102 protein-coding genes, 1 tRNA gene and 3 pseudogenes are annotated in these 115,343 nt (G+C 43.5%); 42 read left to right on the top strand and 64 right to left on the bottom strand.

The window, feature by feature from the left end; translation table 11 throughout:
* Nucleotides 1-28: 28 nt before the first annotated feature.
* Both uspA and gdhA read left to right on the top strand, forming a co-directional pair.
* The gene (gene uspA / locus Xenpb_RS10245) at nt 29-460 is read left to right on the top strand and encodes a universal stress protein UspA (RefSeq protein WP_047962023.1); all 432 of its coding nucleotides are present in this window, start codon (nt 29-31) and stop codon (nt 458-460) included.
* A gap of 259 nt (nt 461-719) precedes the next feature.
* Complete coding sequence (gene gdhA / locus Xenpb_RS10240) at nt 720-2,063, top strand: NADP-specific glutamate dehydrogenase (protein ID WP_187654227.1); 1,344 nt, start codon at nt 720-722, stop codon at nt 2,061-2,063.
* 88 nt (nt 2,064-2,151) lie between these two features.
* Here the strand turns inward: gdhA and rsmJ are convergent, their stop codons facing one another.
* Both rsmJ and prlC read right to left on the bottom strand, forming a co-directional pair.
* Entirely contained in the window at nt 2,152-2,895 is a 744-nt protein-coding gene (rsmJ, locus tag Xenpb_RS10235; protein WP_099112836.1) for a 16S rRNA (guanine(1516)-N(2))-methyltransferase RsmJ, read from the bottom strand.
* 7 nt (nt 2,896-2,902) lie between these two features.
* Entirely contained in the window at nt 2,903-4,945 is a 2,043-nt protein-coding gene (prlC, locus tag Xenpb_RS10230; protein ID WP_187654226.1) for an oligopeptidase A, read from the bottom strand.
* A gap of 243 nt (nt 4,946-5,188) precedes the next feature.
* Between prlC and Xenpb_RS10225 the strand changes: the two genes are divergently transcribed.
* Nucleotides 5,189-5,283 (top strand) — tRNA-Sec (locus Xenpb_RS10225).
* 490 nt (nt 5,284-5,773) lie between these two features.
* Here the strand turns inward: Xenpb_RS10225 and Xenpb_RS10220 are convergent.
* A pseudogene (locus Xenpb_RS10220) lies at nt 5,774-5,985 on the bottom strand (hypothetical protein).
* A gap of 351 nt (nt 5,986-6,336) precedes the next feature.
* Here Xenpb_RS10220 and Xenpb_RS10215 point away from each other — a divergent pair.
* Nucleotides 6,337-6,804 carry a GNAT family N-acetyltransferase gene (locus Xenpb_RS10215; protein WP_187654225.1) on the top strand — a complete coding sequence of 156 codons (468 nt, stop codon included), beginning with the start codon at nt 6,337-6,339 and terminating at the stop codon, nt 6,802-6,804.
* A 64-nt stretch (nt 6,805-6,868) separates the two neighbouring features.
* Here Xenpb_RS10215 and Xenpb_RS10210 read toward each other — a convergent pair whose 3' ends face one another.
* From Xenpb_RS10210 to treB, 5 genes are all read right to left on the bottom strand, one after another.
* Entirely contained in the window at nt 6,869-7,195 is a 327-nt protein-coding gene (locus tag Xenpb_RS10210; RefSeq protein WP_187654224.1) for a lysozyme inhibitor LprI family protein, read from the bottom strand.
* Nucleotides 7,196-7,672: a hypothetical protein gene (locus Xenpb_RS10205; RefSeq protein ID WP_187654223.1), complete on the bottom strand. Its 477-nt coding sequence runs from the start codon at nt 7,670-7,672 to the stop codon at nt 7,196-7,198.
* A 113-nt stretch (nt 7,673-7,785) separates the two neighbouring features.
* Nucleotides 7,786-9,129 (bottom strand): hypothetical protein, encoded by a 1,344-nt coding sequence (locus Xenpb_RS10200; protein WP_187654222.1) that lies wholly within the window; start codon nt 9,127-9,129, stop codon nt 7,786-7,788.
* A gap of 265 nt (nt 9,130-9,394) precedes the next feature.
* Nucleotides 9,395-11,059: an alpha,alpha-phosphotrehalase gene (treC, locus tag Xenpb_RS10195; protein WP_187654221.1), complete on the bottom strand. Its 1,665-nt coding sequence runs from the start codon at nt 11,057-11,059 to the stop codon at nt 9,395-9,397.
* A gap of 67 nt (nt 11,060-11,126) precedes the next feature.
* Complete coding sequence (treB, locus tag Xenpb_RS10190; RefSeq protein ID WP_187654220.1) at nt 11,127-12,560, bottom strand: PTS trehalose transporter subunit IIBC; 1,434 nt, start codon at nt 12,558-12,560, stop codon at nt 11,127-11,129.
* A 487-nt stretch (nt 12,561-13,047) separates the two neighbouring features.
* On the opposite strand from treB, the gene Xenpb_RS10185 reads away from it, so the two are divergent.
* Nucleotides 13,048-13,959, top strand: a complete 912-nt coding sequence (locus tag Xenpb_RS10185) for a hypothetical protein (protein WP_187654219.1) — start codon at nt 13,048-13,050, stop codon at nt 13,957-13,959.
* Between the two features lie 263 nt (nt 13,960-14,222).
* On the top strand, nt 14,223-15,185 hold the full coding sequence (locus Xenpb_RS10180; protein WP_187654218.1) for a LysR substrate-binding domain-containing protein: 963 nt from the start codon (nt 14,223-14,225) through the stop codon (nt 15,183-15,185).
* A 68-nt stretch (nt 15,186-15,253) separates the two neighbouring features.
* Here Xenpb_RS10180 and Xenpb_RS10175 read toward each other — a convergent pair whose 3' ends face one another.
* The 3 genes from Xenpb_RS10175 to Xenpb_RS10165 are packed head-to-tail and all read right to left on the bottom strand — an operon-like array spanning nt 15,254 to nt 17,702.
* A complete protein-coding gene (locus tag Xenpb_RS10175) occupies nt 15,254-16,435 on the bottom strand; it encodes a M20 family metallopeptidase (protein WP_187654217.1) in 1,182 nt (393 codons plus the stop codon).
* Nucleotides 16,435-16,884: a hypothetical protein gene (locus tag Xenpb_RS10170; RefSeq protein ID WP_099112848.1), complete on the bottom strand. Its 450-nt coding sequence runs from the start codon at nt 16,882-16,884 to the stop codon at nt 16,435-16,437. The genes Xenpb_RS10175 and Xenpb_RS10170 overlap by 1 nt, the downstream gene beginning before the upstream one ends.
* Nucleotides 16,881-17,702, bottom strand: a complete 822-nt coding sequence (locus tag Xenpb_RS10165) for a DUF3100 domain-containing protein (protein ID WP_187654216.1) — start codon at nt 17,700-17,702, stop codon at nt 16,881-16,883. The genes Xenpb_RS10170 and Xenpb_RS10165 overlap by 4 nt, the downstream gene beginning before the upstream one ends.
* A gap of 367 nt (nt 17,703-18,069) precedes the next feature.
* Between Xenpb_RS10165 and Xenpb_RS10160 the strand changes: the two genes are divergently transcribed.
* Entirely contained in the window at nt 18,070-19,143 is a 1,074-nt protein-coding gene (locus Xenpb_RS10160) for a DUF6528 family protein (protein WP_187654215.1), read from the top strand.
* Nucleotides 19,144-19,274: 131 nt separating this feature from the next.
* Here the strand turns inward: Xenpb_RS10160 and Xenpb_RS10155 are convergent, their stop codons facing one another.
* The 12 genes from Xenpb_RS10155 to paaX form a co-directional block, all read right to left on the bottom strand.
* Nucleotides 19,275-20,390 carry a DgaE family pyridoxal phosphate-dependent ammonia lyase gene (locus Xenpb_RS10155; RefSeq protein ID WP_187654214.1) on the bottom strand — a complete coding sequence of 372 codons (1,116 nt, stop codon included), beginning with the start codon at nt 20,388-20,390 and terminating at the stop codon, nt 19,275-19,277.
* On the bottom strand, nt 20,374-21,573 hold the full coding sequence (locus Xenpb_RS10150) for an amidohydrolase/deacetylase family metallohydrolase (protein WP_187654213.1): 1,200 nt from the start codon (nt 21,571-21,573) through the stop codon (nt 20,374-20,376). The genes Xenpb_RS10155 and Xenpb_RS10150 overlap by 17 nt, the downstream gene beginning before the upstream one ends.
* A 19-nt stretch (nt 21,574-21,592) precedes the next feature.
* On the bottom strand, nt 21,593-22,243 hold the full coding sequence (locus Xenpb_RS10145) for a DUF4310 family protein (RefSeq protein WP_187654212.1): 651 nt from the start codon (nt 22,241-22,243) through the stop codon (nt 21,593-21,595).
* A gap of 2 nt (nt 22,244-22,245) precedes the next feature.
* Entirely contained in the window at nt 22,246-23,037 is a 792-nt protein-coding gene (locus Xenpb_RS10140; protein WP_187654211.1) for a DUF4311 domain-containing protein, read from the bottom strand.
* Between the two features lie 15 nt (nt 23,038-23,052).
* On the bottom strand, nt 23,053-23,400 hold the full coding sequence (locus Xenpb_RS10135) for a DUF4312 family protein (protein ID WP_187654210.1): 348 nt from the start codon (nt 23,398-23,400) through the stop codon (nt 23,053-23,055).
* Complete coding sequence (locus Xenpb_RS10130; RefSeq protein ID WP_187654209.1) at nt 23,397-23,816, bottom strand: SFCGS family glycine-rich protein; 420 nt, start codon at nt 23,814-23,816, stop codon at nt 23,397-23,399. The genes Xenpb_RS10135 and Xenpb_RS10130 overlap by 4 nt, the downstream gene beginning before the upstream one ends.
* A gap of 19 nt (nt 23,817-23,835) precedes the next feature.
* Nucleotides 23,836-24,174: a transcriptional antiterminator gene (locus Xenpb_RS10125; protein ID WP_187654208.1), complete on the bottom strand. Its 339-nt coding sequence runs from the start codon at nt 24,172-24,174 to the stop codon at nt 23,836-23,838.
* Between the two features lie 447 nt (nt 24,175-24,621).
* A complete protein-coding gene (locus Xenpb_RS10120) occupies nt 24,622-24,939 on the bottom strand; it encodes a type II toxin-antitoxin system RelE/ParE family toxin (RefSeq protein WP_187654207.1) in 318 nt (105 codons plus the stop codon).
* Nucleotides 24,936-25,205 (bottom strand): type II toxin-antitoxin system ParD family antitoxin, encoded by a 270-nt coding sequence (locus Xenpb_RS10115; protein WP_187654206.1) that lies wholly within the window; start codon nt 25,203-25,205, stop codon nt 24,936-24,938. The genes Xenpb_RS10120 and Xenpb_RS10115 overlap by 4 nt, the downstream gene beginning before the upstream one ends.
* A 79-nt stretch (nt 25,206-25,284) precedes the next feature.
* Nucleotides 25,285-27,231 (bottom strand): BglG family transcription antiterminator, encoded by a 1,947-nt coding sequence (locus tag Xenpb_RS10110; protein WP_187654205.1) that lies wholly within the window; start codon nt 27,229-27,231, stop codon nt 25,285-25,287.
* A gap of 21 nt (nt 27,232-27,252) precedes the next feature.
* Nucleotides 27,253-27,795: a dihydrofolate reductase family protein gene (locus Xenpb_RS10105; protein ID WP_187654204.1), complete on the bottom strand. Its 543-nt coding sequence runs from the start codon at nt 27,793-27,795 to the stop codon at nt 27,253-27,255.
* 312 nt (nt 27,796-28,107) lie between these two features.
* The gene (paaX, locus tag Xenpb_RS10100; protein WP_187654203.1) at nt 28,108-29,031 is read right to left on the bottom strand and encodes a phenylacetic acid degradation operon negative regulatory protein PaaX; all 924 of its coding nucleotides are present in this window, start codon (nt 29,029-29,031) and stop codon (nt 28,108-28,110) included.
* A 223-nt stretch (nt 29,032-29,254) separates the two neighbouring features.
* Between paaX and Xenpb_RS10095 the strand changes: the two genes are divergently transcribed.
* Both Xenpb_RS10095 and Xenpb_RS10090 read left to right on the top strand, forming a co-directional pair.
* Nucleotides 29,255-29,515 carry a type II toxin-antitoxin system RelB/DinJ family antitoxin gene (locus Xenpb_RS10095; RefSeq protein WP_187654202.1) on the top strand — a complete coding sequence of 87 codons (261 nt, stop codon included), beginning with the start codon at nt 29,255-29,257 and terminating at the stop codon, nt 29,513-29,515.
* Between the two features lie 6 nt (nt 29,516-29,521).
* Nucleotides 29,522-29,797: a type II toxin-antitoxin system YafQ family toxin gene (locus Xenpb_RS10090; RefSeq protein WP_187654201.1), complete on the top strand. Its 276-nt coding sequence runs from the start codon at nt 29,522-29,524 to the stop codon at nt 29,795-29,797.
* Between the two features lie 104 nt (nt 29,798-29,901).
* On the opposite strand, the gene paaK is transcribed toward Xenpb_RS10090, so the two are convergent.
* From paaK to paaA, 11 genes are all read right to left on the bottom strand, one after another.
* Nucleotides 29,902-31,233 (bottom strand): phenylacetate--CoA ligase PaaK, encoded by a 1,332-nt coding sequence (gene paaK / locus Xenpb_RS10085; RefSeq protein WP_187654200.1) that lies wholly within the window; start codon nt 31,231-31,233, stop codon nt 29,902-29,904.
* A gap of 119 nt (nt 31,234-31,352) precedes the next feature.
* The gene (pcaF, locus tag Xenpb_RS10080) at nt 31,353-32,567 is read right to left on the bottom strand and encodes a 3-oxoadipyl-CoA thiolase (RefSeq protein ID WP_187654199.1); all 1,215 of its coding nucleotides are present in this window, start codon (nt 32,565-32,567) and stop codon (nt 31,353-31,355) included.
* Nucleotides 32,564-33,058 (bottom strand): hydroxyphenylacetyl-CoA thioesterase PaaI, encoded by a 495-nt coding sequence (paaI, locus tag Xenpb_RS10075; RefSeq protein WP_187654198.1) that lies wholly within the window; start codon nt 33,056-33,058, stop codon nt 32,564-32,566. The genes pcaF and paaI overlap by 4 nt, the downstream gene beginning before the upstream one ends.
* Entirely contained in the window at nt 33,048-34,661 is a 1,614-nt protein-coding gene (locus tag Xenpb_RS10070; RefSeq protein WP_187654197.1) for a 3-hydroxyacyl-CoA dehydrogenase, read from the bottom strand. The genes paaI and Xenpb_RS10070 overlap by 11 nt, the downstream gene beginning before the upstream one ends.
* 2 nt (nt 34,662-34,663) lie before the next feature.
* Nucleotides 34,664-35,461, bottom strand: a complete 798-nt coding sequence (gene paaG, locus Xenpb_RS10065) for a 2-(1,2-epoxy-1,2-dihydrophenyl)acetyl-CoA isomerase PaaG (RefSeq protein ID WP_187654196.1) — start codon at nt 35,459-35,461, stop codon at nt 34,664-34,666.
* Between the two features lie 3 nt (nt 35,462-35,464).
* Nucleotides 35,465-36,238 carry a 2,3-dehydroadipyl-CoA hydratase PaaF gene (gene paaF, locus Xenpb_RS10060; protein WP_187654195.1) on the bottom strand — a complete coding sequence of 258 codons (774 nt, stop codon included), beginning with the start codon at nt 36,236-36,238 and terminating at the stop codon, nt 35,465-35,467.
* Between the two features lie 43 nt (nt 36,239-36,281).
* On the bottom strand, nt 36,282-37,394 hold the full coding sequence (gene paaE / locus Xenpb_RS10055; protein ID WP_187654194.1) for a 1,2-phenylacetyl-CoA epoxidase subunit PaaE: 1,113 nt from the start codon (nt 37,392-37,394) through the stop codon (nt 36,282-36,284).
* A 20-nt stretch (nt 37,395-37,414) separates the two neighbouring features.
* Nucleotides 37,415-37,942, bottom strand: coding sequence for a 1,2-phenylacetyl-CoA epoxidase subunit PaaD (paaD, locus tag Xenpb_RS10050; RefSeq protein ID WP_187654263.1), 528 nt, complete (start codon nt 37,940-37,942; stop codon nt 37,415-37,417).
* 29 nt (nt 37,943-37,971) lie between these two features.
* The gene (gene paaC / locus Xenpb_RS10045) at nt 37,972-38,748 is read right to left on the bottom strand and encodes a 1,2-phenylacetyl-CoA epoxidase subunit PaaC (protein ID WP_187654193.1); all 777 of its coding nucleotides are present in this window, start codon (nt 38,746-38,748) and stop codon (nt 37,972-37,974) included.
* Between the two features lie 11 nt (nt 38,749-38,759).
* On the bottom strand, nt 38,760-39,047 hold the full coding sequence (gene paaB, locus Xenpb_RS10040; protein ID WP_187654192.1) for a 1,2-phenylacetyl-CoA epoxidase subunit PaaB: 288 nt from the start codon (nt 39,045-39,047) through the stop codon (nt 38,760-38,762).
* A 38-nt stretch (nt 39,048-39,085) separates the two neighbouring features.
* Nucleotides 39,086-40,027, bottom strand: a complete 942-nt coding sequence (paaA, locus tag Xenpb_RS10035; RefSeq protein ID WP_187654191.1) for a 1,2-phenylacetyl-CoA epoxidase subunit PaaA — start codon at nt 40,025-40,027, stop codon at nt 39,086-39,088.
* A 330-nt stretch (nt 40,028-40,357) separates the two neighbouring features.
* Between paaA and paaZ the strand changes: the two genes are divergently transcribed.
* The 3 genes from paaZ to Xenpb_RS10020 all read left to right on the top strand — a co-directional run bounded on the left by paaZ (nt 40,358) and on the right by Xenpb_RS10020 (nt 43,928).
* The gene (paaZ, locus tag Xenpb_RS10030; RefSeq protein WP_187654190.1) at nt 40,358-42,430 is read left to right on the top strand and encodes a phenylacetic acid degradation bifunctional protein PaaZ; all 2,073 of its coding nucleotides are present in this window, start codon (nt 40,358-40,360) and stop codon (nt 42,428-42,430) included.
* A gap of 320 nt (nt 42,431-42,750) precedes the next feature.
* Nucleotides 42,751-43,116: a type VI secretion system tube protein TssD gene (gene tssD, locus Xenpb_RS10025; protein WP_187654189.1), complete on the top strand. Its 366-nt coding sequence runs from the start codon at nt 42,751-42,753 to the stop codon at nt 43,114-43,116.
* Complete coding sequence (locus tag Xenpb_RS10020; protein ID WP_187654188.1) at nt 43,116-43,928, top strand: DUF4225 domain-containing protein; 813 nt, start codon at nt 43,116-43,118, stop codon at nt 43,926-43,928. The genes tssD and Xenpb_RS10020 overlap by 1 nt, the downstream gene beginning before the upstream one ends.
* Nucleotides 43,929-43,934: 6 nt before the next feature.
* Here the strand turns inward: Xenpb_RS10020 and Xenpb_RS10015 are convergent, their stop codons facing one another.
* From Xenpb_RS10015 to yhfZ, 9 genes are all read right to left on the bottom strand, one after another.
* The gene (locus Xenpb_RS10015; RefSeq protein ID WP_187654187.1) at nt 43,935-44,252 is read right to left on the bottom strand and encodes a hypothetical protein; all 318 of its coding nucleotides are present in this window, start codon (nt 44,250-44,252) and stop codon (nt 43,935-43,937) included.
* 174 nt (nt 44,253-44,426) lie between these two features.
* Complete coding sequence (locus Xenpb_RS10010) at nt 44,427-45,575, bottom strand: glycosyltransferase (protein WP_187654186.1); 1,149 nt, start codon at nt 45,573-45,575, stop codon at nt 44,427-44,429.
* A gap of 442 nt (nt 45,576-46,017) precedes the next feature.
* On the bottom strand, nt 46,018-47,106 hold the full coding sequence (locus Xenpb_RS10005) for an aminotransferase class V-fold PLP-dependent enzyme (protein WP_187654185.1): 1,089 nt from the start codon (nt 47,104-47,106) through the stop codon (nt 46,018-46,020).
* Between the two features lie 4 nt (nt 47,107-47,110).
* Nucleotides 47,111-48,460: a YhfT family protein gene (locus Xenpb_RS10000; protein WP_187654184.1), complete on the bottom strand. Its 1,350-nt coding sequence runs from the start codon at nt 48,458-48,460 to the stop codon at nt 47,111-47,113.
* Between the two features lie 10 nt (nt 48,461-48,470).
* The gene (locus tag Xenpb_RS09995) at nt 48,471-48,833 is read right to left on the bottom strand and encodes a DUF2620 domain-containing protein (RefSeq protein WP_099112877.1); all 363 of its coding nucleotides are present in this window, start codon (nt 48,831-48,833) and stop codon (nt 48,471-48,473) included.
* A 119-nt stretch (nt 48,834-48,952) separates the two neighbouring features.
* Complete coding sequence (locus Xenpb_RS09990) at nt 48,953-49,846, bottom strand: phosphotriesterase-related protein (RefSeq protein ID WP_187654262.1); 894 nt, start codon at nt 49,844-49,846, stop codon at nt 48,953-48,955.
* Nucleotides 49,847-50,122: 276 nt separating this feature from the next.
* A complete protein-coding gene (locus Xenpb_RS09985; RefSeq protein ID WP_187654183.1) occupies nt 50,123-51,298 on the bottom strand; it encodes a YhfX family PLP-dependent enzyme in 1,176 nt (391 codons plus the stop codon).
* A gap of 107 nt (nt 51,299-51,405) precedes the next feature.
* A complete protein-coding gene (locus Xenpb_RS09980) occupies nt 51,406-51,768 on the bottom strand; it encodes a PRD domain-containing protein (protein ID WP_187654182.1) in 363 nt (120 codons plus the stop codon).
* A gap of 54 nt (nt 51,769-51,822) precedes the next feature.
* Nucleotides 51,823-52,728, bottom strand: coding sequence for a GntR family transcriptional regulator YhfZ (gene yhfZ / locus Xenpb_RS09975; protein WP_368666813.1), 906 nt, complete (start codon nt 52,726-52,728; stop codon nt 51,823-51,825).
* Nucleotides 52,729-53,276: 548 nt separating this feature from the next.
* Between yhfZ and Xenpb_RS09970 the strand changes: the two genes are divergently transcribed.
* Nucleotides 53,277-54,164 carry an alpha/beta fold hydrolase gene (locus Xenpb_RS09970; RefSeq protein WP_187654180.1) on the top strand — a complete coding sequence of 296 codons (888 nt, stop codon included), beginning with the start codon at nt 53,277-53,279 and terminating at the stop codon, nt 54,162-54,164.
* Between the two features lie 77 nt (nt 54,165-54,241).
* Nucleotides 54,242-55,276, top strand: a complete 1,035-nt coding sequence (locus tag Xenpb_RS09965) for a hypothetical protein (protein WP_187654179.1) — start codon at nt 54,242-54,244, stop codon at nt 55,274-55,276.
* Nucleotides 55,277-55,468: 192 nt separating this feature from the next.
* Here the strand turns inward: Xenpb_RS09965 and Xenpb_RS09960 are convergent, their stop codons facing one another.
* From Xenpb_RS09960 to gntX, 7 genes are all read right to left on the bottom strand, one after another.
* A complete protein-coding gene (locus Xenpb_RS09960) occupies nt 55,469-56,029 on the bottom strand; it encodes a GNAT family N-acetyltransferase (protein ID WP_187654178.1) in 561 nt (186 codons plus the stop codon).
* A gap of 437 nt (nt 56,030-56,466) precedes the next feature.
* Nucleotides 56,467-57,963 carry a glycerol-3-phosphate dehydrogenase gene (gene glpD, locus Xenpb_RS09955; protein ID WP_187654177.1) on the bottom strand — a complete coding sequence of 499 codons (1,497 nt, stop codon included), beginning with the start codon at nt 57,961-57,963 and terminating at the stop codon, nt 56,467-56,469.
* A 251-nt stretch (nt 57,964-58,214) separates the two neighbouring features.
* Complete coding sequence (locus tag Xenpb_RS09950; protein ID WP_187654176.1) at nt 58,215-58,973, bottom strand: DeoR/GlpR family transcriptional regulator; 759 nt, start codon at nt 58,971-58,973, stop codon at nt 58,215-58,217.
* A gap of 57 nt (nt 58,974-59,030) precedes the next feature.
* Nucleotides 59,031-59,876 (bottom strand): rhomboid family intramembrane serine protease GlpG, encoded by an 846-nt coding sequence (glpG, locus tag Xenpb_RS09945; protein WP_187654175.1) that lies wholly within the window; start codon nt 59,874-59,876, stop codon nt 59,031-59,033.
* Nucleotides 59,877-59,953: 77 nt separating this feature from the next.
* Nucleotides 59,954-60,277, bottom strand: coding sequence for a thiosulfate sulfurtransferase GlpE (glpE, locus tag Xenpb_RS09940; RefSeq protein WP_187654174.1), 324 nt, complete (start codon nt 60,275-60,277; stop codon nt 59,954-59,956).
* A gap of 144 nt (nt 60,278-60,421) precedes the next feature.
* Nucleotides 60,422-60,997: a Fe-S biogenesis protein NfuA gene (nfuA, locus tag Xenpb_RS09935; RefSeq protein ID WP_187654173.1), complete on the bottom strand. Its 576-nt coding sequence runs from the start codon at nt 60,995-60,997 to the stop codon at nt 60,422-60,424.
* 59 nt (nt 60,998-61,056) lie between these two features.
* A complete protein-coding gene (gntX, locus tag Xenpb_RS09930) occupies nt 61,057-61,740 on the bottom strand; it encodes a DNA utilization protein GntX (RefSeq protein WP_187654172.1) in 684 nt (227 codons plus the stop codon).
* 38 nt (nt 61,741-61,778) lie between these two features.
* Between gntX and bioH the strand changes: the two genes are divergently transcribed.
* A complete protein-coding gene (gene bioH, locus Xenpb_RS09925) occupies nt 61,779-62,555 on the top strand; it encodes a pimeloyl-ACP methyl ester esterase BioH (protein WP_187654171.1) in 777 nt (258 codons plus the stop codon).
* 62 nt (nt 62,556-62,617) lie between these two features.
* Here the strand turns inward: bioH and Xenpb_RS09920 are convergent, their stop codons facing one another.
* Nucleotides 62,618-63,061, bottom strand: a complete 444-nt coding sequence (locus tag Xenpb_RS09920) for an OsmC family protein (RefSeq protein WP_187654170.1) — start codon at nt 63,059-63,061, stop codon at nt 62,618-62,620.
* A 214-nt stretch (nt 63,062-63,275) separates the two neighbouring features.
* On the opposite strand from Xenpb_RS09920, the gene Xenpb_RS09915 reads away from it, so the two are divergent.
* Nucleotides 63,276-64,457, top strand: coding sequence for an MFS transporter (locus Xenpb_RS09915; RefSeq protein WP_222942935.1), 1,182 nt, complete (start codon nt 63,276-63,278; stop codon nt 64,455-64,457).
* Nucleotides 64,458-64,537: 80 nt separating this feature from the next.
* Here the strand turns inward: Xenpb_RS09915 and Xenpb_RS09910 are convergent, their stop codons facing one another.
* The 5 genes from Xenpb_RS09910 to Xenpb_RS09890 form a co-directional block, all read right to left on the bottom strand.
* Entirely contained in the window at nt 64,538-64,777 is a 240-nt protein-coding gene (locus tag Xenpb_RS09910; RefSeq protein ID WP_187654169.1) for a FeoC-like transcriptional regulator, read from the bottom strand.
* Between the two features lie 29 nt (nt 64,778-64,806).
* Complete coding sequence (gene feoB / locus Xenpb_RS09905; RefSeq protein ID WP_187654260.1) at nt 64,807-67,119, bottom strand: Fe(2+) transporter permease subunit FeoB; 2,313 nt, start codon at nt 67,117-67,119, stop codon at nt 64,807-64,809.
* A 132-nt stretch (nt 67,120-67,251) separates the two neighbouring features.
* The gene (gene feoA / locus Xenpb_RS09900) at nt 67,252-67,479 is read right to left on the bottom strand and encodes a ferrous iron transporter A (RefSeq protein WP_099112892.1); all 228 of its coding nucleotides are present in this window, start codon (nt 67,477-67,479) and stop codon (nt 67,252-67,254) included.
* Nucleotides 67,480-67,807: 328 nt separating this feature from the next.
* The gene (locus Xenpb_RS09895; protein WP_187654168.1) at nt 67,808-68,332 is read right to left on the bottom strand and encodes a pyridoxamine 5'-phosphate oxidase family protein; all 525 of its coding nucleotides are present in this window, start codon (nt 68,330-68,332) and stop codon (nt 67,808-67,810) included.
* A 410-nt stretch (nt 68,333-68,742) separates the two neighbouring features.
* Nucleotides 68,743-71,094 carry a Tex family protein gene (locus Xenpb_RS09890; RefSeq protein WP_187654167.1) on the bottom strand — a complete coding sequence of 784 codons (2,352 nt, stop codon included), beginning with the start codon at nt 71,092-71,094 and terminating at the stop codon, nt 68,743-68,745.
* Nucleotides 71,095-71,345: 251 nt separating this feature from the next.
* On the opposite strand from Xenpb_RS09890, the gene greB reads away from it, so the two are divergent.
* The 13 genes and pseudogenes from greB to Xenpb_RS09830 all read left to right on the top strand — a co-directional run bounded on the left by greB (nt 71,346) and on the right by Xenpb_RS09830 (nt 82,780).
* The gene (gene greB / locus Xenpb_RS09885; protein WP_099112895.1) at nt 71,346-71,828 is read left to right on the top strand and encodes a transcription elongation factor GreB; all 483 of its coding nucleotides are present in this window, start codon (nt 71,346-71,348) and stop codon (nt 71,826-71,828) included.
* A gap of 174 nt (nt 71,829-72,002) precedes the next feature.
* Nucleotides 72,003-72,722 carry a two-component system response regulator OmpR gene (ompR, locus tag Xenpb_RS09880; RefSeq protein ID WP_187654166.1) on the top strand — a complete coding sequence of 240 codons (720 nt, stop codon included), beginning with the start codon at nt 72,003-72,005 and terminating at the stop codon, nt 72,720-72,722.
* Nucleotides 72,719-73,762 (top strand): ATP-binding protein, encoded by a 1,044-nt coding sequence (locus tag Xenpb_RS09875; RefSeq protein ID WP_187654165.1) that lies wholly within the window; start codon nt 72,719-72,721, stop codon nt 73,760-73,762. The genes ompR and Xenpb_RS09875 overlap by 4 nt, the downstream gene beginning before the upstream one ends.
* A 141-nt stretch (nt 73,763-73,903) precedes the next feature.
* On the top strand, nt 73,904-74,944 hold the full coding sequence (pstS, locus tag Xenpb_RS09870) for a phosphate ABC transporter substrate-binding protein PstS (protein ID WP_187654164.1): 1,041 nt from the start codon (nt 73,904-73,906) through the stop codon (nt 74,942-74,944).
* 88 nt (nt 74,945-75,032) lie between these two features.
* Entirely contained in the window at nt 75,033-76,001 is a 969-nt protein-coding gene (pstC, locus tag Xenpb_RS09865; RefSeq protein ID WP_187654259.1) for a phosphate ABC transporter permease PstC, read from the top strand.
* 79 nt (nt 76,002-76,080) lie between these two features.
* A complete protein-coding gene (gene pstA, locus Xenpb_RS09860; RefSeq protein ID WP_187654258.1) occupies nt 76,081-76,932 on the top strand; it encodes a phosphate ABC transporter permease PstA in 852 nt (283 codons plus the stop codon).
* Nucleotides 76,933-76,959: 27 nt separating this feature from the next.
* On the top strand, nt 76,960-77,751 hold the full coding sequence (gene pstB, locus Xenpb_RS09855; protein ID WP_187654163.1) for a phosphate ABC transporter ATP-binding protein PstB: 792 nt from the start codon (nt 76,960-76,962) through the stop codon (nt 77,749-77,751).
* A gap of 43 nt (nt 77,752-77,794) precedes the next feature.
* The gene (gene phoU, locus Xenpb_RS09850; RefSeq protein ID WP_047964062.1) at nt 77,795-78,511 is read left to right on the top strand and encodes a phosphate signaling complex protein PhoU; all 717 of its coding nucleotides are present in this window, start codon (nt 77,795-77,797) and stop codon (nt 78,509-78,511) included.
* A 158-nt stretch (nt 78,512-78,669) separates the two neighbouring features.
* Nucleotides 78,670-79,530, top strand: a complete 861-nt coding sequence (locus Xenpb_RS09845) for an ABC transporter substrate-binding protein (RefSeq protein ID WP_187654162.1) — start codon at nt 78,670-78,672, stop codon at nt 79,528-79,530.
* Between the two features lie 82 nt (nt 79,531-79,612).
* Complete coding sequence (locus Xenpb_RS09840) at nt 79,613-80,365, top strand: amino acid ABC transporter permease (RefSeq protein ID WP_187654161.1); 753 nt, start codon at nt 79,613-79,615, stop codon at nt 80,363-80,365.
* Nucleotide 80,366: 1 nt separating this feature from the next.
* Nucleotides 80,367-81,104, top strand: coding sequence for an amino acid ABC transporter permease (locus Xenpb_RS09835; protein ID WP_187654160.1), 738 nt, complete (start codon nt 80,367-80,369; stop codon nt 81,102-81,104).
* 257 nt (nt 81,105-81,361) lie between these two features.
* Nucleotides 81,362-81,454, top strand: a pseudogene (locus Xenpb_RS19985) (type VI secretion system tube protein Hcp); the annotation flags it as partial.
* 177 nt (nt 81,455-81,631) lie between these two features.
* Nucleotides 81,632-82,780, top strand: a complete 1,149-nt coding sequence (locus Xenpb_RS09830; protein ID WP_187654159.1) for a hypothetical protein — start codon at nt 81,632-81,634, stop codon at nt 82,778-82,780.
* Between the two features lie 362 nt (nt 82,781-83,142).
* On the opposite strand, the gene Xenpb_RS09825 is transcribed toward Xenpb_RS09830, so the two are convergent.
* Nucleotides 83,143-84,624 (bottom strand): MFS transporter, encoded by a 1,482-nt coding sequence (locus Xenpb_RS09825; protein WP_187654158.1) that lies wholly within the window; start codon nt 84,622-84,624, stop codon nt 83,143-83,145.
* Nucleotides 84,625-84,724: 100 nt separating this feature from the next.
* Between Xenpb_RS09825 and Xenpb_RS09820 the strand changes: the two genes are divergently transcribed.
* A complete protein-coding gene (locus tag Xenpb_RS09820) occupies nt 84,725-85,300 on the top strand; it encodes a TetR/AcrR family transcriptional regulator (protein ID WP_187654157.1) in 576 nt (191 codons plus the stop codon).
* A gap of 270 nt (nt 85,301-85,570) precedes the next feature.
* Complete coding sequence (locus Xenpb_RS09815; protein ID WP_187654156.1) at nt 85,571-86,908, top strand: NCS2 family permease; 1,338 nt, start codon at nt 85,571-85,573, stop codon at nt 86,906-86,908.
* A 268-nt stretch (nt 86,909-87,176) separates the two neighbouring features.
* Here Xenpb_RS09815 and Xenpb_RS09810 read toward each other — a convergent pair whose 3' ends face one another.
* Together Xenpb_RS09810 and Xenpb_RS09805 are read right to left on the bottom strand one after the other, a co-directional pair.
* Entirely contained in the window at nt 87,177-87,455 is a 279-nt protein-coding gene (locus Xenpb_RS09810) for a hypothetical protein (RefSeq protein WP_187654155.1), read from the bottom strand.
* 883 nt (nt 87,456-88,338) lie between these two features.
* Complete coding sequence (locus Xenpb_RS09805; RefSeq protein ID WP_187654154.1) at nt 88,339-89,808, bottom strand: glycosyltransferase family 39 protein; 1,470 nt, start codon at nt 89,806-89,808, stop codon at nt 88,339-88,341.
* A gap of 148 nt (nt 89,809-89,956) precedes the next feature.
* On the opposite strand from Xenpb_RS09805, the gene yihI reads away from it, so the two are divergent.
* From yihI to Xenpb_RS09785, 4 genes are all read left to right on the top strand, one after another.
* Nucleotides 89,957-90,478 carry a Der GTPase-activating protein YihI gene (yihI, locus tag Xenpb_RS09800; RefSeq protein ID WP_187654153.1) on the top strand — a complete coding sequence of 174 codons (522 nt, stop codon included), beginning with the start codon at nt 89,957-89,959 and terminating at the stop codon, nt 90,476-90,478.
* A gap of 218 nt (nt 90,479-90,696) precedes the next feature.
* A complete protein-coding gene (gene hemN, locus Xenpb_RS09795; RefSeq protein ID WP_187654152.1) occupies nt 90,697-92,070 on the top strand; it encodes an oxygen-independent coproporphyrinogen III oxidase in 1,374 nt (457 codons plus the stop codon).
* Nucleotides 92,071-92,165: 95 nt separating this feature from the next.
* Nucleotides 92,166-92,492, top strand: coding sequence for a hypothetical protein (locus tag Xenpb_RS09790; RefSeq protein ID WP_187654151.1), 327 nt, complete (start codon nt 92,166-92,168; stop codon nt 92,490-92,492).
* Nucleotides 92,493-92,497: 5 nt separating this feature from the next.
* Entirely contained in the window at nt 92,498-92,905 is a 408-nt protein-coding gene (locus Xenpb_RS09785; protein ID WP_187654150.1) for a type II toxin-antitoxin system VapC family toxin, read from the top strand.
* Between the two features lie 75 nt (nt 92,906-92,980).
* Here Xenpb_RS09785 and Xenpb_RS09780 read toward each other — a convergent pair whose 3' ends face one another.
* The 5 genes from Xenpb_RS09780 to Xenpb_RS09760 all read right to left on the bottom strand — a co-directional run bounded on the left by Xenpb_RS09780 (nt 92,981) and on the right by Xenpb_RS09760 (nt 99,536).
* Nucleotides 92,981-93,241, bottom strand: a complete 261-nt coding sequence (locus Xenpb_RS09780) for a type II toxin-antitoxin system RelB/DinJ family antitoxin (RefSeq protein WP_187654149.1) — start codon at nt 93,239-93,241, stop codon at nt 92,981-92,983.
* Between the two features lie 58 nt (nt 93,242-93,299).
* A complete protein-coding gene (gene glnG / locus Xenpb_RS09775) occupies nt 93,300-94,730 on the bottom strand; it encodes a nitrogen regulation protein NR(I) (protein ID WP_187654148.1) in 1,431 nt (476 codons plus the stop codon).
* Nucleotides 94,731-94,754: 24 nt separating this feature from the next.
* The gene (glnL, locus tag Xenpb_RS09770; protein WP_187654147.1) at nt 94,755-95,804 is read right to left on the bottom strand and encodes a nitrogen regulation protein NR(II); all 1,050 of its coding nucleotides are present in this window, start codon (nt 95,802-95,804) and stop codon (nt 94,755-94,757) included.
* Between the two features lie 158 nt (nt 95,805-95,962).
* Nucleotides 95,963-97,372 carry a glutamate--ammonia ligase gene (gene glnA / locus Xenpb_RS09765; protein ID WP_187654146.1) on the bottom strand — a complete coding sequence of 470 codons (1,410 nt, stop codon included), beginning with the start codon at nt 97,370-97,372 and terminating at the stop codon, nt 95,963-95,965.
* 355 nt (nt 97,373-97,727) lie between these two features.
* Nucleotides 97,728-99,536 carry an RCC1 domain-containing protein gene (locus tag Xenpb_RS09760; RefSeq protein WP_187654145.1) on the bottom strand — a complete coding sequence of 603 codons (1,809 nt, stop codon included), beginning with the start codon at nt 99,534-99,536 and terminating at the stop codon, nt 97,728-97,730.
* A 796-nt stretch (nt 99,537-100,332) separates the two neighbouring features.
* Between Xenpb_RS09760 and Xenpb_RS09755 the strand changes: the two genes are divergently transcribed.
* The 7 genes and pseudogenes from Xenpb_RS09755 to Xenpb_RS09725 all read left to right on the top strand — a co-directional run bounded on the left by Xenpb_RS09755 (nt 100,333) and on the right by Xenpb_RS09725 (nt 115,224).
* A complete protein-coding gene (locus Xenpb_RS09755; protein ID WP_187654144.1) occupies nt 100,333-102,243 on the top strand; it encodes an inverse autotransporter beta domain-containing protein in 1,911 nt (636 codons plus the stop codon).
* A gap of 971 nt (nt 102,244-103,214) precedes the next feature.
* The gene (locus tag Xenpb_RS09750) at nt 103,215-107,057 is read left to right on the top strand and encodes an inverse autotransporter beta domain-containing protein (RefSeq protein ID WP_187654143.1); all 3,843 of its coding nucleotides are present in this window, start codon (nt 103,215-103,217) and stop codon (nt 107,055-107,057) included.
* 112 nt (nt 107,058-107,169) lie between these two features.
* Nucleotides 107,170-107,776, top strand: a pseudogene (locus Xenpb_RS09745) (IS1 family transposase).
* Between the two features lie 354 nt (nt 107,777-108,130).
* Nucleotides 108,131-109,897, top strand: coding sequence for a hypothetical protein (locus Xenpb_RS09740; protein ID WP_187654142.1), 1,767 nt, complete (start codon nt 108,131-108,133; stop codon nt 109,895-109,897).
* A 179-nt stretch (nt 109,898-110,076) separates the two neighbouring features.
* Nucleotides 110,077-111,744 (top strand): hypothetical protein, encoded by a 1,668-nt coding sequence (locus tag Xenpb_RS09735; protein ID WP_187654141.1) that lies wholly within the window; start codon nt 110,077-110,079, stop codon nt 111,742-111,744.
* 304 nt (nt 111,745-112,048) lie between these two features.
* Complete coding sequence (locus Xenpb_RS09730) at nt 112,049-113,686, top strand: hypothetical protein (protein WP_187654140.1); 1,638 nt, start codon at nt 112,049-112,051, stop codon at nt 113,684-113,686.
* A 161-nt stretch (nt 113,687-113,847) separates the two neighbouring features.
* Nucleotides 113,848-115,224, top strand: a complete 1,377-nt coding sequence (locus Xenpb_RS09725; RefSeq protein WP_187654139.1) for a hypothetical protein — start codon at nt 113,848-113,850, stop codon at nt 115,222-115,224.
* Nucleotides 115,225-115,343: the final 119 nt, after the last annotated feature.

The raw sequence follows: 115,343 nt of genomic DNA, 5'->3' as shown, positions 1-115,343 counted from the left end.
TTTAATCGACGTTATGGAAGGAGCTCTTATGGCTTACAAACATATTCTTGTTGCGGTTGATCTATCACCAGAAAGTCAGATTTTGGTGGAGAAAGCTGTGTCAATGGCAAAACCGTACAATGCCAAAGTTTCCCTGATCCATGTTGATGTAAACTACTCCGATCTTTATACCGGCCTGATTGACGTTAATCTTGGCGATATGCAAGAACGTATCGCGGATGAAACCCGTAAATCCCTGAAAGAGCTGTCTGCCAGCGCAGGTTACCCTGTTCAGGAAACGTTGAGTGGCAGTGGTGATTTAGGGCAAGTCCTTGTTGATGCCATCAAACAATACGATATGGATCTGGTTGTATGTGGTCATCATCAGGATTTTTGGAGCAAGTTGATGTCTTCAGCGCGTCAGCTTATTAACACTGTTCATGTTGATATGTTGATCGTGCCTTTGCGTGATGAAGAATAATCTTCGGTTGAAATTTTATTCTATAAAATCGCCTGCTTATGCAGGCGATTTTTTTGCCCTTAGAAAAGACAATGAAACTGCTTTAGAAATTGTCAAAGCTATTTTTAAAGAAATTAATAAAAAATAGTTGTTGAAATGTAAGCATAAAACGGTGCTATATTCAGAAAGCAAACCGTAATTACCTCACATTTTCGACAAAAAAATAATATGGAAAATGGCTGGGGGTCATCACTTCTGAATGACAAAAAGGAAGCCCTAAATGAATGTTGCATCATCTTTAGTCACATTTCTCGATTCGGTTCAGTCCCGCAATCAGCATCAACCAGAATACCTACAGGCAGTACGAGAAGTGTTGACCTCTCTCTGGCCTTTTCTTCAACAAAACCCGCAATATTGTGAGCAAGGATTATTGGAACGTCTGGTCGAGCCGGAAAGGATTATTCAATTCCGCGTCTGCTGGGTGGATGACCAAGGAAAAGTACAGGTTAACCGTGCATGGCGGGTTCAGTTTAGTTCTGCCATTGGGCCATTTAAAGGTGGGATGCGTTTTCATCCTTCGGTTAACCTTTCTATCCTGAAATTCTTGGGCTTTGAACAGACATTGAAAAATGCGCTGACAACGTTACCAATGGGCGGCGGAAAAGGGGGTTCTGATTTTGATCCCAAGGGAAAAAGCCACGGTGAAATCATGCGATTTTGTCAGGCATTAATGACAGAACTTTATCGCCATTTGGGGCCGGATACCGATGTACCCGCCGGAGATATCGGCGTGGGGAGTCGTGAAGTTGGCTTTATGGCTGGCATGATGAAAAAATTGTCTAACAATACGGCATGTGTTTTCACGGGCAAGGATCTCTCATTTGGTGGAAGCCTGATCCGCCCTGAAGCCACGGGCTATGGCTTGGTTTATTTCACCCATGAGATGTTAAAACGCCACGGCATGGGATTGGAAGGCATGCGGGTATCCGTATCCGGCGCAGGAAACGTTGCACAATATACCATCGAAAAATGTATGGAACTGGGTGCAAAAGTGGTTACGGCTTCCGATTCAGGCGGCACAGTATTGGATGAAGAGGGTTTTACACCGGAAAAACTCGCCCATCTTGAAGAGATCAAAAATCAACGTTACGGCCGTATAGAGGAGTATGCCAAAGAGCGCGGATTAACTTTCCTCAAGGGCCAGGATCCGTGGTCAATTCCGGTGGATATTGCCCTGCCTTGTGCGACTCAGAATGAATTGGATTCAGACGCGGCAAACGTGCTGATTAAAAATGGGGTAAAAGCAGTTGCGGAAGGGGCAAATATGCCGGCAACCATCGCTGCTACGAATGCTTTCCTTGAAGCCGGCGTTTTGTTTGCGCCGGGCAAAGCCGCCAATGCGGGGGGCGTAGCGACTTCCGGCCTTGAGATGGCCCAGAACGCGATGCGTCTAAGTTGGAAAGCGGAAAAAGTAGATATTCGCTTACATCACATCATGCTCGATATCCATCATGCTTGTGTCGAATATGGAGGAGAAGGCAAGCAGACTAACTATGTACAAGGCGCAAATATTGCGGGTTTTGTCAAAGTTGCAGATGCCATGTTAGCGCAGGGGATCGTGTAGTGGCTTAGTTTGGCATGTGAATTGGTAGCCAATTTTCGGATAATCCCCATGAAAATATGGGGATTGTTTTTCGGCGTTGAGATCTTGATTAACAGGGATAAATATCAAAACGGTGATTTTTCGTGGTAATCGCGGCAGAGGCTTTAACGCCTGCCAGCGGTTCGGCATAATCCGGCCGTTTCACGACAACCCGACGTTTCGCCAGTGCCCGTGCTGGTGCCAGTAAACTGTCAGCATCCTCATCCGCCCCGACCAGAGACTGGAAAACGCGCATCTCTTTTTTAACCAGAGCGCTTTTTTGTTTATGCGGATACATCGGGTCAAGATAAACCACATCGGGTGGTGGTGTAATATCCGTCAATGCAGTAATGCTTGAAGCATGAATCAGCGTCATACGCTCTTTCAGCCAGCCACCGATCTCTTCATCCTGATAGCCGCGCTGTAGACCATCATCCAGTAATGCTGCTACCACCGGGTGGCGTTCCAACATTCTGACATGACAGCCGATGGAAGCCAGCACAAAGGCATCGCGGCCCAAACCTGCAGTCGCATCCACAACCGAAGGTAAATAATCTTTCTTGATGCCGACGGCCTTAGCGACTGCTTCGCCGCGACCGCCCCCAAACCGGCGACGGTGAGCCATTGTTCCGGCAACAAAATCAACATAAATTCCGCCCAGCTTGGGTTCGTCGCGCTTGCGTAACTCCAGCCGTTCGGGAGTCAGTACCAGAGCCATGACTGAATCTTCATCATGAACCAGATTCCAGCGTTCAGCCAATAGCGATAAGGCGCTGTGATCAGCGCCTTCTTCACAAATCAAACAAATCTTCACAAGTTTCTTATCCAGCGATGCCGTAGCTTTTCAGCATAGCATCCAGTTTTGGTTCGCGACCACGGAAACGAACAAACAGCGTCATTGGGTCTTCTGAGCCGCCACGAGCCAGGATATTATCGAGGAATGACTGACCTGTTGTGCGATTGAAAATTCCCTCTTCAGAGAAGCGGGAATACGCATCTGCCGCCAGAACATCCGCCCACAGATAGCTGTAATAGCCTGCTGCATAACCGCCATTAAAGATATGGTTGAAGGAGTTCGGGAAGCGTCCCCAATCTGGAGATGGGACAACAGACACCTGTTTTTTCACCGACTTCAACGTTTCCAGAATTTGCGCCCCTTTAGCTGGATCATATTCCACATGCAGGCGGAAATCGAACAGACCAAACTCAAGCTGACGAAGGATCTTCATCGCGGCCTGATAGTTTTTGGCTGCCAGCATATTATCCAGCATCTCTTGCGGCAGTGGTTCCTTAGTTTCATAGTGACCGGAAATAAACGCCAGCGCTTCTGGCTCCCAACACCAGTTTTCCATAAACTGGCTCGGACACTCTACCGCATCCCAAGGCACACCGTTGATACCTGCCACATCCAGCGCTTCAATTTGGGTCAGCATGTGATGCAGGCCGTGCCCAAACTCATGGAACAGCGTCGTGACTTCACTGTGCGTGAACAGGGCTGGTTGATCCCCGACAGGCTTGTTGAAGTTACACATCAGATAAGTCACAGGATCTTGCAGCACACCAGAAGCATGACGCATTCTGCCGACATAACTGTCCATCCATGCGCCGCCACGTTTATTCTCGCGGGCGTAGAGATCCAGATAGAAACTACCGCGCAATACTTGCTTATCATCATACAACTCAAAGAAGCGGACATCGGGATGCCATGTATCCACATCGTGGCGTTCTTTGGCAGTGATACCATAAATGCGGCGAACGACTTCAAACAGCCCTTCCAGCACACGTTGTTCAGGGAAGTAAGGACGTAATTGCTCATCATCAATCGAGAAGTCATGTTGTTTTTGCTTCTCGCTATAATATGCCAGATCCCATGCTTCCAGCTCATCAACCCAGTAGTGAGATTCAGCGAAATCCTCTAGCGCTTCCAACTCTTCCTCACCTTGCTTGTGGGCGCGTTTGGTCAGGTCGTTCAGGAAATCGAGCACTTGCTGAGGTGTTTTAGCCATTTTGGTGGCAAGGGAATTTTCAGCATAGTTCTTGAAACCTAGCAACTGAGCGAGTTCATGGCGCAATGCGAGTATTTCGGCCATGACTTCATTATTATCCCACTTCCCGGCATTTGGCCCTTGATCGGAAGCACGGGTTGTATAGGCGAAATACATTTCCTCGCGTAGTTCACTATCATCAACATAGGTCATGACAGGCAGATAACTTGGCATATTCAGCGTCAGCAGCCATCCTTCCTGCCCTTTGGCTTCGGCAGCGGCTTTAGCGGCGGCTTTGGCACTTTCAGGCATACCCTCCAGATCGCACTCATCGGTAATCAGCTTGGTCCATCCCATTGTGGCATCCAGCACATTATTGCCGAACTTCGCGCCAAGCTCAGATAAACGGGCAGTAATTTCACCGTAACGTTTCTGCTTCTCTTCTGGCAGGCCAATACCGGTCAACTCAAAATCACGCAGAGCATCTTCAACAACCTTACGCTGTGGCTGGGGAAGATTTTTGAAAGCTTCACTTGCTTTCAGTGACTTATATGCTTGATACAGACCTTTGTGTTGCCCTAGCCAAGTATCGAATTCAGAACGCAGAGACAGGCTTTGCTCATAGACTTCGCGCAGCTCTGGACTGTTCTTGACGGCATTTAAATGACTGACAGGCGACCATACACGGGCAAGTTTATCCTTCTCTTCAGAAATTGGCTGGCACAGATTATCCCAAGTAAAAGCGGAATTTTCTGACAAAATCTTCTCAATTACTTGACGGTAGTTGGCTAACGTCTCTTTCACAGCAGGCACGACATGTTTTGGTTCAATTGCAGAGAACTTAGGCAATGCAGAAGGTGTCAGTAACGGATTAGTCATAATGAGCGCCTTATATGTGTAGTTAGAGTTAGGGTATACGCTGAAACCAGCCTTATATCCCAATGGGTCGTTGACGATAGATGGGGATAAGATACCGTGAGTTCAATGCTAATGCCGCACTTTTATGCGAGTAATCTGGCTCTTTTTATGTCAGATATCTGTGAAGCATCTGCGAAACGACGGAGACATTTAGATATTTTGGGAGACGCGCTATAATCCCGGCTCTTCATTAGATTATTAAATGGAAGATCATCGTCCCCGGTGGGGCGGCTGGACTTCAAATCCAGATGGGGCCGCCAGCGGCTCTTGGCAGGTTCAACTCCTGTGATCTTCCGCCAATAATCATCATTCGGATAAGTCCACAAAGATCTAAATAGATGATTACTGGATCACAGGATCATAAGACTAGCCTCGTTAAAAGACACGTTGAAAGGCTAATTTTCTACATCAGCCTTACTATCAATCCACTTCACATGACATCCACGGCCACCATAGTGGCTTCGCATCCTTTATTATCCATTTCCGGATGAACCGTGAGACCGCTTGCAGAGGAGTAAGTAGGATTTAAGTCTCTCACGCCATATCATAGAGCTTGTCTTGCTTTCCCGGATCTTACCTTCGTTTTATTACGCAGAAAACACCGACAATGTTGAATATCCTGATTGGTGGTAAATGCTCTATTCCATTCTTTTGAAGATAAGTTGTTTTAATGAGGTGGGACCGCGGTCCCACTTGTCATTTTTCTTTAAGAGGCTTGAAAATCATCTAATAAGGCGAAGAACTGTTTTTCTGTGTCGTTTTTGTTCTTGGTAGAAATTTCATGGGTACCTATATCAAGCAGATACAGTTCCAACTTATTCTCCCATGTTCTACTTCTTTTTGAGCTAGTAAAATTTCATGGATGAATGAATAAGTTAGATCAGGGTTATCTTCTGCGATTCGACCAATTTTAGCCCAATGCTCTATCTGTTTTGGAATGCTTCTGCATGAATTTTTACGTCATTTACAAACTCATCATCCAACCTAACGCTAATGGCCATATTTTCTCCCTCGTATCTACTGGAATATTAGCAAGTTGCATTGAATAATGTGCGACAATTTGTCGCACATTGCAGTCATGTGAAAAGGTGTTTTATGATTCATTTCATCATCACCTTTAGGGCGAGGATGATTTCAAATCATCACGTAATGAAAGGTGACCACTCTCGTAACCTGCTAAACGCGGCAAATGATCTGGTATCAACTGATGATTCGGTTTTATGTGTTGCGATTAAGTACGGTTTTGACAGTCAGCATTCATTCACACGGACATTTTCCTGTTATTTTAGTTTCTTGTTTTAGATATTTGTTATATTGATAATATCGATGAACGGGCGTGGAGGAATAAAAACATGGCTCAATATTTCCATTGGCAAAAAGAAAACTATCAAGTCTCAACAGATAAATCGTTATTAGATATCACCGCTATTCACCAATTTCTTACACATTCCCGGTGGGCAGAAGGCATTGATCTTGAAACAGTGCGGACAGCGATTGAAAACAGCCTGACATTTGGGTTGTACAAAGATAAAACCCAAATAGGTTTCGCGAGGTTGGTGACGGATTTTGCTACCTTCGGCTACTTATGTGATGTGTATGTCTTAGAAGCGTATCAGAAACAACAACTAGGACGTTGGTTGATGACATGCTGCCAATCTCATCCTTTGATACAACGGTTAAGAAGAATCATGCTTGTAACTTCAACCGCGCCTTGGTTATATGAAAAATTTGGTTACTCTCCCGTTAACCGTGAAAATGGTGTTTGGCAGATAGTTCGCCCGGATATTTATAAGAGAGAATGCTTCTATTTATTGAGTTAATGAGTTTTTAATATAAAAAACTCAAGGAAAGAAAATCCCTCCTTGAGTTCCTGAATATTTTCTATCAAAACGGCTTATTTATCGAATCATATAGCGTATCAAGTTGATTAATCCGCTGGTGGTAACTTTGCAGTAAACAGGCTGTATCCCCTTTGCATTTTTGGCGCTGCTTTAGCCATGCAGTTTGGTCATCATACATATCCCCTGATACTCCCATGGCAAATAACCCTTTCAGAAAGTGATACTTTACGCTCATTTCTACATCCAAGTCATTAAGCTTTGGGTTTGAGCAAATCGCCTTTTCATCCGGTGCCTTAGCTTTCGCACAGTCAAAACTGGCAGCGAAACTTAATGGCGACAGGATAAGTAATATAAAACAGAGATACCTCATTTATTGCTCCTTATGGGAGGGGATAACAGGCCCAGGCCCGGTTTGCAATTTGGGAGACTCAGCATTTTCATACTTAAATGAGTGTGCCTTACCCGTTGCATCCAATTTGCAGGAGAACCGGATATCCTTCCAGCCATCATCTGTCCGGTACATACCTTTACCAACCAATTCAGATGAATGTTCCAGCTTGATGCTATCGGGTGAGACATCACCCAGAAAAACCTTATCGGCGTCTTTGTGATGCTGTTGAATGATGGGCAAAGCAAAAGGGCGACAAATAAACTCAGCCACTTTTTTAGCCTCTGACCAGTTTGCTATATCTTTCAGAGCAGATTTATCTGTAGTTTGTTCATTAATCTGTTGTTGCAGGTATTTTTTCTGGTTTAGGGATAATGGCTTGGATGGTGATTGTGCTTGTGCAAAGGCAGATAATAAAAGACAACTGGCACCCAAATAAGTTAAGTATTTTGAAAACATAGCAGCATACTCCCCGTTTGAGACTAAAAAAGTATGGCACAGCTTTAATGGAAACGCCATCGCATGAATATATATTTACTTATAAACAAGAGTAATACTGACAGATATGTTTTTTACTCTTTATTATAAGAAAGTACTGTCCAGTTGATGGCTAGGGCTAAAGTTGTGGCTGCTTTGTTTTTCACATTATCGATAAGAATGATATTAGGATATTTCGTTGCAGTGATTTGCGGATAAAGACTCTCAGTTAAAGTATCATGTGCTTTCTCAGCCAATTGTCTAATGCTGTTGCTGACACCGGTAGCACATGTAGTTATTTGTATAAAATTTTGAGTTAGTATCCACGATAATTGAAAATATTGAGTTGGTGCATAGTCATTCATTTTTTTAAACTGATCTGAACCCATTTGAAAAGAGCTGTCTGTATTCGAATATTTATGATACATATTTAACTCACTAAGGTAGAAAAAACCTTTATTGTGATATCCACCTAAATTAACACTCGTCTTTTTGTTTTCTACAAGGAATAAAACTGCTGAATGAGTACCATTATCCGTTAGCTGATTTAATGTTAAGTCGAGAATGCTACTTGTGCCATCGTGGTAATATAAGTGATTAATTTTTTCCAACTCTTTGAATAAATTCATCCACTCTTTTTGTTTAAAAGGAATATAACTAAACCAGAAACCTGTATCTAGATTGAGAGAATGATCAAGTCTTATTAAGATCAATTCATTGTGTCTTGTTGTAAATACATTAATTTGATCAATAATAGATTGAATATTGTCACCATTTGCGCCTTCCCAGACGATGGTTTTATTGAAATGACCAGTGTAAAAACTTCCATCACTAAGTGTTGGCCTGATATCAAAGTATCTTATACCTAATTTCAACTGCTCGAAGATATTATTTGATTGAGTTAATGTATTGCATTCGGAAGCCAATCCAGTTTTCCATGTGATTTTATACATACCAGCATCATGAGAACCTGTAATACAAAGATTTTGTATTGGCGTATCCCCTAAAATATTACGATACTCTTGCATCCACGATTGAGTATCTATATCAGGGCCTATATAATTACCAACATCACCAATAAAGACACACTCATTTACGCCTTCGGTTTCCCAACCAAGACTAATAGTGGAGTTTTTTTTATGGTTATGTGTTTCTAAATTTTCCAGAAAGATTTCTAAGTCTAATCGATTGAGTTCACTTTTATAGTTTCCACGTATTCTGAATGTATTATTCTCCGAGTTCAATATCTTGTATTCCACATCAAAGCTACAATTAATTATGCCATTGCTTTCATCGGTAGAAATGGAAAATCTTTTATTTCTTTTAGGGGAAATTGAATTTGTAAAATTGGAAATATCCACATAGTTAGATGTGCTGGATTTCTTTTCCCAAACGGAATTCGTGCTATTGACGAGTATAATATCTATGATTTGAGACATAACGGTTACCCCTGGTAAGGAATTAACTTTATATGTTATTTTTAAGTATAGCAGGAGTAAGAGAATATCAAGTTGAATTTGAGGTGTATTTTATTATTAATAAGTTTATAAGTGTGTTTTTATTATTATTTCCCATCTTCATCATTAATATAGTTAATGTTTTTTAAGGTGTTGTAAAACACCTCGCCTTTATTTTGGTGAGGTGTTTTATTTTAATGTTTATTATAAACAATAAATTGTAAGGTATAGCAATATTCAAATAAGGCTATTGTGTGGAAATTAAATAGATTGCTTCATAAGGTTTTATTGATATCTGTTGGGATATCGATAAATAAGAATGATAATTACTGATTAAAACTTTCCATTCTTTATCAATAAGAGAAAGATCAGGAGACCAAGATTGTGTTTCATCACTGAGATTGGCAATGACCAGCAGAGTTTGTTCCTGCCAACGGCGCAAATAACACCACAGTGAGGGATGGTCAGGCAGTAAATCCAGATAATCACCATATGTCAGGATAGGTTGCTGCTTTCTTAATTTAACCAAATCGTGGTAGCAATAAAAGACGGAATCTTTATCCTGCAATGCGGCTTCAGCATTGATTTCCGGGTAATTACTGCATGGTGCAATCCACGGATTGCCGGTGGTAAAACCTGCATTTGCTGAGTTATTCCACTGCATGGGAGTCCGGCCATTGTCACGGGATTTCTGCGCCAAAATTGCCAATATATCCTCTGGCTGCATGCCTTGCTCAATACGCTCCTGATACATATTCAGGCTTTCGATATCCCGATAATCTTCAATATGCGCAAAATGTGGGTTCGTCATGCCCAACTCTTCACCCTGATAAATATAAGGTGTTCCCTGCATACCGTGCAGCACCATAGCCAACATTTTGGCGGATGTTTTATGGTGCTGGTGCTCATCTCCAAACCGGGAAACAATGCGGGGCTGATCATGATTACACCAGAAAAGCGCGTTCCAAGCCTTTTGATACATACCCTGCTGCCATGTTGAGAAAATCTTTTTCAGCTCAACATAATCGGGTTTTGCGCGAGTCCATTTCTCTCCATTCGGATAATCAACTTTCAGATGGTGAAAATTAAACGTCATGGACAGCGCTGTTCCATCCAGTGAGCTATAGCGCTGGCAGTGTTCAAGGCCAGTGGAGGACATTTCACCGACAGTCATCAATCCCTTAGGTTGAAAAACATCACGGCTCATTTCTTGCATAAACTCATGGATACGCGGGCCATCGGTATAGAATCGACGACCATCTCCACGCTCATCATTCGGATAATCCTGCTGTTTTGAGACGAGATTAATCACGTCCAGCCGCAAACCATCTACACCACGATCAGCCCAGAATTCACAGATTTTTTTCAGCTCAGCGCGAACAGGTTCATGTTCCCAATTTAAATCGGCTTGCTCTACCGCAAACAGATGGAGGTAATACTGCTGGCTCTCTGCATGCCATTGCCAGGCATTACCACCGAATTTAGACCGCCAGTTATTGGGCAAGGTGCCTTCGGAGCCGTCTTTCCAGATATAAAACGGGCGATAAGGGCTATTAATATCTTGAGCTGCCTGGAACCACGGATGCTGCGTTGAAGTATGATTGAAAACCATATCCAAAATGATGCGAATACCTCGTTGATGGGCGTTTTGCACCAAATTGTCAAAGTCTTCCATCGAGCCATAATCAGGATTAATCGCGCAGTAATCGGCAACATCATAGCCATTATCAACTTGTGGAGACGGATAAATTGGGGTGATCCAGATAGCCTCTACACCGAGGCGTTGCAGATAATCCAGCCGCCGGGTAATCCCGTTGATATCTCCTGTGCCGCTTCCGGTACTATCTTGAAAACTCTTTGGATAAATTTGATAGATAACGCTATCCATCCACCACGGTTTTTGTTCGGTCATAACTATCCCTACTAATTTACTATGCCTACTCATTAAGTAGGCCTGTTAATTTAATGAGCTTGCTAAGTTAATTGGCAAGCTCATTGGATAATGCTGCTTTACGTTCGTTTCTGCGATAAGCCAGAACGGTCAGCACTAAAGGGACAACAATAGCGACAAGCATAGCGATCAGGTAGACCATCCAAAACTGTGGTTTGATGGAAAGAATACCCGGTATACCACCAACACCGATGCCATTGGCGGTGACATGATTGAAGCCACAAATCAGCCCGGCCAGACTTGCACCAATCATTGCGCAGAACATCGGGTAACGATATTTCAGGTTGATACCGTACATGGCAGGCTCAGTGACCCCCAGATAAGCTGAAATTGCCGCAGGAACAGAAACTTCACGCTCTTTCTGTTTCTTGCTTGCCCAAATAATACCGGCTACGGCTGACCCTTGGGCAATATTGGATAGCGCAATAATAGGCCAGATTGGTGTTCCGCCAGTGCTTTGGATCATTTGCAGATCGATTGCCAGAGTCGTTTGATGTACACCTGTAATAACCAGCGGGGCGTAGAAGAAGCCGAACAAGGCGGCACCGATAGGGGCAAAGCTACCGGTCATTAATCCTTTAACAGCCCAGGCAACGCCATCGCCGATAGCACGTCCGGCAGGCCCTATCAGGGCATGGGCAAGGAATACTGCCAGCAACAGAGAGGTGACAGGGACAATAACAAGATAGAGGTAGTCGGGTACCCATTTTTTCAGCCGTATTTCAATCCATCCCAGCGTTAAACCTGCTAATAAGGAAGGAATGACTTGTGCCTGATAACCGACTTTAGCAATGGTAAACCAGCCGAAATTCCAGACTTCGGGAGCTTGTTGCCCAAGCAGATAAGCATTCATCAACTGCGGGGAAACCAGTGTAATCCCCAAAATAATCCCTAAGATGGGTGTTCCGCCCATTTTTTTGACCGCAGACCAGCAGATCCCGACAGGAAGATAGAAGAATATCGCTTCACCGATTAGCCAAAGGAAGTCATAGATAGTCTTCCAGGTAGGGTAGAGCTGAGCGAGTGACTTACCCTCACTGAACGGAATATCGCCGATCAAGTTACGGAAACCGAGAATTAAACCACCGCTTATCAGAGCGGGCAGTAATGGGAAGAAGATCTCAGCAAAATGTGAAATTGCATTTTCATACCATTTCATATTTTGGCGAGCAGCTTGCTTAACCTCTTCTTTATTAACGGATTGTTTCCCGGTGGCTTCAAGCAGGGCTTTATAATAAATATCGACATTTGTTCCAATAACCACCTGAAATTGACCGGCATTGGTGAAGCAGCCCTTAACCATTGGTAACTCTTCAATGGCCTTGGCATCGGCATTTTCTGGTGCATTGAGAACAAATCTGAGGCGGGTGATACAATGACTGACGGAGGCGATATTTTCTTTTCCTCCAATCAATGTAATAAGTTTTTCAATATCCTTTTGATTTATTTGTTTTTTCTTCATGCCTTTTCTCCTTTGTGTGGCAGGAGTTATAAAAACGGAATTTTGCGATTAACAGAATGATTACTCTCGTGATGAGATAGTGAATAGACTGAAATAATAGCTGATTCATCCTAGTAAGATTTCAAACTTTTTAATATGAAAATATTTTTCGTTTGAGTTTTAGATCACATTTTACGCCACTGATTTGAAATTAAAGATTTTTTATATTTATAAAAATTATAGGTGAAACAATTTTGATTACTTAGCTAATTAATGGATATTTATTATACATTGTGTTGGATTTATATTTTTTGTGTAAAACAAAGGGGAATTATATTGTTTCATTGTTAATGATTTTTAAAATACATGGGTTTTTATTCTGCTGAAAAAGAAATTATTCTATTTGTGATAAATGAATCTTTAATATTGTTCATTTTCAGTCAGTTGATAAGATGATACCAGAGCCTTGGTTCTCAGTTAGGAGAAGCATGAAATGATGAGGTGATATATGAATGAAAAAGATGCTTGGTCAAAATTAAGGTGGGCTACTCGTCGACGTTGGGCAAACAGAGCGATTGACCAAATGAGTCAGGCAATAGCGGGAAACCAAGATTCCGATATGGTATACGATTTTAACAAGAAACCTAGCGATAAGTGTTTCCCGGATTTACATTCTAATATGTGGACTGTTACAAATGACTTGAGGCAAAGTTTAGGAGAATTTACAGATGAGGAATTAAAGTTTGAAAAAGTTTTTAAATCAAAAGAATTCTATATTGTTCATGCTAGCGACAAAAATCTTATAAACAAACCAGATAATTTCAAAAGAGACTTGAATATTTATTCAAGGCTGCGCCTTGAAGAAAAAGAAATTCCATTTTCTGACAATCATTCAACTATCACGGACATAGAAGATCTGGGGAATAATGATTATGTGTTCTTTTCTCTTGAGGTGGGCCAAACTCCTAAAAAAATCAAAAGCAGATTTGGAGATTATTTTTATCGTATAAGATATTCTGGATTTAATCTCTCACTAAGATATTCTTCTATGACTTTATTTGACCAGATAGAGCCTGGTAGCCACTTGAGCAAATTTCCTGCTGAGAGAAAAAGATTGCTTGATTATCTTAAGATCACTGAGAACTCGAAACAATATCTAAGAGCAAGAAAGCTACGTAGAGGTACAAGTCTTTTTTCCGGTGTTTTAAATTCTATTAATGGACTGTTGTACTCAATTATTCGTGACATAAGGCTATTGGAAAACGAGAGTGATAGAAAAAAACTTCTTTCAGCGCGCAGTGATGATGAGATTAATATGATTGTTAACGCGTTATACCGCCCTGAAGTTCGGGTGCCAAGGATGGTTGGTTTTGTTGAAGGTGATTATGAAATGATAACGCCAGCAATGTTAAGACGTTAATTAACTGATTTCATTTATTTATTAATATTAAAAGTATAAATTAATTAATATAATTATTCTCGATAATGAAAAATTTTTTAGAGACTAAGCAACCGTCAGTGGTCCTTAAGAAACTGATGGTTGCTTGAGTGTAATAAAGTTAAATTTCAATCTTGCTCGCAATATTTACTTAAATATTAAAATCAACTCACTATATGTGCTTTATTAGTCCTGATATGTTTCATTGGGGATTTATAAAATTCCCTATCAGGATAGTGTGAGCCATGAACATCAATCAATTAAGAAGTTTTGTCGAGATAGTTAAGAATAACTTTAATATCACCAGCACCGCAGAAAAACTGTATACCTCACAACCGACAATTAGTAAGCAAATTAAGTTTCTGGAAGAGGAATTAAATGTTTCTTTATTTATTAGGAAAAATAACAACTTATTGGCATTAAGCCCGATAGGTAAACAGGTACATCAAATAGCCAGCAATATTCTTGGTCAGGTTGAAAAAATTAAAAGCATGGTTGCTGAAGAGGAGCAGGCAGTTAATTTACATATTGCGACAACACATACCCAGATTCGCTATAAGTTACCGCATGTCGTGGAGAAATTCCGGATAATGTACCCAAATGTTTCAATTCATTTTCATCAGGGTACACCCGCACAACTTGCTGATATGGTAAGGCAGGGCGAAGTGGATTTTGCGATAGCAACTGAATCCATGAATTTCTATTCAGATTTACTGATGTTGCCCTGTTACCGTTGGGCACGTAGTGTGATTGTGCCTAAAAGCCACCCTTTGGTGAATGTGGAATGTATTACTTTTGAAGATCTGGTGGGTTATCCGTTGATTACTTATGTATTTGGTTTTACCGAACACTCCACTTTAGACATCGTATTTCATCAAAGTGGGATGAGGCCGAAAATTGCATTGACTGCGGCGGATACGGAAATCATCAAGCATTATGTTCGGTTGGGGCTTGGTGTCGGCATGATCGCAACCGCAGCATTGGATGATCATGATCTGGCTGATCTGCATATTATTAATGCGGATCATTTGATCCCGCCGAACTTCACTTATGTTTGCATGAATCAACAGGTACATATGAAAAATTATATGTACGATTTTATCTTGTTATATGCCCCTCATTTAGATAAAAACACAATTCAACTCTGCGAGCAGGGGCAACAAATTGATTGCAGTCAAATGATTTTGGATAATTTGCCTACGCTTTGATTCGGTCCAATATCTTTAGCATGATATCGCGTCCGGTTAATGTTGATATCACCGGACGCGAGAAATTATTAATGCGTTACAAGATTAATAAAGATTTGTGCTCCAACGAGTAGGCAATCATCGTCAACAAAATAAGGATTAGAGTGTATGTAGTTATTGATTCCTTTCGTTTGATTTCCGCTACCGAGGAAAAACATTGCACCAATACGATCTTTAGTAGCATTAATCATATAGCTGAAATCTTCACTGCCCGTCATAGGGAGGCCATTTGATTCGATATTTTCGGCTGGCAGGAATTTGGCAGCAGCTTCCCTAATCCGTTGATGTGCGTGTGGGTGGTTCTCCACAGCGGGATAGCTGTCATAAACAATAGTGGTTTTGAACCCTCCCGCTTCGCTACTGGCAATAATTTCTTGAAAGCTGTTTTTCAGGATTTGGTCAGTTTCTTTATCCATTGCACGGATAGTCCCGCGAGCTTGAACGCGATCAGCGACAGCATTGGGAATGGTTCCGCCTTTGATCATGCCACAACTGAATACTGCCGGGCTGAAAGGATCGGTTTTCTTGGCAACGATATAGTCCAGATAATCAATGATGCGGCAGGTTTCGCGAATGGAATCCAATCCTTTCTGGGGAGTTGAACTGTGAGCAGCAACACCGTGCACATCCAATGTCCATGTTGATCCCCATGATGACATCACCCCTGCATTGAAACTGATGTGTCCGGTATCCTGCGCGCCGTTATTATGGAGGGCGTACACTTCATTGACGCCTTCCATACAACCCAGTTCGACCATTTTGTCCGCGCCCGGAATGTGCATATCTTCTTCTGCCATCTGGAAGATAAAACGCACGTTGGCTCGCATTTCATTCCTGTGTTGTGACAAATAATTTGCAGCAGTCAGGGCAATAGCCATATGGGTATCATGACCACAATTATGGGCACAACCTTCATGAATCGAAGTATGCTCATTGTTGGTCATATCGGGCATGGCAAGGGCATCCATATCGGCACGGAATGCAATCAAGGGCTTTGTTGGATCAATCATTAAATCAGCAACAAAGCCAGTATAATCTGCATAGGTTTTGATGGTATAACCAAAACCGCTCATTAAATCATGGCAATATCTGGAAGTTTTAAATTCCTGGCCGGATAACTCCGGAATTTTATGTAAATATTGCCGTGTCTTTTTACTGAATTCGTTCAATTCGAACAATTTTTCACTTACGTTATATCTATTCTTGTTCACTAGATTACCCCTTTTATGCTGAATCCAATTTGAGCAACGAGAGAAGCACCGAAGAAGCAGCAGGTGGAAACAATCATGAAAATGACAATGACTTTCCAGGACATCTTTTTCAGTTCTTCCAACTGTCCGCCGACAGATAAACCAGCAAATGCCAATAGAGGAACACAGCAGGACAAGAACGAAACTTTACCAATAGAGTGGATGAAAAATGTTCTTATCACTGTATCTGGCAGGCAAATCAAAATGCCGATGATCGTGGCATAAGCAAATGCTGGCAGTGATGAAGGCAAATAGTGTTTTGCCACAAGAGAGAGAAACACAACAAGGGACATGGCGATAAAGCTATCCCACATGTGATGAATGGCGATCCCTGATGTTAATGTCTGGGTAAACATAGCGAGTAGGATAGCTACGAAAACCAGCTTCATATCAATGATGATACTTTTCATGTATTTTCCTCTTTAGTGAAGATCTTGTAAATCTTTTCTGAAAGAGGCAAACCAAGATATGTTAGAGAGAGTGCGCCCAAAGCGGACGATAGCAGATTAGATGCTGCGGCAACACTCAAGACCTTTTGAGCCATCACTTCATCCAGCCCATGAATCAGTGCCCCGGATGCCGCACTGAGCATGGAACCGGAGCCTACACCAGAACCGGCTGCCAGTGCCATAGGGTGCAGACCGGTCAGAGGAGCAAGGCTGCCGAGCACACTGAACCACACTGTGCCAATCACAGAACCACATAAATAAATCGCCAGTACGCCAATATATTCTGGTGAGCCTGTCCCAAATTTTCCCTGAATCACGGCGATGGAAGGTTCACGACTGATAGAGGAACCTGCACCTATGGCACGACGACCAAAACCAAACTTTATCGCTAATGGAATAGCAATGAATATTGGCAATAAGTTACCTATTTCCTGAATAAACAGAGGAATACCGATACTCAATATCATTTTTATATTAGGTACGATCATTCCGGCGTATTGGGTACCTAAAACCAACAGACCAATACCGACCATTTTGCCGCAGAAATCTTCTTCTTTTTTGGTAAATAATTTCCCCCAAAATGTGAATTTATTACGAATAAAATCTGTTGAAATAATCATGCCGAGAATCACCGCAAATAACATCGGTAAAATGGGGATAACGGCAAGGCCGATTTTTATTTCTCTTTTGTCAATGACATATTGAGAAATAAAAATTAAAAACATGGTGCTCAATATACTGATAAAGAAGATATTGACTTGTTTTCTATTATTTTCCATTCCTTATCTCCGCGTTTTTATGCGTGGGGATTATTATATGTGAGAAACTACGATTTGGTGTGATAATGGTCATCTTTATTCCATATCTTTATTTCATGGGGCATGAAATAAAGGAATTGGAATAATGCCATTTTATTGAGGTTCTTGCTTATTGTTATTTAAGAATAATGTTAATTTTTGGGTATGTCAGGCCTAAAATCTCTGACACTTCCTTGAGTCTTCGGGGAAGATGGCTTATCTTTTCTCTGTGTATATCAGCACGCTGAATTCAGTCATTGAACATGCAAATTCTCTTGGTTCGCGCTTAAGGCATTGAATGCTATTTTGAATTTTCTATTCTGGGAAAATTATATTGACGAGGTTATTTATGAATAAACAACTTGGCAATGATAAATATCTTTTGGTTGGTAACAAGGGAGTGAATAAAATACAAATATTCAAATTTATATTTTCAGGTCAAAACGTCATGATCAAAAAGGAGAATTTAATCTGGGAATCGTCAGAAACAACGGCATTGGCGGAGGTAAAACCTGTTACATATTTTGGAAAAAAAGCCATACTATCAGTAACAGAAAATGGGGCTGTTATATATGGGTTAAGCGATAATAACGTTTTATTCTATAAGGAAATTTCTGATTATTCAGGAAATAATATACACTCCGCTTGTCCACTGCCTGATGGTAATGTGGTTATCGCTGATTCAAATGGGCGAATTGGTTTATTACTCTATGAAAAAGGTAAAACGAAACAACCATTTAATGATACCCAATGGGTTAGTTTAACTTATGCCCATGCTGTTGTTTATGATCAGATTAATGACAGAATTTATGCAGGTGGATACACATCTGTTAATGAATACTATTATTATGTTATTGGTGGGAAGGCTAGCCTAATATTAGAGACAACATATGATATAAGCGATTATTATTTAAGGTGTAAAGAATATAATATTTGTAACGAAGACGGGAATTGGGAAGATGGAATCCATGATATGTATCCGGTCTATGGTGATAATTCCCAATTGTTTTTTCTCTCAACAGGAGAGAGAGTTTTTTTGTTTGATTCATCAACGTTAACTCATTCAGAGGGTGGCAAGATTACTCTTGAGAAATTTAATCCGTTTTATGAAATAGATAGTCAAAAATCAAAAGAAGCTGCATTAATAGCCCAAAAAGAAAAAATAATTCTAAAAAAAGGTGGGGTTAAATCCATTTCGGGTAATATTGATGTGAATGATTTTTTTGTTGTTGCTCACTCAGCGCCATGGTTTACTGATAAAATAAATTATCCGTATGATGGAAATAAACTCATTTATTCAACCCATATTAATGACATCCTTGATTTCGATCTAACAGACAAAAATAAGATAGATTTTGATTCTTCACTTAATATGATCTTTTATAAAGCCAGATTGATTGATAAAAATTGGATAGATTTGTGATTACAATAGACGTTTTAATGTGGGCTATATTCAAAACCGAAGTGTATGTAGCATACGTGACGATTGAGAATATAGCCCTGATATAAATAGCCCTGATACAAAATAGCTTGCATCAGAGGAGATAGCGGGAACTACTTTCTACCCATCACCACCCGTCTAATTTCCATTGCTATCGTGCTCAGTTGCATTGGCGTCACACTGCGAATATCCACTTCGATTCGGCCTTCATTAGCTTTATATTCCCGAAAATAGATCGCAATATTGCCTTGCCGGAGCTGTGCTAAAATTTCGAATGTATTTCTGCCGATGCGTTGTTCGTTAAACGTGATCTCAGTACGAGCGATATCACGACCTGCACTGTCCCAAACGACTTTGGCGGAGACACCTGTAATGCGATTCAGCTTCTCAATAAACGGTGTCATCCTGGTTACCATCTCTGCGCCTGTTTCTTTTGTCTGATTGAGATGATTTTCAATAGCCAGGGTAAGGCCGAGAATACCTTCTTTACCAATTTTCATGGCTCGCCCGATACCGTGACGCTGCCGTTTAACCCATTCGACATAAGCCTGTTTGCCAATCACTAATCCGCTGGTGGGGCCTTCAATCGCTTTGGCTCCACTGTAGATCACTAAATCTGCCCCTTGCCGATAATAAAGGGTTAAATCCTCTTCAGCAGCGGCATCCACAATCAGGGGCAAGTTATGTGTTTGTGCAATGCGGGCGGCGTCTGCCACCGTCAGCATACTTTTTTGTACGGCATGGTGTGATTTGATATAGAGAATAGCCGCGGTTTGTGGCGTGATTTTATCGGCAATCTGTGTCGCGCTGCATTCATTGGCAAAGCCCGCTTCAATGACTTTACCGCCGCCCAATGTAATCATGGTTGCAACGGGGGCGCCAAAATTCACGTTATGCCCTTTGGGCAAAATGATTTCACGTGGAACCGATTTATCCGAACAGTGCAGGTTAAGCAGCAGGTCATTGTCATCTTTAGTAATGACGGCAGCCACGGATTGGGCAATCCCTGCCGAGGCGCAAGAAACGGCAACAGCACCTTCCACACCCAGTAATCGAGCGATGTAATTGCCGGTTTTATCCACCAAATCATCCATCTCAAAATAGTGTTTCAGTCCTGTGCTAACTTGCGCAATGACCCGCTCGGCAGGTGTTGATACACCCAATGCTGTCATACGTCCGGCAGCATTGATCACCTGACGCAATTGGTATTTTTCATAGAGGGATGCCATTGACGACGCTCCTTTTCGTAGCTGAATTTTTGACGGGGATATCTTCCGCAGACATGTTTTTCGCTGCTGCATTCTCTGCTACGACAATGTGAACTCCCGCAATGATGGCTGCGATGGGGATAAATTGTTGTGTGCCGATCCTGATTTGCCCCTCGGCATCGACAAGTTCAATGCGTTGATTTTTCAGATCAAAAATTGTGACATCACCGTCACAGCCACGTTCTAACCGGCCTTTACGTGGAAGTTGGAGTAAATCCGCGGCATTGATTGTCACGCAGTTCAAAATGTACTCAGGCGACAAGCCCATGTTGAGGAATTTTGTCATCACAGTGGCGAGACTGTGGACTGGCCCGTCAACGCGGTTTCTTTGGTAGATATCTGAACTGATCATGTGAGGGTGGGCACCGAACTTAATGGCTTGTTCGGCAATAGAAAAACTAAGGCTTTCTGTGCCATGTCCGACATCCAGAATAACACCTCTGGCAAGTGCCCGTTGAATGGTGAGTTTCAGGTTACCGGCTTCATCAAGGATACGGTTAGGTTTGCCGTTAAAGCAGTGAGTGATGATATCGCCTTTGGTCAGCAGATCAGCAATTTCTTCCAGTTTGGGGGGAGGATTGCCGATATGCACCATTAGCGGCAGACGATTCTCTTTCTGCATGGCTTTAGCTTTGATGAGAGGCTGGAAACCATTTTTGCCAACCACGCTTTTACTCATGCGGGCTTTCAATCCGATAACAAATCCCTTGTGACGCCTGACCGCATCTTGCAGGCGGGTATTGTCGATTTGGGTGATGTCAGCCAGTTCGTTTTGGCTGCAAATACCGGTGCGGGCGATATTTAAGAAAGCATAGACGTGGGTTTTGGCCTTGCGTGCCACGGCATAAAAATCATCGATATCATCGGCTCCCGTACTGCCTGCATCGACAACGGTTGTGACACCACAGGCCGCACCAATCAAATCGGGATCATCATAGTAAAGCGGAGATTGCGGGTAGCAGTGAGTATGGGCATCAATCCAGCCTGCGCTGACGTAATAATGACCATGCAGATCAATTTCCTTGATAGATGGCAACCCGACTGCGGCGGCGGGGCCAATAGCAGTAATCTTGCCATCATTGATCACAATATCAATCAAATCCCCGTTAATGAGTTTGCCTTGCTTAATAATTAAATCATTCATGAGATACCTGTCCTTATTATTATGTTGCGACAGGAAAAAAATAGCCGGACACCATTGCGCCCAAAATGGCACCGCCTGCCACGGGCTTTTTCCACAGATAAAACAGCAGGGCGCCGATCAGCGAACCGAGGCCAATCGGAATGGAAGCAACCATTGCGGCCAAAATAATGAGAGGGCCGAGGAACCTTCCCGATGCGTTACCTGCCCCCATCATGACATCTGCCCCAAAGGTGGAATTTCCCTGTGCAACCGTGAACTTACGGGCAAGGATGATCACCAGACCGACGATAACACCCAGTAACATGCCAGTGATCAGCGAAGCCCAGAAATTAGTGACGAGAAAATCAAAACCTCCCGCCAGCAACAGAGCGGGAATGCCTAAACCAATACCGGTTTGCAGAGCACCGCCGATATCCAGAATGCCAACCAGTGATCCTTCAACGATACGGGCAAACAGAAAACTGGCGCCAAATGCGGCTACTGCTCCATAAGCACCGGTATCAATGCCGGAACGTAACATTGCGACGAAAGCGACTTCATTAAATGCCCCAAATCCATACACCACATACATATGCGTACCGGCAAAAATCCCCGCTGACAGCAGGCCGACAAACAGAGGGAATGTCCATTCTGCGTACCAGAAATCATGCTTGTTCAGTTCAGTATTCATGGTTATTTCCCACCCAGAAATTGATGGATATGGTGTAGCCAGTCTGGCGTATCCAGCATGAAAGATTGCAGGAGTTTGAGATCGAACTCACGGAAGAACCCGCTGAGGGTGAACAGCAAAATGACGGCGATCAGCATGGTACGGGTAATTTTATTCCAGCCGTTGTCATCGACGCCTTTGCCGATCAAAATCCCCAATACCAGGCCGGGAATGGCATTGCCCATGATCAGTTGAGCACAACCGCCGAAGAGTGTGGCCCAGAAACCGGCGCGCCGGCCTGCATCCATTGCGGCAAGCCAGAACAATACCGGCATCACGGTATTGACCAGTAGATTGGCAGCGGGAACCAGTACGTTGGTGGCAGTGGTCTGTAAGGCGACGGGAACCGCGGAGGCCGTGGTATTCAGGAATGCCACCAGTAGCGCCCCAACAATGCCGCAGGCAATCGCCATTTTTTTCGGATTATGCAGCGTTTCCGCCACGTTGCGGTTTTTGATCATTAACGTTGCTGCACCCCAATTGGGAATAATGCGATGATCCACATCCTGCGTGAATGCTCCGGCAGCGACTGATGATGCCCAAGCGTTAAAAAAGAAACCGAGGCCAAAAGAGAAGTGAGAAGCCGGATCGCCTTCGCAGGCATTCAGCTCACCTAGCGTGCGAAAGGCACCCATGCCCTGAACGGTTGGCGCGTGGAACATGCGTGCCGCTCCTGCTCCGAGGCCGAAGCCACACAGGCCACCGATAATGAGCGACATACCCAGTATTTCGATAAAAGAGGCGGTAACATCCATCTTTTTTTCTCCCCATCATGTTTTGCCGGAATGGTGTTTTTCTGTGGCGTGATACGGATTGGCTGACATGGATTGCTTGAAAGGGATAGCCTGTACATCCAGCAAGGTGACATTAACGGTAACATCCAAAACCACCGAATAATGTTCACGCTGACGGGGCAGAAAAAAGAACAGAAACTTTTCTGTCGTCACTTCGCGGGTGGCGCTGATAATCGCGATATCCTTGGGTTCGATGCGCAGAATAATATGCGTGCTTCCTTGTAATACGGTGCGTTGCACAGCATTCAGGGCATCGGCAATGGCTTTTTGTCGGGAATCACCGGAGCCACTGACACGCACAGTGGTTTCAAGCAACGCTTTCATGATCCTTCGCTCAGCTTTTTGGTAAAGGCATGAATCAGACGCTCGCCTAACTCGGCTTTGTCCATAAAACCAAAGCCAAGCACAGTACAGCCTTCGCGGATCGCCGTTTCCCCTTCTTCAATGGAACGCATTCCGTGGCGAACTGAGTAGCCATATTTGTTCTGTGCCGTGATTGCACCCGCACCGCCACTGCCACAAAACGAAATGCCGAGATCCGCTTGTTCCCGCTGCATAACATCGCCCAGTTTCATATCTGCTGCCATGCCCGGAATGACAATGGCTTTCCCGCCAGCGGCTTCAATCCCTATGGCAACGTTTTGTCCCTTACCTAAACGATCACCGATAACGACAACGACTTGTTTTTTAACGACGTGTGTTTCAGTGGAGTGTTTTTCAGTAGCTGCCTGTTTGCTCATGGGGTTTGCCCTCAAATATTCAAGGATTGGAGCGTGCAATCTCAAAATGCACTGATAGCAGATAAACTTCTTCAATCGCCAGATTTGGCAGTGTTTCGACGATTTGGGCGGCCAGTTTGATAGACTCGGGTGAAATTTCATCAAATAGCGAGAGATCCACTTCAGGCAAGGGTTCCCCTGTCTTCGCTCTCATCACCATTGCTTTAACGTGGGATTCCAACATTTGTTGCTGTACGGGCGTGGTGTATGTACCTTCATTTGCCAACCATTTCTCTATCAGGGCCAATACTTCCTGATGGATTGTTTCTGGCTCAAAGGCTTCTTTCGCCATATTGGAATGTATGAAGGGATGATTCATAAAAGTTTCCCAGTCAAATCGGGCACGATAAATCGTCGCTTTGCCACAAATGAATACAAATTTTGTTTGCCGACAATGACCTTATCGATTTTATTTCTGGCTTGGGAGCAGGCTAATTTCCGTTTCAAAGTGGAAATTAATTAAAAACAGGGGGCTATTGCGCAGAATGGTTGGTTTCTTCAGTGAGAAAATGCGTAAAAAGCGGAGAAAATGATTTTCTTATCCTTTGAATGCGGTCACATTATAGTCAGTTTTTCTCTTTGTTTTTTAGGGAAGAAAATAAGGTCAATGAATTATTGAAGAGAAATTAATTATAAACACATTTATTTTTATTTATTATTCTTGGAATTGCCTAATTAAGTGCAACACTAATAAAGCTCAGTGAATTGATAAGCAAAATCCCGTTAAAAATAACGAGGTTTTAATTTATTGGGCTGTATCCCACTCCTAATGTTCATTATCGTCGCCAAGTAATAGCGTTTCGTAATCCTGTCCACCAGCGAATATGCCGAGAATAGACACGAATTTTGATTCGACTTCGAACGCAATAATTACGCGTTTTCTATAATTGGTGGTTCTCAATCCCGGACGAACGTCATCTCGCTGCGTTCCGCGATGTGGGAATGTAGAAAGGCTTTCACAGTAATTCAAAATAGATTCGGTGTATCGGGCAGCGATATCTGGCGAGGCATTTTCTGCAATATAGTCATAGAGTTCGACTAACTGCATTTCTGCCTCGGGTGAGAAGATGACCGTATAAATCATTTTTTAGGGCCGTGTCGTTCTGCCAGATGGGCACGGACTTGATCAATACTGACAGCTCTCGATGGGTCAGATTTCATAGCGTCATAGGCTGAACCGACCTGATTATGGAGCCAGTTTTCAACCGCCCGATCACGAGCTAGTAAGGCTCTTAATCCTTCTCTGATGACTTCGCTTTCAGTCGCGTATTCGCCGCTGCTGACTCGAACTTTCACCATTTCAGCCATATCGTTCGGCAGGGTGATGCTCATTTGTTTTGTGGTACGCATGGTATTGCCCTCAAACTGGATTTGGACTCAGTAGGATTTAATCCTATCACAATAAACATTGTAGCCCAATTAATGCAATTTAAATGATACGTCCGAGGCTGTCTTTTGCGATCATCTGAAATTCATCGAAATTTCGGCTACGTAACAGCCTTTTCGTCGCTTTTTCCCTGATAAATGTGACAAAAAGGTCGTAAATGGACATGGCTTCTTCATAGTCTTCCTTGCTGATGGCGAGCAAGAAAATCACATTGGCTCGCTCTTTAGTTTCTTTGTTCCATTCAATGCCATTGGGGGCGAGAATAGTGACGACCACTGTTTTAAGAGCCAATAACCCCAACGCATGTGGCAAGGCGATATTTTCACCCAGTAATGTGGAAAGGATAGTCTCTCGCTCAAGTAATGAGGCACAGAAATTCTCCTTAACATATCCCTCTGTCTGCAATTTTCGGCAGACCTTTTTGAATAAAGCTTCCTGCGTAATTTCTTCTTTAATCACCATGAAGTAACGCCGGTCGAAGAAACGTTCCAAAATGTAAGAACGTGTTTGATCGGTCATCATAAGCCGCCCAATTAACTCTATTTGGTAGGGGGTAGGAAAAGGAGATATCTTAATGACAGGTTTATTTTTTTCGGTCAGACGCAGAGTAGTAATGACGAAATTCTCTTCCACATAGGCCAATATGTTGTATTCATGGCATGGCAATATGCGCTGTAGTTTGAGTTGCGGAAATTCCCGGACAATCTGCGCTTCAATCATGCGTTGTGTTGCGTTACCTGCATTGGTGACGAGTAAAACAGGAATAGGGCGGTTAGTGCCTGTGCCGTAATGCCGTTCTAACCCAACGCCAATATGTACGGCCAGATACCCCAGTTCATCTTCATTGATGGAACAAGGGAGTTGATCTTCAATGCGAGTCAGTGCGCTGACCGCGACATCATAAGCGAAAGGATAATACTGTTTGATCTCTGCCAGCAGGGGATTTTTCGTGCTGATTTGGTGACGTAATCGGCTGACTAACAAACTTAAATGGGCTGCCAGATCGTTTACCAGCCTGCGGTCATGGCGTAAATCATAGTTATAGGACTCATTGATATCGAGCAGGATCTCATCTGCCCAGCGTTGGCTCTCGATGATACTGCAAACCGGATCGTCATGTTGAGGTATACGCTGTGCGGCGATTTGCCTGCCGAGATAATGGGCTTCTGCGGGAGATATCTTTTCATCTAAAAAAACGGCAAACGCAGTTGAGATTTCCTTAATTGCATTTTGGATGGCGCTATCTAATGGAGAGATTTCATTCTGTTCTATTTCATTCTGCCTTATGGCGTGATGATCGCGAATGCGGAGCAGGGAAGCGGTACAGTTGAATATCAGATATTGTTTGCCTTCATGGGTTAGCTGGATATCAAACCGGCTGAGGCTGCTTTGCAAAATTTCTTCAATATAAGGCAGGTCGATAGACGCCAAAATATCCATCTTAAATTGGCTAAGCGGCAGTTCCGTATGCCGTAAAAATCGGTGTAATAATGTATCCGTCAGGCAGGCGCGAATAAAACGCTCATCGCCATTTAATTTATTTCCCACGCGGGGAATGCTTTCCAGTTGCAGCGGATATTTGCCGAGCATTTCACGCACTGTACTCATATCCTGCTGTAACGTACCGCGGCTGATACACCATCCTTCGGCGATATCATCCAGTTTGATGGGTTCTGATGCCAGCAACAGTTTCAGTAGCAGCGTTTCGACACGATCACGAGCGGTTCTTGGGATCGCCTGAATCACTTGCTGCTGTTTTGGCAGAGAAGCAAATAACGTTTGATCATCAACACGCAGTGCATAACCGTTCCCGCGTTTATACAAGATCTGCGCCCCGTAACGGCGCAGAATGTCATTCAATTCGTTGATATCCGTGCGGATGGTTCGGCTGGAAACACTAAGGCGTTTTGCCAACTCATTTTGTGGCAATTGTTCTGCCTGAATCACCTCAAAGAGATGGGCAAGGCGCGGATAGGAAAACAGAGCCACGGTAATACCCTGAATTCACGGTTAGTTGTTCAATTTGATATCCATGACGGTTTCAAACGCGCCACTTTTCAAGAATCGCTGTTTATCAGGCGTGACATGGATCGTTTGACTGACAGGCAGAATGGGGATACCTGAGCCTAAAAACACCGGAACTGTGGTAATAAACAGTTGCTGTAACTCTCCGGCATCAGCAAAACTGGCGGCGGTTTTGCCTCCTCCGATTATCCAAACATCTTTGCCTTTGGCGGCATTTCTTGCGCTGGTGGCAATATTTTTGGGACTGTCTTGAGTGACAACGGCATTAATGCCAGCAGGAATAGTTAAATTTCTTGAGGAGAGGATAAAAGAAGGAATATTTTTATAAGGCCATTCTCCTGAGGTATTTTTCAAAATCCATTCATAGGTTGCTGATCCCATAATGGCTGCGCCGATATCTTGATAAAAACCATCATAAGGTGTGGCATCATCACCCGGCGAACAAGCGTATAACCAATCTAATTCATGGTCTTCCGTAGCAATATATCCATCCATTGAGGCGGCGACATAATAGACGAGTTTTGACATGGCTTTTCCTTATTTTTATACGTACCGGCACTTATAAATCAGAGGAAATTGTGATGCCTGACCGGATAAATAGTAGCGATAAATAAACTAAATATTTTATCAAGCGAGTAAAAAAGCGATTAGTCTTTTTGAGCGATTTTGATCAAAAATGCAACAAAAATCATTTGGTGATAAATAGGGGAAATTTAGTTAAATCATAATATAAGGAAGGCCAAGGGCAAGATGAATAACTCAAACGTGTGGGACCATGGTCCCACCACTGGATTTCCAGCAGTAAGACAACATTTACCGCGTGCTACCCGTTCCTGATATTTATGGCGATTCACCAAAACGTCGATAATACGCCGCAGCGGGTTGAGGCAATTGACCAATGGTAGTTTCGCAGCGTTCGCTGACGTAACGCGTCGCAGCAAGGTTAATGCGCTGATAGATATTGATACATAAGTGGCGGGCTATTTGTCCTTCCCATTGCGTGGGCAGCAGAGCATCCGGCAGCAGGGGATCACGCAGTACGACACGGCGGTAAAAGTGGATCAGCAGCAGGCGTAACTGAAAGCAGCGCTCTGGCGTCAGATCGTCTTGATGGCAGTCCCGCAGTAGTGCCATCAAGGGGCGGAAGGAGACGATAAATTCGTGATAGTGTTGCGATACCTGTTCCAGTGACCAACTTACCGCTACCTGCTCTTTCAGACTCTGTTCTGAACGTGGATAAGGGTAATCGGCACGAAAATAGATAACGGAATCACTGGCGTTGAGTTCATGCAGAAGTGCGGGAATATCACTTTGGGCACTGCTTGGCGCAGCCATCAGCGTACTGTTAAGTTGGCCGAATCCAAGCCAGCTTAACTCTTTTTTCAGGCGGGTTCGTTCTTCTTTGGTTGTACCTTCCAGCAACAGCAGATCCCATTTGCCATCCCATTCCGGCTGTCCGCTGAGATAGATTTTGCTTTCTGCATGGCGAAATTGATTCATGCCACGCTCGGTGATGCGGTAATAACTGCGTCGCCCCAGTTTTTCTACCGTAAGCCACCCCTCTTTTTGCAGGCGGAACACGGATGTCCGCACGAAACGGTCACTGAACCCCATCGGCTCCAGCAGGAGACTCAAGCTGCCAAGCCAGACTTCACCACCACGGTGGCTGAGAGCATCGCCATACAGCGAGATGATCAGAGACGTTCCGCTGATAGGTTGGGCATCAAGCGCATGCCGAATAAAGTCGTCGAGTTTATGTGTCATATTCTTCCGTGTTCTGCGCAAAAGTGTGTCATAACATTAACATAACTGTATATACCTGTCGTCTTTCAGGTTGTAGCTTTGTTGACAGTATTCATTAATTTCATCTACCCCTAATCATTCATTGCAATTAACTTATTTTGATTAAAAATACATCCGTAGTTTGAGCGAGTGGCTCACTTGGGCTACAATATTGTTGATTATTAACCAATATAGGGGATTTAACATGGCCGAAAACGCTGTTGTTCGCGCTCGTATAAATGAAACGCTAAAAAATGAGGTTACAGAAGTGCTTGCTGGTATGGGGTTAACTGTTTCTGATCTGATACGTATTACTCTGACCAAAGTGGCCAAAGAAAAGGCTCTTCCGTTCGAGATGTGCATCCCTAATGAGCTGACAGCTAAAACCATTGCCAACAGTGAGAAAGGGATTGATGTCCATAAAACTAAAGATGCTGATGACTTATTTAATCAACTAGGTATCTGATAAACAATGAAGCAACGGAAGATTGAATATTCCGGTCAGTTTCAAAGAGATGTGAAAAAAGCTCAGAAGCGCCATAAAGATATGGGTAAATTGAAAGAACTTATGAAGCTTTTGATTAATGATGAGTTTCCCCTACCAGAAGTATATAAAGATCATCGGCTACAAGGGAATTACAAGGGCTATAGGGATGCTCACATAGAGCCTGACTGGATTCTGATCTACAAAATCACTGATGACCTGATTAGATTCGAACGAACAGGAACTCACTCTGATCTGTTCTAAATAGTGGGACTACAGTCCCACTTATTTTCAGTAAATTCACGCTGACAATGAGAGAGACTAAAGCCACCGCGGTTTTGTATCACTTGATTCACGGTGGCAAAAGGTTATTCATGTGGACGCTTGTCGATCACCCGTACTGCTTTTCCTTCTGAGCGTGGGATGACGCCACAATTAACGATGCTGACATCGGTGTTCAGCCCTACCATTGATTTAATGTGATGGCGAAGTTGGTTGCAGAGCGTACAACATTGTTCATGGTTTAACAGATCAGGCTCTTTCAGTTCGACTTTGACTGACAGACAGTCATGGTTACCTCTGCGGTTGACTTCTAATTGGTAGTGCGGCGACAGTTCTTTAAAGCGGATAATCTGTTCTTCTATCTGTGAGGGAAAGACGTTAATTCCGCGGATAATCAGCATGTCATCGGAACGTCCGGTGATCCTGTCCATGCGGCGCATATTGCGTGCCGTGCCGGGTAATAAGCGTGTCAGATCGCGTGTGCGGTAACGGATAACCGGCATGGCTTCTCTGGTCAGGGTGGTGAGAATCAACTCGCCTGTTTCACCCTCTGGCAGGATATTCAAATCCTCCGGATCGATCACTTCTGGATAGAAATGATCTTCCCAAATCGTGGAGCCATCGGCGTATTCCAGTGATTCCATCGCAACGCCCGGCCCCATGACTTCGGACAGGCCGTAGATGTCCAATGCTTTAATGCCCATGCGCGTTTCAATTTCAGTGCGCAGGGCTGCCGTCCACGGTTCTGCGCCGAAGATACCGACACGTAAGGAGCATTTGCTGGCATCTCCATCCATTCTTTTTTCCAGCTCATCCAGCAACGTCAGGCAGTAGGATGGCGTCATCATGAGGATGTCAGGTTTGAAATCCAGAATCAGTTGTGCTTGTTTTTCGGTATTGCCGCCGGACATCGGGATCACGGTTGCCCCCAATCGTTCAGCGCCGTAGTGTGCCCCTAATCCTCCCGTGAACAAGCCGTATCCGTAAGCGACGTGAACTTTGTCTTTGGCGCTCGCTCCTGCAAAACGCAGGCTGCGGGCGATGAGGTTTGACCAATTATCGATATCCCGCTGGGTATAACCCACCACGGTCGGGCGGCCTGTCGTACCTGATGAGGCATGAATACGTACAATCTCCTCCATAGGGACGGCAAAGGCACCAAAAGGGTAATGTTCCCGCAGATCTTGTTTGGTGGTGTAGGGAAATTTGGCGATGTCATCAAGTTTTTTGAAATCACGCGGATGGACACCCGCGGTATCAAATTTGTGGCGATACATGGGAACGTTATTGTAGGCATGATTGAGCGTCCATTTTATCTGTTGAAATTGCCATGCCTGAATTTCATCTCGTGAAGCAAACTCCATCGGGTCCAAACCTTGCTCTTGAGACTTTTTTAGGTGTTGTTCGTTATTGCTCATCGTTGCCTGTCCTTTTGTTGGCTTGTTTGTAACAGGTTGTTTTTGTCGTTATGCGCAGGTATTGATTAAGTCAGATCGTCAGGAATTAAGAGCCTATTTCAGCCGGCTCTGAGTTGTTGCTATGAAATACGTTCAATAATCATGGCGATGCCTTGTCCTACGCCAATGCACATGGTGCACAGGGCATAACGACCAGCACGCCGTTCCAGTTCAAGGGTCGCTGTCAGAGCGAGGCGGGCACCGCTCATGCCCAGCGGATGACCAAGTGCAATCGCACCGCCATTCGGGTTTACGTGTTCGGCGTCATCCGGTAACCCCAGTTGGCGCATTACGGCCAGTGACTGTGCAGCAAAGGCTTCGTTCAGCTCAATCACCTCTATTTGATTCAAACTCAGGCCAGCAAGTGCCAGTACTTTGCGGGTGGCAGGCACTGGCCCGATCCCCATGATGCGCGGTTCAACGCCACAGGTTGCCGTTGCGACGATACGCGCCCGTGGTGTCAGCCCGTGGCGTAATGCGGCGGTTTCTGAGGCGATAATGAGGGCGGCTGCGCCATCATTGAGACCAGAAGCGTTACCCGCAGTGACTGTACCGCCGGTACGGAACGGGGCTTTGAGCCGTTGCAGTTGTTCTAATGTTGTCTCCGGTCGAGGGTGTTCATCTTGTGAGACAACCGTCGTGGTGCCTTTTTTGTAAATTGAGGGCAGTGTGACGGAGATGATTTCCTCAGCCAGAATACCGGCTTGTTGTGCTTTGGCTGCGCGCTGTTGGCTGCGCAGGGCGAAGGCATCTTGATCGTCACGGCTGATTTGACATTGGGCTGCGACGTTTTCTGCCGTTTCAGGCATGGAGTCGGTGCCAAGTTTTTGCTGCATCAGCGGATTGATAAAACGCCAGCCAAGGGTGGTATCAAAAATCTCAGCCTGACGGCTGAATGCGCTGTCTGCTTTGCCCATCACGAAAGGCGCCCGACTCATCGATTCTACGCCACCAGCCAGCATCAATTGGGCTTCATTGGCTTTGATACTGCGGGCAGCAAAAGCCAGCGCATCTAAGCCGGAGCCACACAGCCGATTGACTGTCGTGCCAGAGACGGAACTTGGCAAGCCTGCCAACAGTGCTGCCATACGTGCGACGTTGCGGTTATCTTCTCCTGCCTGATTGGCGCAGCCGAGGATCACATCATCAATTTGCTCCCGGTTCAGCGCAGGATAACGGGCCATCAATGCCTGTAGCGGCAGGGCCGCCAGATCATCCGCCCGCAGGCTGGATAGCGCACCGCCATAACGTCCGATGGGAGTACGGACACCATCACAGATAAACGCATAAGTCATGATTGTTCCCCCTGACGGTTTTTCTGAGTGTTGTTGTTAAGAGGATCGTTGTTAAGAGAATGGCCTGAAACATAACGACCGACGCGATGGGCGCGTCCGCGGAAAAGTGCCACGACGTTGCCTGCCTGATTGGTAATTTCCACATCATACAGGCCGGTCGTTTTACCTTGATGCTGCACGGAGGCGGTGGCCGTGAGTTGATCATCAACCAATACCGGACGGATAAAATCAATGCTGCCACTGGAGGCCACTGCTGCCAGCCCTTCACTGTTGCAGGCGTAGGCGAAAGCGGTATCTGCCAGACTGAACAGAATGCCTCCGTGACAACTTTGGTGGCCGTTGAGCATGCTAGGGATGATTTTCATGCTGAGCCGGGCGAACCCGACATCAATGTGCTCAATGTGCATTCCCATATTTTGGGCGCAGGCATCCTGAGCGTACATGGATTCAACGTGGTGGCGCGCCTGTTGGCTTGCGGCATTATTTTGCATGGACATCCCCTTTCTTGTGGTTTTCAGCTTCTTGGCGAGTGAGTTGGGTATGTCCCGCTGCTAACTGGCGCAGCAGGGGGGCAGGGCGGTAACGAGGCTCTCCATAGAATTTCTGTAAGTTTTCCAGCGTACTGAGAATATGTTTCCAGCCCAATTGCTCTCCCCATGCCAGTGGGCCAATCGGATAATTGACGCCATAGCGCATTGCCAGATCGATATCTTCGGCGCTGGCAATACCTTTGTTGATGGCATCCAGCGCTTCGTTGCACAGCATGGCGACGGTACGCATTGTCAGCAGGCCGGGATAATCCGGCAGGAGGATCACTTGCTTACCGATTGATTGCAGAAAGCCGATCACTTTTGCTGTTTGTTGGGGAGTATTCTGACAGGCGGTGCTGAGGGTAATGATGGAAGCCGATTGGTGATTAGCAGAAAGATCAAACTGCATCACCGGTACTCTGACTTCGTCAGCAATTTGCGAGCAGGTTCTCCCTTTGGTCAGCGCCAGGATAATGTCATCAACCTGTAACGTAGGAGAATGGAATCGGTCGTTTTTGCTTTCTTCGAAGAGGATTCCATATTGCTGTAGTTTAGGTTGTTGTAGCAGGGCAGCAAAATGGGGTAAAACAGCCCAGTTTCCTGTTGCTTTGAGCCGCACTGGCGGTTTTTGTTTACTGGGTTGTTTCGGCTCTATTTTGGGCAGTGGCTGACTCTCTTTTTTTCCGTTATTTCCTTTCACCTCATAAGAATAAAAACCGCGACCGCGCTTACGCCCCAGATGATCGGCATCCACCAGCTCTTTTTGTTGTAGCGAAGGTTGGAACCGGGAGTCACCGTGGAAAGCGTGGAACAGGGATTCAGTCACGGCGTAATTAATGTCATGACCAATCAAATCCATCAGTTGTAGCGGCCCCATCGCGAAACCACCTGATTCTTTAATCACTGCATCCAGTGTGGCGGGAGCCGCAACCTGTTCTTCCAGTGCGCGCAGGGCTTCTGCATAGAAAGGGCGTGCGATGCGATTGACAATAAAACCCGGCGTAGAACGGCAGATTACAGGCTGCTTTTTCCAATGGATGACGAGATCCTTGAGGGTTGCCACAGTTTGAGGGGAAGTTTCCAGACCCTGTACGATTTCCACCAGCTTCATCAAGGGGGCAGGATTGAAAAAATGTAGTCCTGCCATACGCTGTGGCGCAGACAGAACACGGGCAATGGCGGTAATCGGCAATGACGAGGTGTTACTGGCAAATAGGGTTTGTGCTGAACAGATAGCTTCCAGTTGTTGGAATAAATGCTGTTTGGCTTCCAATTGCTCGACAATGGCTTCAATCACCAGCGTACAGGGCGCCAGTGCTTGTAACGAATTCACTTGAGTGATGCGTTGTAACAAGGTTTCTGTTGTGCCAGCCTCTGCTTTGCCGGCTTCCACGCGTTGATGCAGGTGAGCGCGGAGGTTATCCAGTGCATGACCTGCCGCTTCACTATTTGCATCAAACAGCAGGACGGCATGTCCTGCCTGAGCTGCGACCTGAGCAATGCCGATGCCCATGGTTCCCGCCCCAATGACGGCGATGGGGCCGTTAAGTAGAGGCGTGGTCATGATTATTTCCCCTTGAATACCGGTTGGCGTTTTTCAATGAACGCACTGACGCCTTCACGAAAGTCTTCGCTGTGCCCGCATTGACGTTGTAAATCGCGTTCGAGGTCAAGGTGCTGTTCCAGTGTATTGCCGGCTGCGGCATAGGTGGCTTGTTTGATGCAGCCAAGCGCGACGGTGGGTTGGGTTGCCAGATGTTCAGCCATCGCCTGCGTTTTCTGGGCCAACTCTTCTGGTTCGACGACTTGCCAGATCATGCCCCATGCCAGAGCTTGTTCAGCGCTGATCTTCTCTCCCAATAATGCCATTCCCATTGCACGGGCCTGCCCAATCTTATGGGGCAGGAACCAACTGCCACCAGAATCCGGTGTCAGGCCAATGCGGCAGAAAGCCTGAATGAAGCTGGCTGTGCGGGAAGCGATCACAATGTCACAAGCTAATGCAAGGGAAACACCCGCCCCGGCTGCTACTCCATTGACGGCCGCGATAATGGGTTTGGGCAACGCCGTCATACGCCGGATCAGTGGATTGTAGTAACGCTCAACAGACCGACCCAGATCGGGCGTGCCGCCGTCAGAGATAATCGAGTTCCGATCATTTAAATCTTGCCCGGAACAGAAGCCGCGTCCGGCTCCGGTGAGCAGAACACAGCGTATGGATTCATCCTGTTCAGCGATATCCATCGCTTTGCTTAATTGCTGATGAAGTTCCTCGTTAAAGCTATTGAGGCATTCTGGACGGTTGAGTGTAATGCTAAGGACACCAGCTTTAATATCAGTGAGTACCATTGATATGTTTTCCATCGATCAGAACCCTTTGAATGTTGGTTTACGTTTTTCCAGAAAGGCGGCGATGCCTTCCTGACGATCGGTTGTACCTGCCAGAGCGACAAACTGCTGGCGCTCTGAAATCAGCCCTTGTGACAGGCTTGTTTCTTGTGCGGTTTTGAGAGCGGCTTTGGCGGCCCGCAATGCCAGCGGCGAAAACTCACTGATGCGTTGTGCAATTTGCTCTGCACGTTCCAGCGTCGTAAGGTCAGGACAAACTTCGCCGACCAGACCCGACTCCCGTGCGCGGTAGGCATCGATAGATTCACCCGTTAATATCATCTGGTAAGCCAGTGCCTTGCCAACGCTGCGGATGAGCCGCTGCGTCCCCCCTGCTCCCGGCATCAGCCCCAAGGTGATTTCTGGCAGACCGAAGCGCGCATTTTCTCCACAAATCACCAAATCACAGGCCAATGCCAGTTCGCAGCCAGCGCCAAGGGCATAACCGTTTACGGCCGCAATCATCGGTTTGCTAATGCTGTTCAAGCGCTGCCAGAGCTGCGGGCGGTGATCTGTCATGGCTGAAGCAACGGTTTGTTGTTGCAGTTCTTTCAAATCGGCACCGGCCGCGAAACAGCGCGATGAACCTGTAATGACAATGGCTCCCGTTCCGCTATCTGAATCCGCCAGTTCTAATTGCTGCACGAGTTGTTCCAGACAGTCATTGCTCAGGGCATTACGCACTTCCGGCCGGTTGAGAGTCAGCGTGCGTACCCTTTGTTGTTGGTGACATAAAATCCATTCATGATTCATGATCGGTCGCTCCTCATTCCTGATTTTTTATGTATGCAGGCGTTCAGATGTCAAAATCGACAATCACGCCATCGCCTTTCGGCCATGACTGGCAACTTAAGATATAACCGGCCGCCAATTGATCCGGTTCGAGGCTGTAGTTTACTGCCATGTCTACTTCACCGGATTTAAGCCGACATTTGCAGGTGGCGCACACGCCCCCTTTGCAGGCATAGGGTAAATCAGCGCCCTGACGAAGGGCAGCATCAAGAATACTGTCATCCTCTGCGTTTATTGTTATGTTAAGAGTGCGGCCATCCAGATGAATTTCGACATGGGTTTCGCTGCGCTCAGCAAGATTGGCGGGACGCGAACCCATCGCCGCTTTTTGCATTTGCCCGGTATTGAAACGTTCACTATGGATACATTGGGCGGGAATGCCTGCCTGTTCTAATGCTGAGTGGGCATCATCCAGCATCGCTTCTGGCCCGCAGAGAAAAGCCTGATCAAACTGGGCGAAGTTGAGCAAGGTTTTACCGATGCGCTGTAAGTGATCGGTGTCAATGCGCCCGTTAAACAGCGGGCTGTCGGTGGCTTCCTGACTGAACAGATACAGCACCTGGAAACGATCCAGATAGCGATTTTTAATATCAGCCAACGCCTCTTTGAACATCACTGAACGGCTGGTTCGGTTGCCATAAATCAGCGTAAAGGTGCTGTCCGATTCCTGTGCCAACGTACTTTTGATAATTGATAAAATGGGCGTGATACCTGAACCGGCAGCAATCGCCAGATAATGCCCTTGCTGGTTTGTATCGGGACAATGCCCGAAGGTGCCTTGTGGCAGCATAACCTCCAGCTCATCCCCGACTTTTAATTGTTGATTGATGAAAGTCGAAAAACGCCCCTGATAAACGGCCTTGACGCCGATTTGTAAAACATCATCCAGTGGTGAACTACAGATGGAGTAACAACGACGCAGCTCTTCACCGTTTACCTGAGCCTTGAGTGTCAGATGTTGGCCGGGTTGATAGCAGAAACGGTCCTTTAGTTCATCGGGAACGTGCAATGTGACGGTCACGGCATCCGGTGTTTCCCGTTCAATGGCAGCGATGCTTAAGCGGTGAAAGCTATATGATCGTAAGGAATGTGACCGTGCTGAGTGAAAAGTCGCCATCTTCTGCTCCCTTATTGAATTTAGATACACTTGAAATAATCAAACGGCTCCAGACACTGCTGACAGCGATAAAGCGCTTTGCAGGCGGTAGAGCCAAATTCACTGATTTTTTCTGTTGTATGGCTACCGCAGCGCGGGCAGATGATCGGTTCCACATCTGCCGATTTTTCACAGGCCAATCCTTGGGGCGGGGCAATGCCGAATTCACGTAAACGCTGTTTGGCATCTGCATTCATCCAGTCGGTTGTCCATGCGGGAGCCAGGCTCACTTCAATATCCACTGGCGCAAAGCCTGCTTGTGTCAGTGTTTCCTGAATGGCATTGAGCAAGTACTCCGTCGCGGGGCAACCGGAATACGTTGGGGTGAATGTCACTCGCCAGCCGTTTTGCATGTCTTGCATAGGCGTGACTGCCCGAATCATGCCAAGATCCGTAATGGAGAGCACGGGGAGTTCTGGATCGGCAATTTGGTGCAGACATTGCCAGATTTGATGGATTTCCGGCGGCTGTACGCTTGCACGAAAGAGTGTGTCGTATTGCTGTTCCATCATTTCCTCCCATGACTAGCCGTTTTTTGTTACCAGATGCAGTTGGGGTAAGTACGTTGCAGATATTGCATTTCTGCCAGCATGTACCCCAAATTTTCCGTATGCAGCCCTTGTTTCCCGCCTTGTCGGTAAGGCTGTTCTGGCGGTATGTCTAATGTCGCTTCCGCGAATGTTTCTTTGACGATTTGCAGCCACGGCTCACGCAGTGTGCGGGGATCAACGGCAATGCCGTTCAACACCAGCCGCTGCTCTGTTTCGTCGCAATAGAATAGTTCACCGGTAAAGCGCCATAGTTGATTGATGGATTGCTGAATTTTTCTGTGGCTCAGCTCTGTGCTATCCCCCAGGCGAATCATCCAGCCCCGGCTGAATCGCAAGTGATATTCCACTTCCTTCAACGACTTGGTACTGATGGCGGCCAATTGGGGATCACGGCTTTGGCTCAGTGCCTGATGCAGGAGAACGTGATAGGCATCGATGAAAAATTGGCGCACCAATGTGTCATTAAAGCCGCCGTTTGGCTGTTCCACCAACAGTAGATTAAGGAACTCGCGCTCATCACGACCAAACGCCAGATGGTCTTCATCAAGCCCCGTTCCTGAAAGGGTGGCTGCATAGCTGAGGAAATGGCGTGATTGCCCAAGCAGGTCAAGGCCGATATTCGCCAGAGCGAGGTCAATTTCCAGTTCTGGCGCATGTCCGCACCATTCGCACAGGCGCTGTGCCAGAATCAGCGGCGTATCTCCCTGGCGCAGCACATAATGAAACAGATCATGTTGGGGTGATGAAACGTTATGTGTATTCATATTTCCGTTCCCTACATATTCTTGATGCCATCAGGAATGGTGTAGAAAGTCGGATGACGGTAAATCTTGTCTTCCGAGGGGGAGAAAAACGCCCCGCGCTCTTCCGGTTGTGAGGCCACCAGATGGATGGATTTCACGACCCAGATGGAGCAGCCTTCATTGCGGCGCGTGTAGGCATCACGTGCGTTTTCCAGTGCCATTTGATCATCTGCCGCATGGAGGCTGCCAACATGGCGGTGAGCCAATCCCTGTTTACTGCGGACAAAGACCTCATACAGTGGCCACTCGTTATTGTTCATTAGATTCACTCCCTTCGGTTCTGTTCAGATGACGCGGATTAGGCAGCACTTTTTTTGGCGGCTGTTTTCTTGGCATGAACACATGCTGCCTCACGTACCCAACTTCCGTTTTCCCAAGCCCGGCGTTTGGCCTCCAGACGCTCGTGATTGCAGATGCCTTGTCCTTTCAGCACTTGATAGAATTCATCCCAGTTGATTTCGCCAAAACGGTAATGTCCGGTTGCTTCATCCCAGATCAATTCGGGATCGGGAGCTGTCATGCCCAGTGCTTCTAACTGGGGAACGGTGTTGTCGATGAATTTTTGCCGTAGTTCATCATTGCTGAATCGCTTGATTTTCCACGCCATGCTCTGGGTGCTATTGGGAGAATCACTGTCGTTCGGGCCAAACATCATTAATGTCGGCCACCAGAAACGGTTAATGGCATCTTGTAACATTGCGCGTTGGGCTTCGTTGCCATTTGCCAGCGCCATGACGGCTTCATAACCTTGCCGCTGGTGGAAACTTTCTTCCTTGCAGATCTTCACCATCGCGCGGGCATAGGGACCGTAAGAGGCCCGGCACAAGGCGACCTGATTAACAATTGCTGCACCATCCACCAGCCAGCCAATCACGCCAATATCTGCCCAGCTCAGGGTGGGATAGTTAAAGATGGAAGAGTACTTCATCTTGCCATCCAGCAGTTTCTGGTAGAGATCCTGACGGGAACAACCCAGTGTTTCAGCCGCGCTATAGAGATAAAGCCCATGTCCTGCCTCATCCTGTACTTTAGCTAGCAGGATGGCTTTGCGGCGTAATGTCGGGGCGCGGGTGATCCAATTGGCTTCCGGTAACATACCGACCACTTCCGAGTGTGCGTGTTGACCAATCTGGCGTATCAGATTCTGGCGATAGGCTTCAGGCATCCAATCTTTGGCCTCAATGGAGAGATCCGCGGCGATCTTGGCGTCAAAGTGCGCCTGAAGTGGGTCAGTTGTCATTTTTGGACTCCATTATGATTCTTATTTTTTTATATTGAGCATAAAAACGAATCATTTTTAAGTAACCATAAATCTACAAACCGATAACAAAAATATCAAATGCTTGAGTTGTATATTTGTCGCACACATCACAATATGAATTTAAATCTATTATAAAACAAATAGTTAATTTTTAATGTTTGATGATGATAAGAATATTAACAAGTGACCGGACACAAATGTTTTTATTTTGTTAATTTTGCAGGTGGCCTTGTTAATGAAATATATGATACATAACTAGCATGCTGTTACTTAATGATTGATTCATTAATGAGATTGATGGAGAAAAAAATGCAACAATTGACGAGTTACATTTGTGGCGCTTGGGTTTATGGGCAGGGCAACACGAGAACCATTCATCATGCAATCAGCGGCGAAGCCTTGTATCAGGTATCTTCAGAGGGTTTGCCACTCGCAAAAAGTTTAGAGTATGCCCGTGAAAAAGGGGGAAAGGCGCTGGCTGCGATGACATTCCAGCAACGGGCGCAGATGATGAAAGCAGTTGCAAAGCATCTGCTTGCCAACAAAGAGGCACTGTATGCCATTTCTACGCAGACAGGGGCGACCCGTTCAGATAGCTGGGTTGATATTGAAGGCGGTGTGGCGACGCTTTTCTCTTATGCAGGATTGGCAGGACGTGAATTACCGGATGATACGCTGTGGCCGGAAGATGAGATGATACCGTTGTCTAAACAATCTCAGTTTGTGGCCCGCCACGTACTGACTTCCCGCCCCGGTGTAGCACTGCATATCAACGCGTTTAACTTTCCTTGTTGGGGTATGCTGGAAAAATTGGCCCCAACGTGGATGGCGGGAATGTCGGCAATTATCAAACCTGCTACGGCTTCTGCCCAATTAACACAGGCGATGGTGAAAATGATCACCGACAGTGGTCTGGTGCCGGAAGGCGCATTGCAGTTGATCTGCGGTGGCATTGGTGATCTGTTTGATCATCTCGATTATCAGGATGCCGTCACATTTACCGGCTCGGCACAAACAGGGCAGAAACTGCGTACCCATCCCCGGCTGATAGAAAAATCCATTCCCTTTACGATGGAAGCGGACTCTCTCAACTGCTGTATTCTGGGAGAAGATGTCACACCTGATATGCCGGAATTTGGCGTATTTATCAAGGAAGTTGTCCGTGAAATGACCGTCAAGGCGGGTCAGAAATGTACGGCAATTCGGCGTATTATTGTGCCTGTTGGTCAAATGGAAGACGTCAAACAAGCATTGCTCAAACGGTTGTCTGGTGTGACGGTCGGCGATCCCGCTTTGCCGGAAGTACGCATGGGAGCGTTGATTAATCTGGAGCAGCGTGATGAGGTACAGGCGAAAGTCAACGAATTGCACAATAGCGGGTGTGAGCTTTTGTGTGGGGGTTCACTGGATAAATTGGTACTGACGGGCAATAGCAACAGCAACGGGGCCTTCTATCCACCAACTTTGCTCTATTGCGCTGATCCAATGGCAAATCAGGTCGTACACAGTACGGAAGCCTTCGGGCCAGTTTCCACGTTGATGGCTTATAAGGATACCGAACAGGCGATCGAACTGGCGATGATGGGAGATGGCAGTTTGGTCGGTTCGTTGGTGACGGCAGATGAGCAGATTGCCGTACAGGTGATTCGTGCGACAGCGTGTGCTCATGGCCGTATGTTAGTGCTGGATGAAGCCGCTTCTGCGGAATCCACAGGACACGGTTCTCCACTACCCATGCTGGTACATGGCGGGCCGGGACGTGCAGGCGGCGGTGAGGAGCTGGGCGGGCTGCGTGCCGTAAAACATTACATGCAGCGCACGGCAATTCAGGCTAGCCCAAGTATGCTGGCTGCGATTGGTCGTGAATGGGTTCGTGGCGCAAAAGTGAAGGAAGAGCTGATACACCCATTCCGCAGGTATTTCGAACAGCTTGAAATTGGTGAAAGTTTACTGACCGCGCGCAGGACGGTGACGGAAGCGGATATCGTTAATTTTGCTTGCCTGAGCGGGGATCATTTTTATGCGCATATGGATAAAATTGGCGCGGCAGAATCCTTATTTGGTGAACGCGTGGCGCATGGCTATTTTGTCGTATCGGCTGCTGCGGGCTTGTTTGTTGACGCTGCTGTCGGGCCTGTACTTGCTAACTATGGTATGGAAAACCTGCGCTTCATTGAACCGGTTAAGATTGGCGATACCATTCAGGTACGTCTGACTTGCAAGAAAAAGATTAAAAAAGTCCAGAAAACGCCAGAAGATACACCACAAGGTGTTGTGATGTGGGATGTTCAGGTACTGAATCAGGAACAACAACCTGTAGCGCTTTATAGCATTCTGACGCTGGTGGAGCGGCAACAAGGCGATTTTGTGGCGTCAGCATAGAACGGTAAGGGAATCGGAGATTTATGAAGCCAAGGGAATGGCTGGCCCCCTAACAGATAGCGCCTCGCAGCGCTACGCTCGGCGCACCAAATAAAAATGGCGATTTAGGTCGCCACTCAAAAATAAAATCACGTAACGGAACCAATAAACGGCAGGGATATAATAACGGAAATATATTCCTTGTTCTTATATAATTCACCAAAATTTGGTTTAGCGGTGGTTAATGTTTGATTTTTTTTAAAACCATCGTATATATTGACGGTATTAATGTTTTTTTATACTTTGGTAGATTATATAAAACAAATAAAAGGATGATTTAAGTGGCTAATATTATTTACTTAACAATCAAAGGAAAGAAACAAGGTTTAATATCTGCAGGGTGTTCCACAGAGGATTCAATAGATAAAGCAACCCCATTATTGGGAGTGACCATTTCAGATAATGAAGAATTGGAATGTACATTTGATATATATAGAACAGATAGCAATGGTGGATTATCCCTTTACTTTACTATAAAAGTAACAAATGCAACGATAAGTAATATTAACGTCATTTGTCCTAATTCATTAACGCATAATGATGCTCAACCACAAGAAATTATATCTTTTAAATATAAAAGTATAACATGGCAACATCACTTAGCAGGAACTAGCGGGTACAGTATTTGGGATGAGAGGGTTTATTAATGAACTACTATCAAAATAGAGAATCTGATTATTATTTATCAATGGCATTGACAACCCAAAGAAGCCTCATCGAAGTGTCATTATCCGCATCAAGATTCCTTAAGAATTTCCATATAAGAAATAAATTTCTACACGAAATAAAGAATTACGCCGAACATCACATTAATAATTTAAAAAACACCTCATCTCTTGACATAAAAAAACAATCAATGCAGGAACTAAAGACAGAAAGAGATTATTTATTACGCCAAGAAAACTCATTAAAACATGCTACATATCAGCAACATGCGACTATAGAAATTAGAAAAAAACTTGATTTTTTTGATTATGTATTAAAAGGGGTTGGTATAATTGTAGGAGGAGCGCAAATTACCACAGGGGTATCTATCATAGGAGCGGGATATACTTCTGTATATGGTGCAACCATCGGCTACATAGCCGGCGCCGGGCTTATAGTGCATGGCGTAAGCAACATCCAAGAAAATTTTGGAGCTATCGTTGAAAATGATGCTAATTTCAAGGGTTATTTGCGTCTAGGATATGAAAATGCCGCTGAATACTACGGCTACAGTAAAAAAACAGGAAGCCTAGTTTATGCTGGAGTAGATTTAGCTCTTTCTGGTTACGGATTATTAAGAAGCACATTAAAACCAGAAGCAAGGAGGTTATTCCATTATATGAATAACGAGTATGTTTATAATTACGAGCTTATGAGTGGATATGCTCTAGGATTTGAAGTCTTGGCCGATGGGATTACTATAAAATCGGCCAATGATATATATAATGATCCGGACTACAATAAGAAAAAATAAACACATTTATCCTTTATGCTTCCTTAAAAACATAAAGGATTTATATTTTAACTTTATGGCTGAAAAATACAATGCCAAAAATATAGAAATAAAAAAAGTCAATATAAGACTAGTGTAATGGATATTGTCGGACAAAACAAAAACAAAAATAAAAAAAAGAAAAATAACCAAAAAACTTAACACTGATCCATAGAAACCTTTTTTTAGATATAAAATCTCTTGCAATATATCATAATCTGAACGCGCAGCAGCAGATTTTATCAAATTTATTTCCTTTAAAGTAAAACCATGTTCTATCATTAATCTCTCTATATTTTCTTTCATTTCCATTCACCCGTAAGATTTTATCTAAGTTCATTGTACCTATTAAATTATTTTTCACCTACTTTTTCCTTATTACCAATTTTGTCGTAATGGCACGCTATCAAAACACTCTGTATTTGCACTATGCTCAAGTTGGCAACAACAATCGCATTTAACAGCCTACCCCATTAGGTTTTAAGTAAACGGATCTTCATCTGCGTATTTTTTCTTTTTAAGATTAGACCAATCTCCTTCATCATTGACATTTTTAAAAACGCTATCGTTTTTAATTCTAGATTTAAGTTGGTATTTTTTGGGGAAATTTATCCCTAAGCCGGGATTAAGGTAATTATCAATAAACGTTGGGCCAGTCATTTTTACCGTATAATCAATTCGCCTCAATTCACGAGAAAATTTATCATTGGCATCATCAGGATCAAAGCCTGTTCTCCATACCGGATCTTGTATACCACACCTCGTATCCAGATTTATTTGATGAGTTTTGTTTAATTTTAGTGCCAAATCGACTCTCTTATCTACTTCATGGTATTTATTGAATCTTTTTATTTGACTAAATTCATCGGCTTTTGGGGATTCATACATTTGAATGGAAAGGTGATGTTTTTTTATCATAATAGCCATTTTTATTAATAGATTAAAAATCGCTTTTGATTGAGGAAGGGAGGCAATAATCGCATTTCCAAAGCGAGTATACGGAGTTGCAGACCAGCCTAACCCAGAATTATCGCCTAAACCTATACTTGACCGAAGCTGTAAATCGTCAAATTTGGCATTTTTTCTATCAAGCATATTTTTTAAATCTGAGTCATATAACTCGACATCCGCATCCAGATATATTCCTCCTTCCATATATAAAATGGTTAAGCGTGCAAGATCACTGGATGTTGCATAATTATGATAATTGCCCATTAAATTAAGATGATATATATGTTGTAAGTAATTGATTAAATCAACATAATCTCCATAACGCCTTGTGTTATCGGCATCTTTTTTTCTTTTGTTAAAATAACTTAAACAATTCAACATTGGATCTTGAATGGAATTCAGATAAAAAGCTTGTTGGCGTAGGAAACTGAAAGTAGTTTCAATATTTCTATAATTAAAATTAACGGGTATCTCTCCAAGATCAAAATCCGTATCCTGATATTTAAGTTTTATTTTTCTTAATGTGTTAATAACTAATGATTGAATATTTTTTTCTCCCCAGATGTTAACTTCAAAACCTGGGTTTTGATATTTAATGTTTAAAATCTTTCTCAAGTTTTCTTCTGGTATGTTATTCCCAGTCCAGAAATAATGGATTTTTTTGGGTATGTTCATCATTTATGCTCCTGCTTGAGATAAATAATCAAATACAGTATTAATGGTATATTAACGTATTGTTATTATATTTTTGTGATGCTTGTCACGGTAGAAATAATCAATATTGTTTAACAGTTCGATATTATGAAATGACATCTAAATTTTGACTGACTATTATTTGAAAAATAAGAACTGAATCGTGATTATGGCAGTAAAATAAATTGACCAAAGGTAAGTTAGATGCTAATAGTTATATGGAATAAATTAATTTATTAACGCCTGATTCTGTTTTGGTATTGTTAATCCAAGTCATGGGTAGATAATAAAAACAGATGAAATACCTTATGTAATGTAATAACAGAAGGTGATAGATTGATTAATTTCTTAATGATAATCAGGCGTTATATTTTTTCTATATATCAATTCAACAGTTTTCTTTTCAGGTATCGCTTTTCTTACATTTTTAACTTTTCAACTGGCAGCTTTCTCGTAAAATGCGTATCACGGTATCTGCTCCGCTGCGATTGGGGTTAATGCGGATCATACGGTGTTCCAGTGTAGGATCTGTTTGGCGAAAGGTACCAGAAATGCGGTAAAACAGGGGAGGGATTTCAAATTTTGATTCTGCGCCTACCGGATAAGGCAGTGCTCCGAATGTATGGGCTGCGTTGAGTATCCTTTCTGCAATCGGTTCGTAAAATTCCACTAGCAGGACTTTTGATTGGGCATTGGCGAGGAATGCCTGTTTCACTTGTGGCAACTCCCCTTGATTCAAGCGTGCGACCAGTTCGTCATTAACTTCTGCCTGCACTGCGTGTATGACGGGAGCGAATACCATACCCCGCAAGGCTTCCATTGCCTGATAACCTTGTATCTGGCAGCCGCCGGAATACATGCTGTGGCGAAGGTTATCAATGATTGCCTGTTCTCCGACAACAATTCCAATCCCTTGTGGTCCCAATAATTTAAAACAAGAGAATGTGGAAAGTGTTGCGCCATACTCACAACCAATCTGTGCCACTTTCATAACCGCATAATTATCGTCCACTATTGAAGGAATGTGATATTGATTCAGCGTGTCAATCACTGCTTGCAGGGAGTAGCTGTCAGATATCTTCTGGCGTGTGTGCTGAACAAGACAGGCCACAGGTTGGTATTGCCGGATGGCAGCCACAATTTGTTCCGGGTGATTGAAATCCGCCTTAACGATGTGTAGCCCCATTTGTTCAATCGATACTTTGGTGGTGGGGTAAATGGGCGCATTATGTACAAGCAGCGTTGAATTGGGGCTGACTAAGGCGGCCAGCCCCGCACGTAATGCGCCGGTTCCTGCTCCATTGACAAAGGCTGCTGTTTCAGCGCCAAAAAACTCCGCAATTACTGCCTCAATACGTCGGGTCATTCGTGGCTGGTGTAGATCTGGGACTAAGCCCAGATCACCTTGCGAAAGAAAATCAGCCCCCGGAAAGTGACGACAGATAATATCCACCAGCTTGAATTGCTGCCGTTGTGCTTGTGCCATCGTCATGCTTTGCAATGGATAGGTTTTCATTTTCTTATTTTATTCCCAGCAGAAAGAGCAAGTTCGCAAGAATACCTACGGTAATGGTTGCGATCGGACCGATCGCCATTTCCACTAAAGGACGTTTAGAGGTACGGTTGAGCAGGTAGATACCCGCCACGATCATAAAGCCCATTCCCGGCAGAATGGCGTTGGAGGCAATCATAGCACCAACCAGCAAGGCCACTTCGAGCATTTTGGTGATCGCGGTACGAATGTGTCCGCTACACGCTTTCACGCCAGGGTATTTATCCAGCCAGATAGCAATTTTCGCCAGCAGTTGGATTTCAATGAACATGGTGATACCACCCGCAACAAAGGCAATCCACGGGTTACTGGTCGCCAGCCCCGCCACAAATACGAATTTCATGCCATTCGGACTGTAAACCCCGGTCGCTATCGCTGTTGTGCCCACTAATGGAATAAAACCAATGGCACGTGCCAATGCGACCAGTAATGCGTTTGTCTGCTCGCCTTGCGCCATCAGTTGCAAGGAAACCGGGCCTTCCGCCAGCAGGCTGAAAGACATGGTTGCCGCACTGGCGGTCAGGCCACCACACAGAATCAGTAGCCACTTGTTTTTCTGGATGCGTTCTATACGGGTCGAGAACAGGCCGACCAAGACTTCATTGGCGCCTTTTTGCGCTGTCGATTGAGCGGGCCGCTCGCGCATCGCAAAGTAGAACATGGCAATCATCGATAGCAGCAATGCAGCGCCGTTAGGGTCAATGCTGACGGGTTTTTCGATCATGCCGCCAAAACTCAATGGGCCGATGGCTTTGGTGGCCAGATAGCCAACCAGTGCAGTGAGCATGACCAATAGACCTTTGCGATAGCCATATTGATAACCGACGACCATGGCAGGGAATAGGGCAAAGCAAGCCACAATCGGATCACCCACTTTTTTGAGGTCATCAGTAAAATTGACGGGCAGCATCGCAAACAGTTCTACCACCGAACGCAGGCCGGCCAGCAAGGCAATGGCATACAGGGCGCCGATGATACCAGAGGCGATAAAGCCTCTTCGGCTGTTGGCACACCAGATGCCAATCATGTCAGTGCCGAGTAACAGACTGTGAACCAGCACAATGGGAGCGGTGAGTGAAAAGGGAATACCAAAACCGACAACTAAACCAATGCTCAGGGCGAAGCTGGTTGCGGCGAGTACTTTTCGGCTCATCCGTCCTTCAAGGTACTCAGGCAATAGAGGACGCAGGCCATCATGGAAAACTGCGATACCGCGGTTTGCCATCATGGCGGCAATAGCCCCGATGGCTGCCAATAATCCCGCTTTGAAAGGATCAACTTCCATCAATCTGAGCAGGAAATCATGGAGATGCTGCATGATAGGCTCCTTATAGTGAGATGATGGTGTTAATTATCACTGGCAGGACGATCTCAATATCTTGCCCTGTGAAACCAAATGCTTTTTTACCTGCTTTCACGTGAGCAATAATTTCGTCATCAGACAGAATCTTACCCGGCATGCCTATGGTGGCACATTGTTCGAAGCCGATAAGGGCGATTGCGATTGCTAATGCACCACCACCACCGGTGTTGCATGCGCCAAGGTAGTAATCTGCTTCGCCATTTTTAATTGCCATAGCTGCTTCGATGTCATTCATGACTGTAATGGAAGTCGCTTTATCTCCTGCTAATTGACGAATATTCTCAGCTATCGCCTCTTTTTCTATTTGTCCACCAATGACAAATCTCATGCTGTTATCCCTCTCTTTGTATCTTCTATCGGATTGCTTTTAAAAATTATTTTTTTTCTATTTTTTCCTGAACGCGTTTTTTTAAAAACCTTGTTCTTGAAAACCTTGCTTTGGAAAACTCAACGTTGGAAAAATCGTACAGGATTATCACGTAGCATTTGGTCTATCTGCGTTTGGGAAAAACCCGCTTCCAGCAACATAGGAACGAATACGGTTAACAGGTAGTCGAACCCATTTCCTCCATTGCTTTTTAAATGAGAGCGGCGAGTGATATCTTGGGAAAGCATGACTCGCTCAAGTAACCCAAACTTGGCAATTTCCTGCAACATGGCAATGCGTCGGCTGTCTGGGTAGTAATTATTTTTGCCGATTGTATCGAATTGTACCCATGCCCCGGCGTCCAGCAGCGGGATGATGGTATCCAGATTATCTTTAAGGTCACAATGGCCGATAGCCACATGCTCAGGGGATACGCCAAATCCTTCCAGCAGTGTCAATTGTTCGAGTCCCATTGTACTCAATGTGGTGTGGGTGGAAATGGAGCAACCTGTGGCCTGATGTGCCAGTGCGGCGGCGGCAAATACTTTTTTCTCATTTTCGGTGATTTGCCCGAGGCTGGAGCCTATCTCTGCGATCACCCCGGCTTTTAATTCGGTACCATCAATGCCGATTTCGATCTCTGAGATCATATCATCGGCGATCGTCTGTACACTCAATTCACTGAAATGGGCCGGAAAGAAGGGCTGTTTATAGTAGCCTGTCGAGGCGATGATATTGATGTGGGTATCACGCATTAAATCCAGTAGAAAAACCGCATTGCGTCCCATGTAACGGTTAGTCATCTCCACGATATTCCTTACCCCAAGGGTATAGAGATGATGCAGCTCATCAACGATCAGATCATATTGATCCAATCGGCAATCGAGACTGCCTTTTGCACCAGAGAGATCGATATGCAGATGCTCATGTACATAGGTATAGCCTGAGGCGTCAATGCGGTTATTTGTTGCTATTACCAGATGATGATTTACGGTTTGATTTTCTGATGAATGTTGCAGTGTGTACCCCCGGCTTTTAACTTGATATCTTTGATATCCCACGGCCCGAGTGTGCCTTCAACTGCATTAATGCTGGATGAGGAATATGAAGCGGAATGTGTGGGCGTATCCCCAGTCTGGTTGTAGTATCCCATAAAATGTTTGCTCAGGATCATGCGGTAAATCCACTACAGCGAAAATAACATTATTCAATGGCGGAATAATATTATATGTAACACCTCTGTTGAGGGATTATTTAGGATAGCCACTATTTTTCCAATTTCCTTGACTGTCATAAATGCCTTCAAGTTTTGGAGAACCTGATTGGATACCTGAAACAAGAGCGACATCACTGCGAGTCACGAAAATTTGAGGGCGGAAACACATGATCACAGGACTACCGATAGGATGCGTGCCTGACAGTGGGAGATTGTAATCAATGCAGGGTTCTCCCAATCGCAATATGCGCACTTTTTTGGGCGAAATCGTGTGCTCAGGGAAAATCAGCGCATGTTTCATATGCCCGCGTTTATAGTAACCGCCACCATAGCAGTAACTATTGCCATCGTGGTGATGAGAGACTTCCGTGACATAGACCATCGCAACATGTTCCGGCTCTTGACCACTGATATTGGCGGGGACAGTTCCGGTCAAGGCATGGCCCGGTTCCAGATGGGTGGCGCCGTATTTAGCCAGTAATGGTATTGTGTTACAGCTTGATGCTGCCGGGGCATTGATTTGTGAAAGGTTAATTCCGAGTTGTTCGAGTCGGTTTCTCGCACGAATGAGGGTCAGCAAGTTCGTGGTAGGTAAGGTTATCTGGTATCGTTCATCCCATGACAGACAAGGGAAATGTGTCAGTCCGCTCAATTTAATGCCGGGCATGTGTTTTAAGATATCCACGGTGGCATCGAGTTCACTGAAGGTGATACCCGCTTCCTGGCCGGGGAAAGTAATATCTCGTTTATCAAATACTTTCAGCATGACGGGCTGAATTCGTCCCAATTTCTCCGCAGCATCCGAAATGGCTTGTGCTTTTTCAAGCGAATATACTGTGATGATATCTGGCTTATGCCTGAGCATGGTTTCGATTAAATGTGCCGGTGTTTGCACCAAATGGCCGATGTGGCACAGTGGTATACCATGCTGGCTCAGGCTATAGGCTTCCCTGAAATCGACAGCGACAACTCCGCGATAACCGAGTTCAACCAATTTCTTGGTCAGCCATGGATTGCGCCCGATTTGTTTGGTCATCAAATAGAGTTCAATGCCGTACTGCTCTGCGGCCTGTAGTAAGCGCCGTCCATTATTTAAGACCTGATCGACATCAATGATGTAAGTATCTGGCAAAATGACGCCCTGTTGCCAAAGCTCTTTTGCAACTTCAATCAATTTGGGGTTCTGTTTTTTCAGTGCGTCAATAAACATAAGCTTCCCTTCATGTCTGTCTGCAAAGCAGCAAGGCTGTGTAAGAATCAAAATTTTCTATGAAAATAAACCTTCATTTTTTTGAATATTTATAATGGAATCAAAAGTTAGCCACTTTCGATCGAAAGCATTAAACCATATAAATTCACTAACAGATAGCCTTCTTCGTTGGGATCTAGCTTCACTTTGAAGTTTTCTATCAAAGAGCGATGGATTGTCAGCAATCGATTGTAGTATTCAGACTGCTCAATTTTTGACAGTATGCCTTTATCCAGAGGAGAGACTCTTTCACCGCGACGTGAACGCATAAAAGCACTTGCCATATGGGTAAGCGCCATTTCGCCTTGTGGGTGATGGATAGGGATACGCCAGATATCTTCCAGAACATGCACAACATTCAGCATGTCATCGTAGATATCTTGGTCTATGACACCACCTTGCAACAAGATAGTTAAGCGTTGTTCTACCATTGACTTTTGTTATACGCCAGTATTAATAAATCATTTATTTTGCTTGTCGGAGTGTCAATAAACGGGCTCGATGGTGCCTGCTACGACATTTCGTTGATGAGTCAGCAAGGCATCCTTATCAACCATCGTATGCAGGAGTTGCTGGATGGGGATATTATCCTTACGGGCAAGGATAACGGCTTCAGATGCTTTGATAAAGCATTCGCTGTTATCGGGGAGTTGCGTCATCAGGCCCTGTGCTATCAGTTCGCGGCCTTCTCCGACGTTCCAGATGGCCGCATCAATGTGGCCTTTGATGATTTGATTCAGGCATTCATGGTAAGAGACCTCGACCAATTCAATTTCTTTTCCGGCAAAAAATTGCTCTGTCATTATTTTTTGGTCTGCTGAGGTACTGTCTAATCCCACGCGGCGAATGGATTCCACTTCGCCATGACGAAAGATTAGTCTATGCCTGTCTGTATAACTTTGTGTCCCTAGTGAAAGCGCAATATATAGATCTTTATTTTCTGGGTGCTGCTCTGCGGCAAGTCTTGATGTTACAGCTAAGTCGTAAACACCATTCAATAAACATTCAATGCGGATATCTGAGCCACGCATATGCGCAAAGTAAAAAGGAACACCTGCACATTGAGCTTTTAAACCACTTGCCAGCCCTTCATAGGCACGGGTATAAGGAAGAGGCATTGCGCAGACCACATTGCCGATATTGGCATATTCCAAAAGCAATTTGTGGTTTATCTGAGCAAGGAAACTACCATTACGACCACGACGCTTAATTCCAACCGCCTGCACCTGTTCGAGAGATTTTAATGCTGCTTGCATCAAACCCACGGACAAATCGCACTCTTTAGCCAGTAACTCAATGGTTTTCAGGCGGTTACCACATTTTTCAGAGAGGAGATAACGGGCCAGAAAAGCCTGTGCAATCCCCTCTTTTTTAATGAATGTTTGACTTATCATTACAAGTTGTTATCCATTCTCATTTATATTCATAAAATTGAACATAAACCGCAACAAGCGAATTAAAGAAAGGGGATTAATATCACAATTATTAAAAAAATTAAAATTTAAAAAATGATAAAGTTTAATATTATCAATATATTGAAGATATATTTTTATTTTGCCCTGATGATGCCAAAATCACTATCATGGGAGAATATAGGGAATGTGGGGGGAATTTCTATGCTTGTTCACTGTATTCTTCTTCCTGGATGGTGATTTTTGCTACACTATTTATCACGTGATAGAATAATTAGTTTATATTCTTTACGTTATTATTATATGAATCAATAAAATATCCTGTTGGATTTATTTTGTTTAAGAGCATCGAGACTTGGTTTTTTCTGTTGTTATATGCAGTAATAAATCTTGTTTGTTTCAGCATTTTATTTTAGTTTCATATTTTAAGTTGTTTTTTATCTATACCTAATGTATTTCTAGCTGTGGCGCAGTTAATAAAGCTGTTTTTTGAAAAATACAGTGTATACATCAAAAGGTTGCCACCTATGAAAATTACTGCCAATCATATTTCGATTGAAGTTGAAGATAGTGGTGGGGAAACACGCCCAGCCGTTTTGCTGATCATGGGGTTGGGAATGCAGCTTATTGACTGGCCTGATGAAATAGTAAACCGATTAGTAGCGGCCGGGTTTCGCGTGATCCTTTATGATAACCGTGATGCCGGGTTAAGCCAGCGGTTTGATCATGTCCGGCAGTCCGCGTTTTTTTGGCAAAAACTCCGTTTCCGTTTGAAGTTGCCGGTTCGTACTCCTTACAGTATGCAAGATATGACAGATGATGCTTTGGGAGTACTTGATGCGTTAAATATTTCACAGGCTCACATTATTGGTGCCTCAATGGGAGGTATGATTGCCCAAAGGCTGGCAGCAACTTACCCTGAACGAGTTATCAGTTTGGTGAGTATTATGAGTTCAAGTGGTGCTCACTATCTTCCCCAGCCTCAGCCAGAAGTGATGGCGGCATTATTGGCTAAGCCGAGAGGCACCAGTGAAGATGAGCTGATCTCTCATCAACTTAACATCATACAGGTTGTTGTTTCTCCCTCTGAATCATTAGATAAAGATAAGTTGGCCCAGCATTTGCGGATGACCTTACGCCGTAGGGGGTATCATCCCAACAGTTCAATGTGGCAGACATTGGCGATAATGGCAGATTCTCACCGAGTCGATCTTTTGGCAAAAATTCGTTGTTCAACATTGGTTGTACATGGTGAAGATGATCCTTTGATTCCGATTGTTTGTGGAGAAGATACGGCCAAACGTATCACCGATGCTGAATTTTTATCAATCCCCAAAATGGGGCATAGTTTCCCACCACAATTTATGCAAGCGATGACAGAGAAAATTATTCCATTTTTGCATGGAGCAAAATGATAAAGGGAGTAAAAAACTGAATAATTAAATCTATGCTTTTAGCATAAGGGTAAAATGATATAATTAAGGTAAATCACATGAAAAAAAATATTATTTTTATTTATGGTGAAAATACAGCCAGAAAAAATTATTTTCAATATCTTCTCAAAAGAGATAAGAGTGAAAACGTGTATATGTTAATAGATGATCTAAATATGGCAATAAATATATTGCCAAACCCGGAAAGAAATCGGAATCAGGCAGGAAGAATAATGAGGAATTTTATTTCCTTTATGAATCAGAAAAGTAAAAGTGAATTTACAAGTAATGATTTTTATTATTTATATAAAAAGGTATCTGGTTATATGCAAGGTCGAGCTTGTAAACTAGAAATAGATGCTTGTCGTTATATCTATGAAAATTGGATATCCTTTATACTTAAAAATAAGGATAGGTTATCATTTCATAGCACCTTAATGAAAAAAGCGAAAAAGTACAATGTTGAACTTAATAATGAGGAAGGCTTAGGTATAAAGTTTATAAATAAAAATATAACAATGAACTCTATAGATATAAATGAAGAAATTAAATTTGATTGCTTTGGTATTAGCATCATTAAGCGTATTTTTAGTGAATTCTACAAAGGGGATACAGAGGGACTTAATGCTTTGATAAAGATAGAAGAAGGTGTTGAAGAAAGAGATTTTGAATTTCTTAATAAGGCTCAGTATATTCTTTTAGTTTCATTCTCTGTTGCTATTGTTAGGAAATTATGTAAGTTAGGGTTAGAATGGGTTACTAAAGAATCCAGAAATCCAAATTCACCGATTAAGGGTTTTTGTTTTATTGAAGATTACTTTGCTATGCAATTATCTCGTGATCATCAAGTTAATAGATATCATGCCAGATTAGGTGAATATACACGTCAGCATCATCCTTGGAGAGAAGAAAAATCATTTGAAAGTGGTAAATATTGTAGTTCGATTACAGAGTCAGAATTTAGGTACTTAAATAAGACTATCATACCTAAAAATAAAATATTCCATCAACAAACAGAACAAGATGAATGTCTAGGAATTGATGAAGAAGTATTTAATATTTTGAGTAATATGAAATACTATATCGTGAGATAATAAAGTTTTTTATATTAAATCGAATTCTAATGTATTTCTGGTAATAAATTTTTAAGTGATATTTGTTTGAGTTAGAATCTGGCAGGTGCCCTTCATTAGGATTGTTTCATCTTTATTCCCATCAAGAATATTTACTTTTATTGTAAAGATTAGGGATGGGAATCCATTTGTTTTAGGTATTGGTATTACAGATCAACAAGTTAGCTTCTTAGTCATTATATACATTGCGCTTTGCTGTTTTGGGCTGGTAAAGATGATATTTTTATGCCACTTCATGCCCTTTCTGACATAAAATTTGATGGCAGATTCATTCTGTTCTAATACTTCCAACCAAAGCCATTTTTGTCTCTGTTCTTGAGCAATCTTCACTACATGATCAAATAATTGATCACCGTATTTCTGCCCTGTCAGATGTGGCATCAGGTAGAGCTTATGTAAATAGACACCGCTGAGGTTTGTATCAGGAATAGGTTGATTGAAGACGATTTTGCTAAAGCCGATGATATCGGAATAATTCGTTTTAAAATGCCCGGAATCTGAGCTGATGGCTTGTTGAGATTCGGCAATAAACCATGTGTGATCAGGGGATTGGAGCGAGGTTGATATTTGCTCTACTGAGCACTCCCCCGTAATATATTCCTCCAGTTCGTCTCTGTCATACCACAAATCGGAAAAGTGAAAACGGTAGCTTGTCTCAAGGAGTTGGGATAGTAACGTTGCATCTTCTATCGTCGCTTTCCGCATAGAAAACATAAGTATCTCCAGAATTATTTACTGGGAATCAGGTAATTGTTTGATATCTCGTTGATAAGGAGTTCCCCTGCCAGCCATTCACCGTAGCCCGTTACAATGGGATTTTATCCTGAAAATGTGAGGCTTAGATATCCGTCAAATTGTCCTGCAACATATTGGCTGCGGATAACATACTATCATGATGATAAAAATATGCTTTAGAAATAACCAGTTGAATTAAATGAAAAATAGAGTAATTCCAATGGATAATAAGGATGGTTGATTCCGAAAATTTATTGCTTTTGGAAGTGCGTTAATGAGCAGAAAAAAACGTCTAAGTAAGGAAATAAGGGGCTATTCTCAGAATGTATGAAAGCATGACGTATGAAAATGAAAAATGGCGATGCTCTATCGCCATTTTTATCATCACCTTTTATGCACGCTAACCAATTTTATCATTAAGCGGCGGCTTTGATGTTCTGTGACAGCCAATCCGCGACACGCTGTTTTTGTTCATCGGTGAGCCACATACCTAACTTAGTACGGCGCCAAATGGCATCGTCCAATTGTGTTACCCATTCGTGATCAACCAAATAACGCAGTTCAGCTTCATACAGGCCATGACCGAAGAATTCACCAAGATCAGTCAATGCTTCCGCGCCTTTCAGAATGATTTCGCTGTGGTTGCCGTAAGTACGGGCATAACGTTGTGCCACACCTTCTGGCAACCAGTTGTAACGCTGACGAAGCAGTCGTGCATAACCATCGCGGTCATGGCCTTCCAGCTCACCACCCGGTAATTTGCCATTTTTAGTCCATGCCTTGCCCGCATTTGGATAGTATTGTGCCAGCTTATCCATAGCGTGTTCAGCCAATTTACGATACGTCGTCAGTTTGCCACCGAAGACGGACAGTAATGGCGTCTGGCCTTGTTCATCCTGTACATCCAGCGTGTAATCACGGGTAATCGCTTGTGGTGAGTCAGATTCATCGTCACACAGAGGGCGAACGCCAGAATAAGTCCAGACAACATCATTGCTGGTAAGCTGCTTCTTGAAGTGGTCGTTATAGACTTTCAGCAAGTAATTGATCTCTTGCTCATCAATGTTGACTGCTTTTGGATCGCCTTTGTATTCAACATCGGTGGTACCAATGATGGAGAATTCGTCATTCCATGGGATCACAAACACGATGCGATTATCCTCGTTTTGCAGGATATAAGCCTGTGGTTCATCGTGAACGCGAGGGACTACAATATGGCTGCCTTTGATCAGGCGGATGCCGTAAGGCGATTTCAGTTGCAGGCCGTTATCGAAGAAATTTTTCACCCATGGGCCGGTTGCGTTAACCAGGCCTTTTGCGCGCCATGTGTTGGTTTCGCCAGTTGTGAGATCTTTGGCTTCAACCATCCAGTAATCATTTTCACGCCATGCGCGGGTCACTTGGGTACGGGTACGCACTTCGCCCCCGTGTTTTTGCACTTCTTGCGCATTCAGAACAACCAGACGTGCATCATCAACCCAACAGTCGGAATATTCAAAGCCGCGGGTGATCGATGGCTTCAATACCGAATTTGCACCAAATTTCAGCCCCTTGCTGCCCGGTAAGCTAACGCGTTTGCCTAAATTATCGTACAGGAACAGGCCAATACGGATCATCCAGGCCGGGCGCAGGTGTGGTTGATGTGGCAGACGAAAACGCATTGGGAATGCAATATGCGGAGCCAGTTTCAAGAGCACTTCACGTTCTGCCAATGCTTCGCTGACCAGACGGAATTCGTAATGCTCCAGATAGCGTAAGCCACCGTGGATCAGTTTGGAGCTGGCAGACGAAGTCGCACTGGCCAAGTCTTGACCTTCCAACAGCAGGACAGAAAGTCCCCGGCCAGCAGCATCTGCTGCAATACCAGCGCCGTTAATTCCGCCGCCGATTACAATCAAGTCTTTGGTTTCCATTGCATACCCTCTGAAATGTTCGAAACAGTTCTTTAATGTTCGTTTTCGCTCAAAGATTGTAATCAAAAATTCATCAAGCGCCAACCATTAACTCAGAAAAAACATATTCACGTGATATAGGTAACAAATCTTTATCATATGCTTAAGATTAATAAGGATTTTGCGGGATACAAATTTTAAAGGGGATAATTATAGGAGGGATAACCCCACCTAAAATTTCAGGCGGGGAAGCGTCATGGCATCAAAAGTGGTCAGCAGAGTTCCAGTTTGACGCTGTGTTGTTCGATGATTTTCTGAATATTGGGAGGTGGGGCTTTGTCTGTGAATAAGAAATCAATGAGATTCATGTTGCCGAGGTTGACCATGGCACTGCGGCCAAATTTAGAATGGTCGGCAACTAGCATAACACAACGGGAATTTTCGATAATGGCGCGCTTGGTGCGGACTTCGTGGTAATCAAATTCCAGCAGGGAGCCATCGCTGTCAATGCCGCTAATCCCAAGAATGCCGAAATCAAGACGGAATTGAGAGATGAAATCCAACGTTGCTTCACCAATGATGCCGCCATCGCGGGAACGCACTTCACCACCTGCCAAAATCAGGCGGAAATCTTCTTTACCCATAAACAGGGTTGCGACGTTGAGGTTGTTGGTGACAATCCTCAAATCGCGATGGTTGAGCAAGGCATGCGCTACGGCTTCAGGGGTTGTCCCAATATCAATGAACAGGGTTGCGCCGTTTGGAATTTGGGTGGCAACCTGCTGAGCAATACGCGCTTTTTCATTTGACCACATAATCTTGCGGTCATGGTAAGCGGTATTAACAGAGCTGGATGGCAATGCGGCGCCCCCGTGATGACGCTGGATTTTATTTTTATCTGCCAGATCATTTAAATCACGCCGGATGGTTTGCGGGCTGACGTCAAAATGTTCAACCAGCTCTTCAGTGCTGACATAACCTTGAAGGCGCACCAGCTCGATTATTGCATCATGTCGCTGAGTTTGCTTCACAAAATTCCCCTAATGTTTTCAGAGATGGATTATAGTTGGCCCAAATTATTCGGAATATTATTGATTCTTTTGTTTACGCAAATTATCCCATAACCCCATCAATAACCCGATGATTAGTCCGGCGATATGGGCAGCATTGGCGATATTTAATGAAAACAGATCGAAATAGCCAACCAATAGCCAGATAACAGAGATAGCGATTAACCCTCTGGGAGCACTGATCCCGCGTTTGGGCGACATCTCACCCGTTAGCCAAACGTATCCGATCAACGCGTAGACCACTCCAGACAGCCCCCCGAAATGAGATCCACTGAACAATGATTGTGCCCAACCACTGAAAAAGGCAGAAACTATCGTGATTTCAAAAAGTTTTCCGGTACTGATCTTTTGTTCTACCTGACTGCCAAAATACCACCACAGTGCGAGGTTAAAGAGGATATGAGTCAGTGAAAAATGCAGCAGGGCGGGACTAACCCAACGCCATAACTCCAGATATTGATGACTGTTAGGCCACGCCAGCCAGTTCATGACATCGGGCGTGCCGGGCGTGCCCTCCGTTGTCATCCAAAGATAAACGAAGGCACAAAGTGCGGCGACGACAATCGTCAGCGGGCCGGACTGGCTTTTGAGCGTGTTCCAGTTCAGATTATTGCGATATTTAAATGAGCTGTTAGATTTGCCTGTTTGCCAACTGGCAGCTTGGTAGCGTTCATTGAGAGGATCGCGGGCAAAATGTTGAAGCTCCTGTTCAACTAAACTTAACTGGCTGCTATCTTCCAGCCATAGTTCAACGAGCAATGGCTCGTTAGTCGGCCGCATGGTTAAATGAATGCCTTGCGTTGCCATATAATCAATAAAGGCCTGAGCCAGTCGAGGGTTGGATATTGAGGTTACATGGATCATTGCTCGTCTTATTTCTGCCTTAAGTTGAAATTAATCACACAGGGGCTAATCGCCTTGAAATTAGCGCACTAAAAGATTCATAGAGTGTGGACAGCCTGAGGATAGTCTTTCTGCCAGCCTTCAAAGCCGCCATTGACACTGTAAACCGTCTCAAACCCCATATTGATGAGATATTGAGCGGCTCCCTGACTGCTATGACCGTGATAGCACATCACCATGACAGGCTGGTCAAAATCCGCTTCTTGTAGAAAATTATTAAGCGTTTCATTCGTTAAGTGGAATGCGCCTGTCACGTGCCCTGCACGGAAACTTTGCGGGTCACGGATATCAACCATGATGGCGGTTTTATCGAGCCAGTGCTGGTAAGCCTGCTCAGGGTTTATCGTTTGAAAGTGGTCCATAAATACTCAACGTAGTTTCTCAAATTTTCATTTTCACTATATTCATTTCTTAATGGTCGTCTGGTATGACCTGACCGCCTTTCCAATGGGGGTATTGGAAAGGCGTAGGAATATAGGCAGAAAATGTCAGAAACAGAAAAATAATCAGTAATACGAGTGTTCACCGCGCTGGTGTTCAGTCAGATCTCTCACCCCTTTTAATTCAGGGAACATCTGCAACAACTGTTTTTCAATCCCTTCTTTCAGGGTGACATCGACCATTGAACAGCCGTTGCATCCACCGCCGAATTGCAGAATGGCATAACCTTCATCGGTGATCTCCATCAGGCTGACACGACCACCATGCCCGGCTAGCTGAGGATTAATCTGCGATTGCAGGACATACTCAACGCGCTCAATCAGTGGAGCATCGTCAGCCACTTTACGCATTTTGGCGTTCGGTGCTTTCAGGGTCAGTTGGGAGCCAAGTTGGTCGGTCACAAAATCAATGACGGCCTCTTCCAGAAAAGGGGCACTGATTTCATCAACATAGGCAGAAAGTTGGTCGAATTTCAGTTCGACATCAGTGGCTTCAACAGCATCCGGTGGGCAATAGGAAACGCCGCATTCAGCAGTCGGGGTTCCCGGATTAATGACAAAAACACGGATCTGTGTGCCCGGTTCTTGATTTGCCAAGAGCTTGGCAAAGTGCGCTTGCGCTGCTTCAGTAATATTAATCATGTCATTTGCTCAATAGTTGACTGTTCTAGTTGGTTATAATACGCCCATTTATAAAGATTCTACAAGGTTCGGCAGATTGCCCAGGCTTGTACGGAGCTGGCACCCGCACGAATTAACAATTGTGAAGCTTCATGCAGCGTTGTGCCCGTCGTGATCACATCATCGAAAATCGCAACATGTTGATCGGTAAAATCGCCCCGCAATTGAAAGGCATGCTTAAGATTGGTTTTCCTCTGAGCGGCAGATAAACCCTGCTGCGAGAGTGTAGCACGTGTGCATTGCAAAAAGTCTGGCTGATACGGACATTGCAGCCAGCGCGATAGAGGTTGAATCATTAATTCAATGTGATTGAAACCGCGTTGCCAACGTTTTTTGCTGTGCAGAGGAATACCCAGAATATGATCTGGTTTGTACCAGCGGCCTTCACGATAGCCTTGCAACCAATGCAGCAGGAACAGACGCGCCAGAACTGCCGCGAGTTGTGGCGTATTGTGATATTTATATCGCCGGATAAGCTGGCTTAATGGTGGCGTGTAATCTGTAATCGCGATCAGGGACTGCCATGGCGGGGGATATTTCAGGCAGCGCCCACAGGGAACATCTCCGGATTCAGAAGGCAATGCGCAGCGTGGGCAAACATGTTGCAGCCGTTTTAATTGTTGATGGCAAATGTGACAGACTCCGTGATGGGCAAAATACAAATTTTGATGGCATAGCCAACAGTATCCAACCATTGTTAGCATAGTGACCTTCCTTGGTGACAAATAAAGCGAGAATAACAATGAATCAGTTGTTTTGGCAGACAATTGGTGATGCACCACGTGATCTTGTGATGCTGCATGGTTGGGGATTGAATGCCGAAGTATGGCGTTCAGTGGAAATGCGCTTGGCTCCGCATTTTCGTTTGCATCTGGTGGATTTGCCGGGCTATGGCCGCAGTCAGCCATATCCTGCCATGTCACTGGCGGACATGGCAGATACGGTATGGCAACAAGCACCAGAAAAAGCCCTGTGGTTGGGCTGGTCTTTGGGCGGATTGGTTGCCAGCCGGATTGCACTGGATCATCCTGAGCAGGTTGCTGGTTTGGTGACAGTGGCTTCTTCACCCAAATTCAGTACAGATGGAGATTGGCCGGGTATTAAGCCTGCGGTATTGAGTGCATTTGAACATCAATTAAGTGCAGATTTTCAGAAGACAGTCGAACGTTTTCTGGCTTTGCAGACGTTGGGGACAGATAGTGCGCGTCAGGATGCCCGTGTACTGAAATCTGTGGTTTTGAACCAGCCCATGCCGACAGTGGATGTACTTAATGCGGGGTTGGAAATTTTACGTACTGATGATTTAAGGGCGGAACTGTCACAGCTTCAATTACCTTTCCTGCGTGTTTATGGTTATCTTGATGGGCTGGTGCCGCGCAAGATTGCTGCACAGCTTGACAGAGAGTGGCCGAATACACATTCCGTTATTATGCGAAATGCCGCTCATGCTCCTTTTATTTCTCATCCTGATGAATTTGTTGAAGTATTAATGGATTTTACTTCCAGCATAGGATGGTAAATACTCAACATTACCCATAGCCATTAATGGTTATGGGTAATCGTTATGGATAATCAGCCGTTTTATTTGCCGGGATAAACTTCGGTCACAATTTCGGGTGTATTAACGATAGTATCGAGGACAGGGCAATGATTTTCGACAAAAGCAATAAAATCACGGATCTCTTGTTCGGTATTATCTGCATCAATATAAAACTTGGAGGTAATTTTGGAAAATCCTAATTTGGCGTTTTTATTTTTGCCCATGAAACCATCGGTATCCAATTCTCCTTCTACTTTTACCTGAATATCGTTCAGTTTGATTTTATGCTTGCGGGCAAAACTTTTTGCGACAATACATTGGCATGCACCAAAAGCAGACAACAACGCTTCTATCGGACTCATCGCCTCATCCGTTCCCCCCAGACTTTCCGGCTCGTCTATGTGAAAGGTAAAATCCCGTGATGAACATTTCATTTTGAGACGACCAACTGACTCAACTGTTGCGGTAAATAACTCTTTAGGCATATTACTATCCTCAGGTTATTAATATCAGGAAATGGTGTACCAAATAATAAGGAAGAGATGTTTATTTTTCAATTTGTTGGTCATGAATAAATTTATTTTTTTTGCATGAATGTTTTTTGTTTAACATTGAGTAAGATACTTTGGATTACAACATGGCTTTATTACTAAGTTCCAATATAAAAACAGGTTATTACTTGCTAATAAGGAGTTTAATTTGGGAATTCAAGTAAAAAAAGAATATATCATATTCATCGTCTTCATCACTGTTTTTCTGGCACAGCTAGGTATGTCAATGTATTTACCTGCACTGCCGTTGATTACTGATGCGTTATCCAGCCAGCAACAGGATATTGCATTGTCTTTCCCTGCATTTTTAATTGGTATGGCTGCATTAATGCTGGTTTGGGGAAGTTTGAGTGAAAAATATGGCAGAAAAACGATGATCTTAATTGCCATACTCTTTTATTCACTGTGCAGTTTCAGTATAACAATGGTCAACAATGCCGACATGTTCATTCTTCTCCGTTTCCTGCAAGGAGCCGGGGCCGGCGGAATGACATCTCTGTCTCGGGTATTACTTAAAGATAACTTTAGGGGTGATCAGCTAACTAAAAGTTTAGCCTGGCTTTCGATTTCATTTGTTATTTCTGTGGGAATCGGACAATTTCTTGGGGCTGCCGTGACAAGATTTTCGGGCTGGCAGGCTATTTTTTTCAGTTTAGGTATTGTCACGCTGATATTGGCTCTGTTCTTTTCTTATCTCAAGTTGCCTGATATCCAATCAGCACCTCCCACCCTTTCTTCCAAACTGGCTTATGTAGAAATCTTGCGGAGCCGGCGATTTCTCCTGCCTGCGTTGGCGGGCGGGTTGGGGTATGGTGTCGTTGTCACATTTAATACGAATGCGCCATTTATTTTTCAAACAGCTTTGCAATGGAGTGCATACGAATACGGTTTATTGGGCTGGCCGATTACCCTTGCCTATTTTCTGGGAGCGGTGATAGTCGGTCGCTATGTTGTCAGAAAAGGTCGTAAGCTCATCGTCTTTATCGGCTTAGGGTCATTATTGTTCGGCGCTTCTGCGATGTTGTTGGGAGGAATATTTTATTTCGCATTGCTTCTCTGGTTGTCGTATTGCATTGCTCTTGTCGGGGCAGCGATTATGTTTCCTGTCAGTATGTCGGTTGCTATTGATAAATCCCCGGTTGGTGGAGCTTATCCGGTTGCGTTGAACAGTTTTATTCATCAAGTGATGGCGGCAATGATCGGCGCTATTGCCAGTATATTGCCAAGTCAGTATCCCTGGATGACGGCAGCTTTAATACTTGGCTTGGCTGTAGGCGTGCTAATCTGCTCTGTTTGCTCTGATTTGGCAAAAGATGAAAAGGTTAAATGAGCCATGATCTTCAAAGAAAATTGCCTGCCCGATAAGCTTAATCAGGCAGGCAATCCTTTAGTATTTACAGGGACAGATGCTTAGTTTTTTACTGGCAGTTGATAAATTTTCGAACCACATTTCTGCGTTTCCGGGCACTGCTTGCAGCCGCCGCTTAAACAGGAAGAAGTATCCACTTCCTCCAGTTTACCCATTGCGACAAGCTGCTTGAGCATGGCTTCCACCATCGGTAGTGGTGCTGAAAACTGATAGCTTAATGACCTTGCGTCAGTACGCCCGTTAAGGGCAACGGCGTTTCTAATTTCCAGCAGACTAATCATCTATCGCTCCTATTAATCGCTAATGGCAGTTAATGGCAGTTGCCGTTTGAGCATTCGCAGTTACGATCGGTGGTGTTATTGAACGTGACGGTCACTTTGCTGCGCGCACGGCGTAATCCAATAAAAACCAGAACGTTAAACAGGATCACGGCCAGAATTGTTATCAGGCTACTTTCTGGGTGGGCAGAAAACGTTGTGGTTTGATAAAACAATGCTGCAAGTGAATAAGCGACGTTCAATCCCCACAGGATGGAGAAAGTCATCCAGCCACGGCTGGTTTCACGTGCAATGGCTCCCATGACGGAAACACAGGGTACGTATAACAGTACAAAAATCAGGTAACTGTAAGCAGAAATAGCAGAGCCAAATTTGGCGCTCATTGTTCCCATAGAACCGCGATCCATATCCCCATCGCCTTTGCTGGCTTCTATCGGGTTGGAAAGTGCGCTTAAGGTAAAGGTTTCTTTCAGGCTGTCCCAGGTTTCTGCAACAGCGTCTTTCAATTGATCCGGCAAATTGAATTCATTCGGGTCGAATGGTGCCTGAGTGATGTTTTCTGCGGTGTACAGGGTGTTCAGCGTTCCAACAACAACCTCTTTGGCCATTGCCCCAGTGATAAGCCCGACAGTGGCCTGCCAGTTATCAGAATGCACACCGATGGGCTGTAATACTGGCGTGATCACTTTACTGACAGAAGCCAGAGCTGATTGGTTAATGTTATCCACGGCTTTACCTGAGAAAGAGAAGCTGTTCAGAGCGCCAATGAACATACTTGCCGCGACAATGACTTTACCTGCTCGTATCACAAAACCTTTCAGTCGCTGCCATGTCTGGAGCAGCAGGGTTTTAGTATGTGGAACGTGATAGACCGGCAGTTCCATCACAAATGGTGATGCTTCACCACGCATCAGGGTGTATTTGAGCAGCAGCCCTGTCAGGATGGCGATGACAATCCCCAATATATACAGGGAGAAAACGATGCTTGCTCCGTTTTTGCCGAAGAAAGCGGCTGCAAAGACAGCAAAGATCGCCAATCTTGCCCCGCAGGACATAAACGGTGCCATCATGATGGTAATCAAACGTTCACGAGGGGCATCCAGGGTTCTTGAACCCATCACGGCAGGCACATTACAACCAAAGCCAACAATCAGGGGCACAAAGGATTTACCCGGCAATCCCATAGCCTGCATCAGCCTGTCCATAACAAACGCGGCTCGCGCCATATAGCCTGAATCTTCAAGGAAGGAGAGGAACAGGTACATCATGCCAATCTGGGGAACCAACGGCAGTACCGTGTTGATACCGCCACCAATACCTTGGGCAAGGAAAACCGTCAGCCAATGCGGGAAATGGAGAGTATGACCAAGCCATTGCATTCCATCAATGAAAATGGCGGCAGAAGCCCCTTCGAAGATGGGTTGCAAGGCGCCGCCAATATTGATAGCCAGCACAAACATCAGGTACATGACAAACAGGAAAATAGGCAGACCTAACCAGCGGTTCAGGATAACGGTATCCAGTACTTGGGTCAGTTTATTTGGTACGGCTGATCGGGTATCAATGACCGCCAGACATATCTCACTAATCGTCTGATAGCGTGCGCCCGCAATGATCAGATCGGGTTCTTCAATCTGTTGCTGTTGCAGGCGAGCCTGACTTTCAGCTAGCTGTATCTGGGTCAGGCCGGAAATCCCACGGCTGTAAATATCCCCTTCCAGTACCTGTAAAGTCAGCCAGCGACGCTGCTGTGGGCTGAATGTCCCCGTGACTTGGCGTGAAAGATGGGAGACTTCCTGTAATAGTGAATCAGGATATTCAATCTGCACAGGTTTAGCATTTTGCGGGTGATCATCGATGGTTTTTTTCAGTACATCGATCCCTGTGGCACGGGTTGAAACCAGCGGGATAACCGGACAGCCTAGGCGCTGTTCCAGTGCCGCAACATCAATATTGATACGCTGGTTTTGAGCGATATCCAGCATGTTCAGCGCAATGATGCAGGGAATGCCCAGTTCAATCAATTGCAGTGAGAGATAAAGATTACGCTCCAGATTCGACGCATCAACAACATTGATCAACATATCCGCTTCACCACTAAGGATATAGTGACAGGCAATCTGCTCATCGATGGATGTTTGCTCAGAAATGGTGGTGAGGGAATAAGTGCCGGGAAGGTCGACAAGATCGACCTGATGGTTATCGGTGGTAAAGTGGCCGGTTTTGCGTTCTACCGTAACACCCGCCCAGTTTCCCACGCGTTGGTGGGAACCAGTAAGCTGGTTAAAAAGTGTCGTTTTGCCAGCATTGGGATTACCAATCAGGCCAATGGTTAATTGTTTCATCATACTTTTGTCAATCACGAAGTGACTTTCGTACTTTAGCTATATATTTAGTACTCTAGTTATACTTTAGTACTGCGGTTATCAAAGTGTGTGGATGATCGTTATTCTGAACTAAATTAACTCAGCGCCTTGTTAGTTCAGATCTTCATTCAACATGAGAAATGCTAAGTCTTGTTTACGAAGGGTAAGGTTGACCCTGCGTGTTTCGATTTGTATGGGATCGCCTAATGGAGCAAAGCGAATAACCTGAAATGTTGAGCCCGGTAACATGCCGAGTGACAGTAATTTTTGTCGGTAAGCAGGGCTGATCTCTGGAGAAAATCCCAGAATTTTATACTTGCGTTCTGGAATAAGAACCATATAACTCTCCATTTTGACTGAAAAAATAAGTGATTATAAGAATTATTATCCTCAATGAAGGGAATTTCACAAGGAAAAAGTACGGTAATTTCTCTGAATTCTAATTGTTAATGATAATAATATGCAACTGCAATATGGGTTATTTATCCTGAATAGTGTGGAAACAAATTGATATTAATCAAATTAATGGTGATTTTATTGAAAATAAATAATTATCAGGAATATTTAATATTCGGAAAAAATTTCTTTATTAATAAGCCCCGTTAATAAACGGGGCTGGTTGATTGCTATTTTATTATTAATTTGATGAATGATTGATTGGCTTTTATTAACCTTTTGGCGGGTAACGCAATTCACTCAATGGAACCTGAACGCGCTCATCATCTTGATGCTGGCTCCAGGCATCCGAGTCGTATACCCACCATGCCTGAATTTCCAATTCATAGAAACGGCGTATGGCATGGCCTTGATAATCACTGATAGGGCGAGCCTTTTTCTTTCTGACATTTGCATCAGGATAAGTTTTTAAGAAAAAGTAGTCATAGGTTTCCTGTAGTTGATCATCGGGGACTTGGCGGGCGTAGCCAACGAATTGAGCGCCCGCCAGATCCAGCGATGAATCAGGCGTGACCCGGCTACTGTAGATTGTACCGCTGACACGGGGATTGATATGTAATTCCCGCGAATGTCGGGTATCTCGCTTTGAGTACCAGATCAGTGTCAGTGGATTGTATTTCGGAATATAGAACATCGTCGATGACCAGACAGAATCTGCATCCGGATCGTGAGTGGAAAGTCCGAAGAAACGTATATTGCTGAGTAGCTTAAAACTGCTTTGGACATATTTATTCATGGTTTTTCCTCAACAGTGTGTATTCGTTATTTATACCTAAAAACCGAAACCCATTGGATATAAGGACATTAGGATATTATGGAAGATTTATATTTTTATATTATTCAATAAGTTCCCATTATGATGAGATTTATTGCGAAATGAATTATACGGAGTATTCGTTAAAATATGCAGGTGTAGTCACTTATTCAAATTTATTACATCAGCAATAAATAGAATCATTATTATGAAAATAATAGCTTTTTTACGTATAACCAGTAAAGGTCTTTTTATCCGGTGCGCCGTAAAACCTCTCGTCTTTCAGAGGCTGCCAATTATTTTTTGAAAGATCCTGAACTGGCACAATGGCACCAGTTCAGGAAATTATTTACGTAAGCTAACGTTTCTTCGTTAATTAACGTTTGTGCTAATTAACGTTTTTTATTAAAGGCTGCCGCCAACGCATCACTCATGGCGCTGTTGGCTAAAGGTGCAGAACCTGAACGCGAAATATGGCGGTTTCTGCCATTGCCGTTGCGGTTATTGCGACCTTGGTCATTGCTATCCTGACGGTTACCACCTTGAGCACCGCGGCGTATTTGTGTTTCACCTGGTTGTTCATCAAGACGCATGGTCAGTGCAATACGTTTGCGGTTGAGATCAACATCCATCACTTTTACTTTGACGATATCGCCGGTTTTCACCACGGTATGGGGATCTTCTACAAAGCGATCGGACAGAGAGGAGATGTGCACCAAGCCATCCTGATGGACACCGATGTCAACGAAAGCACCGAAATTAGTGACGTTGGTGACCGTACCTTCCAAAATCATGCCGGTACGCAGATCATTCATCGTTTCAACCCCGTCAGCAAAAGTCGCTGTTTTGAACTCAGGGCGCGGATCCCGGCCCGGTTTTTCCAGCTCTTTCAGAATATCAGTGACGGTTGGGAGACCGAATTTTTCTGTCGTGAAATCCTGGGCACTCAGGTTACGCAGAGAAGCAGGATTGCCCATCAATTCAGGCAGGGTTTGCGCGGTTGTTGTCAGAATCTTCTCAACGACCGGATAAGCTTCTGGGTGAACAGTTGATGTATCCAGCGGGTTATCACCCTGATTGATGCGCAGGAAGCCCGCACATTGCAGGAAGGCTTTTGGCCCCAGGCGGTGAACTTTCAGCAGTTCGTCACGGTTGTTGAAGCGGCCGTTCTCATCACGCCAGTTAACGATATTCTGGGCAACATTACGGCTCAGGCCGGCAACGCGTGTCAGCAAGGCGACGGATGCCGTATTCAGGTCAACACCGACACCGTTTACACAGTCCTCAACCACATTATCCAGTTTTTTGGCAAGCTGGATTTGGCTGACGTCATGCTGATATTGACCAACACCGATGGATTTCGGCTCGATTTTTACCAGCTCTGCCAGTGGATCTTGCAGGCGACGGGCGATGGAAACCGCACCACGCAGGGAAACATCCAGTTCAGGGAATTCCAGTGCGGCCAGTTCAGAGGCGGAATAGACGGATGCCCCCGCTTCGCTGACCACGACTTTCTGTGCAGTAACGTCAGGATACTGTTTTTGCACGTTGGCAAAGAAACGCTCTGTTTCACGGGAAGCCGTACCGTTGCCAATGGCGACCAGCTCGACTTGATGCTTGGTACACAGTGCTGCAACGGTCGCAGCCGCTTTGTTTTCCTGACCTGTGTGTGGGTAAATGGTATCGGTGGCGATAAGCTTGCCTGTTGCATCAACAACGGCGACTTTCACCCCTGTGCGCAAGCCCGGATCCAGGCCCATCGTTGCCCGCATACCCGCTGGTGCGGCCATCAGCAGATCATGCAGGTTACGGGCGAATACGTTGATGGCTTCGTCTTCGGCTTTCTCGCGCAGTGTGCCCATCAGTTCGGTTTCCAGATGCAGCAACACTTTGATGCGCCATGTCCAGCTCACCACTGCCTTGCGCCAGCTATCAGCCGATGTATTATTCAGGCGCAGATTAAGGTGATCGGTAATAATTTGCTCGCAGTAGCTCTCTTTTGGCGCTTCCTCAAATTGAGGATCGGCATTCAAAGAGAGTTGCAGGATACCCTCATTGCGTCCACGGAACATAGCAAGGGCGCGGTGGGAAGGAACAGCAGAGATGGCTTCGTGATGATCGAAATAATCACTGAATTTAGCGCCTTCTTCCTCTTTGCCTTCGACAACTTTGGAGACTAAGTGGGCATTTTTCCACAGATAATCGCGGACTTTTGCTAGCAGAGCCGCATCTTCGGCGAAACGCTCCATCAAGATATAACGAGCGCCATCCAGTGCCGCTTTGGTATCAGCGACACCTTTGTCAGCATCGACATAAGCCGCTGCCGCCAGTTCAGGCTCTTGCTGCGGATCCTGCCATAGCAGGTCGGCCAGAGGTTCCAATCCGGCTTCAATGGCAATCTGCCCACGGGTACGGCGTTTAGGTTTATATGGCAGGTACAGGTCTTCCAGTTCGGTTTTGCTCAATGTCGCATTAATCGCGTTTTCCAGCTCAACGGTTAACTTTCCCTGTTCCTCAATAGATTTCAGAATAGTCTGACGGCGGTTGGATAGTTCGCGTAGATAACCGAGGCGGTTTTCGAGCTGGCGGAGCTGCGTGTCATCCAGACCACCGGTGGCCTCTTTACGGTAACGGGCAATGAAAGGAACCGTATTCCCTTCATCAAGCAGAGTAATGGCGGCTTGGACTTGCTGTGGTTGAGCCTGTAGCTCACCGGCAATGATTCGACTTAAAGATTCATTCATGGTCTGTTTTCTTCAACTTTCTTAGCGCCTGTAGATATCGTCGGATATCATCAGGCAGAGCCGGATAGGATCAAATTTCATCTGAAACAATATCGGCATGGTTCAAACTGGCTCCATTTATACGTGCTGAGCGCGATAATTTCCAGTTTAGCGCGATATTTCGGTCATGTTGCGACAGAATTCATCGAATATCTTCCGGGTTGAGATATAGTACACCGCCATTAATCATCTTTTCTCAAGTGAGTTTTTTCATGGCCAAGAGTCACTACATTACCCGGGAAGGTTGGCATGCGCTTGATCAGGAACTGAAATATCTCTGGAAAGTTGAACGACCTAAAGTCACTCAGGCTGTTTCAGATGCCGCTGCGTTAGGGGATCGTTCAGAGAACGCAGAATACATTTATGGTAAGAAAAGATTAAGAGAAATTGACCGTCGGGTACGATTCTTGTCCAAGCGGCTGGATGTCCTGAAAATTGTTGATCCTGATCCGCGGCAAGAGGGAAGAGTCTTTTTTGGGGCATGGGTGAAAGTCGAAAATGAAAATGAAGAAGAACATATTTTTCGGCTGGTGGGGCCGGATGAATTTGAGCCGGCCAGAAAGTGGATTTCCATTGACTCTCCCGTGGCAAGGGCGTTGCTTGGCAAGCAAACTGATGATGAGGTTACGGTGATGACGCCCAATGGCATCGTGACGTATTGGATACTGGAAATCAGCTATCAGCCTTTAGCATAAATCATGGCGGTTATGTGACCTAAAAGGAAAACAAGGAGAGAAAACCTAACCATAAGCAATTATTGCCAATGCCGTTAATGGCCTTAAAATACATGCGGTTAGTCTCTATTGAATTATGGGTTTTCTGTGAGAGTGATGGATATCGCGGGCATGGAGCATCTTGGGAGCTGAAACATGCAAGAGAGTTATAAGATCCTTGTTGTTGATGATGATATGCGCTTGAGGGCATTATTGGAGCGTTATTTATCTGAGCAGGGATTTCAAGTTCGTAGCGTAGCAAATGCAGAGCAGATGGATCGTTTATTGACCAGAGAATCCATTCAGTTGATTGTCCTGGATTTGATGTTGCCGGGCGAAGATGGATTATCTGTTTGTCGAAGATTGCGAAGCCAGCATAATCCGATTCCGATCATCATGATATCTGCCAAAGGGGAAGAAGTTGATCGCATTGTTGGCCTTGAAATCGGCGCGGATGATTACCTTGCCAAGCCTTTTAACCCACGTGAGCTATTGGCACGCATGCGGGCTGTTTTACGTCGTCAGGCTAATGAATTGCCGGGAGCACCGGCATCAGATGATGCGGTCATCAAGTTTGGGAAATTTAAACTTGATCTCGGAACGCGCGAAATGTTCCATCAAGATGAATTGCTGTCTTTGACCAGTGGGGAATTTTCAGTACTGAAAGTTCTGGTTTCCCATCCTCGTGAGCCGTTATCACGGGATAAATTGATGAGCCTGGCACGGGGACGGGAATATGGTGCGATGGAGCGCTCCATTGATGTTCAGGTTTCCCGTCTGCGTCGCCTGATTGAAGACGATCCCGCGCATCCTCGCTATATCCAGACGGTTTGGGGATTGGGCTACGTTTTTGTTCCTGATGGAAGCAAAGTATGAAAAAGCGTTGGCTTTCGGCTCTCGCCTTGTTTCCCCATATCTTATCTTTGTCACTGGGCTGCCTGTTGATCAGTTATCTGGTCGCCCAGTGGTTGGCAAAGCTGGAAGCACTGTCATTCAACGTGGTGTTCCCTTATCTCTTTATCGGGATTTTTACGTCGGCATTGTCAGTATTTGCGGTGTTCTGGCGCTATCTTTACATCCAGAAGCAATCCCTCAAAACAATACAAAAAGCAGCGATGGATATGGGGAAAGGGAGAAGGGTAGCACCACTACCGGAGAGGGGAGCATCCGCCATACGCTCGCTGATTAGCGCCTTTAACCAGATATCCGTGGGGCTGAAATCACAAGAAAGTGTCCGGGCAGTATTGATAGCCGGAGTGAGCCATGATTTGCGTACTCCACTAACCCGCATTCGGTTGGCGATGGAAATGCTGGAAGGAAAAGATAATTTTCTCACGGAATCCATTCATCGGGACATTGAGGAATGCAACGCCATTATTGATCAATTCATTGACTATCAGCGGTCAGGACAAGATGTGCCGATGACACGCTGTGAATTGAACGGGCTGCTTGAATCGGTCATTGAGCTTGAAACTGCCATTGAAACAGAACAGCGCTGTGCGGCAGAAATTGAAAATAACTTATCTTCCCGCCCGGTTTTTATTTCAGCCAATCCGCTTTCCATTAAGCGGGTGTTGGTCAATATGTTGACTAATGCTCAACGTTATGGAAATGGATGGATTCGAATCAGTAGTGGGGCAACAGAAAGATTTGGTTGGTTTCAGGTGGAGGATAACGGCAAGGGGATGACAAAAGAAGAGGCCGCCAGCTTGTTCCAGCCATTCATTCAGGGAGAGCGGATACGCAATACTCACAATAATGGTGGCGTAGGACTGGGGCTGGCAATTATCCGCCGCATCATTAATATCCACGAAGGGTATATCGAAGTGGGAGAAAGTGAAAAGCAGGGGCTATCTATTCGCGCCTATATTCCTTTGAATGAAAAACAGTTACCCCTTGAAAACGGCCTGTCATAAAAATGTCATAATTCATACATTTTACTGTCATTGAATTCACCTATTTTCCTTCCTGATCCATTTCTTAACCTAAAAACCAGATTGTCGAAGATGTCTGACACTTGTTTTTAATTAATGATGCGTATCCCAGCAGGAGGGAATATGAAACCAATGCGTACCACCGTGGCAAGCATCATGGCCGCCGTATTTGCCATGACATCCCTGTCTTCATTTGCTGCCACCAGCTTGACGGGGGCAGGTGCGACATTTCCCGCACCGGTATATACCAAGTGGGCGGATTCTTATCAAAAAGAAACTGGCAGTAAAATCAATTACCAAGGCATCGGCTCCTCGGGAGGAGTGAAGCAGGTTATCGCTAATACCGTTGATTTTGGTGCTTCTGATGCGCCGCTTTCTGATGAAAAATTGGCGGCTGATGGTTTGTTCCAGTTTCCGACCGTGATTGGCGGCATTGTGCTGGCGGTAAACATTTCCGGTATCAAACCGGGTCAGTTGATTCTGGATGGCAGAACCCTCGGCGACATCTATCTGGGGAATATCAAGAAATGGAATGATCCCGCTATTGCAAAATTGAACCCCGGCCTCAAACTGCCGGATCAAAACATTGCCGTGGTGCGGCGTGCGGATGGTTCAGGCACTTCCTACGTTTTCACCAGCTACCTGTCTAAAGTGAATAACGACTGGAAAGAAAAAGTCGGGGCAGGTTCGACCGTCAAATGGCCAACCGGTTTGGGTGGCAAAGGCAATGACGGCATTGCGGCCTTTGTGCAACGCCTGCCCGGTTCGATTGGTTACGTTGAATACGCTTATGCTAAGCAGAATAACCTCGCTTACACCAAACTGATTTCAGCAGATGGCGCAGTATTGGCACCTACGGCAGAAAATTTCAGTGCGGCAGCAAAAGGTGTGGATTGGAGCAGCAGCTTTGCTCAGGATTTGACACACCAGAAAGGCGATAATGCGTGGCCAATTACCTCCACCACTTTCATTCTCATCCACAAACAGCAGGCAAGCGCCTCGAATGGCGCTGAAGTACTGAAATTCTTCGATTGGGCTTATAACGAAGGCAAAAAACAGGCGAAAGATCTGGATTACGCCGTTCTGCCGAAAGAAGTCGTCAGTCAGGTACGTGCAGCATGGAAGAGCAACATTAAAGACAGCAGTGGCAAACCGCTTTATTGATGAACTTGTTTTATTGACAGACTTTGTTAAACCTCCCCCCTTTCGGGGGAGAAATAACCCAAAATGAGCCTAGATGAGAATGAAGCGTATGGCCGAACGTAAAACGGCATATAAAACGATATTGAAAGCACCGAGTAAAAATGGCGACATTATTTTCAGTGCGCTGGTCAGATTAGCGGCGGTGCTGACCTTACTTCTGCTCGGCGGCATTATCCTTTCGCTGATCATTGCTTCCTGGCCAAGTATACAAACATTTGGTTTTGCTTTTTTGTGGAGTAAAGATTGGGATGCACCCGCCGGGGTGTTTGGTGCACTGGTGCCGATTTATGGCACATTGATGACGTCATTAATTGCCCTGATTATTGCAGTTCCGGTGAGCTTTGGTATTGCCCTGTTTCTGACAGAACTGGCGCCAAATTGGTTGAAGCGTCCATTGGGCGTGGCGATTGAACTGTTGGCAGCGATCCCCAGTATTGTTTACGGCATGTGGGGGCTGTTTGTCTTTGCTCCGCTGTTTGCTACCTATTTTCAGCAACCCGTTGGTGATGTGTTATCAAGCATTCCCATCGTGGGCGAACTGTTTTCCGGCCCTGCCTTTGGTATTGGCATTCTGGCCGCGGGCATCATTCTTGCCATCATGATTATCCCCTATATCGCGTCTGTCATGCGTGATGTATTTGAGCAGACGCCCGTGATGATGAAAGAGTCAGCCTACGGGATAGGCTGTACCACATGGGAAGTCATTTGGCATATCGTCTTGCCTTATACCAAGAACGGGGTGATTGGCGGCGTTATGTTGGGGCTTGGCCGGGCGTTGGGGGAAACGATGGCCGTCACCTTTATCATCGGTAACACCTACCAGCTCGACAGCTTGTCTCTCTACATGCCCGGAAACAGCATTACTTCTGCATTGGCAAATGAATTTGCTGAGGCGGAATCTGGCCTGCATACCGCGGCCTTGATGGAACTGGGGCTGATCTTGTTTGTGATCACCTTTATTGTATTGGCATTGTCAAAATTGATGATTATGCGTCTGGCAAAAAATGAGGGGCGCTGAGATGACAATCAACAATAATAACCAACAGCCCCATTTGGCTGGATCAGTACGTGAAGCAGGTATAGTCAATGAAGTGGATATGAAGAGCCGTCGTCGTATGCAGTCATGGCGTCGTCAGAAGAACCGCATGGCATTGATGTTGTCTATGGCGACGATGGCGTTCGGCCTGTTCTGGCTGATTTGGATTTTAATCTCTACCGTGACTAAAGGCATTGATGGTATGTCGCTGGCGTTGTTTACCGAAATGACGCCACCGCCCAATACAGAAGGGGGCGGGCTGGCAAACGCCATCGTCGGCAGTGGCCTGCTGATATTCTGGGCAACTGTCTTCGGCACGCCATTAGGCATTATGGCGGGGGTTTATCTGGCGGAATATGGCCGTCGTTCGTGGTTGGCAGAGATAATCCGCTTTATCAATGACATCCTGCTTTCGGCACCTTCGATTGTTGTCGGGTTGTTTGTCTATACGGTGGTCGTGACGAAAATGCAACATTTCTCAGGCTGGGCGGGAGTGATTGCATTGGCGCTGTTACAAATCCCTATTGTTATCCGCACGACGGAGAACATGCTGAAACTGGTGCCGGATAACCTGCGTGAAGCGGCTTATGCACTGGGAACACCGAAATGGAAAATGATTTCTGCCATTACATTGAAAGCGTCAATGTCAGGCATTATTACCGGCGTCCTGTTAGCCATTGCCCGTATCGCTGGTGAAACTGCGCCATTGTTGTTTACCTCGCTTTCCAACCAGTTTTGGAGCACAGATCTCAGCCAGCCAATAGCGAACCTGCCGGTCACTATCTTCAAGTTTGCCATGAGTCCATTCTCTGACTGGCAACAACTGGCGTGGGCCGGGGTATTACTGATTACCTTGTGTGTACTGCTGATTAACATTGCAGCGCGTGTGCTGTTTACGAATAAAAAGCACTAATTTTTATAGAGGTAACGAGAAGCACTGATGAATAAGGTTAATGACATTGCAGTAAATAATATCGCAGGAAGCAAAATTCAGGTACGCGATCTGAACTTCTATTACGGAAAATTTCACGCGCTGAAAAACATCACGCTGGATATTGCACAGAATAAAGTCACGGCATTCATCGGGCCGTCAGGATGTGGTAAATCCACATTGCTGCGCACTTTCAACAAAATGTATGAACTGTATGGTGAACAGCGGGCAGAAGGTGAAATCATACTGGATGGCACCAATATCCTGATGGATAAGCAAGATATCGCCTTGTTGCGCGCTAAAGTCGGGATGGTATTCCAGAAACCGACACCATTCCCGATGTCAATTTACGACAATATTGCTTTTGGGGTGCGCCTGTTTGAAAAGCTGCCAAGGGCTGAAATGGATGAGCGAGTCCAATGGGCACTGACAAAAGCGGCCTTATGGAATGAAACCAAAGATAAGCTCCACCAGAGTGGATACAGCCTTTCCGGCGGTCAGCAGCAACGCTTGTGCATAGCCCGGGGCATTGCTATCCGCCCGGACGTTTTATTGCTGGATGAGCCTTGTTCCGCACTTGATCCGATCTCTACCGGACGTATTGAAGAGCTGATTAGTGAGTTGAAATCAGAATATACCGTAGTGATTGTTACTCATAACATGCAGCAGGCCGCGCGTTGTTCTGATTACACGGCATTTATGTACCTCGGTGAACTGATTGAATTCAGCGATACTGACAGACTGTTCACCACACCAAAGATGAAGCAGACTGAAGATTATATTACCGGCCGTTATGGCTGATTCGGCATATAAATGAGGAATAGCAAACGGGGAATAACATAAGATGGACAATCTGAATCTCAGCAAACACATATCCGGTCAGTTTAACGCTGAACTGGAACATATTCGTACCGAATTGATGACAATGGGCGGGCTGGTGGAAGAGCAGCTCAGCAAAGCGATTCTGGCGATGCACAATCAGGATGAAGCGCTGGCACGGCAAGTGATTGAGGATGATCAGAAGGTCAACATGATGGAAGTGGCGATCGATGAAGCGTGTGTCCGCATCATTGCAAAACGCCAGCCGACCGCCAGCGATTTGCGCCTTATCATGGTAATTTCCAAGACCATTGCCGAACTGGAACGCATTGGGGATGTTGCCAATAAAATTTGCCAGACCGCCCTTGAGAAATTTTCACATCAACAGCAATCGTTGCTGGTTAGCCTGGAATCATTGGGGCGCCATACTATCCAGATGCTGCACGATGTACTGGATGCTTTTGCCCGCATGGATTTGGCCGAAGCCATTCGCATCTATCGTGAAGATAAAAAAGTCGATCAGGAATACGAAGGTATTGTCCGCCAGTTAATGACTTATATGATGGAAGATCCGAGAACGATCCCGAATGTCATGACAGCCCTTTTCTGCGCCCGCTCCATTGAGCGTATTGGCGATCGTTGTCAGAATATTTGTGAATTTATCTTTTATTACGTTAAAGGGCAGGATTTCCGCCACGTGGGTGGTGATAATCTGGAAAAATTACTGACCAAAGACGAATAACGTTAACTGACTGAAACGCTGGTCTTTTCCATCGGCGTTTTCTTTTTCTCATATTCTTTTAGGCTATAAATATAGCATTTTATATTATTTCAGGTGCTATATCTAAATTGATAGCTTTTGTTGGTCATATAAAAATTAATAATCAACAGGGGTGTTCAATGAAGATTCGCAATAAATCTCGCGTAGCGGTTACTGCGCTGCTGACCAGCCTGGCGCTGGTTTCTGGTCTGGTTTCTGGTGTAGCAAAAGCAGATAAACTTGATGACATTAAAAAAGCCGGTACGGTACGTATTGCGGTATTTGACAGTAACCCGCCATTTGGTTTTATCGATCCTCAAACGAAAAAACTGGCAGGCTATGATGTGGACATTGCCAATGCCATAGCCAGTGATTTGGGGGTAAAACTGGAACTGCGCCCAACGAACCCGGCAAACCGTATTCCTCTGCTTTCTTCCAAGAAAATTGACTTAATCGCTGCCAACTTCACGGTGACTGATGAGCGTGCTAAACAAGTCGATTTTTCCATTCCTTATTTTGCGACGGGCCAGAAATTTATTGCCCGCAAAGGTGTGCTGACTCAACCTGACGATATCGCCAAGCTGCGTATTGGGGCGGACAAAGGCACCGTGCAGGAAATTACCTTACGTGAACGTTACCCAACCGCAAAAGTCATCTCTTATGACGATACACCGCTGGCTTTTGCTGCTTTAAGAAATGGCAATGTTCAGGCAATTACGCAGGATGATGCGAAATTAGTTGGCCTGCTGGCGAACGTTCCGGAAGCTCAGAAAGCAGACTTTGAAATTTCCCCCTTTAGCATTACTCGTGAATATCAGGCGGTAGCGGCTTCCAAAGGAGAAGGGCGACTGATTGATGCCGTTAACCAGACGTTATTGAAGCTGGAAAAAGAGGGTGAAGCGGCGAAAATTTACAACCGTTGGTTTGGCCCGGAAACCAAATCTGCCCAGCCGCGCGGTGATTTTAAATTCGCGCCATTGGAAAGTCAGGCAAAGCTGTAACTCATTAGGGAATAGCGGAAAGCGCGTTTGAAATTAGCCTCGTAATAACGGGGCTTTGCTGCTTATTTATGCGGTGAATGATATGTTTGAGCAATTTATTACCGGGCACTTACTGGCTCCTGAATATCTACGATGGCTCTGGCAGGGATTTTTGATCACCTTGTGGCTCTCTGCCTGCGCCATTGTCTCTTCCACCTTATTGGGCTTTGTGATTGCTGCGGCACGAGACAGCCAAATTAAATCATTGCCTTGTAAGATATTGTGCTGGTTGGTCACGGTTTACACGACTGTATTTCGTAACACGCCGCTGTTGGTACAACTGTTTTTCTGGTACTTCGCATCGGGTCAGATCTTGCCTCAAGAGGTAATGATGTGGCTGAACATGCCCCATGAAACAACGATTTTTGGCCTGACGCTGGAATGGCCATCCTTTGAATTTTTGGCAGGATTTATCGGCCTGACACTCTATTCCGCCCCTTTTGTGGCAGAGGAACTGCGCGCGGGTATTCAGGGCGTCGGACGCGGGCAGAAATACGCCGCTCATGCGTTGGGCCTAACGGGTTGGCAGGCCATGCGGCATGTGGTACTGCCGCAGGCGCTGAAAATCGCCATACCGCCTTTGTTGGGGCAATACATGAATATCGTCAAAAACTCCTCATTAACCATGGCAATTGGCGTGGCAGAACTGTCCTATGCTTCTCGTCAGGTGGAAACCCAATCCTTGCAAACCTTTGAGGCATTTGGTGTCGCAACTGTACTTTACATCGCCATCATTGCCGTGATGGAAGGTTGGGGACAGTGGCGTCAGCAGAAAACATTAGCGAGGGGGTATTGAGATGGATTTTACCGTTATTGCTGAAAACTGGCGTTATTTGCTATTGGGCACTTTTCCCGATGGGCCGCTGGAAGGAGCGGCATTGACGCTGGCAATCAGCCTCATGGCAGGTGTGATTTCTATCGTATTCGGCATTGTGGGGGGAATTGCCCTGGCGATGCTGCGTGGATTTTGGGCCAACCTGTTGGCGGCTGTATTGGGATTTTTCCGTGCCATTCCCGTTATCATGCTGATTTTCTGGACATACTTTCTGTTGCCAGTGGTATTGGGAATGGAAATTCCTGAAATTACCACAGTCGTTTTTGCGCTGGCGTTGATCACCTCGGCTTATTTGGCGCATGGCGTGAAAGCGGGCATTTTAGCGATCAGTGAAGGCCAATGGCGCGCGGGATTATCACTGGGGCTAAATCGTTGGGAAGTGTTGTGGCATATCGTCTTACCGCAGGCACTACGCATGATGGTGCCTTCATTTATCAACCAATGGATTGCATTAATTAAAGATACCTCCTTGGCCTATATTGTTGGTGTGGGGGAATTGTCATTTCTGGCGGCCCAAGTGAATAACCGCAGCATGGTCTATCCGATGGAAGTCTTTTTATTTGTTGCGTTGGTTTATTTTGTGATGTGTTTATCATTGGAGTTGATTGCCAATTACGTTGCCCGTCGTTTCTCGGTGAAACGTGAAAAAACCGCGATCTTTGGATTTTGGCGCAAAAAAACATTGAGTGTGGTTCCATAAAGTTAATATCTGATACCTGGCAGATATTTTCGCTGTTATATTAATTCCCTGCTGAGACGGTAGGGAATTTTTTTATATTAAGCTAAAAATTTCGAGATTATTTTATTTGCTAGGCCGCTATTTTTCTTATTGAAGTGATATGTTTTTAATTAGGTGATTGATTTGTTTTTAGGATTTTATCGGTATTTTTGGGTTAAATTTTCTGCTATAACGATACGGTGCAATGCAAGATAATAATGACGAAGGATTAACATAATATGGCTAATTCTATTTACGTAACAATAAAAGGAAAGCTTCAAGGGCTGATTTCTCAAGGATGTTCTACACTGGATTCTATAGGTAATAAATTTATCAAATATTTGTATTACAATTTAATCATTGAATTTTATTTGTGTGCTTTTTTTGTAATTATTATCCTTAACTTTTTGTTATCATTTTCAATGATTTTATTCTATAAATAGCTCTGGTTTGGAAAAATAAATATGAATGTAATGTATATATTAACGAACAATCAATTCAGAAATATCTTGATTCAGTATAAAAATATTGATAACAGGATCAAAAATAGTGATTCTTCTTTGTTTGAAGAACCTGATATCGTCAGGCTTAAAGATAAAACAGCCATCAATCGCTCTTCTGAAGAAAGTATATTACTGGCTTTGTTTCCTATACTGATATTTGTTTCTTATATCATATTGGTTATTGTTTTTTATGGTTTTTATTTTTCTTCTGATGTTGCCGGTTTCCAACGTTCCTGCAATATGTTTATTATTTCGGTGATCTCTTTATTAGCATTTTATACTTACAGAGGAAATATTGCAGCTTTAAGAGCCCTGAATATACTGAATACCCTCAGTATTATCTTTGCGTTCGCCATTCTTGCACTTGATTATTTTGTCTATTATATGCACCACGAATGGTATTTGCTCACCATTGTCTTTTTCAATTTTTTTTCGAATCGTGTGATCATTAACAGTATGGCTTTCTCTCAGGCTATGACTGAAATTTTGTGGTTTAAAACGACAAACCATATCTTGCGGGAACAGATAGAGAATGGTTCTGATGTTATTGAAGAAAATACTGCGACTAAAAAGAAAAATATATTCACGTTATTCTGGCAATATAGTGTGTTAAACACAAATCTCAATAACACACTCAAAATCAGTTATGAGCTTAACCAACGTGTGGAGAAAAAAGATCTTACTTTACTGGCAGAAAAAAGAGTGAATAAATATCAGCATCTGTTGGATTTCGGTATTCCAAAAAAAGCGTTATTGATGACATTATTAATGACTATTTTATTGACGAAAGCTTATGTTATGGCAACATTTATGTTGTTTTCTAACTTTGATAACAGAGATGATCTGCCTATCTTATTTTTAGTAGTCGGAGCCGCAATTGTCTTTGCTTCTTTACCCATCTTGCTGACACATCGCGGAGTGACATTGGGTTTTAAGATATTAGCTTTGGCTCGTTATCTTTTTATCGCTATTTTTGCGTTATTGGTGGGTCTGAAATTTATTGTGGGTATGCTGGATTACAGTAATATTTCTTTAGGCATTATTGCTTTTGATTTCTTACTGATATTCTTTATGTTAAATACAGAGTATTACTGTCAGCATCTCAGAGAATTACACTGCTTTTTGGCTTGGCATAAAATGATTAGAAATAAATAAGAGGTACAGAGCATGGTGGCTCGTACCTGTAGTAAGAAGGACAACCCTGTACATAAATTTGTGGTGCGACACAAGGCTGTTCCTGTGATTGTTTCAGCCAATAAGTCGTAATCAGTACGAAGAAAACTGCTGTCTCACCAGTAGTTCCCTACCCGGCTATGCGTTGAGAGTAATTTTAATGTGCAAAGCGCCGGGAACAACGTAGCCACGGGAAACCCGTAAGAGCGACCTGTGAGGGTCAATCTCAAACGGCCACCCATAACAGACTGATCCAATCGTCCAGCTCAGAGATATAAGCTTCACTTGCAGTTATTGTGAGCCGCCTTACACGTACCTCTTATGGTTGCTAATTGACCAACTTATTAATGGCGTTTATTTCTTCTGGGCATCGCAATTACCGCAGCAGTCAATAACATTAATGTTCCCGCAGCAATCAGCACTGACAGAAATGAGTGATTGAAAGCCTGTTTTGCTGCATGGAGCAGCGATGAAGCTGCGTCTCCTTGTAACCCTTCTGCGGCGATAATGGCTTCATCAATGCTGTTTCGTGCGAGATCCGAGAGTCCCATATCAGCCGGAAAGGTGAACGATGCAGAATAAACTGCCACCATCAGGCTGCCGAGAACAGCGATTCCGAGTAAGCTTCCTAATTCGTAGGCGACTTCTTCAATAGAGGCGGCGGTGCCCGCGTTGTCTTCTGGCGCATTGAGCATGATGGAGGTAGAAGCGGCTGTCATTGCGGCGCCGATACCAAATCCAATCACGCTAAATGCAACAATTTGCACGAACATACCAGACTGTAAACTGATGATATAGCCAAAGGAACCAAGCCCGGCGAGGGCGAGAGAAAGCCACATGATTCGCCCGGAACCCCATTTTGGTATAGCAAGCCCTGCCAGGGGGCCAGCAATAAAAGAAGCGATAGGAATAGGTAAAATAAATAGCCCTGCTTGCAGGGGAGAAAATCCCATAGCGAGTTGAAAACGCTGGCTGACCGCAAGCTCCGTACCAACCAATGCCGCCGTGGAAACAAAGGCTGCGATGACTCCCGCAGTAAAAGCACGATTGCTGAAAAGCTTGAAGTCGATCATGGGAGTGGATGAATTTAGCTGCCGGCGAATAAAAATAGTAGTAAAAATAAGCCCGATAGCGCCGACGGCTAACGCAGTTGCCAGTGACGGGGCTGGTTTACTGATTTCCTTGATGGCATAGGTAATGCTAACTAAGCCGATCATGATTTGCACGGAAGCAAGTAAGTCGAAAGTATGCTCTGGATTGCGCCGGCTTTTTGCAATGACAACCAGAGCGAAACCAAGTGCGATGAGAACGATCGGAACATTGATAAGAAAGACGGATCCCCACCAATAATATTCGAGCAGCAACCCGCCGATGACAGGGCCAAGTGCCGCGCCACCGGAAGCGACGGCAGACCAAATGCCGATGGCAAGTGCCCGTTCGTTGGGATCTTCAAATGCCTGGCGGACTATCGCGAGTGTCGCCGGCATCATCATGGCAGCGCCAAAGGCAAGCACGACACGGGCTGCAATCAGCGTATCCGGATTAGGGGAAAATGCGGCCATCAGCGATGCGAGGCCGAAAATCGCTAACCCGCTGGTAAAGAGTTTTTTAGCTCCAAAACGATCACTCAATGCTCCCATCGCGGGAAGCAGGCCAGCAATCGTTAAGGTATAGGCATTCATGATCCACAACTTCTCAGAGGCAGAAGCACGTAAGTCATGTGTCAGCCGTGGTAAGGCCGTATAGAGAACGGTCATATCAATAACAACGAGGAAAAGCGCACTGGAAATGATGGCTAGCACGAGCCAGCGAATATTTGATCTCATAAACTCACCAACGTGATTCGAGGACAATAACCTGCCAAACCTTGACGAAATTGTTGTCGGTCATTATAAATACATACGTATTTAATTAAAAGGGGGAGGAATGGGACGACGCAAGAAAATTGATCGAGAAGCTTTGTTGGATGCAGCAGAGCAAATTGTTACAACACACGGCGCTGCGGCTCTTACCATTGATGCACTGGCAAAGGCCGTCGGTATTACTAAAGGTGGGGTGCAATACAGTTTTAGTACAAAGGATAATCTTATTGATGCGATGTTTGAGCGTTGGGGAGCGAGTTATGATGAACAATTCCATGAAATGGCAGGCGATCATCCTCAACCGTTAACCGCAGTGCATGCACACATTGAGGCGACTATGCGATCTGATGAAGCCTCGACGGCAAAAGCCGCTGGATTACTGGCAGCGTTACAACAAACGCCTGAGCATCTCAAATCAACCCAAATTTGGTATCGCGAACGCCTTGCGGGTTTGGATACGACGACTGAAGAAGGCCGTCAGGCACGTTTAGCCTTTTTAGCGACAGAGGGCGCTTTTGTCCTACGTTTCTTCGGCTTAATGGATATCGGAGAAGATGAATGGAAAGATATCTTCAATGATATTCTTGCTTCTCTGCCATCCAAAGTTTCTTCTGAAAACTCAGTATCTGACAAAGATTAATAATCTGTTTCATCAAACTTTAAATACATAAGGGCCTACTTGGGTAGGCTCTAACGCATTGTATTGTTTTCTTTTGGGATAAGTTAAAGAAAAATCATAACGAATAAAATATCGCCATCTAATTAATCTCCTCAAGAATCATAATGTTACTTAACTTGTTGATTAGTCATGCCGCAAACGTTTTCTTTTTTCCTCGTTTCAGGGTAACGATTTATATATGTTTCCTGTAGGATAAGTCGAAAACTTCGTTTTTTTGGGAAACAACATTACATGAGCACAATAACTTCTGGCTCTGCGAATCGTCAGGGCTTGCTTCAGCGAGTGTTTAAATTAGAGGAACATGGCACGACAGTTCGTACTGAAATGATCGCCGGGCTGACGACTTTCTTGACCATGGTTTATATCGTCTTTGTGAACCCACAAATTTTGGCCGTGGCCGGGATGGATATTAAGGCGGTATTCGTCACTACCTGCTTAATTGCCGCAGTTGGCAGCATTATGATGGGGTTGATGGCGAACTTACCCGTTGCTGTTGCTCCCGCGATGGGGCTGAACGCATTTTTTGCCTTTGTCGTGGTTGGCGCGATGGGGATTTCATGGCAGGTTGCAATGGGCGCGATTTTCTGGGGTGCAGTGGGATTGTTGATTTTAACTATCTTCCGTGTGCGTTACTGGATGATCGCCAATATTCCATTAAGCCTGCGAGTGGGAATTACCAGTGGGATTGGCCTTTTTATTGCAATGATGGGGCTGAAAAATGCGGGCATTATCGTGCCAAATCCCGACACGATCGTTTCCATTGGCAATTTTGCTTCCCATAACGTCCTGTTGGGGACATTGGGCTTTTTCATCATCGCCATTTTAGCGGCACGTAATTTTCATGCCGCGGTGCTGGTTTCTATTGTCGTGACAACCGGCATCGGCTTTATGATGGGGCATGTCGAATATCATGGAATTTTTGACCTGCCACCCAGTGTGATGAGCGTGGTGGGTAACGTCGATGTGAAAGGGGCTTTAGATATCGCTTTAGCGGGCGTTATCTTCTCGTTTATGTTGGTTAACCTGTTTGACTCTTCCGGCACACTGATTGGTGTGACGGATAAAGCAGGCATTGCGGACAGCAGCGGCAAATTCCCGCGCATGAAACAAGCCTTATATGTGGACAGTATCAGTTCGGTAGCGGGTTCTTACATTGGAACTTCCTCGGTGACAGCCTATATTGAAAGCTCCTCTGGGGTTTCTGTTGGTGGTCGTACCGGCCTGACAGCGATTGTTGTCGGTATCTTATTCCTGCTGGTGATGTTTATCTCTCCATTAGCGAGTATGGTGCCTGCCTATGCCACAGCGGGAGCGTTGGTTTATGTCGGTGTTTTGATGACTTCCAGCCTGACACGGGTTAAATGGAATGACCTGACTGAATCCGTACCTGCATTTATTACCGCCGTGATGATGCCATTTAGTTTCTCTATTACTGAAGGCATCGCATTGGGTTTTATCGCCTACTGCGCCATGAAGTTAGGGACAGGTAAATGGCGTGAGATTAGCCCGTGCGTCATTGTTGTGACGCTACTGTTTGTCTTGAAAATGGTGTTTGTGGATGCACACTAAACACGATTGAGATGAAATCCCGTCATTAATACGGGATTTCTATTTAAAATACAATTATCCATCCTTACCACGGTGTCCATCATGCCCACCGTTACCACCTTCTCCTCCATTACCGTCTTTGCTATCATTTGAAACGAGGAGATAGTCATTATTATGGGAAATATGTTTCACTAGTGACGCTGTTGAAGCTGACGCTTCTGAAGTAGCTAATGATATTAGAATAAAAAAATAATAATTTTAGATTGTTCATAGTGCTTCAGCCCTCACTTCAAGAGTCACCATCTCCACCATCTCCGCCTTTACCACCATTACCGCCATCACTACCACCATTACCACCATCTCCGCCTTTACCGCCTCCTTTTGCACCGTTACCGCCATTACCGCCATTACCACCTGCTGCGCCATTACCACCGTTACCACCTGATTGCCCTGGAAGTTTTCCATTCCCACCGTTGCCTCCATTGGGGCAATCGCTATTAGGGATTCCGTTTTTGCCATTTTGACCAGGTCTTCCATTTAATCGATCACAATCAGTTACTTTTGTCATTTTTGTTTTTATAACGGGATCACTTTCAGACTTAGCATGTATTGATAAAAAAGGAAAACTTAGTATAGATGCAGCTATAACTATTTTATTTAGTTTCATTTTTGTTTCTCTCTATAAGATGTATCGTGATTTTTGGTATTTTTCCCATATCCGTTTCCACTGCCTTTCCATTTCCTGTTCCATTGCCACTTCCGTTGCTGCCAAGGCCGCCATTGGTATCACTTCCACTTTTATCATCCCTAATAAGTACATAAGGTAATGTTGTATTATTTTGTTGTAGCTCTAATGTTCATTTTGATAATTTTTTTAATGAGTTTTCTTTCTATGGAAGTTATTTTTAATAAATGGGGTTTAATGGTTTTAGATAATTTTCTGTGTGAAAAATTTCTTCACTTAATGATATTACACTGGCTTCTTTAAAATGTGTTAAATGAACTTTAAATGAATGTGCAACGATATTTAATGACAAGCTTTATTTATATTATTTGTTTTTTGAAAGTTTGCTTTATAAGTTTAATTTCTGTTTTTATCTTCTTAAATAAGAGTTTTTCGTTGAATTCTATTTACCTAGTTAGCAAAGTATGCTTGATGATATTTATATAGGATAAAAAATATGAATATGAAAAAACCAACTTTTATTTTGTTAGGTTCATTTGTATTAACCTTTTGTGTTAAACAACAAGCATCATTACCTGCTGAAAACACTGTCTAACATCGCCTGTAACACTTTATTTAATGTATACACTGTTACTCTTGATGTTTATTATTGGCATCTTCTCAAGGGAGGGGGGCTTGTTATGCTTTTTGGTCAGGCCAGACGAATACGTTTTATCGACAGGCTCGAGCCTGACATGAATATTGTCAGGCTGTTTTTGTTGGATGGTTATTGAATATTTTTCGGTGCGACAAAACCAATACAGACCGTTTGTGTTTCAGCGCTAGGTTGGGCCTGAAAAGAGAACTCTTCTTTATGGCTAATCGTCAAGGCAGGCCATTCCTGAAGAGTATGTTGGAAATCTTCTTCTTCACAGCTCTTGCCTCGTTCTCCTACCAATAATGCCCCCTGTTCTACGATATCGTTCTCTTTGATATGGCGGTTATAGATATTTGGCGGAGCACCCTTATTTAATTCCCAGGGCTGTATCGTTTTTGGGTGGTAGTGACTATAGAACGTTAGCCATTCATGCAGATATTCTCCGCCAACATAGCGCAAAGGTGTTGGGTACAGCTCATTCCAACGTTGATCAAGTTGGCTGGTAAACGTTTTTATCCCCACAAATTTTTGCCCGGCATTACGGACATTCGCCATCATTACACTGGCATAGCCAATCAAAACTAACACACCGAACACGGCCAATCCCCGTAACGTACCTTGCAGAGATTTGCGGGGATATACCGTTATTGATCCCACCAACAAGGCGGGGGCAACAACCATAAAAGGCTGTACCCACTCAGTCATGCGCCCGCCCTGATTGAAGGAGAACCAGCCATAAATAATCAGCAAAGGCAGCAGGATAACGATATTAACCAGCGCATTAGACTGCTGTTTGGGCCAGCCAATCCGGCCACCCAACAGGTAAATAATCACACTGACAATGATCAATGGATAGAACACAGAGAACATTGCGCGAGTGGTATGTAAATTGAATCCTTTCTGAATTTGGGAATCTACCCATTTAAATGCGGCAAAGTCGTTATGCAGCAGCCACCAGGCGTTCGGTAACACCAGCGCGAACCACAGCACAAGGGCGAGATAAAACAGCGGTTCCCGATAGTTGCGGCGCACTTTGGGTATGAACAGGGAGAGCAAAAAGACAGAACCGACGATGGCAAGTGAAGAATATTTCCCCATCGTTGCCAGCCCGGTGGTGAGCGCAAATGCCAGCCACCATTTGGGATGCTCGTCAATCGCGCGCAGGAAAAACAGCAGAGACCACGGCCAGAGCATGACCAAAAGGTAATTATCATTATAAGGAATGATATCGAAATTGATGATACCTGACAGGTTCAGCGTTAACATGGCAAGCCATGCCAGTACAATTTTTCCTGTTAGTCGAAAAGCGAGCTGCCAGACACCAAGCATACCAATGGCAATGGCAACAAAGTGGGTGAAATACCAATAAAAGCTGAGAGAGATATTGCTGATATGGATAGTCGGGAGCATTATGGCACCGACTAGCCACGGGTTTTTTGGAGAACCCCATTCCCCATTTATACCCCAGTTTAATGCTTCTACAGCGTCATAAGGAACGGTGGGATCGAGAGTATAAGTTACGATTACCCATAAAACAGCATAACCAGTGACCCAAAGATACAATGGCATGCGGTAAGAAGAAGTATCAAAAAAACGCATGGTGATTAATGACCATAATATTTGAGTTAAAACCTCCTAGAATATTAGCTGAACTTTAAACGATAAGTGAATGACATTGGATGTTATAGGTAGTTTCTGTTAGATTCCGCCGAAAATATCTTGATAAAAGCGAGTTGAGTCACAAGCTATGAGCCCGTTAAAGAAAAAATCACCAGCGAAACCTTCCGCTGGCAAGCAGAAAAAGAAAAGCCGTGCAGAGCTGAATGCTGAAGGGCGTGAACGTAAACGCGAGAAAAAGCGTCGCGGTAACCCTACTGGCAGCCGGAGTAACGGTAACGACAGAGATAAAAAACGTTCAGGCGGTAAGCAGGAAAAAGATCCGCGTATCGGCAGTAAAGTTCCCGTCCCTCTGGTCGTCGGTGAAAAAGCAACCACGGTGAAACCCGTAGTTAAACCGGTTGTGGAGAAACAGAAGCCACGCCTGTCACCGCAGGAAGAGCTGGAAATGTTGGAAAATGATGAGCGTTTGGATGACTTGTTGGCACGTCTTGAGCAGGGTGAAAAACTGTCTCAGGAAGACAATGCCTATGTTGACAACATACTCGACCGCATTGATACGTTAATGGAAGAACTGGGTATCAATCTGGAGAAAGACGACAGCGAAGAGGAACGGCAGGAAGATATCATGCAGTTGTTGAAGGGTAAATAATCCCTCCATCAATTGATTGTGATCATAAAAGGCGGGTTTATTCTGATAACCACAGTATTAATAACCACATTGTTAGTATGTTATTTATTGTGGTTATTGGGTAAACTATGGCAGCTATCGCGACGTAAACGTCGGTTGCGCAATATCATCATGGCCCGACATTTCAACTCCATGAAAAAGTTGTGCTTTGATGGGCGAAAACAGCGGAAGGAATAAGCATGTCAGAGCAAGCCATTGTTTGGGATCTGCCTTTGATCCAGAAATACAACTATTCAGGGCCTCGTTATACTTCATATCCAACAGCCCTGGAGTTTAACCAGCAGTACGATGATTCTGCTTTTTTTCAGGCTGCTGCCCGTTATCCTAATCGACCGCTTTCTCTCTATATTCATATCCCATTCTGCCATAAGCTGTGTTATTTCTGCGGCTGCAATAAGCTGGTCACTCGCCAAAAGCAAAAAGCAGATGACTATCTGAATGTACTGGAAAAAGAGATTACGTCACGGGCTGAATTATTTACCCAGCGGAAAGTCAGCCAGATGCACTGGGGCGGAGGTACGCCGACTTATCTGGATAAGGCGCAGATCAGCCGATTGATGTCGATATTGCGTAGCCATTTCCATTTTCTGCCCGATGCTGAGCTTTCCATTGAAATTGATCCGCGAGAAATTGAGCTTGATGTGATTGACCATCTGCACCATGAAGGTTTTAACCGCCTTAGCATGGGGGTGCAGGATTTTAATAAAGACGTACAGCGTTTGGTGAATCGCGAGCAGGATGAAGAATTTATTTTTGAACTGATCAGTCGAGCCCGTGAAATCGGTTTTACATCCACCAGCATTGATTTGATTTACGGCTTGCCGAAGCAAACTCCAGAGAGCTTTGCTTTCACATTGCAGCGCGTGTTGGCGTTGTCGCCTGATCGCCTGAGTGTATTCAACTACGCACATTTGCCAAATTTATTTGCGGCGCAGCGTAAGATCAAGGAACAGGACTTACCGACTGCGACTCAAAAGCTGGATATCTTGCAGGAAACGATTTCAACCCTGACAAATAACGGGTATCAATTTATTGGCATGGATCACTTTGCCCGCCCTGATGATGAATTGGCGATTGCCCAGCGAGAAGGTGTTTTGCACCGTAATTTTCAGGGCTACACTACGCAGGGAGAATGCGATTTACTTGGCATGGGCATCTCGGCTATCAGTATGTTGGGAGACAGCTATGCCCAGAACCAGAAAGATCTGAAAACCTACTATGCAGCGGTAGAAGCACAAGGGCACGCGTTATGGCGTGGTTTGATGCTGACGCCGGATGATTGCATTCGTCGTGATGTGATCAAAGCGCTGATTTGTAATTTCCGGCTGAACTTTGCGGAGATCGAGCAAAGTTATGGGCTGAATTTCGCTGATTACTTTGCCGAAGATCTGCAATTGTTAACCCCACTGGCGGAAGATGGTCTCGTTAAAGTGACGGAATCGCAGATTCAGGTATCCCCAAAAGGGCGCTTACTGATCCGTAATATTTGCATGTGTTTTGATAGTTACCTGCGTAACCAGATGCGTCAGCGGCAGTTTTCGCGGGTGATATGAATGACTATGCCACGATAATGATATCTGAATTAACTTTTGCCCAATGATTGGTTAAAATTAATACATACATTCAACGGCAAAGTATCGGGGATTATATGGGCACTGAAATGAAGCTGAATATTGCAGATCTACCCGAAAGATTGAGAACAGTCATCAGGCAAGGTCAGGCTGTTGTTATTAGAAATGGTGGTGAAGATACAGTTGATGTAAAGGCTTATCGTCGTTTTCGCGGAGGGCATGTTCCGAAGACAGTCACAAAACTTGAAAAGCTCAAGGTGGAGAGGCCTGTTGGTGTGCTTGTGAAATCTGAAAAACAATTGAGGCCAATCGGTGTCTTAGTTGGAAAATTCTCTGTGCCGACAGAAGAAGAGTTTGCCAGACATGATCGTGAAATCCTTGCCATGTTTGAAGGGAAAGAATAATAATCATGCGTTATTTATTGGATACTCATATCTTGCTCTGGTATCTGGCCGATCCTTCGAAACTTAAGAAAGAAGTCAATGAATTACTGAGGGATACTGATAATGAAATTTATTTTAGTGCCGTCAGTATTCAGGAAATTGCAATAAAAAGCAGATTGGATAGAAGCGATTATTCTTTTGAACCAGCCGTTATCGCAGATGTCGCACAAAATGATGTGGGTTTTTTACCACTGGTGGTAACGATAGAACACTCTCTTAGCTATTATGAATTACCAAAGGTAAAACACCGAGACCCTTTCGATCTTATGTTAGTTGCTCAGGCCAGATATGAAGGAATGATATTAGTAACAAATGATGAAGCGATATTAACTCAGTTTCTTGATCTTTCTGAATATCTACTCAGCAATAGATAGATAGTTGGTATTGCTGAATGAATCCTCTCTGTGAAACTGAGAAGAATATTCAATTTCCCGTTGTTTCATTGTTTATCAGATGCCCAGTTGATTAAATAGGCCATCAGCGACTTTCGCTTTATGGACATCAATGTTTTTTTCATTATTGGCAACGGTTTTGGCTGTCAGTTCATTCGGGATACGCTCATCGAATGGGAGAGTCTTTTCCTTGGCCACTTTGGTCAGGGTTATACGAACCAAGTCGGAAACAGTTAACCCCATGCTAGTCAGCACTTCTGTAGCCTCATTTTTCAAAGTTTCATTTATACGAGCACGAACAACAGCATTTGCAGCCATGTTAAATCTCCTTGCTTATAGCGTTGTGGATAGGTTAGGCATAACATAGCTGCCTATTTTACTCCAACCCCAACTCCTTCAACTTCCGCGTTATTGTATTTCTTCCCCAACCCAGTAAACGGGCGGCTTCCTGTTTATGGCCATTTGTATATTCCAGCGCGCAATTAAGCAAAGTGCGTTCCAGCAATGGCAGAGCATCGGAAAGAAGATCGGTTTTTCCCTCTTTTAACGCATGTTGCGCCCATGCTGCTAACAAATGCGACCAATTTTCAGGTGCGGCGGAGTGAGAAACAGGCGTATTTCCTGTTTGTTCTGTAGCTTGGTTCCCAATCAGATCAGCAGGCAAATCCTGTACCAACACTTCCTTACTGGCAGCCATGACGGTCAGCCAGCGGCAGACGTTTTCCAACTGACGCACATTTCCTGACCACGGCAGGCGCATCAAAGCAAGCTCAGTATTAGGATGCAGTACTTTAGCTTCAACACCCAGTTCTATTGCGGTTTGTTGCAGGAAATGGTGGGCCAGGCGAGGAATATCTTCTACTCTGTCCCGCAAGGGTGGCAACTGAACACGGATAACATTCAGTCGATGATAGAGATCTTCCCGAAACTTACCTTCCGCAACACGTTGTTCAAGATTCTGGTGAGTCGCCGCAATAATACGGACATCAACCTTCACGGGCGCATAACCGCCGACCCGATAGAATTGCCCCTCAGCCAAAACGCGCAATAAACGGGTTTGGATATCCAGTGGCATATCACCGATTTCATCCAAAAACAGCGAGCCGCCATTAGCTTGTTCAAAACGCCCGTGACGCACTTGATTAGCGCCTGTAAAAGCGCCTTTTTCATGACCAAACAGTTCAGATTCAATCAAATCTTTCGGGATCGCCGCCATATTTAGGGCAATAAACGGTGCAGAAGCGCGTGGGCTGTGGCGGTGCAGGGCATGGGCAACCAGCTCTTTTCCTGTGCCGGACTCCCCATTGATTAATACACTGATGGAAGAGCGGGAAAGCCGGCCGATAATCCGGTATACCTCCTGCATAGAGGGCGCTTCTCCGATTATATCTGAAACGGATGCCGCCACTTGCGGGTTGGCGGAGGATTGATGTTGTTCGCGATAGTGATTCAGCGCCCGCTCAACCAGCGCAACGGTTTCATCAATATCGAAGGGTTTTGGCAGATAATCGAATGCACCATGTTGATAGGCACTGACGGCGGCATCCAGATCAGAATGGGCGGTCATGATGATGACCGGAAGCTGTGGATGGCTCTGTTTTATCTGACTAAGCAGACTTAGCCCGTCGAGACCGGGCATGCGGATATCTGACAGAAGTACTTCAGGACAGTCCTGTGAGAGTGCAGCCAGCACAGTATCGGCATTTTCAAAACTGGTGCACGCCATCCCCGCGCCACTCAGCGCCCGTTCCAGTACCCAGCGGATAGAGCTATCGTCATCAACAACCCAGACTTTTCCTCGTTGCATTGTTACCCTCTGCTTCTTGAGCGGTTATTTCTTGATAGGCAGGTAAATGGAAAATTCCGTATGCCCCGGCCAACTGGTGAATTCGATTTTGCCAGCATGTTGGTCGATAAGATTACGGGCAATGGACAGCCCAAGTCCAGTGCCACCTTTATGCCCGCTGACCATAGGGTAAAACAGCGTATCCTGAATATTGGGCGAAACGCCAGGTCCGTCATCTTTAATATCAATTCTGGCAGCCAGACGGTAACGCTCACCCTGCAAGGTAATCTGGAATGCGGTTCGCGTTCTCAGTGTGATAGTACCCCCTTTGTCCCCCAGTGCCTGTAGCGCATTGCGGGTGATATTCAGTAACACCTGCTCAATTTGGTCAGGATAGTGAGCCAGTTCTGGCAGACTGGGATCATAATCTTTGATCAGCGTGACATTGGAGGGCATTTCCAGCGCAACCAATTGATAAACGCGCTCGACGACATGATGGATACTCTGACTGGTTTGAGCACCCGGATGCTGTGGCCCCAATAAGCGATCAACAAGGCCGCGTAGCCTGTCGGCTTGTTCAATAATCACTTGGGTATATTCCCGCAAGGCAGGATCGGGTAACGCCTTGGCAAGTAATTGTGCTGCTCCCCGCAGTCCTCCAAGGGGATTTTTTATTTCATGTGCCAGCCCCCGAACCAATTCCCGCGCAGCCGCCTGCTGTGCTTGTTGAATCTGCTCTTGACTTAAACGGCGTTGACTATCCATAGGCGCCAGTTCCAGCAGGATAAACTGTTCGGAAATTGGTTGGGCACTGAGCGACATCACATGAGAGTGATTGTTGATCACCAGAATGACTTCGTTATCGGTAAAACCATGTCCGTTGATCAAACTGGCACGCATCAATTCTGTATCCAGAGAAATATAGCTAAACAGAATGGGAAGCGGCGTACCAAATAATTTACGTGTACTTTGTGCCAAAAGCTGCATAGCGGAATGATTGGCATAGTGGATAATCAAATCATTATCCAGCACCAATACGCTGTTTATCAGTGAGTCGAGAATTTGTTCTGCTTTGGGTAAATCAGCCATTGTCATTCAATCTCTGCACGTTTTTGGTGCATTGTAGCTTATTTCAGCATAACTCAATGAGTTCCTCTGATCAGTATGTAAAAGGGCCCATCCTAAGACGGGCCAAAAGTTTCACGGCAACAAAAAAGGAACAACAGCCATGCCATCAAGCACGCTATAAAGCATTACACGCTGTAATACAGTTCAAACTCCAGAGGATGTGGAGTCATGCGAACGCGTTCAATTTCACCATTCAATAAGTTGATATAAGCATCAATTGAATCATCAGTGAAAACACCGGCGCGTGTCAGGAATTCGCGGTCTGCATCCAGAGCAGCCAGAGCTTCTTCCAGAGAAGAGGCCACCGTTGGGATCTCCTGCGCTTCTTCTGCTGGCAGGTCATACAAGTTCTTATCCATCGCATCACCCGGATGAATTTTGTTGATGATACCGTCCAGACCTGCCATCAACAGGGCAGAGAAGGCCAGATAAGGGTTAGCCGCAGGATCAGGGAAACGCACTTCAATACGGCGGGCTTTAGTACTGGACACAACCGGAATACGGATAGAAGCAGAACGGTTGCGGGCAGAATAAGCCAGCATGACCGGGGCTTCAAAACCGGGCACCAGACGCTTGTACGAGTTGGTTGTCGGGTTGGTAAAGGCATTCAATGCGCGGGCATGTTTGATGATACCGCCGATATAGTACAGGGCCATCTCGGACAAACCACCGTATTTGTCACCAGCAAACAGATTGGTGCCATTTTTGGACAGCGACATATGGCAGTGCATACCAGAGCCGTTATCTCCCACCAGCGGTTTTGGCATAAATGTTGCGGTCTTGCCAAATTTATGGGCCACATTATGTACCACATACTTATAAATCTGAGTCTCATCCGCTTTTTTGGTCATCGTATTAAAGCGGGTGGCAACTTCGTTTTGTCCGGCCGTCGCAACTTCATGGTGGTGAGCTTCAACCACCAGCCCCATTTTTTCCATTGTCAGACACATAGCTGAACGCAGATCTTGGGAAGAATCGACTGGTGGAACAGGGAAATAACCCCCTTTAATGCCGGGACGATGGCCTTTGTTACCGGCTTCATAATGTGTACCGCTGTTCCATGCTGCTTCGGTATCATCAATATGGTAATAAGAACCAGAGATGGAACTACCAAAACGGATATCATCGAACAGGAAAAATTCGGGTTCTGGCCCAAATAACACCGTATCTGCAATATCGCTTGCACGTAAGAAATCTTCCGCGCGTTTTGCAATAGAGCGAGGGTCGCGGTCATAACCTTGCATGGTGCCGGGTTCCAGAATATCGCAGCGCAGAATGAGGGTGGCATCATTAAAGAATGGGTCAAGCATTGCCGTACTTGGATCCGGCATTAACACCATGTCGGATTCATTGATGCCTTTCCAGCCACCAATAGATGAACCATCAAACATTTTGCCATCTTCAAAGAAATCCTCATCAACTTGGTGGGCAGGAATGGTGATGTGTTGTTCTTTACCTTTAGTATCAGTAAAACGTAAGTCAATAAACTTCACCTGATGTTCTTCAATCATGGACAAAACATGTTCAACGGACATACTAAGCTCTCCTGGTTTACGTCGGCTGGATAAAACGATGCAAGGAATGCAGTCTTATCTTGCAATTTCTATTGCAAAAAAAGAATGCGAAAAGCGTGCCAACTTTTCAAAAGTGCTTAATATCAATGAATAAATTTTTTGGTGGTGAAATGTGAACAGATAAACAGCACTTTTTAGATATGATTGCACTAAATTAGGGATAAGCAAGCATGAGAGTGCACTATAATGGTGAATATGAGATGTTGAGTCAGGCGCAACCTGATTTTTCTGTTTTTAAACATCTTGATTGCGCCTGTTATTTCAGAATGAAGCGATTATTATCGTATCCACCTTGTGTTATTAGGCTTATGTTTTATTAGGCGTAATAACTAATATTCCCATTAAGAAGACCTTGTACAGAATCACTATTTCCGCCGCCGATATTCTCTCCCCAAGTAACAACTCTATTATCTGATGTTAGAGCCGCAAACGCTTTCCCTGTGGCGTAGATAGCCCTTACATTATACAGTTGGGAACTGACTGAATAATCAATAGCACCGCCATAATTAGGGTCACCCCAAACGGTGACTGTGCCATCCTGATGCAATGCGGCATAGGCTTGAGATGTACATGTGACCTGAACGACATTATTTTTACTTCGTAGTTCTGGAGGCACTATTCTGTGATCTTTACCGAATGCGTCAACGCTACCATCGTTATACCTTAAAATGAGCGTTTGCCTATTGCCTGACATATCTGCGACACCAGTACTAATAATCCCTGAAGAATCAAGATAGATTTGCTCCGAATTATCCAGACAAGCAGCTCCTGTTCCAAAGCCGGACCAATCAATGGAATAGACCGCTTGTATAACATTATTAGCGACTAATGGGCCCCTGTTTCCTGCCGGCATTCTTGCGGGAACAAGTGGAGGCGGCCAAAATTCCGCACTGCCATTTTGGCCGATAAAAATCGCACCGTTATTTGCGGGGACAATGGCACGGGGATGTACGTAATTACTGCCCTGTGAATTAAGGGGCCAGTAGGGTTGCCCTCCGGCATAACTGCTAACCCACCAGGTAGCTTCCGCAGTGTCAGTATTAAAACCAAAGACACCGGTGTCATTTCCGAAAAGAAGAACACTATCGGTAGCTCCCAGATAGTTTGTTACCCCTACTCCTTCATTAAATCCTGAGACAGCGTAATACCCGTTAGATCTCAGAGCGATAAGGCATGTGCTCCCTATACCGACATCAACGTAATCATTACCGGAAGGTACGGATAAACCTATATCGTTTGGTACTCCCCAAAATGACAGGCTGCCATCCTCACCCAGAGCCACATAACCGATCCCGGAGGCTGCAACTTTCTTCACATTGCTGGCGACAAGACCCAGATTACGAGAATTCATATTCCCCCAGGTTACCAACCCTTTGTTATCGAGCAATGCAGCAAAACTAGAGGAGAAATATTCCGGAAGACCGAAAGGTAGTGCTTCATTTCTAGGGGAAGTGGGTTGGGTGGAATAAAGGCTATCGGATATACCCCCATTACCGAAAATGTTGAGAGGGTTTAGTGTGACCTTATGGGTTCCTAAAGATGCGATTAGTGGTAAATGGGGAGCGACATCATAGAAATGGTGTGAAGGTATTTTCTGCCAGGATGTGTCGGTTTTTGTTTTACCGACATATGCCCAGTATACCTCCGCTGGCTTATTGTCCTTATCCCAGGCGGTCAGGCGTTGTGGCCCATAGAGGGCATTAGCCGTGCTGTAAAGGGTAGAGCGGGCACCTATGACAAAAAAGGGAACGTCGGTTGATGGTTTTACGGGGGGTTGTGTTGATGTGCCGTCGATAACTTTTACGGAGTAACTGTTCGAGTAAGCCGTGTTGTCAGAAGAATCGTCAACGGTATAAGTGACGTCATAATCCTGTGATGGAACTATGTTTTCAGGAAAATCAATTTCGAAATTTTTATCAGGAATACTGTTTACTGGTAAGCTAGAAGTAATGGAATTGCTACCGTGAGTAAAATAAACAGTAATCGTATCTCCTATTTCGAAATCAGATGGTGGGACTATTGGTATAATGACTTTGATATCCTGCCCTTGTAATGTAGATTTATCTAAAACCCCATTATTGGATTGAGGTAAAATAGGGGCTGCAAGCTTAGGAATTGCGCTCATGATAATTCAATCCTTATGTTATTAATAATTATAAATAAAAATCCTGAAATGAGAGACTTCAATATAAATAAAAAAATATCGGCCGACTAATGAAAATAAGCTATCACTTTTTTTTAGATGCTTTTATTTTTGTTGTTAATCATGTCACGAGTGGAAAATGTAAAAATATGATTGTTAATCAGGTGGTTACAATGAATAATAAAATAAGCAGTGATGCGATGCCTATTTGGATTTTAATCACCTAATTTATACAGCTTTATTGATTCATTTGGGTATTAGTAATAATGACAATATGCTTATGATATTATTCATGATTAAGTGAAATTTACACATAATTATTAAACATTTTACTTGTTAAGTAAATTTATCATGGTTGTTATAATCTTCTGTTTTTATTGTAATAATATGAGAGAGCGCTTGCTGAATTAAGTGGTGAAATTATGCGATAATTTTCATCTATCAACTGATAGATATTATTAATTACTAAAAGTTAATTTTTATGTGCTATATAAGAAAGGGGGATTATTCCGGTGTGAAGCAAGTAAAATAAATCGTCTCTAGCTAAAATATTCTGAGGTGTTTATATATGTATCCATATATAATTAACATTATTCGTTTTTTTGTTCCTCTATATGCCTTATTATTACCATCTTTGCTCATAAACGCCTTTGCAGATGTTAATACAGTAACTGGGGTAACATACAAGCAAGAAACTGAACAAAAAAATAGTATGGATCTTCGAGCTAATGAATCAAGTAAATATTTACTTGATTCAAATATCAATAGAGATGATAGCTTGAAGAAAGGTAATGATATCCCAGATGCCATTACCCGCAATATCCAAACGACAGGTAACATTCTATCATCGTCTCCTTCAGAATTAGCAGAACAGGCGAAATCCTATGCCTTGGGTAAATTTAATAACACCGTATCTTCCGAAGCTCAAAAATGGCTATCACAGTTTGGTAGCGCCAGAATTAACTTTGGATTGGATAAAAAAGGAAGTCTGGAAAATAACTCTCTCGATCTATTAATACCGCTTTATGACAACAAAACAGACTGGTTGTTTTTCTCTCAGTTAGGTTATCGTCACAAAGATAGCCGCAATACAATTAATGCAGGGTTAGGGGGACGTTATTTTTATCAGAACTGGATGTATGGACTAAACACTTTTTACGATCATGACATTACCGGAAAAAATCAGCGTTTGGGGTTGGGAGGAGAAATTTGGAGTGATTACATTAAACTCTCCGCTAATACTTACTATCGCCTGAGTGACTGGCAGAAATCGCGGAATGTCAAAGACCACTATGAACGCCCTGCTAATGGTTATGATATTAACGGAGAGTTTTTCCTTCCCACTTACCCTAATCTGGGGGCTAAACTGTCTTATGAACAATATTTTGGTGATAACGTTGCTTTATTCAACCGTGATACTAAACAGAAAAACCCTGTTCTTGCGAAAGTTGGCTTGAATTATACCCCGATCCCACTTGTAACAATGGGAGTGGATTATAAACAAGGGGAAAGTGGTCATACAGAAACGCAATTTTTAGCAAATTTGAACTATAAACTGGGCGTCCCTCTTGATGTGCAATTATCACCAGAAAATGTAGCTTCAATGCGCACATTGGCGGGAAGCCGTTATGATTTGGTAGAAAGAAATAATAATATTGTTCTTGATCATCAGAAAATGTCAGACTCACAACTGTCCTTACCTGAAACACTCATCGGATATAGCCAGGAATATAAAAATATTACGGCAACGTTATCTTCTAATCCCGCTGTCAAACATATTCATTGGGATGTAAGCGAAGGATTTAAAGAAAATGGTGGGCTGATTCCCACTAAAGCCGGGGAATCTATTCAGATCACACTCCCTAGGTATTCCTCTAATCAAAACAACAATTATCAAATTTCTGCCATTGCTGAATTGGAAAATAACCGAAAATTAGCGCCGGTTCAGATGAATGTGATCGTCCGGCCCTTTATGGTGAAAAAGCGGGAAGAAGCCAACTTCACTCCAACAGGACCATTACCAGATACGGGTAATAAAGAGGACGGATATACTTTTAATCCGGTCATTACCTTTGATACGGAAAACGGTGCTCCAATAAAAAATGTCACAATTAATGATGTTAAGTGGATAACAGACCCTCCAATAGGTTCAAATTCGGGACTGCAATTTATTGATTGGGGAAATCCAACCTCTATTGAAGTTGATGAAAATGGGCAGTTCAAGCACAAACTTGTCTTAACCAGTTCTAAGATACAAAAAGATGTCAAAGTTTACCTGCAAATGGATGGGCAACCTCAGCAATTGGTGGGACAAGTCAGTTTTAATGACAAGCCTGCAAATTATCATGTGGAAATAGTTGAAGTTGATCCTCCTCATGGGACACAAAATCCGAGGGATCCTAAAGCCCAGTACAAATACACTGCGGTTGTTCTGGATAGCAATAAAAATCCTTTGAGAAACACGATAATTCCTAATGTGGAATGGTCTAACGATAGCGAAGGTGTTTTTAAAGGGGTCAAGTTGCATGCACAAAATGGCGATGTCAGAACGGATGGAGAAGGAAAATTGAAAGCCACCTTGACGAGTACGGTTTCTGTAACAGATGTGTGGGTTTCACTCGCCATTGGAGAGCATATACCTGTTCATGCACTGCGCGAAGTTAGCTTTATTGATCCTGATGCCCCCTAAGTTACTATATTGACGGGAATATTAAGGTCACTCCTGACCAGGCTTCAGCGGCAGGCGAGGGCCCCTATACCTACACGGCTATTATTAAGGATCGCAAAGGCCTTGTGAGGGGTCAGCCAATTCCCCAGATACAGTGGAAGATAAAACAACCTCAGAAACATGATGGGCTCAACCTGCAACCGCAAGGTACGACAACTGGCCCTAATGGGGAATTAACGGCCATATTGAGCAGTACTAAGGAATACAATGGCGTGTTGGTTTCACTCTCTATTGGAGACGACAAACCCGTTCTGGCTGAAAAGCCAGTAGATTTTAAAAAGCCAACGAATTCTTTTGAGATAATAAGCTTTATGTCAGATTTTGATTCCAAAAATCCTCCCTCTGATAGGAGATAATCAAAATCATTATACCTATACCGCAACGATTGTTCAGAAAGGTGGCAATCAAACAAAAAACTACCTGATGGATATATACCCGGCGCTAAATGGAATACTGATCTTCCTCTCGGAACCTATAACGGTGGACAGGAGTGGGAAATTAAGTCTGACAATACGGTAAAAAATGGTCAAACCACGGCTATACTGACCAGCCAGGATGGTATTGGAGATATTCAGAATGGTCAGGTAGCCAGTGGCTTGGTAGTAACATTAATGGTTCCAGATGGAAGAAGAACAATTTCCCAAACATCCCATATTGCCTCAAGGATAACTCGTACGGCATACATAGATAGTATGAATAAAACATATCTAACTAAATGATTATTGGTTTATACACAGTAAATCCATCAATAAAATTTAAAAAATAACAGATGGTTATCAACTGATAACTATATTTCATGGTAAGGATAGAAATATTTTCTAATATAGGTAAACAGGTGGGTAGTCTCATTTTTTATTAAACGCATTGGTATAAAAAATCAGACTAGTAACAACAATCAGTTATATTTACATGACTTTCTGAGGTACTTATATATGTCATCATATATTAGTAAAATCATTGGCTTTTTTGTTGTTATCTGTACATTACTTATACCGTCTACAATGATACATGCTCTTACAGAGGGTAAAGTAATAGATGAAAGACCAAAAACTCAGAAAGAAAATATAGGACTTTTGGTTAAAGAATCAAGTAAAAAATTTTTAGATTCAAAGAACAATAAAGAAAATAATTTACAAAAAAAACTTGAAGCCTCAGAAGATAATATCTCAGATACCATTACCAGTAATATCCAGAATGCAGGTAACATTCTATCATCTTCTCCTTCAGAATTAGCAGAGCAGGCGAAATCTTATGCTTTGGGTAAATTTAATAACATGGTATCTTCCGAAGCTCAAAAATGGTTATCACAGTTTGGTAGCGCCAGAATTAACTTTGGATTGGATAAAAAAGGAAGTCTGGAAAATAACTCTCTCGATCTATTAATACCACTTTATGACAATAAAACAGACTGGTTGTTTTTCTCTCAATTAGGTTATCGTCACAAAGATAGCCGCAATACAATTAACGCAGGGTTAGGGGGACGTTATTTTTATCAGAACTGGATGTATGGACTAAACACTTTTTACGATCATGACATTACCGGAAAAAACCAGCGCTTGGGATTGGGAGGAGAAATTTGGAGTGATTACATTAAACTCTCTGCTAATACTTACTATCGCCTGAGTGACTGGCAGAAATCGCGGAATGTCAAAGACCACTATGAACGCCCTGCTAATGGTTATGATATTAACGGAGAGTTTTTCCTTCCTGCTTACCCTAATCTGGGAGCTAAACTGTCTTATGAACAATATTTTGGTGAGAACGTTGCCTTATTCAACCGTGATACCAAACAGAAAAATCCGAGTCTTGCAAAGGTTGGTTTGACTTACACTCCGATCCCGCTCGTGACAATGGGAATGGATTATAAACAGGGGGAAAGTGGTCATACAGAAACGCAATTTTTGGCGAATTTGAACTATAAACTGGGTGTCCCTCTTGATGTGCAATTATCACCAGAAAATGTGGCCTCAATGCGCACATTGGCGGGAAGCCGTTATGATTTGGTAGAAAGAAATAATAATATTGTTCTTGATCATCAGGAAATGTCAGTCGCACAACTGTCCTTACCTGAAACAATCACAGGATATAGTCAGGAACAGCACGATATTACGGCAAAGTTTTCTTCTAATACACCAATCAAACAGATCCATTGGACAACTAGCAAAGATTTTGAACACTATGGTGGGAAATTAACGCCTAATGTCAGTAGCACAATAAAAATAATCTTGCCGAAATATTTATCTGGTGAGAACCAAAATAACAATTATCCCATTTATGCTGTTGCAGAATTGGAAAATAACCGAAAATTAGCGCCGGTTCAGATGAATGTGGTCGTCCGGCCCTTTATGGTGAAAAAGCGGGAAGAAGCCAACTTCACTCCAACAGGGCCATTGCCAGATACGGGTAATAAAGAGGACGGATATACTTTTAATCCGGTCATTACCTTTGATACGGAAAACGGTGCTCCAATAAAAAATGTCACAATTAATGATGTTAAGTGGATAACAGACCCTCCAATAGGTTCAAATTCGGGACTGCAATTTATTGATTGGGGAAACCCAACCTCTATTGAAGTTGATGAAAATGGACAGTTCAAACACAAACTTGTCTTAGTCAGTTCTAAGATACAAAAAGATGTCAAAGTTTACCTGCAAATGGATGGGCAACCTCAGCAATTGGTGGGACAAGTCAGTTTTAATGGCAAGCCTGCAAATTATCATGTGGAAAAAGTTGACATTTATCCTGATGGGCCTTTAACGGCAGATGGGAATAAAGCGTATATCTACACGGCTGTTATTAAGGATCAGCACGGAAACCATGTGAAGAATCAGCCGATTCCTAATGCAGAGTGGAAGATAGAAGAGCCCCAGGATCATGATGGGCTCAAACTACACCCGTCAAATACAAGTACAGCAACAGGCCCGGATGGAAAATTACAGATAACCTTGACGAGTACGAAAGAACATAATGGTGTGTTAGTTTCACTTTCTATTGGAGAGAATGGTAAACCAGTTTTGGCAAAGCCTGTTGAGTTTATTAAAGAGAAATTAAAGATTACATTGGATCATCAGAACCCAAATAACTCGGAATTAAACAATGCATTAGTTAATGACGTCTTAATTTATACAGTAACAGTGAAGGGTGACAATAATAAATTCGAGTCAGGAAAAAAAGTAAAATGGGATTTTGTTCCCGTGAAAGGCGTTAAATTTCTTTCAACTACCGAGACAACGGATGGATATGGGCAGGCCACTGCAATATTGACGAGTACAGAGAAAGCTGAAGCTGTGGTCGTCTCTGCGACTGTTGATGGTCAAACAGAACCACACAAGCAAGGTGGTGTAAATTTTGATTGGCCAACAATCGATATGCAGGTTTCAGGGAATAACGTTATTGCTGGCAGTCAGGATAAATACACATTCACAGCAACAGTCTATCGTGACAAAGCAAAGACCAAAAAGTATACCGGCCCAAATACTGATAAAGGAACGGCAATTAAATTTATTTGGATGTCGGTGCCTGATGGAACAACATTAGGCACTCCTGCCGGAGAGGAATTGTCAGTGCATCCAGATGGAACGCTGACAAACACATTGAGTGGCGGTCTGAATAAAGGCGAAGTTGTCCAAAATATAACGGCGTGTCTTAAGGTGGCGGGTTCGAATGGAGACAAAACATGCGCAAGCCCAGTGAGTTTTTACGCGGATGTCGAGATAGATGATATTAAGGTAACAACATCTTCGGGTAAGGAAGTCCCAGCAGGAGGTAAGAGTAGCGACTATTTAGAAGGTAATGGTAATGACTATTACGTATACACTGCGAAAGTCATTAATAAGGTTACAGGAAATGCACTTCCAGACGGTTACACGTTTGAAGGTGATATTTGGAATTCTGACCCTGTTTCGGAAACAAACAAAAACAATGGTATTCCAGAACTGAAATTCCTGCGTAAAGATACGAAAGTCACGAATGGCGAGCTTGTCGCTCATTTGGTCAGTGGCGTGGGTGTGGGTGATTTTGATAAGCCGAGTGGAAAATTAATGGATGGTGTTAAAGTCACACTAACGTTACCGTCTTCTGTGAAAGGAAAGCCGCCGATATCACTCCCAGCAGAAGTAGTGGCTTTTAATCCAAAGCCACAGGTAGCGGGTCTTGAGGCGTTCAATGTGTATAACCCATCTGTTAAACGGGTATTTACGGAACAAAACAGGCCTTATAATTCTTTTAGTACCTTAAGAGGACGATTAGTTAAACTGCCATCAACGGCTCCAATACTTCAACGTGGGGATAAAATCGATAATATTTATAGGTCATCAGATGGTGTTCTGGTAGATAATGAAAATGAAGGCATATTAAATCTGATGGATACTACTCCGGCATTCGTAAAAATAACCGTTAAAAGCCCAAATAAAGCGAAATATCTTTATACATATCAATTTGGAGGAAAGAAATTCTTCACCCTCTCTGGTACACTTCATGCTGATACAATCAGTTCGAACGTAACATGCGTAGATGGGAATGAACCAGGACTAAGAGATATTACTCGCAACGATCTGACTGATCAGCAAGGAGATGAAATTCCTCTCGCAACAGAATTTCCTAACAGTTACTCTTGGGGATTATTGAACGTAGGAGATAGTAGTACTCCCCCTACTGACACGACAAACATCTTGGCAGGAGGAGGGGAGCCATTTTTATATGATGCTCAGAGTGATAAATATGCGGTTCGTGATCATACTGAAGGCTATTTGGTTTGTGTGGCTAAATCATTTTAATCTAGGCTGTACTTATTTATAAATCTCTTGTAAGAGGGCAGAATACAGCCTAATTTGGTCACATATTTAAATGGTTAATTGTTGTGATATGCTTTGACTTTTTTGATGAAGCATGGCTAAAGTTGACGTTTATTGTCGTTATTGTCACAAATCAGAAGAGGTCAAAGGGCATGCAAAGGAAACTTATCGCTACTGTTATGCCTGCTGTAAAGTCTTTCAGTTGGAATACACCTGCCGAGCCTGCAAACCTGAGGTAAAAGAGCAAGTGGTCGATATGGGGATGAATAACGCTGACATTTGTAATACCATCCGTGTGTTGAAAGTCACGACGGTGACCGTCATGAAAATACTTAAAAACTCAGCCCCGTAACGTAACTTCCTTTCTCTTGATGGGAATGACATATAGTTTGTCTGTGAAATGTTTGTCGGTTACAAGAAAAACCAGCGTTGGCACTGGTGGTATGGTTGGAAGCTGTGTTTAAAACAAGTAGTGGCTCATGTTTTGGTGAGGGTAGCTGAAAAACGTTGGATAAATCGCTTACACTCTTATCTCCTTTTACAATTCTGTTTTACTGCATGGATAATTACCCCAAGGTATAGAGAGAATCAACTTAACTCATCTTATTCGAATAAAAAAAACGATAAGTTATTCTAAATCGGAGAAAATACACGATAAGGTGATAGAGACTTTCATTGAGAGTGAATACTATTTTCAATGAGTGTTCTGATTATCTAATGCATGGTTGTTTTTTGTACTTATATTTATATGAGTTCAAATATGATAAAAATAAATAATCACCTTTAATATTAATACCTTTATTTTATGTAGTTATGCTTAACTTTAACTCCTTAATATAACAAGGTAATAACCCCACTCAATAGTATTTTATTGTTTCTTTTATTTAATTATAGAATCTAAAATTACCCTGTATTTGATCGATAGAATAAAATTCTGATAACTTTTTTTCATTATACAGGTTATGCTGTAGTGTTTAACATGAAAATATATTCTTTAAATACCATCAAACAATAATTTTAGTTAAAGTATATTATATTATTTGTGGGGTAACTCTATGAGCATTGAAATAAATAATAATTTCTTAATTAGTGCAGGATCTTCTATTAAAATCCAACCAATAATACCTGATGGTGCAGATGTTATTATTGGACAAGAATGTTATCTCCGTATAAATATTGAAGGAAATAAACAAGATATACTTAGTATTGAAAGTGTTGATATACTAAATGATCCGAATAATAATTTCACAATCAGCCAGCAATCTGGTTGGGTTGTAAATCCCAATGGTGGTGCAAATAATGTTTATTCAGGAAAGGCCGTATTTGTATTACAAGTTAGTGATCAGATAACCGATGGAAAGTCAATTAATTATACTGTTTATGTAAAAGATAAGACTAGCTTACATAATACTATAGCCCATAAAGAATTTACTTACAAAGTTAATGATCTAGAACAAAATAAAATTATTCCGTTAAAGGCACAACCAGAGTTTCTTGACTTACTTACAACAGATAATGTTATAGGTAAAACTAATAAATATTTTACAGTTTCAGGGGTAATTACTAAAAATGATAATACTACTCCTTTAAAGCATACACAAATTGTAATTTCTACTGTAACGGCAGGACAATTAAATTCAACGCCTTCATTTGTCAATATAAGGACAGATGAGAAAACACCTCAGGTGATTGAAGTTATATCTCAAGATCAGCAGGATAGCTTTTTTGTTATCAAGAGTGACGAAGATGGAAAGATATCATTTCGCGTATATCCTATAAAGGATATATCTGTTAGGATTGATTTCACTACCCAAATATTGAATTCGACTGAAGAGCAGTTTGCTACGTCTATATACGTTTTTAAATCCGAAAAAAATCCATTTTTTGGTCTCTGGCATCCGATAATACTGGGATTAGAAGTGGGAGGGATACTTAAGCAGATACTTGGAACCCGAGAGTTTCAAGTCAAAGTTACGCAATATACCGGATATCAAGACACAGATGACATTGTTTTTTATTTAATATCAGGGCCACGTTCAAATCAGACAATAGAAAGATTAGAACCAGTATTTAAACTGAGAGATATAGAAAGTTTATCTGCATATCGTTTTTCTTTTCCCTACGATAAATTAAAACTCAATAAACCTATGGCTCTGTATTATATGGTAATACCTCAGGACGGAAAACCAAGATATTCTACGGCAATGGGAGTGACATATGTTGGCGGAGAAGATGTTTCTCCAACGGATGATACCGACAGAATTTATGATAAACCTAAAATCTACTCCAGCTATACAACTCAGAATGCCATCGATCCAACCAGTTATGATGATGAAGTTTCTGAATATGGCGCTGTGACGTTAGATACCATAGAGCAGCAAAAACTCAAAAATGCGACATTACCTAACCCTCAACCCATAAAAGATATTCCGGGTTTATATGTTGTTGTACAAGGTACTAAGAAGCCAAATGATCCTAATAGTAATTCAATACGACCATTGTTAGGCTCAAAACCACTTACAGGCCAAGTGGGGGTATATCTCACTTCCCGAACCAGAAAAAATCATAACCATTATACATTTCAATTACCTGACCTTACAGCTAGTAAGGATTTTACAGTAGTTCCTATTCCTTTCTGCGCCCTTAACCGAGCAGCGGGGTACCATAGTGGTGCAGAGGGAACCCTGTATATTGAATATTCTATTGATGATGGAAATGGCACATTAACGTACAGCAAGGTTTGGCAGGTTGATCTGGATACCATAGAGTTGGGGCAGGATTTAGATGATCGGAATGGTTGCCCAGCTGAAACTAATTCTTAAATTAAGCTTAACCAGTACTTAAGTGTTATTAATCGTTTATTAATAGCGTTGTCAAAAGTCTATTGAATATATTGATGGAAAATGAATTTTTTTAAAAAAAGTACTGGTTATTAACTAATTGAATATTACTTAACTTTAATGTTTTTATATTAATTATAATGAATGAAATGGGCGCTATAATGAATAATATAAATATACAGGATGAATTGAATCAATCTGAAAGTATCCAAGTATCCATAAAATCGGGTTCTGATATTATTATCGGGCAAATTTGTTATTTAACTGTAATACTGAAAGCTGATTATCTAACGCTGGAAAAAATTGAGTATATATCAATAAAAGATGAGACTCATTCAGTAACAGCAAACAGAATGACTGATTGGAAAATCATGCCGGGTAATACTTCAGGCAGTGCTACATTTCAATTACAAATTAGTCATGATCTGGTGCCAGAAGCATTGATTAATTATACTGTTCATGCGATTTCATCTTCAGGTAATGATGTGCAAGGCATCACTCCACAACCTGTTACCTACACGGCAAAAAAAATCGCGGATGGAAGTCATATTCATTTGGATTATGATAAGGATTATTTAGTTACACCAACAACAGATAATGGTATCAATGAAGCTAACAGTGAATATACGCTCATCTCTTCCACTATTACAGATGAAAAAGGGCAATTGCTCAAAAATGTTGGTGTCACGATAACTTCTGTAACGGCTAAAGAACTCGAACAGGTTGTATTTACGACGGACGAAAAATCGCCTACCACATTGAAAGTTGAAAATGTAGAAGAGTCACATTTCTTCACTGTTTATTCTGATCCTGATGGCAAGATCAAGTTTAGAATTTATCCTAAAAAGAATACAGCAGTCAGACTTAACTTGATGACAGCAATATTAGGTGTCACGACATTCGCGTTAGAATATACTTTATATATTGTGACACCTTCGAGTGGGATTTTTGGAACACTTGGGTCACCAATAATACGTGAATTAGATTCAGATAATTGTATTAGGCAGAACTTAAACTCTGCATCTAAGAGTTTTCACGTGAGAGTTCCTAAATATATTAATTATCAATATAATGATGCGATTTTGTTTTTTTTGCAAAAAAATATCGGAGATGTACCAGACTTATTGTACCCAATATCTATTATTAAGAGTGAGGAAAGCCTTACTGAGCGTGCTTTTGAATTTCCGTATAGTGACTTACCATTTAATGAGACAGTTGGTTTTTATTATGTTATTGCACCAATAGAAGGAGATATGAATTACTCTTACCCAATTTCAGTCACCTACTTAGGTGGGGAAGAAAAAAGTCCAAAAGACCAAATTTATAGACAATATAATAAAGTGAAAATTTATTCTAGTATTGCGACACCTCCTATTGATACGTCCAGTGATCAATATGAAGTACATGAAAATGACTCTGTTACTAATAACTTGATAGACCAGCAAAAGAATTCTGGCATTAATATTAATGACATAACAGGATTGTACGTTATCGTGCAAGCTTCTAAAGACCCTAAAAATAAATCGTTACCACTGATTGGTCAGAGTGGAGGAGTAAATTTATATTATACATCGAGAACCAGAAATAATCAGAAAACTTATCCATTTAAGTTGAATAATGAAGGTGAAAATACAGTTAAAATACCTTACTGTGCACTTAATCGCGCCGCTGCATATCATAATGGAATTGATGGAGAACTCTTTTTTGATTACTATATTGATGATGGTAATGGCACTAAAACGTATAGTAAAATTTGGAACGGTGGTATTAATACAGCATATCTAGATCAGGATGATAATGATCTTGAAGGTTGTTCTCCTGATTTGTAAGTCTTTTCTGATAATCATTGCAATGTAAATTGCAATGATTATTAATGGCAATAGCATGGTAATTATAAGTTTATTCTTTATTATTGCTTTGAAATTTTATATTTTATTCACTTTTTGTGTAAAGCATTTTGCTAAAACTGTTTTTTTGGATATATAGAATATTATCCTTTTTTAGGTGGTTAACTTTATACAGTTATCGCTTGATAACTATTTTTCATTACACATTTAATTTAACTTCTTGTTTAATATCTTTGGTTTTAAATCATGACAAAATATATTAAATAATAAATAAGTGGGATCTAATATGAAAAGAAACGAATTTTCTTTTGCAAATTTTCAGATTTTACCCTCTGTGCAAAATAAGGCGGATGTTGCTATTGGTCAGGGTTTTTATCTCCATATTCTCATAAAATCAAATCAACCAATACCTAAGGGGATACAGGTTACATTAGAGCAATGTGTTGGGCTAACGGTAGAAAGTTTTACACAAAGTTCTCCAACGCCGAAAAATCAGAATACTATACACGTGGTTGCTTATGTCGTCGTTGACAGCTCAAGAGCTGTAACAGAAGGTGATAAAGTATCCTATACTGTTAATGTTTCCGGCTATTATAAGAAAAGTTTTTATTATATAGCCAGCTCAGTAAATGAAGGGGATATCAGAGTCCAAATCAATAAAGCATTTTGCTATACACCAGAAAGAGATGAAAGTCTTGATAAGATCAAAGATAATTTCATTTCTTACTCTGCGAAGTTGTTTAATGCTACTGGCCAACCAATGCAGAATACTCCTATCCAAATTTATTCAGTAATTGGAGATGGTATAAAAGATAAAGTCACTATAACAAATGATCCTGAATCTGGGCAGCTTCTCCAAGCTGTCGAACCTGTCATTATGGATAATAATGTTTTTATTCCTGTTTCCAGTAATAGTGATGGCGAAATAAAATTTAGAGTTTATCCCAAGAAAGATATTTCTGCTGAGATTGAGTTAGGTGTTGAGTTATCAGGGTTAAATGTTAATTTCATTGTTCCTTCCATATATATTATTAGTCATAAACCGAGTAATCCAAATAAATTACTCCCCAGACCAATAATTGTGGATCTCAATGATGGAAGGCTAAGTGCTTATGGTTCAAATCAGACATTTGAAGTCAAGATCCCACATTATAATAATGCGTTAGATGGGGATAGCGTTCTATTCTTTATTAAGGATGATAATGATGTATTTGTTCCTCCGGCAAAAAAGATTAAAGAACCATATTCTTCTGGTTATTCATTTTTTCTTTATTATGATATTTTTCCAATCAATAAACCTTCTGAGTTATATTATGTTATTTCCCCCGAGGAAGGTTATAGTTTGTATTCTGAACCACAAAATGTCACATACACCGGTGGCGGGGATAACAGACCATCAGATAAAATTCAGCGTGTCCTTGATAAGCCTATAGTATATTCCAGTTGGGCTAATCCTAAGAGTCGCCCTCCTTTGAATGAAGACAGTGATTCCGACGTTCTTTCAGAAACATATTATGTGAATAGCATGGATATAGAGGGTTATACGAGAAATGGTGGTTATGGTTTATTTATAAAATTAGTAGGAACGAGTGATATCACCGATCAACAGAAACCGAAATTTGGCGATAAAATCCATTTTACTATGTATCTGAATGGTGGGTTATATGTTAGTGAACAAATACCTGAAAAAGATGTGCAGCGTGTGAAAAGGGTTTCTTCTGTGATTAATCATGTTCCAGATCATCATGGTGGCAATACTTCTACGACCATGATTTATATCGAACATGCTTCACTTGCCAATTTATCACATAGCTCAAATGGTGGCTCAGCCATGATCTATTTTGAGTATTATGTTGTTTCTGATGAAGGTGAAAGAGTATATAGTAATTATTGGCAAAGTAAGATTGAAACAATAGGTGATTAATATCTAAATGACAATGTTATCTATAGGCTATCCCATTAAGTTATTTGTGGATCGAAGTTAGGTGTTATCACTTTGATATTATCTTTACATGTATTTTTGACTCTTTGCAATAATAATTTCTTATTGGGATAGAACATTAATTTTATATTAATGGAGTAAATATGAGTAAAAAAATAAGCACCTCTGTGGAAAGCGGAGCAAATGTCATCATCGGACAAACATTTTTCCTTGATATTATATTGAACTCTGATGAAAATATTTCAAGTGAAGCAAGTGTTAAGATAACAAAAAATAATAACATTGATCTTCAAGGTGACATTCCACCGATAAAACTTAGTGAAGATGGGAATAAAGGCGTTATTTCTGTTGAGTTATATGTTTACGATGATATTACTGAAAATGAATCAGTTTATTTTACTATTGAACCTGATTCAAATACAGAGGGTTTTCCTGATTACAAAGTGGAGTATACTGCTCAAACTGTTGATGAGTCTTCATTGAGAATTAAAATCGGAACGGATTATTTAAAAGTTCCTGATCATTCTAATTTTCCACCACATGGAAGGTATTTTTCTCCAACTCTTGCAATAGTCAAAAGTAAAAATGGAACACCACTATCTGGAACACCTATTAGTATACTTGATATTGATGGTGTATTTGACAGTTTCAATTTTTATGCAGCCGATAAAAAGACTAAATTAGAACCAATATTGATGGGGAATTACCGGGGATTTACTGTCAATACAGATTCAAGTGGTAAATTAGTATCTTATATTTATGCAATAGAGAATAAATCAGCAGTTCTGAATATTCACTCTGAGATAATGGGTATTACAGGTTCAATTTCCGCAGATAAGACTTTATATGTTATCGATGATAGGCGGGTAGATCCATTTCATGAAGCGTATCCTCCCATCATTAACGATGCAGTGAATGGTGTCTTACACCCAACACCCGGAGCTACAACTTTTTCTGTTACTGTCCCGTTATATCATGATGCAGCAAATGGAGATGCGATATTTTTCTTTTTTGATGGACTAATGATTGATCCTCCTTTTCATATGGTTAATATTCCAGATCAATTACAAAATTTACAATTGCCATATTCAAATTTTTTAGAAAAGAATAAACCCGTTAAAATTCACTATGTTATTATTAAAGAGTCTGCAGATAGATACGTATCAGATTCAACCGTTGTGACATACTCCGCTTATGATCCTCCTACAGATAATGTTTATGAAAAATGTGAGGTTTATTCTAGTATTGGCACGAACCAAAACGATTTGATCTCTGAAAGTGATATTGTGAATTGTAGGATCATTTCCCATTATAAAAATAATAGTGGTCATGATGGATTATTTGTTAAAATTACCGGAACAAATGATTCTAATGATAAAACTAAAATACCTTTAGGTAGTGAAGTTACTTTGCATTTGCATATTAGATCCAAGCAAAAAAGATTAGATAAATCTTTCGTTCCAGTGACAATGCCAAATACAGCAGGTGATGATGGTATAACTAATAAAGTAATAAGTTAATAAGATAAATTATCTGCATTACTGTTATAATCAATAACCCGATAACCCGATTTTCCACCTGTTCTTATGAAATCGAAGATAACACTTTCTGAGCCTGAACGAATTACATTGCAACAACT

Source organism: Xenorhabdus sp. PB62.4 (assembly GCF_014467285.1).
GTDB lineage: Bacteria > Pseudomonadota > Gammaproteobacteria > Enterobacterales > Enterobacteriaceae > Xenorhabdus.
Note: the sequence above shows the minus strand (reverse complement) of the source record. Positions and strands in the feature narration are given on the sequence as shown.

Bases quoted from the DNA above. Each gene is read 5' to 3' on its own strand.
- Xenpb_RS09735 (WP_187654141.1), top strand. From the start codon at position 110,077: ATGAATAATATAAATATACAGGATGAATTGAATCAATCTGAAAGTATC.
- Xenpb_RS09875 (WP_187654165.1), top strand. From the start codon at position 72,719: ATGAAAAAGCGTTGGCTTTCGGCTCTCGCCTTGTTTCCCCATATCTTA.
- yihI (WP_187654153.1), top strand. From the start codon at position 89,957: ATGAGCCCGTTAAAGAAAAAATCACCAGCGAAACCTTCCGCTGGCAAG.
- Xenpb_RS10160 (WP_187654215.1), top strand. From the start codon at position 18,070: ATGAATAAACAACTTGGCAATGATAAATATCTTTTGGTTGGTAACAAG.
- Xenpb_RS10095 (WP_187654202.1), top strand. From the start codon at position 29,255: ATGGCCGAAAACGCTGTTGTTCGCGCTCGTATAAATGAAACGCTAAAA.
- Xenpb_RS10070 (WP_187654197.1), bottom strand. From the start codon at position 34,661: ATGACCACGCCTCTACTTAACGGCCCCATCGCCGTCATTGGGGCGGGA.
- Xenpb_RS09785 (WP_187654150.1), top strand. From the start codon at position 92,498: ATGCGTTATTTATTGGATACTCATATCTTGCTCTGGTATCTGGCCGAT.
- paaG (WP_187654196.1), bottom strand. From the start codon at position 35,461: ATGGAAAACATATCAATGGTACTCACTGATATTAAAGCTGGTGTCCTT.
- feoA (WP_099112892.1), bottom strand. From the start codon at position 67,479: ATGGTTCTTATTCCAGAACGCAAGTATAAAATTCTGGGATTTTCTCCA.
- Xenpb_RS09760 (WP_187654145.1), bottom strand. From the start codon at position 99,536: ATGAGCGCAATTCCTAAGCTTGCAGCCCCTATTTTACCTCAATCCAAT.
- paaZ (WP_187654190.1), top strand. From the start codon at position 40,358: ATGCAACAATTGACGAGTTACATTTGTGGCGCTTGGGTTTATGGGCAG.
- glnA (WP_187654146.1), bottom strand. From the start codon at position 97,372: ATGTCCGTTGAACATGTTTTGTCCATGATTGAAGAACATCAGGTGAAG.
- Xenpb_RS10145 (WP_187654212.1), bottom strand. From the start codon at position 22,243: ATGAATACTGAACTGAACAAGCATGATTTCTGGTACGCAGAATGGACA.
- Xenpb_RS10205 (WP_187654223.1), bottom strand. From the start codon at position 7,672: ATGTTTTCAAAATACTTAACTTATTTGGGTGCCAGTTGTCTTTTATTA.
- nfuA (WP_187654173.1), bottom strand. From the start codon at position 60,997: ATGATTAATATTACTGAAGCAGCGCAAGCGCACTTTGCCAAGCTCTTG.
- glnG (WP_187654148.1), bottom strand. From the start codon at position 94,730: ATGCAACGAGGAAAAGTCTGGGTTGTTGATGACGATAGCTCTATCCGC.
- pstC (WP_187654259.1), top strand. From the start codon at position 75,033: ATGGCCGAACGTAAAACGGCATATAAAACGATATTGAAAGCACCGAGT.
- Xenpb_RS10215 (WP_187654225.1), top strand. From the start codon at position 6,337: ATGGCTCAATATTTCCATTGGCAAAAAGAAAACTATCAAGTCTCAACA.
- Xenpb_RS10155 (WP_187654214.1), bottom strand. From the start codon at position 20,390: ATGGCATCCCTCTATGAAAAATACCAATTGCGTCAGGTGATCAATGCT.
- prlC (WP_187654226.1), bottom strand. From the start codon at position 4,945: ATGACTAATCCGTTACTGACACCTTCTGCATTGCCTAAGTTCTCTGCA.
- Xenpb_RS09810 (WP_187654155.1), bottom strand. From the start codon at position 87,455: ATGACAAAAGTAACTGATTGTGATCGATTAAATGGAAGACCTGGTCAA.
- Xenpb_RS09780 (WP_187654149.1), bottom strand. From the start codon at position 93,241: ATGGCTGCAAATGCTGTTGTTCGTGCTCGTATAAATGAAACTTTGAAA.
- greB (WP_099112895.1), top strand. From the start codon at position 71,346: ATGGCCAAGAGTCACTACATTACCCGGGAAGGTTGGCATGCGCTTGAT.
- Xenpb_RS09960 (WP_187654178.1), bottom strand. From the start codon at position 56,029: ATGTTTTCTATGCGGAAAGCGACGATAGAAGATGCAACGTTACTATCC.
- gdhA (WP_187654227.1), top strand. From the start codon at position 720: ATGAATGTTGCATCATCTTTAGTCACATTTCTCGATTCGGTTCAGTCC.
- Xenpb_RS09970 (WP_187654180.1), top strand. From the start codon at position 53,277: ATGAAAATTACTGCCAATCATATTTCGATTGAAGTTGAAGATAGTGGT.
- Xenpb_RS10180 (WP_187654218.1), top strand. From the start codon at position 14,223: ATGAACATCAATCAATTAAGAAGTTTTGTCGAGATAGTTAAGAATAAC.
- Xenpb_RS10170 (WP_099112848.1), bottom strand. From the start codon at position 16,884: ATGAAAAGTATCATCATTGATATGAAGCTGGTTTTCGTAGCTATCCTA.
- Xenpb_RS09980 (WP_187654182.1), bottom strand. From the start codon at position 51,768: ATGGTAGAACAACGCTTAACTATCTTGTTGCAAGGTGGTGTCATAGAC.
- treC (WP_187654221.1), bottom strand. From the start codon at position 11,059: ATGACCGAACAAAAACCGTGGTGGATGGATAGCGTTATCTATCAAATT.
- Xenpb_RS10105 (WP_187654204.1), bottom strand. From the start codon at position 27,795: ATGTCAAAACTCGTCTATTATGTCGCCGCCTCAATGGATGGATATATT.
- Xenpb_RS09895 (WP_187654168.1), bottom strand. From the start codon at position 68,332: ATGAATAAATATGTCCAAAGCAGTTTTAAGCTACTCAGCAATATACGT.
- bioH (WP_187654171.1), top strand. From the start codon at position 61,779: ATGAATCAGTTGTTTTGGCAGACAATTGGTGATGCACCACGTGATCTT.
- gntX (WP_187654172.1), bottom strand. From the start codon at position 61,740: ATGCTAACAATGGTTGGATACTGTTGGCTATGCCATCAAAATTTGTAT.
- Xenpb_RS09805 (WP_187654154.1), bottom strand. From the start codon at position 89,808: ATGCGTTTTTTTGATACTTCTTCTTACCGCATGCCATTGTATCTTTGG.
- ompR (WP_187654166.1), top strand. From the start codon at position 72,003: ATGCAAGAGAGTTATAAGATCCTTGTTGTTGATGATGATATGCGCTTG.
- Xenpb_RS10010 (WP_187654186.1), bottom strand. From the start codon at position 45,575: ATGATGAACATACCCAAAAAAATCCATTATTTCTGGACTGGGAATAAC.
- treB (WP_187654220.1), bottom strand. From the start codon at position 12,560: ATGAAGAAAAAACAAATAAATCAAAAGGATATTGAAAAACTTATTACA.
- paaF (WP_187654195.1), bottom strand. From the start codon at position 36,238: ATGAATCATGAATGGATTTTATGTCACCAACAACAAAGGGTACGCACG.
- Xenpb_RS09835 (WP_187654160.1), top strand. From the start codon at position 80,367: ATGGATTTTACCGTTATTGCTGAAAACTGGCGTTATTTGCTATTGGGC.
- paaK (WP_187654200.1), bottom strand. From the start codon at position 31,233: ATGAGCAATAACGAACAACACCTAAAAAAGTCTCAAGAGCAAGGTTTG.
- phoU (WP_047964062.1), top strand. From the start codon at position 77,795: ATGGACAATCTGAATCTCAGCAAACACATATCCGGTCAGTTTAACGCT.
- Xenpb_RS09740 (WP_187654142.1), top strand. From the start codon at position 108,131: ATGAGCATTGAAATAAATAATAATTTCTTAATTAGTGCAGGATCTTCT.
- Xenpb_RS10210 (WP_187654224.1), bottom strand. From the start codon at position 7,195: ATGAGGTATCTCTGTTTTATATTACTTATCCTGTCGCCATTAAGTTTC.
- Xenpb_RS09965 (WP_187654179.1), top strand. From the start codon at position 54,242: ATGAAAAAAAATATTATTTTTATTTATGGTGAAAATACAGCCAGAAAA.
- Xenpb_RS10090 (WP_187654201.1), top strand. From the start codon at position 29,522: ATGAAGCAACGGAAGATTGAATATTCCGGTCAGTTTCAAAGAGATGTG.
- Xenpb_RS09825 (WP_187654158.1), bottom strand. From the start codon at position 84,624: ATGAGATCAAATATTCGCTGGCTCGTGCTAGCCATCATTTCCAGTGCG.
- Xenpb_RS10150 (WP_187654213.1), bottom strand. From the start codon at position 21,573: ATGAATGATTTAATTATTAAGCAAGGCAAACTCATTAACGGGGATTTG.
- Xenpb_RS10140 (WP_187654211.1), bottom strand. From the start codon at position 23,037: ATGGATGTTACCGCCTCTTTTATCGAAATACTGGGTATGTCGCTCATT.
- Xenpb_RS09985 (WP_187654183.1), bottom strand. From the start codon at position 51,298: ATGTTTATTGACGCACTGAAAAAACAGAACCCCAAATTGATTGAAGTT.
- Xenpb_RS09995 (WP_099112877.1), bottom strand. From the start codon at position 48,833: ATGAGATTTGTCATTGGTGGACAAATAGAAAAAGAGGCGATAGCTGAG.
- glnL (WP_187654147.1), bottom strand. From the start codon at position 95,804: ATGACAATGGCTGATTTACCCAAAGCAGAACAAATTCTCGACTCACTG.
- Xenpb_RS10120 (WP_187654207.1), bottom strand. From the start codon at position 24,939: ATGATTTATACGGTCATCTTCTCACCCGAGGCAGAAATGCAGTTAGTC.
- paaE (WP_187654194.1), bottom strand. From the start codon at position 37,394: ATGGCGACTTTTCACTCAGCACGGTCACATTCCTTACGATCATATAGC.
- pstS (WP_187654164.1), top strand. From the start codon at position 73,904: ATGAAACCAATGCGTACCACCGTGGCAAGCATCATGGCCGCCGTATTT.
- pstA (WP_187654258.1), top strand. From the start codon at position 76,081: ATGAAGAGCCGTCGTCGTATGCAGTCATGGCGTCGTCAGAAGAACCGC.
- Xenpb_RS09890 (WP_187654167.1), bottom strand. From the start codon at position 71,094: ATGAATGAATCTTTAAGTCGAATCATTGCCGGTGAGCTACAGGCTCAA.
- glpD (WP_187654177.1), bottom strand. From the start codon at position 57,963: ATGGAAACCAAAGACTTGATTGTAATCGGCGGCGGAATTAACGGCGCT.
- hemN (WP_187654152.1), top strand. From the start codon at position 90,697: ATGTCAGAGCAAGCCATTGTTTGGGATCTGCCTTTGATCCAGAAATAC.
- Xenpb_RS10020 (WP_187654188.1), top strand. From the start codon at position 43,116: ATGAACTACTATCAAAATAGAGAATCTGATTATTATTTATCAATGGCA.
- Xenpb_RS09820 (WP_187654157.1), top strand. From the start codon at position 84,725: ATGGGACGACGCAAGAAAATTGATCGAGAAGCTTTGTTGGATGCAGCA.
- uspA (WP_047962023.1), top strand. From the start codon at position 29: ATGGCTTACAAACATATTCTTGTTGCGGTTGATCTATCACCAGAAAGT.
- Xenpb_RS10005 (WP_187654185.1), bottom strand. From the start codon at position 47,106: ATGAAAACCTATCCATTGCAAAGCATGACGATGGCACAAGCACAACGG.
- paaA (WP_187654191.1), bottom strand. From the start codon at position 40,027: ATGACAACTGACCCACTTCAGGCGCACTTTGACGCCAAGATCGCCGCG.
- pstB (WP_187654163.1), top strand. From the start codon at position 76,960: ATGAATAAGGTTAATGACATTGCAGTAAATAATATCGCAGGAAGCAAA.
- glpG (WP_187654175.1), bottom strand. From the start codon at position 59,876: ATGATCCATGTAACCTCAATATCCAACCCTCGACTGGCTCAGGCCTTT.
- paaD (WP_187654263.1), bottom strand. From the start codon at position 37,942: ATGGAACAGCAATACGACACACTCTTTCGTGCAAGCGTACAGCCGCCG.
- Xenpb_RS10135 (WP_187654210.1), bottom strand. From the start codon at position 23,400: ATGAAAGCGTTGCTTGAAACCACTGTGCGTGTCAGTGGCTCCGGTGAT.
- Xenpb_RS09815 (WP_187654156.1), top strand. From the start codon at position 85,571: ATGAGCACAATAACTTCTGGCTCTGCGAATCGTCAGGGCTTGCTTCAG.
- Xenpb_RS10130 (WP_187654209.1), bottom strand. From the start codon at position 23,816: ATGAGCAAACAGGCAGCTACTGAAAAACACTCCACTGAAACACACGTC.
- Xenpb_RS10000 (WP_187654184.1), bottom strand. From the start codon at position 48,460: ATGCAGCATCTCCATGATTTCCTGCTCAGATTGATGGAAGTTGATCCT.
- paaC (WP_187654193.1), bottom strand. From the start codon at position 38,748: ATGAATACACATAACGTTTCATCACCCCAACATGATCTGTTTCATTAT.
- Xenpb_RS09730 (WP_187654140.1), top strand. From the start codon at position 112,049: ATGAAAAGAAACGAATTTTCTTTTGCAAATTTTCAGATTTTACCCTCT.
- Xenpb_RS09910 (WP_187654169.1), bottom strand. From the start codon at position 64,777: ATGATTAGTCTGCTGGAAATTAGAAACGCCGTTGCCCTTAACGGGCGT.
- Xenpb_RS09845 (WP_187654162.1), top strand. From the start codon at position 78,670: ATGAAGATTCGCAATAAATCTCGCGTAGCGGTTACTGCGCTGCTGACC.
- feoB (WP_187654260.1), bottom strand. From the start codon at position 67,119: ATGAAACAATTAACCATTGGCCTGATTGGTAATCCCAATGCTGGCAAA.
- paaB (WP_187654192.1), bottom strand. From the start codon at position 39,047: ATGAACAATAACGAGTGGCCACTGTATGAGGTCTTTGTCCGCAGTAAA.
- Xenpb_RS09725 (WP_187654139.1), top strand. From the start codon at position 113,848: ATGAGTAAAAAAATAAGCACCTCTGTGGAAAGCGGAGCAAATGTCATC.
- Xenpb_RS09790 (WP_187654151.1), top strand. From the start codon at position 92,166: ATGGGCACTGAAATGAAGCTGAATATTGCAGATCTACCCGAAAGATTG.
- Xenpb_RS10125 (WP_187654208.1), bottom strand. From the start codon at position 24,174: ATGAATCATCCCTTCATACATTCCAATATGGCGAAAGAAGCCTTTGAG.
- Xenpb_RS10185 (WP_187654219.1), top strand. From the start codon at position 13,048: ATGAATGAAAAAGATGCTTGGTCAAAATTAAGGTGGGCTACTCGTCGA.
- Xenpb_RS09840 (WP_187654161.1), top strand. From the start codon at position 79,613: ATGTTTGAGCAATTTATTACCGGGCACTTACTGGCTCCTGAATATCTA.
- paaX (WP_187654203.1), bottom strand. From the start codon at position 29,031: ATGACACATAAACTCGACGACTTTATTCGGCATGCGCTTGATGCCCAA.
- Xenpb_RS09920 (WP_187654170.1), bottom strand. From the start codon at position 63,061: ATGCCTAAAGAGTTATTTACCGCAACAGTTGAGTCAGTTGGTCGTCTC.
- pcaF (WP_187654199.1), bottom strand. From the start codon at position 32,567: ATGACTTATGCGTTTATCTGTGATGGTGTCCGTACTCCCATCGGACGT.
- paaI (WP_187654198.1), bottom strand. From the start codon at position 33,058: ATGCAAAATAATGCCGCAAGCCAACAGGCGCGCCACCACGTTGAATCC.
- Xenpb_RS10115 (WP_187654206.1), bottom strand. From the start codon at position 25,205: ATGCGTACCACAAAACAAATGAGCATCACCCTGCCGAACGATATGGCT.
- Xenpb_RS09750 (WP_187654143.1), top strand. From the start codon at position 103,215: ATGTCATCATATATTAGTAAAATCATTGGCTTTTTTGTTGTTATCTGT.
- Xenpb_RS10200 (WP_187654222.1), bottom strand. From the start codon at position 9,129: ATGTCTCAAATCATAGATATTATACTCGTCAATAGCACGAATTCCGTT.
- Xenpb_RS10015 (WP_187654187.1), bottom strand. From the start codon at position 44,252: ATGAAAGAAAATATAGAGAGATTAATGATAGAACATGGTTTTACTTTA.
- glpE (WP_187654174.1), bottom strand. From the start codon at position 60,277: ATGGACCACTTTCAAACGATAAACCCTGAGCAGGCTTACCAGCACTGG.
- Xenpb_RS10165 (WP_187654216.1), bottom strand. From the start codon at position 17,702: ATGGAAAATAATAGAAAACAAGTCAATATCTTCTTTATCAGTATATTG.